Below are 115343 nucleotides of genomic sequence, written 5' to 3' on the forward strand. Positions count from 1 at the left end.
CTTTCAGAAGTTTGTGATTCTCGTTCCAGTTCACCTGTGTTTGGAAGTCAATTCGCCGTGAGTCATGATAAAAGACGATATCTTGTGTGATTAACGATTGATGTAGCTTCCAGCGGAAACGCAAGACATCTTTCGTTGTACCCGCCAGCACCAGCTTTTTCTCCAACAGTTCCACTTCGCCAGCAATCTGTTCCTCATAACGACTATCGATATCCCATGCATCCCAGAGCGTTGGACGATCGTGGAAGAAGTGAAGTTGATTGCCACGTTCACCCAGCTTCAGCATCTCACGCTCCGCGGTTTTATCCCACAGACGGGTGATCTCCCCACGTTCATTGAACTGCACATGATAAAAGGCGGTATCCCATGTATCATTAAAGGTTGGTTGTGCGGCAAGGGTGGTCATTTCCCGTACATTTGTTTCCCTTGTATTTTCCGGTACCAGCCAAATCGTCTTATAACCAAACGCCGGAATGTCTGTCACGAGAATAGACATGCTGCCATCCTCCCGATCCATCCGCAAGCGCTGGCCTTTTTCATCGATGCCGTAGCGATCCAAGCCATCCTGCACAGGAAGTTGAACGACTGCACTCCGTTTCCAGCCCAGGCTGTTGAATACAACATAGGCTACTGAACCTTCCGGTCCCTCTGTGTTGATACCCGTTGTCAATGCAGCAATGCCTTGATCCAGTCCGGTTCTGCCTAATTCAAATACCTGTACATATTCCTCATTCGAAGTGACGTAGGACTCCGTAATCGCCGATCCCGGTATAATATCGTGGAATTGATTCAGCAAAATTAATTTCCAGCCTTCATGCAGATTCGAACGCACTTCAGCTTCTGCATCTGCCTCCATATCTGGCAGAGCGAGTGTATTCCACAGCTCAGCTTCTCGATACAGAACCTCCGCTTTCCGGTTGTTGCGCTTATTGCGCGCATGGGTCGTGTAGGTTCCCCGATGTAACTCCAGATACAGATCGCCATGCCACTTCGGAAGTACAGGTTGCTCCTTTTCAATTCCGGCAAAGAAAGCTCCAGCTGTGCTATATCGGCTCGCAGGCTGTCCAACCATCAGATCTGCGCGATCCACATACTCCAGCATCTCGCGTGTTACACCACCGCCGCCATCACCGTGTCCGTATAGAAGCATATGCTCCGGATGCGCTGCTTTCTCACGGTAGGACTGCCAGTGATCATGAATGTCCTTCGGCAGGGTGTGTTCGTTAACCCCATGATTGAGGTAAGAAAGAATTGGTGTTCCGTCAATGCCCACCCAGTGGAAGAGATCGTATGGAAACACATTTGTGTCGTTCCATCCGAGCTTTGTTGTCATGAAATATTCCACATTGCCATGCTTCAAAATCTGTGGCAGGGAGGCACAATACCCAAACGTATCCGGCAACCATTCAATCTGTGATGTTTTGCCAAACTCCTCCATATAGAAACGCTGACCATATAACATCTGGCGAATCAGGGACTCCCCGCTTGGGATGTTCAGATCCGGCTCAACCCACATGCCGCCAACCAGTTCCCAGCGGCCTTCTACAATCCGATGCTTCACCCGCGCGTACAGCTCGGGATCATGCTCCTTCAGAAACGCATATAGTAAGGGTTGGCTCTGGGAATAAACATAGTCCGGATATTCATTCATGAGTGCATCCACGGTGGAGAAGGTACGGCTCGTTTTGCGTACCGTCTCACGTACAGGCCACAGCCAGGCAATATCAATATGGGACTGTCCCACCATATGCTCCAGACCTTCTGCGTTTCCGCCAATCTCACGCACATGGTGCTTCAGATTATTCTCAATCTGCCGAATACCCTCTCCCTGCTCAATCTCTTCTGCTGACATGCCTACAAATTGATCCATCGCACGGTACACCAGTTCTAACAGGCGAACCCGCCGAAAGTCACTTTCCGGTAGCAACACAGCCGAATCACGTACAATGATGACCGTATACATGAGACTGCGAACCGCTTCATTTGGCCTTACCAGCAGGCTCGTAATTGATGTGATTGGCGGCTGAATAACCGCCTGTTGATTCAACGGGTCTACAGGTTCAGGTACCGGGTCAAACATCTCAATCTCAAGTTCCGGAGCGTTTCCGACTTTGGATGGATCAAGCGTGACGTAGGTATGATTGCGGTCAAGGCCCTGATAAGAGTGCCCATTTACCCGAAGCAAACCTTCTCCGCCTGTCTCAAATACAAGCCCATAAGGTGTTTGCTGCCATGTAGCAGGAATCTCCAAACGTGTTCTGAAAAAATAAGTCGTTCCCTGTTTGCTCGGAAAACGCTCAAAATCTTGCCCTTCGGGGTACTCACCCTGATCCTCATACTGTCCTGGCACATTATAATAAGCGCGGGTAATGTCCCAGCTACGCAGCTGTAATTGCTCCAGCCACTGATGTTCGGACAACTCGCGAATAAATCGTCTGATACGTTCCAACGTCTTACGCCTCCCTTACGGTCAGTTCGGCTATTTGCGTATCGTTTACGCTGCTGCCGATATGAATATGGAATTGTCCCGGTTCAACGACAGGCTTCAAATCACGACCAATATACTGCAGCTGCTCGGCCCCGATGTGGAATTCCACGGTCTGTGTCTCTCCCGGCTCCAGGTTCACTTTTGCAAACCCCTTCAGTTCCTTGGCCGGACGAGTTAGTGAGCTGACCACGTCAGAGATGTACATCTGTACAACTTCTGCACCTGCATAACGGCCGGTGTTGGTCACGTTCACCGATACCGTAACTGAATCATCAGTTGTCATAGATGCAGCACTCAGCTGCGGTTCACTGTACTCATATGTGGTATAGCTAAGTCCGTATCCAAATGCATAACGTGGCTCCAGATCCTCTTCGAGGTAACGTTTGCCTCGGGAACGTTTGCCGTTATAATAGATCGGTAATTGGCCGACATGTTTCGGAATGGAAATCGTCAATTTGCCTGACGGATTCACATCACCGAATAAAATATCTGCAATGGCACGACCGCCCTCTTGACCCGGATACCACGCCTCCAGAATTGCATCGGCATGTTCATCCACCCAAGGTTCAGTGATGGGACGACCATTAATGTAAACAACCACAAGTTTCTTGCCGAGCTTGTGAATCTCCTGAATGAGTTCCAATTGTACTCCGGCAAGACCCAACGTCATCCGGTCGATCCCTTCGCCACACTCCATATCATTCCAAGAGTTATCGGACACATTGGAAGCACCCGTTTTCAGATCGATCGTTCCTTCTCCAAAGTCACGCGCACTGGAGCCACCAACCACCATAATGACCGTATCCGCTTGACTGGTAACTTCAAGGGCACGCTCGAATCCTTCTTTCGAATCACCCTTGATCCGGCAGCCTGGTGCATAAAGAACCTGATCTGTACTGCTGTCACCAGTCAAAGGACCAACAGAACTCTTCTCCGTTTGCCCATCCACATGATTAGCCAGCTTACTGCGAATCCCATCCAGTACCGTCGCCACTTTCGACTTCGGTTGCGGAGATGTGTAATCGCCCAGTTGATTGTAGGCCTGATCCGCATTTGGGCCGATCACGGCAATCCGGCCCACATTTGCTAACGAGAGAGGTAGAGTTTCAGCCTCATTTTTGAGAAGTACAACACCTTCCGCAGCCAACTGGCGTGCCAGCTGAACATGCGCTTCACTGCCAATCACTTCTGCTGCCCGATCGGCATCCACATAAGGCTGTTCGAATAAGCCCAGTCTGAACTTCAATGCCAACACGCGAGAAGCAGCCTGATCCAGAACCTGCATATCAAGCTTACCTTCTGCCACCGCCTGCACCAGATATTGCCCAAACATCTCACCGGACATTTCCATATCGATGCCTGCCTCAATCGCCTGTACGGAAGCTTCCATTCCATCCGCTGCGACATCATGCCCACTTGCCAGCATGTTAATCGCACCACAATCCGTAATGACCAGACCGTCAAAGCCCCAATCCTTACGCAAAACATCTTCCAGCAATTCCGTATTCACGGTGCAAGGCGTGCCATCAATTTCGTTATATGCTGGCATGATCGACGCAGCGCCCGCTTCCACCGCTTTGCGGAATGGATAGAGATCCACTTCCAGCAGTTCGCGCCAGCCCATATGTACAGGCCCTGCATTACGTCCACCTTCCGAACTGCCGTAACCAACAAAATGTTTCAGCGTTGCCGCTACTGTATCCCTATGGTCAAGACCTTCACCCTGCAGTCCTTCCACGGAGGCAACTGCCAGTTCCCCAATGAGATATGGATCTTCCCCGAAACATTCCTCGGTACGACCCCAGCGCGGATCACGCACAACATCCAGTACCGGAGAATAGGTGACCGCACCACCTTGGGCACGTGTCTCCCGTGCTACCGCCTGGCACATCTCCCGATACAGATCCACATTCCAGGTGCTCCCCAGTAAAAGGGGAACTGGATAGACCGTTCCGTCAATGGCCATATGACCATGCGAGCACTCTTCCCCGATTAAGATGGGAATCCCAAGTCTGGAATGTTCCACCGCATAACGTTGAATCAGATTGACCACCTCAGCGCCTTCTCTGGCGGATAGTCCATTTTCCAGCGTAACGCCAGTCCACGGATCTGCCCGAAGCGCACCGTAAAGGGAGCCGATGCCCCCATTTTCTACTTGCTTCTTAAAGGATTCATTTAACGTAATGTTCCCTTGATCATTCGTATAGGTCTGCCAGCCAAAGGGCTGCGTAAGTTGGCCTACCTTTTCTTCCGTAGTCATCAGACTCAGCAGGTGTTGTACCCGTTCCTCTACGGATTTGCTTTGGTCCTTGTATGTCATCAATCTGCATCTCTCCAATCCTATAGCAAGATCCGGTTATTCTTTGACCGCGCCCACCGTCAGACCCTGTACGAAATAACGCTGGAAGAACGGATAAGCGAATATAATTGGCAACGTAGCAAGCACAACCATCGCCATTCGGGACGTATCCTGCGGAATGGACTGCATGGCTGCCAGACTCATCGAACTGTTAGCAGAGTTCTGCTGGATAAACTGGATACTCGACTCAATCCGCATCAGCATGGATTGCAGCGGTACCAGATTAGGATTATCGATATATAATAACGCATTGAACCAATCATTCCAGTAACCGAGTGTACTGAACAACCCGATGGTTGCCAGTCCCGGCAAGGAAAGTGGAACCACGATTTTCATAAAGGTATAGAACTCACCGGCACCATCAATCTTCGCCGATTCAATGACTGCATCCGGTACACTGGTGGAGTAGAATGTACGCAGAATCATAATATAGAAGGCATTCATCGCCAACGGCAGAATCAGTGCCCATAACGTATCTTTCAATCCAAGCAGCTGGGAAACGACCATATAGGTTGGAATCATCCCACCGTTGAACAACATGGTCAGAATGGCAAAGATGGAGAAAAATCTCCGATACCTGAAGCTCTTGCGGGAGATCGCATACGCATACAGTGACATGAGAATCAGACTGATGATGGTACCAAGTACCGTCACCAGAATGGTAACTCCATACGCCCGCAGCAGCGTGTCCCCACTCTGCCAGACAAACTGATATGCCGCGAGACTCCATTCTGCCGGAATCAGACGATACCCATCACGGGCCAGTGCTTTCTCGTCCGTAAACGAGATGATAACTACAAATATAAAGGGAAATACACAGATCAGAGCAAATAGACCGGCGATGATGTTCATGATCACGTTCCATCCGTTGGATACGTGGTGGAAGTCGCGTTTTTTAACGAGCCTTGCTTGAGCCATAGTGGTTCACTCCTTTCCCTGTCCTAGAATAGGCTGCTGTCTTTATCTACTTTGCGAACAACATAGTTGGAGATAATAACAAGCACAAAGCCCACCACGGATTGATACAATCCCGCTGCTGTACTCATGCCGATCTCACCACTAGTTTTCAATCCTCGATATACATACGTATCAATAACATTGGTCACGGAGTATAACGTTCCCGAATCCCTTGGGACCTGATAGAACAGTCCAAAGTCTGCATAGAAAATGCGGCCTACGGCCAGCAAGGTCATAATCGTGATGATGGGTGACAGCAACGGAATCGTAATATTACGAATCTGCTGCCATTTGCTTGCTCCATCAATCATGGCTGCTTCATACAGCGATTTATCAATCCCCAGTATGGAAGCCAGATAAACAACGCTGCTATACCCGATGGTTTTCCATAACGCTACGAATACCAGAATATACGGCCAATATTTTGCCTCAGAGTACCACTGAATCGGTTCCATCCCGAACCAGCCAATAATCTGATTCAACATCCCGCGGTCCATGCTCAAGAAGCTGAAAGCGAAGTAACCAACGATAACCCAGGATAGAAAATACGGCAGAAACATGCCGGTTTGATACAGTTTGGCGAGTCGTTTATTCACTAGTTCCGAGAGCAGGATTGCCAATGCCACAGCAAATACCAGTCCCAGGAAGATAATGGCGATGTTATAAAAGAGGGTGTTGCGTGTAATGAGCCATGCGTCACTTGTGCTGAACAGGAATTTGAAATTATCCCAGCCAACCCATTCACTCTTCATCAGACTTGCCCAGAATCCTTCACGGCTGAATCGGTATTCTTTGAAAGCAGCCACTGTGCCCACAAGTGGCAAGTAGGAGAAGAAGAAGAACCAGATGGCGCCTGGCAGCACCATGAGCAGCATGACTCGGTTTCTAATCAGGTTTTTCAAAAATGTAGTCATTGTGGATATCCTCCTTCAGGCTTGAATGAAAAAGGACCGGACGCGATAAGCAGCCGCCCGGTCCTTACGATGTACTGTTACTTGTTTTCCGCTCTCCAGGCATCCAGCTGGCTTTGGGCTTCAGCCATTACTTTCTCCAGTCCGGCTTGATTGAACTTTTCAATCACTTGATCCAGATTGGCTGCCGGGTCCAGTGTACCTGTCATCAGTGCTGCCCAATATTGCTCTTTCACGTTCTGTACCGCCGTCAGTTCGGATGATACATTGCTTGCATCAAAGTTAAAGCTGAGGATCGGGGAATTGACACCTTCAGCGTTAAACTTCTTGAACTCATCCCATTTATTATCCGGGTCATTGCTGTTCAGATAGAGCAGCATGTTGTTCCCAAGGGAGTATGAAGGCATATCGTAGTTTTTCGATTCAGGCAGATTTTCCATATGTGTGTCATCCACTTTTTTGTAGTGTGTGCCCTCAATACCGGAGTCCACCATATTACGCAGCACAGGATCTGTATTCAGCAGGTTCAGGAATTCCATCGCTTTCTCCGGATATTCCGAGTTGGCCGAGATGGCCATAATGGAACCTTGTACAGATGTATTCGTTATAATTGCTTCACTTGCAGGTGTTGAAACGACTTTATAACCGTAACTTGCAGACCATTGATTATCCGCGAGCGGCTGAGTCTGTGCACGATCCAGGAACCAGTTGCCCGATGTTGTCAGGTCGTTCGTGGAACCTGTTGTTGCCGCTTCTGCCGATACATAACCAGCCTTATAGTATTTGTGCATCGTAGTAAGTGCTTCTTTCATTTCAGGTGTTTCCAGTATGTTTACAAGCTTATAGTCTGTTGTATCCAGTTTGATTGCCATTGGCAGATTCTGAATGACATAGTCATAAGGCACGTAAGGAACATAGTTTTTATCCATGGCAAATGGTGTTACACTCGCCTCGTTTTCCTTAATTGTTTTGAGCAGAGGCTCCAGACTGTCTAACGTACGAACGCCAGAGATGTCCAGTTTGTATTTATCAACCAGCATTTGGTTAAAGCGCCATACCTCTTGTTGAGGCAGCTCTTTGTTGGCTGGAATTCCGTAATTGTGTCCATCTACCTTGGAACCGCTTAGGAATGCAGGATCAATGGTCTTGGTAATATCCTGGCCGTATTCAGCAAGCAGGTCATCCAGTTCAAGGAATGCACCTTTTCTGGCATTTTGTACATAATCGAATCCACCAGAAGAAGTGAACAGAATGTCCATTGGCTCACCGGATGCTACGTTAACCTGCATCTTTTGCGGGTAGTCACCCCAGTCAACCATCTTCATCGTTACCGTGGCATTAATTTTCTCTTTGGTATACTTGCTGACTTCTTCCATCACTTTATTGACATCTTTCTGAGGGGTACCGATGGTATACCAGATCAACTCTACCGCGTCATCTCCAGCTCCCCCGGATTCTGAAGCATCTTTGCTTCCTCCACAGGCACTAAGAACAAGTGTAACGGCCATTAACAATGCAAGAACGAGTGAGAAGCGTTTTCTTTGTTTACTCATTTCTTTGATCCTCCCTTTTCGTGTTCCCTTAGGCTCTACTTACTAACTGCTTTAACCTTATCGAATGAAAGCATTTACAAAAAGAAGATAAACTTAAGTTTTCGAGGTACAAATTAAAGAGAAATCGTCCTTGGGCAACTATTTTGTACCTGTTTAATTAAATCGCTTACATGATAGAGACATGCCGGGTAACGTATGCCATGATTTTCATCCATGCCATTCCTGTTCCCGATATGTCTCTTGGCTCTCTGTCCGCATAGCTGGATCTACCCGTCACCGAATTAACCAAACACCTTAAAATCAGTTGGTGAAATCCCCACATATTTGCGGAACTGCTTATAGAAATACCCCGTCTCCCAATACCCCACATTTCGGGCGATCTCATGTACCTTCAGATTGGAATTACGCAATTGCTCCTTCGCACGTTCAATCCGGTATTTATTGATGTATTCGGCAAATGTCTCCCCGGTCTCCTTATGGAACAATTGTCCCAAATACACCGGATGCAGATGATAATGGGCACCCAGCAGTTTCAGAGAAAGCTCTTCTGCGTAGTGTTTGTCGATATGCTGAAGGACTTGGTTTACGATTGGATTTTTCAGATCCTGCAATAGGGATTGGATCGTCTGAGACCCAACCTGCTGAAGCGCCCGCACGAGTTCATCAAAAGTACCACTGTCCAATACAAGTTGAAGCCCTTGTTGGTATATGGCAGACTCATCCGAGTGTTTGATGCTCTCCAGTTCCATTTTGAAGCGAATCACAACTTCCAGTGCGGTATTTTGTAACTCCCCAGGTGTAAGCCCATCGCGATGCTGTTCAAAATCCATGCGAATCCGGTCGGCAAGTTGTTCTGTATTGCGGGACAGAATCAGTTTCGCGTAATCCCTCCAGTCAATGAAGAAGGACGCTGCCGAGTTGCCGCAACGATCCAGAATGGCATGGTCGATGACTTTCAGATCGGGATAGATCATCACGTATTGGAGCGCCTTCTTTGCCTCTTCATAACTGGCCGGCGCATGGTATATCCCCTTCATCAACCTGCCCGCACCAATACGTACCGCAGGATGTGTAACTGAGATGGCATCGGATAAAGCCTGAAGACCATCCATTAACTTCTGTTCCTCATCCTCGTTACCCTCGACATTGGCAACAATGACGAGATCACCATCGATGTCATGAAAGACATTCAGATGGGACTTGTCCTTCAGCATCTCCTCCACACGTTCAAACATGCCGAATGTTTGCCCTTTGTCTTTGTCACGCAATATAGCGACAGCCACATCCGAGGCTTCCAGAGAAAGGTTCATAAACCGTGCACGTTCCTCAAATTCGGTAGCTGCAATCTGTCCCGTAAGCCATCGATGAAGAATGTTATCTTTTAGAATCTGAATGCCATACGCATCATCGGCTTGAGGTGTCACTGTATGATCCAGCTTGGACGCTGTATTGCTCAGCGTGGATTCCAATTCCTCCACATTAATCGGTTTGAGCAAATAGTTTTCGATCCCCAGCTGCATGCCTTCCTTCAGATATTCGAACTCATTAAAACCACTCAGGATAATGACTTTCATCTCAGGTTGCACTCGCCTTGCTTCCCGAATCAGGTCAAGACCATTCATGAGTGGCATGGATATATCCGTGATCAGGATGTCCACAGGCTGAGAGGAGAGCGCTTGTAACGCTGCCTGCCCATTACCTGCATGGCTCACAATTTCCATACCAAATGAAGACCAATCCACAATATCGTATAACCCTTCAATGATGAACGGCTCATCGTCCACAATAAACACCTTGTACATGTTAAACTCCCGTCCCTTCTGTATGTGGATAACGCACCCTGATCCGTGTTCCCTCACCGAGGGTGCTCTCTATGGTGATACCGAACTCTGGCCCATACAGGAAGCGCAATCGACTATGAACACTGCGCAGTCCGAACATCTGACCAGACTCTTCTGGACGTTCCAGTTCTTCAAGGATTTCCGTCAGGCGTGCCGGATCAATGCCTTTACCATTATCTTTGATCTCCACCTGCATCACATTATCCGTCTCTTCCACAACAATCGATAATCGGTTATCCGAACGTTCCGTCTGAATGCCGTGCACGACATAATTCTCAATGATGGGTTGCAGCGAAAGTTTGACCACAGGATGTTGATAATATGCAGCATCGATCTGGATCGTATATATGAAAATATCCTTGTAGCGGATTCGGAATAACTCCAGATACAAGCGGCAAGCTTCCATCTCATCCTTCAGCGTGTAATTCTTCTTCTGCTGTACCAGGCTCTTGAACAATACGGATAGGCTATAGATCATCTCGCCAACATCTCTCGCCCCCTGGGATATCGCCCTCATCCGAATCACTTCAAGCGTATTGTAGAGAAAATGAGGGTTGATGCGCGCCTGTAATGCGACCAGCTCGGTCTCCTTCTGTTTGATCTCGGCTTTGTAGACCCGTTCAATATACAGATTCAGCTCATCCAGCATGTCGTTGAAGCTATGTGAGATCTGCCCCAGTTCATCATCTCGCGGATCGTCGATGCGAGCCGTCAAGTTGCCATATTTCACTTTTTGGGTGAAGCGGATAATTCGACGGGTTCGTTTGGCAAAGTTAATAATGAAAAATGCCGGAACCAGCACGGCAAACAAAATACATACGATACTGATCGAGATAATGGTATTGCGAATGCCCGCATAGGTTTCAGCCATCTCTTCTACCGGAACGGTGCCAATGACTACATAACCCTGATCCGCGGAGACAAACTTGTTCACGTACATGTTCTGCTCCTTTTTCATTGAATCCATATCCGTCTGATCAAACAGGGAATCGGCCACATTCACGTAGGGGTACTTCTTCCCGTAATACTGATTGTTGGAGTCAAATAACACTGTCCCTTTCGCCGATAACACCACGATGTCTCCCTTGAGATTACTCTCGTAGTTATCCAGCGCGTTACCGATTCCCTCCGAGTCAAAGAAAACAAGAAATTGGCCCAGATTCCGAAGAGTCTGTGTATTGTTAATTGGTACGCGGATGGAGTAGAGCGCAGGGTCCCATTGATTGATCTCTTTGCGAATCCAGTAATTGGGTGCACTGATATTGGGCGTTTCCATCGCCATCACGTCCGGTATATAGGAATGAGCTACATTGGCGTCCAGCTTGCGGAACTGCTTGTGTTGATTAAAGGCAGACAGATCCTGCTGCTCAGCGCTATACAACATGAGTTGGTTAATCTGCGAATTACGATCCATAATATTTTGAAAATGTTTCAACACATCGGCCGAATAGTCGTCCTGATTGGCGTAATATCCATTCGTCATGTGCTGAACATATTCAGCGTAGGAGTGATTCATCAGATACGTAATGTTGGCGGAGAGTGCCTCATTCTGATGCATGTCCCTCACCATGTTTTGTACTGATTCATACTGCTGATGAATATAACGATCCACATGTTCCATCGCTGCTTTCTGGATCGCCAGTTCCCGGCGAATCGTGGAGTCGGACACCGTTAGAAAGATGATATAAGACAATGTAATGATCGTGACAATCGATATCATCGAGAAGGTCAGGAGCATTTTCATAAACATATTATTTTTGAAGAAATTATTGTAAACGCTAACAATTTTCAAGTCGCATGTTCCCTCCGATGCTGTTTTCCTGACTTGAATTATATCACCAGGCTTCTGACATTAACTTGTCACCCGGAACTTTTCTTTAGTTTATATCTGTGTTTCTTTAATTTCACCCTATTTAAAAACGCTTTCATCCACTATCGTTAACCATAAGTTTAGCTTTGTGTAAAAGAATACCTTACATTCATTCCACTTGAAGGAGGAACAGCATGACACGCAAACTCAAACCAAAAGCCCTCATTCCCAAGGTAACGGCCATGATCCTGACTACGGCTCTGCTTGGACAAGTTGTTGCATCATCCGTTTATGCCGGAGACACGCTCCCTTACACCGGTGAAAGTGCCAAAGGGGTGAATCAGCCCTATCAACACGGGTACACCTCGGCCCAGATTCTGAACTGGACACCCGAAAGTGATATCCATGGCGATTTACTTCGTGCCCATGTTCCCTTGCAGCCCCGTAATGAATCATTCGCTGCCACACAGGCTTATCCTGAGCTTAGCCCGGACACCCAACTGTTCACAATGAGTGGGGATTACGGCAATGCATTCTTCGATAGCACACCTTATACCAATGAATTCAGCCAGTACCTCTTTAATTATTGGCAATATACAGACTACTATAGCTATTGGCACGGCATGGCCTCTGCGGGAGTACCTGAGGAGCTGTATGACCCGAGTAAAGAATGGACGGAGAAATACTTCGAGTTTGGTATTTTGAACATTCCGAATCCGGCCTACACCAATGCAGCCCACAAAAATGGCGTCAAATCCATTGCCAACATCTTTTTCTCGGACAATGACCGTGGGCCACAAACCTATAAACAAATGCTGATCCAGGATGAAAACGGTAATTTCCCTGTGGCCGAGAAACTGGCCGAGATGGCGAAGTACTACAACTTCGATGGATATTTCTTCAATCAGGAAGAGGTTGCCCGGGGTGTAGCCCCTGAGGATATCGCTTCCTACAAGAAATTCATGAAATATCTAAGAGATAAAGGCCTGTACGTTCAGTGGTATGATTCCACCATCAATACAACAGGTAAGATTCAATACCAGAACCAATTCAATGGGCTCAACAGTCCCTTTGTGCAGGATTCCGTTCTCGGCAGAGTCTCGGATTCCATCTTCCTGAATTATGTGTGGAACCACAAGATGCTCCGCGATTCCCGTGATCATGCCCTTAGTCTGGGACTGGATCCACTGGAAACCGTATTTGCTGGTGTCGAAGGTGGACATGACAAATTCGGCCGCTGGAAGCAATCCTATGACCTGCGCCATAACCTGGATGAGAACGGTCAGCCTATGAACAGCATCGCGACATTGGGTGCTGACTTCACCCACAACGCTCTGGATGAAGAGATGGGCGATGGCAGCACCAATCACCGAGCTGAGGATGAGTACCAGTGGATGACCTTTGTACGCGATCGTGCCTGGTGGTCTGGTCCAAATCAAGACCCAACGGATGCACGTCGTAATGCATCTGCTGATCTGTCGGATGTGTATGCTTCCGGTTCAAATTGGGATGGAATCGCTGCGTATCTGACCGAACGCTCCGTTATCAACGGCTCCAATTTTGCGACCAGCTTCAATACAGGTCACGGCCTGAAATATTATGAAGACGGTGCTGTCTCGAACGATAAAGAATGGTCGAATATCAACATTCAGGATATCCCTGTCACTTGGCAATGGTGGATGGATAGTGAAGGCGACAAGCTCAGTGTTGATTTTGACTATGGTCCCTCTTATGAGAAAGGCGCAAGGTACAACTATGACTCCATTGGCGCGTTTAATGGCGGCAGCTCTCTCGTGGTGAACGGCACACTGAACGCGGAGAACTTCCTGCGCCTGTACAAGACCGACCTGTCCGTCAACGGACAATCGAAACTGGAACTGACGTATAACAAATCGTCGACTAGTGACACTTCTTCCCTGCATGTTGGGTTGATCTTCGAAGATGATCCATCCAACGTGGTCAACGTAAATGTTCCTAATTCAGGCCAGCATACGGAAGGCTGGAAGACAGCTTCGCTTGATTTGAGCGCCTATCAAGGCAAAACCATTGCCGCTATGGGACTATCCTTTGACCCGAATGGCGAGTCTATCGAGAATTATCAGATGAATATTGGTGAGATCCGTATGTTCGACGGTTCAGCGGCTGTACCGGATGCACCGACCGGATTCCATATTGCCAAAGCACTGACCAACACCGATGAACTCGTTGTCGCATGGGACATGAAGGACTATTCAGAGGTCAAACAATACAATTTATATGAAAATGGCGCCTATGTAGGCGGCGTGTATGATTCCACTTTTTATATCAAATCGCTAAAACAGCCTTCTGGTGAACTGTCCATTCGTGCTGTTGGTGCAGATGGTACCGAAAGTGAAGCAACCGTCTTGCCTTATGATCTGAATGCAGCCGTTCAGAATATGGATGTGAAATTCAAAAAGAATGGCGATGCTATTGTAAGCTGGAAAAACCCAAAAAAAGCAAAAGATTCGGGCAAAGATAAAGATAAAGATAAGAATACCGGTAAAGACAAGGATAAAAATAAAGACAAAGGTAAAGGCAATGAGTCTATTCAACTCACACTACAAACCGAATACACAAAAGAACCTTTCACCAAGTCACTTCAGGTCAAAAAAGGAAAACAGTCTGCCGTCCTGACCGGACTTCCGACCAATGGTGAACATTACGTGCTGAACATTGCCATTGGCGACCAAAATCCGGTGACCCACACCGGACAGCTCGCAGATCTTCAGATTACACCATACGCCAAGGAAAAGGTGACGGTAAAATATGGAAAGTACACATTAGCCCTCCCGGATCTGGAGGACTGGTACAAGATCTATGTATATGAAAATGGGGTGGCAAGCGAGTTCGGAGTCACTTATGTTTCGCAGAAATTCCCGTATATCATTCGGGGAAGAACGAAGCTGAGTGAACTGACCTTCACGCCATCGTCCAGCAACAGCTCATTGAAGCTGGTCATTGAAGATTATGCGGGTAACCAGGCTACTACGATTTTGAGGTAACACTGCAAGGTATTTTCGTGCCCGCCTGCATAACAGAAAAGAAACGTACAGCCCTTCACTTCCCAAAGGAAGTTGAAGGGCTGTATTTGTTGATCTCAACTGCCTTTTGAACACCATTTTCCGTTAGCGTAGTCTTTCGGATAATATTGAGGATAGATGCTTGCGCAACCGCTTTTTGTCTATTTTATCCACAGCTGTTCTGGGCAAAGTATCCACAATGAACAGTTGAGTCGGCCATTTGTACCGAGCAATGTGTGGCTCACAAAACGCCCGCACTTGTGTCAGATCCAAACTGTCACCGTCCCGTAACACGACGAAGGCGACGAGTTCCTCGCCTTCGTCGGGAAGAGGATTTCCAATTACGGCCGCGTCGATTACCGCCTCATGGGTCACAATAACATGCTCCACTTCGGCACAGAACACATTGGAACCGCCGACAATAACCATATCCTTCAAGCGATCAAACACATAAAGGTAGCCTTCGACATCCAGGCAACCGACATCCCCAGTTCGAATCCAGCCATCGGACATGGTCTCGGCAGTAGCCTCCAACTGGCGCCAATACCCCAGCATGGTCTGTGCACCTCGAACAACGATTTCTCCAGCCTCGCCCGTAACTGTCTCACTTCCGTCCGTATCTAATATCCGAACTTCAAAGGCCTGCTCACCTTGGGCAGCCAAGTCAGCAGGACGACCTACGGATCGAAGGCGATGAGGATCGCCAATATGCTGAGCAGGAAAAAGGCGGCTTATAGACATTCCACATTCCGCTTGTGAGTAGTTGTTCACAATGATAACTTCAGGAAATTGCGATACGACCTCCTGTAGTGTATCCGGGGAAATAATGGACCCTCCGCAGCCAATAAGCGATAGACTCTTCAAGTTTCTACCTCCTACGGATGCCTCGCGGGTAAAATCACGAAGCAGTTGGCCTACTGTGCTGAGTTGTGTAATCTGATCACGTTCAACAGCTTCCATAATGAGGTGTACATCCGCTGGGTATTCGTCTAGGAATACAAGACAGCCCCCAGCAGCCATGGTCGCCCACAGCTGGAACTGACCTACCAGATGGGATAAGTTGAGCACTAACACACGACGCTTGAGATCGTGACCGAAGCCTGCAGAAGGCGTAAGTTGATTCCAAGCAGCCATACCACGATGCGAATGCATGACCCCTTTTGGCCGACCAGTTGTCCCACCCGTATAAATAAGGACTGCCGTATCGTCTACACTTCGTTTGAAATGGTCTTTTGGAGAGAACGCATGTACCTGTTGTAAAAGAGCAGCGAGCGAACTGCTCTTCGTCCCTTCTTCGTCTGTCGTGAACAGTTTTGGACAATACCCAAGAAGCTTTACCGTGGCCATAGCGGCTTCGGCATGTTGGTCATCATGAATAATCATATGTGGTTCTGCATCCTTAAATATCGCAGCGAGTTCAGGCACTGTTAGCAAAGGAGACGGCACGAGCGGTATAGCGCCGATCCCAACTGCTGCATAAAACGCAACAACGAGCTGGGGATCTGGATCACCTAAAAGGACAAAGCGATCACCGGCCCGGAGTCCTTCAACATACAGAGCATGACGAAGTCTTTCAACTAGACTGTAAAGCTCCCCATAACTCATCGTTTGCCCATGTCTCATTAACGCAGGTTCCTCAGGGTACAGACTTGCTGCAATTGGCAATCGTTCGGATAGAAGCAAGCAATTACCCCCAACATTTAAATTTCCATTTCTCCGTTAAGAAAACTATGGAATAAAAAGAGAGTAGCATATATCTGGAATAATAAGTAATCATTATCCCCTATTAAACTCATAAATTCTCCTGATATTACAGTTCTGCCCACCACTTCTGGTTAACTACGGAACGAAAGAGTACCCAAGTACCCGAAGAAGAACTTCGACTCGTGCTCCTAGTTTGTATCCTCCCATAGTTGAACGAAAAAAAGTATCTTATATACTAAAAGTGAGACCTTTACATCTAAAGTAATCTTCAACTTGTTCAATTCTTTTCCAATATACTTAACAAAAAGTTCATAACGTCTCTTTAACTATTCAAACGATCTACTCTTGATGTTTGTAATTATACGTGTATGAGTGATCCGGTAGGACGTCCAAATTTTTTTAAAAATAATCCCAACCTTTATTTCGCCTGGCACACTATATAATTGTCAGGAATTACAGATGCAACTATGGAGGCAAAAGATGGATTCAATTGGTAAAAACGGAAAAGAAGCCGCGGAAGCGATTCGGAGCTATGTCAAACCGATTTTCGGTTTTGCGTTAAACCGGGTCAAGCACCGGGCCGAGGCGGAGGATCTGGCTCAGGAGATTATGCTGCAGTTGTTGAAATCCTTCTCTGGGGTGCGGGACATTAGAAGCCTTGACGCTTACGTCTGGACGGTTGCTCGATACACTTGGGTGAATTGGTTGAAAAAGCGTGCACACGCTCCCCAAGCGATCGAAATCAACGGTATGTCCGAACTGTCTGCCGCCCCTTCCCGGGAGCCGCTTGACCGGCTGCTGGTAACCGAAGCTTACCGCGAGCTCCGCCGAGAAGTCGCGTTTCTGTCCGACATCCATCGCCGGATCGTGGTCATGCATTACTACGACGAGCTTAAAATCGGCGATATCGCGATTGCTCTGAACATTCCTGTCAACACGGTGAAGTGGCATTTGAGCGAGGCCAAAAAGAAGTTACGGAAAGGGATGAAACGTATGCGTGCAACAAGAACTTTAAGTGTCAATCCGGTCAGTATGAGGGAAATGGGCCATTCCGGTTCGGCCGGCAGCCTTGGCGAAACCAACGATTTTCTTGGACGCGCCTTGGCGCAAAATATCGTTTACGCGGCTTATCATAAGGCGCGTACCGTACATCAAATCGCGGAGGAGCTCGGAATGCCGCCGTCTTTGCTGGAAGGCGAAGTCCGGCACCTGGCCGATTACAATTTTCTCATCCAAACCTCTCCCGGCAAATATCAAAGCAATACCATCGTCTGGGACCTCTTCGAGTTAGCCGTAGCTGGTCATCAATTCTGGCAAGATTGCGCCGCCGAAGTGGCCGATGTTCATTTCGATGCGTTAATGGAAGTTCGCCGACAAGTCGAGGATAGCGGAGTGTACGTTCCGGACGACGACTATAACTTCCTGCTCTGGACCTTGTTGCCCAAGAACGTCGAGGAGCAATCTTGGCGGAGCATGCCGGCGGGCGACAACTTCGATGCGGTCGCACCAATGCGAAAGGACGGAGGTCAGTATATTGCCTATGCGGCGTTGAACACGAGCAGCAATGCCGATCCGGGTTTTGATATGAGTAGTTACGTCACCTTCGGTCCGTCGCTCCGCTACGTCGAAGACTCTCCTTTATACTTGTGGCAATTCAATACGTACTGGAGCGACCGCCAGGTGGATTGGCGTTCCCTGGAATACCGGAATGTCGAGATTTGTCATGCGTTCCAACAAGGAGAACTGCCCGACAACGAAGAGAACAGCGAGCAATATTCGTTCCTGCTGGAGAAGGAGTACATCCGCAAGACGGAGGAGGGGTACAAGTTCAATGCGCTCTGGATTGACTCTCCGCAAACGTTGGATCGGTTGAACAAGGCAATGCCGGATTTGTCCGCTCTGTATGCGCCTGCTGTCGGCAAGCTCTACGATAAAATGCTCAAGCTGTTCCTGCAAAATCAGCCGAAGCATTTGGAGCCGCAGCTTGCTTACATGGTGAGAGGCAACACCGGCGGAGGCCGGCTTGTCGCTTATATTTTGAAGCATTTGATCGATAACGGGAAGTTGAAACCGCCGTTGCCGCACCAGCAGAAGACGATTTCGACCTGGATGGGGCCGGTCAAATAAGTGGGTTCGGAAATGTATACGAAGATTAGTCGTTCCCGGGCGGTGGCCATTTTTACACAAACTCTGTCTGTCCAACGAAGTGATTAGGACATCGCTATTTCACACGGCCCCCTCCTGAACGTATGGAAATGATTAAAAACTACCCATGACGCATATGCGCCATGGGTAGTTTTTAATCGCAATCATATAACTTTTCCCGCTAGCTGAATGCTCAAACTTTATGGTTCTGTATTTTCAGTACCTTTAGAAAAACGAAAGGTTACCTCTAAATCACTATCCCCTCTAATTTCATCTATAGTTTTTGAAATCATTTGGGAGTACCTCTGATATAACCAGTCTGTGGCAAACTGATCTTGACCTGAAATAATGAGGGTGTTGTCAATTTGAATTGCTGTAGCACTTGTAAACCACCTATCAAAGCTTGGCTGAGAGATTTGGTCTTTTATTTTTTTTAGAACTGACTTCCAAATGTCATTCTTGTTATTAAGTATATTCGTTCTAGTTGCATGAGCATCATTCTCTTCTTGAGTTAGGATATAATCTACGGTATTATTAAAAATCTTGGATAATTGAACTAATATATCAATATCAGGTAAACAATCACCTCTCTCCCACTTTGAAACAGCCTGATGACTAACTTTTAAAACCTCACCAAGTTGTGTTTGCGTCATGGATAACTCTTTACGGTTTCTTGCTATGATCTCCCCGACCCTCTTAATATTTATCATTGTTTCACCTCCTACAATGAATATTAGTTCAGGAACTTATTTATGTACATCTAATTGTGGTTGAAACCCTCTTCAAATTGCAACTCATAGTTTCATTAAACTATCCTGCCCGTTAGCTTAATAAGGAGCTCATCATCCTAATATAATTTTTCGAGTTCTCCACTTTCTGTAAAGGTATACCAATAAGGATCGTTAGCATTTGTGCAACGATCCCTATTGTCCGTCCGCTAGTTGAAAACAGCAGATGATCACTTTGAAACCCTGCCGACTATAGGCCCTAGGAATATTAAGATTGCATCTGTTTACAAACAGTATTCCAATTATAAAAAGGAGATCTGAGATGATCACCTGTTAGCCATGATTTTATACATTAAAAGGAATTACTTATGTAAGGTCACAGCCACTCACCCTAATTAGAGCGTCTCAACCAACTTCTGAATCTTGGAGTGGGAAATTAAATATACAGGTCCCATTATTTCTATTTTGCCGTCCTTTACACGTATAGCGCTCTCCTGTTCTGCCGCATAAACATCAATCGCTTCAGACAAGGGGGACAGGTAGCCTTGAACAAACGTGGCGTAGTCGCGTTGAGAATGAGATTCGTAGGCAAAATGATCAAAACCAATACCATTATAAATAGTACTTGTTTCAACTTCATCAGTGTTATTCAAGCTTAACCATTTTGCAGCCATGTTTAACGCACCGGCGCTGGCACCCATGATAATGGCATTGCTATTCTTAATAACATCCGATAATTCATAATCCAACAAAAAATCGTTCTGTAAAACAGGATATCCACCACATAAAAAAATGACAGAAGCGTTCCGAATGAATCGCTGAGCATCTTCTTTCTGCATACGGTAATCGATGAAATGATATTCATCAAAAATAATGTTAGCCTGATTCAACCATGTCCATTCAGAAACATCATCAAAGTTAACTTGCTCATCTTTATAACCAGACGGATTAGCACTAATCATAACAAGCGATTTTCTGTCTTGTATATCCTCCTGTAAACAATGGACCAGCTTCTCAGGAAAAAAATGATTAAACCAACTGAAATAGTAGTGAGTTTTCAAACTTAATTACCTCCATATGTATTATTTACATTCATCCATTCTTAACGAAAACATATTATACATGCTAGAAAGATGAACGGTTCTTCAGCCGCGTTAACCTGCTCGTTGGCTTAAACAATCGCATCACTAAACGATTCTTACTTTACTAATGCATATATGTTCGTGTCTCTTAATTCACTTCCATCAACAGACAGGTCTTCATTCCTAATAACACCTTCCATGTCAAACTTCAATCTTTCGGGGATCATCTTGCTTTTAGTGTTTTTAGTATCACAGCGTATTTCTATTCGATTTGCATTCAAATGATTAAAAGCAAAATCAGTGATACCTTGTACAGCTTCAGTCATATAACCTTTCCCACTATACCTAGTATCAATCCAATACCCAATTTCAAACTTTCGAACTTCCCAATCATGGTGTACTTTATTGGGCTGATTGTTCAATCCCTCGTTTTCACCCTTATTAACAATTGAAATCAGATCTTGAATAGACATGATCGTAACGCCTCCCCATTCTTTCAGTTCCTTTTTAAGTTTTTCCAAAGCTCTGTAGAGTCTGTTCTTTACTGCACTTTCACGCATCCCTACGATCTTAGAAATTTCAAGCAGTGTGCAGTCCACAAAAAAGCGTAATGCAATGATTTCCTGGTCGGTTTCATTTAACTTTTTCAGCGCAACTCCGATATCAATTCGAAAATCAACATACTTCGTAAATTCAAGGGAGATCGACTGTGATTCATATCCCGCAAAATCAAACGGAGTTTCTTTTTTTCGCGATAACCTTCGATATTCGTTTTTCATTGTATTCTGAGCAATCTTGAATATCCACGTAAATAAATTTGATTTCCCTTGGAATCGGTGAAGATTCTCGACTGCTTTTAAAAACACCTGTTGAGTCAAATCATCTGCAACCATCGGATTCAATTTCAGGGAAAAGTACTTGCAAATCCTTTGACGATACAGCTCATAAGTGTTTTCAAAGTTAGTGATGCTTTCCTGTTTATCCGGATAAACAGGTTTTGTGTCATGAGCTCCTGACATGGTAAGAACCTCCTCTTGATTTACAATGAATTAGACACCAGAGAGAGTCAGAAGGCCACATAAATATAAAATAAATATGTATTCAACCTTTCAGGTTTGTTACTTACAGGACTAATCACCCTTTTTGAAATCTCATTTCATATCATCTCTATGATTTCATATCTTTACAAATTTATAACGATAAGCAAAGATTGGAATAGTTCTGGAGGGAATCACATCATGTAAATCGACTTTCCAAAATGAAGGAGAGATAATAATGAAATACACCAATGTTTTATTATCAAGCGTAATTGTCTTAGGAAGCATGGGCACGTTATCAACTGCATCATCTTCGTTTCATACTTCTAATAAAGTAGCACACATTGCTGCTGACTCAACATCTGTGAACTCTTCGACATATCAGAGTATATCTAAGTTTGAAAAAACAATAAGCTCAAACAAAATTGTCTGGAGAGGTGACAACATCACGATAACCGCGAACACCTTAAAGCTAGATGCTGCTGCCGATTTTGAACAAAACATCATTGACACCATTGTAGTTACTCATGGTAAAGAAAAGCACACCCTACAAACAGGAGATTTTGAGGTTAAATTATTGGATATAACTAGTGTTGCTGAATCTCCATCGAATGAATGGATTACTATCCAAGTAGAAAAAAGTGCTGGCAGCAACCTCATTCTCATGAACCTTAAAACAGGAAAGTACACAATTTTAAACGAACGTCTTGAAAAAGCAGGTAAAAAAAATGTAGAAACCATTTCATCATATAATTGGTCACCAAAAGAAGATATCATTGCATTTTCTTACGGAAATACGGTGAAAAGCACTTTGGCAATATACGATACTAAGAAAGACCGTTTTATTTATCTCCCTCGGGCAACCAACTATATTAGCACCGGTTTAATTTTATGGCATAAGAACGGAAAAAATATGGATTACATTAGTGAGTATCCTTCAGATCAATGGATTCTTTTCAGATACGATACAGGAAGCAAAAAAGTTAAGCCTGTAAAAAAAATCACAAAAAAGGAATTTCAGCAGTGGTTTAAATTAGATAAATATCCTACGAAATAATAAAAAAATTTGATTGGACGGAAAATACGTTTCTTCAGTTCAACTTATATAGCAAAAAGGCGAGTCTCCATTAATCGGGGGACTCGCCTTTCTGCTATATAGTAAATATTTAAGAAGTACCTTTTTGCTTACTCGCCTGCATCTGCTGGGCAAATCTCATCATCTCTTCGAACTCTTCCTCAGATACGGCATCCCCATCGGTGCTTATGTCTTGTACAATTGGAATTTCGGGTTTGGCTTTGGTTCCTTTGCCGTATGTACGGGTACGGGTTCCAGCTGCACCAGCAGCCTGTTTGCCTTTGACCTTGGCCTGGTCGCGAATATATTGCACAGCTTTCTCATATGAGTTTACCTGCTTAAGTAACATGTTGGAGGCAATGGCCTCAACGAAGTTACGGTTAATCCGCTGCTCTCCGCCGGATACAAGCAATGCCATCAAATAATGAATCAATACATTAATGACTTCACCAGGCAACTTGTAGCTCAGATCAATTTTCTCGAATATATCGATCAGATTGTCCGGAACTGCACCTGGGAAGAACGTCTGCAGCAGACGTGTATATGGCTCATTACGCAGCATCATGTTGTATTGATGAATATCACACTTAGTCATAAATTGCGGAGGTACTTCGACGTAGTACTCCATCTGCACTCCATGCTCAACAGGTGGTTCACCAGAGTCCTCTTTCCGTTCAGGCTCCTCCATATGCTGTCTCAGTGCCACGACCTTGGCTGCCTGTACAGTCTGTTGTTCATGACGCTTCTTCGTCTGTCTGAACTGCATGCTCGCCTTATGCTGAAGATCATCCAGAATCAGCTGGCCCTGTGGACTGAAGATATCATCTTCGTCCAGGAGTCGGCATACATCCTGCACACTGAGATTAAACTTGTTCACTACATAATTTACAATGCCCAATTGTTCATGATCAAATCGCAATTGTTCTACATGACGACGATTGACCGACTCCCGCGGGAAACGCAAAATAATGTCGGCATAGTTCAAACTGTTTTCTTCCGCTGCATCATTCGTGCCTGTCCGCTGAGCCGTAGTGGATACTTCCGACAAAGCCTGCTCCAACTCGTAATCAATCACATGGGTATTCAATTCAAATATATCGTAAAAGGGAACGGAAATATTCTCTTTATTGGCTACCGGATAAGGTGCGTCGCCATTTTCGACTGCCGAGAAACCGGAACGCAGGGAAAGCACTGCGAATTTGCCTATCTTGTCACGAAGCAGCAGTGTCAAATGCTGTGTCCGGAAAAACTCTGCCGGAGAGAGCGGCGGTTGCAGCTCATATTCGTAGATGTAATCATCATTTTCCGGTATATATAGCCGTGAAGTCTGAAGTAACCCTACTGCCTCAAGCTTGGATGTCTGCTCTAACATATATTTGCGCCCTTTCTCACTTGGCTCCAAGCCAAGTGTCATGAACAGCCTCCGTTGCTGTTCAAGCGGCGAATAACCGACCTGTTCACCGGGAAGATGCTGAAACAACAGCCGATACAAGCCAACCGCAAAAGCACCTACCATGGGCTGGTATGCTCCTGTAAGCATACGGTCATCCAGGGCGCTAAGTCCAAACTCCCTGTATACGCAGTAGCGATGATGTTCAGTATAATGGTGCAGATTCTTCATGCGCATAGCCTGATCTCCTTCTCCCCAAAAGTATGTTTATCTATTCTATCATAAATGTCTGATCCTCAAATGCTCAAAAACAGGTAAAAAGGTGGCCTGTTCTCGCTCCGTTTCGTCCTAGGTCGACATCATTCACGTTTTCGCCGAATTTAGCAAATTTCTAAAATAAAAATGTCGAGAGCCGCTAGAATACTATAAAAGCTGTAGCCGCAGAATACAAGGGAATATCTAAAGAGAATGTTCTCCAGATGTATATGAAGTACAAGTGTACAATAATCCTTCTAATAAAAATGAACAGCAAAAAAGCCTTCCCTTTGTACTCGTAAGCGTTTACGACAAAGACAAGACTTTCACGCGATTACAGTGGCATGTGTTGCCTCTTTCCATCAATCTAAAACATTCTGTACCCACCCAAACGTAACTTCTGAATCGTCCAGCCACTGATTACCGCACCAGCCAGTCCAGCGATGCCCGTCATATAGTCTACAAGCTGGAAAGATCCCAGATGTGACATCAGAGATGACGAATGATCCCATAGAGAGTACACGACAACAGGCAATATCACAATGATGAACAGATAGGAAGGAAACCAGGTGGTCTTCATCAGCATGTTCAGAATGAAACCGATACCAAACATCATAACGAAAAATAATACCATCAATACCAACACAGGTATAAATTGCATCGGGAGACATTCACCTCTTCTTTCACACTTTCAGGTTTCACTTCTGGATAGTAGTTAGTGTACCGCAAAAAATGTGGCGAAGCAACGAACTTTCTGGACAAATTTCCCTATATTTATACTCTGTTCATTTGCCCTTCTGGTTCATGTTGGGATACAATGTAAACGATAAAGCACTCACCCGTCCCTTATAGTGCGTGTTCAAAAAGACTGGTTTTCAGTCGAACTTTTTGAACAACCTCTTATAGGGATTTGGAAATATACCTTGCAGGAGGAACAAAACCAATGAACGAAGCCGCATCAACACTGGAGGGCTGGTATGCCCTGCATGATTTTCGCTCGATTAACTGGGCCGCCTGGAAAGCAGCAGATGATGAAGAACGTGCGGTAGCACTGGACGAGCTGGAGGAATTCTGGAAAGAATGGAAAGAAGTCGAGAATTCCTCCCAGGGAAGCACTGTCGTTTATACCGTAGTGGGACAAAAGGCTGACCTTTGCATGATGCACCTGCGTGAAACGCTGGAAGATCTGAAGGCTGTTGAGAACGCGTTTAACAAAACGATGTTTGCCCAATACACAACCAAATCGTATTCCTACGTCAGTGTAGTGGAACTGAGCAACTATCTTGGCAAAGAAGGCGAAGACCCGATGCAGAATCCGGAAATTATCGCCCGTCTGAAACCTGTTCTGCCACAACGACAATACATTTGCTTCTATCCAATGAACAAAAAACGTGAGCTGAACGACAACTGGTACATGCTGTCCATGGACGAGCGTCGCACCATGATGCGCAGTCACGGCATGATTGGTCGTAGCTACGCAGGTAAAGTGAAACAGATCATTACCGGCTCTGTCGGTTTCGACGATTGGGAATGGGGCGTTACGCTATTTGCGGATGATGCACTTCAGTTCAAAAAACTCGTCTATGAGATGCGTTTCGATGAAGTTAGCGCCCGTTATGGCGAATTCGGTTCGTTCTATGTGGGAAGTCTGTTGAACGAAGAAACACTGGAAGACATGCTTAAGCTGTAAAAATAGCACAAAGCACAATAAAGCACCGCGACATCTCCTCTTGAGGATATTGTCAGCGGTGCTTTATTATCTATCAATATTCTACTACCTCAAGCTTGATTTAGATCTATATTGTTTGAACTATTTATTTACACAAAAACGGAAAGGACAGAAAAAACCTGAAAAAGCGAAGCTACAAGCTTTCTGAAAGAAAGCTACTTCGAAAGCATCCACTTCGCCTAAAAGCTTTCTGAAAGAAAGCTGCATCGGAAGCATACGCTATCACCGGATTTTCCCTTTAACAAAGGGGAATCAAAAAAATCTGGGGATAACAGCGATTGGAAGGTTATGTCTCTAATCCTGCTCCTCATCAACCGCTTTTAGCGATTCGAGGAACTCGGCTGTGGCCCGGTCACGGTCACGCCCCTTCTCTTTAAGCCGCTCAATCGCAGGCATAATGAGAATATCTACTTCTTTCTGCACGATGTAGGCCAGATCATACTGATCCTGTTCCTCCAGATAACCCCCGACCTGCATCAGGGCGTTGTATCGATCCAACTCTTCACGTGTTAATAGTCCCCGGACCTGAACACTGCAATGTCTCATCCAAAAAACCGCCCTTTCTTCAGGACTAGTGGAATACCACCAATGATGAACAGATAACGCAAATCAACCAGCTTCTTCAACTGAGCTGCTTTCCAGCCCTTGTATTTCTTGCCGCCTACAACGGCGATGGCTTCACCTTTACCCAATGAGGCAACCGTGCCTTTGCTCGTAAATACAAAAGGTTGTGGCTGTTTCTTGCGAATGGATGCCACGACGTTCTTGGCGCAGTTCACACCCTGCTGCATCGCAATCTGGGCTGTTGGCGGATAAGGCCGTCCTTCGGCATTGAACACAAGCGAATTATCACCAATGACATAAACATGTTCATGTCCAGGGGCACGCAGATAATCATCTACCTTCACACGTCCTCGCATCACTTCAAGACCTGCCTGTTCAAGCAGTGAGTTACCGCGAATACCGCCGGTCCATACGACTGTAGCCGCATCGAGCTTTTCACCCTCACCCACAATAACCCCGTCCGGAAGACATTGCTTGATTGGGACACCAATTTTGAAAGTAACGCCCTTCTTCTTGAGCACATTCATCGCATGTTCTACCAATTCCGGGTCAAATCCAGGCAAGGCCGAAGGCGCTGCCTCTACATTATAGATGTGCACATGTTTTGGATTCACGTCGAACTCCTTGCACAGCTGTGGAATACGATCTGCAAGTTCAGCTACGAATTCAACACCACTGAAACCCGCTCCACCTACGACAAACCGAATACGATTTCGTTTGTTATCGTTTTTGTACATCGCAAATTGATATTCGATGTGTTCACGAATCAGTCTGACCGAGTTAATGCTGCGGATTGTCATGGCGTGATCGAGCATCCCCGGAATACCGAAGGTCTCAGGCTCACCGCCTAGTCCAATAATCAGATAATCATAGGATAACGTGCCGTCCTCCAGAATAATCTTCCGATCCTGCAGACGAATCTCCTTCACGGAAGACTTGACCAGATCAATTTTGAACTCATCAATCAGCTTGGAAATAGGGACTCTTGCATGCTCAATGGTATCCGTGCCGGCTGCCGGCATATGTAGATGTGTAGTAATATAATGATAATCATGCCGGTTCACCAATGTGACATCGGCCTCGTTATAGTTCAATTCCTTCTGCAGCCGCTGGGCTGTCAGAATCCCGCCATAGCCCGCGCCGAGGATGACGATTTTGGGAATACTGCTCATGTCTATACCCCTTCCGGTTTCACTTGCATCAGCCCGATCTTGGGTGAGATGCAAAATGCACATACTTACAAATATTGATGAGGTCTTGCCCATTATGACGACAAATGTTAACTTCGCGAATTTATTTAAACGTTTGCATCAAAATTGATCCGTTTGTATGCAAGTTATCGTTTTAAGTTGTGAAATTAACCACAAGATTCTACAAAACACGGGATCTCTCTTCATATTACATATTGACTCTAAATTAGACAAAAAAACACATAGTACAGGTCAAGGATATCTGTATTTCTGGTAAATATCAAGGTTTTTTTTGTTATTTTTCATAACCTTTCATTTCCAATTTCATCCTATTCTCATCTGATCTTCATCAATTGTTCTCAGTTTAGTGACGCCGCTAACTTTGCAACCCTGAGTACACCGTTTATAATAGGAAGGACAGTTCAGCACCCATGCTGGTTACGATCCGTAGCCTGCACATTCTTTCTGTTAACTACCTATTAAAATATGAAAGGTGTTGTTGATTCTTGACTGCACAAAATTCCAGTCATGATATGACTGATTTACTTATTATCGGTGGAGGCCCTGCGGGTCTGTTCGCTGCGTTTTATGGCGGGATGCGTCAGGCATCCGTTACACTGGTTGAAAGCATGCCACAGCTTGGCGGACAACTTGCCGCTCTTTACCCGGAGAAATACATCTATGATGTAGCCGGATTCCCGAAAGTAACGGCTCAGGAACTGGTGAATAACCTCGTTGAGCAAATGAATCATTTTAACCCGAACATCCGCCTTGAAGAAAAGGTTGTATCGGTGGAGAAAAAGGATGAACAACATTTCATCGTGAAGACGGATGAGAATGAATATCATGCCAAAGCTGTCATTATTACAGCTGGTGTAGGTGCATTCGAACCACGTCGCCTGGAGCTTGAAGGTGCTGCCAAGTTCGAGAAGAGCAACCTGCACTACTTCATCAGTGATCTGAATGCCTTCGCTGGCAAAAAGGTACTGATCAGTGGCGGCGGTGACTCTGCGGTAGACTGGGCACTCATGTTGGAGCCGATCGCTGAGCAAGTGACGCTGATCCATCGCCGGGACAAGTTCCGTGCGCATGAGCACAGTGTCGAAAACCTGATGAATTCCAAGGTTAATGTCGTTACACCGACCGAAATCACGGAACTTCACGGAGATGACACGATTACCAAAGTAACCCTTTCCCATGTGAAAACCAAAGAAACTCAGGAAATTGAAGTAGATGATGTGATCGTTAACTTCGGATTTGTCTCTTCTCTCGGACCAATTGCCGAGTGGGGTATCGAAATTGATAGTAACTCCATCGTTGTTGATTCCCGCATGGAAACATCCATTCCAGGAATCTTCGCTGCCGGTGATATCACAACATACCCGGGTAAACTGAAACTGATCGCTGTCGGATTCGGCGAAGCTCCAACAGCTGTCAACAATGCGAAGGTATACTTCGATCCGGATGCCAAGTTGTCCCCAGGACACAGCAGTAACATGAAACGCTAGTTTTGCTGAAATAACATATATTGATACAAAAAAGGGTATCTTACTCCTGAGTGAATCCATATCAGGAGGGATACCCTTGTCTTATATATGCCCGCTGTGTAACGGTCTGGTTGTACCGGAGCAGGCTTGCCCCCACTGCCTTCAGGGACTGTTAGAATGCGGCAAATTGGATGATTACACCGGACCATACAGCCCCTACGTATTCCAACCTTCCTCTGACACGGCAGACGAAGTCGAAAACGTTTGCAATCATGTGATGTACTGTCACCATTGTCAGACGAGCACGCCATGGCCTGTCTCACTATGGGACTTGTCCGGAAACCTGTAACATTGCCTGCAATGAGGATCTCTAGTGAAGAATGGCAGATACGTCGGTACCCAGTTTGCGCTTATGGATTTCTGCCAACAGCAGTGCGATGAAATCTCGTTCGAGATTCAACTCAATCGCTTTATGGTAGGAATCCAACAACATCTCATCGGATAACATAGCCATTTCCCGCCACAACCTTTCCTTTTTTTTCCTCAAAACTATCATATCAGAGATTCATATAGAGAACAAGCGTTCTTGTTATCCACAACGATATGTGGAAATCCTGTGCATAGTTTGTTGATAAATGGAAAATATATAGAGTAATCAACGTGTATAGTGTGGACAATATTTATGCACAGGAAGTTTGTACTACTGTCAGAACGTTTATCAGCGTATTTTTTTTGGAATAAATTCATAGTTTCAAGACTTGTTGCGAGTAAATTACCCGGTAATGTAAAATTTCAAACGGTTTTCATAACGTTTTCTTCTATATATTATCGGTTTTTCTTGGATTTTCTTGAGCTTTCCCATTCATTTTCTATTGGGGTCTGGTATTTACTTCCAAAATCCAGATCTTGCCTGAATAATCCAGTCCATAATCAAATCCAAGCTGACCTACACCAGGGAACTGACTCTCCATAATGTACGTACATGTCAGTGTAAGTGAACGCATCTCCCGGCGTTTGTGCCGACCGGATATATGTGGCAGGGATAAACCAAGAGCTCGCCTTCCTGATAACATGGTGCCACCCTTGCTCAGATTCGTCACACAGAGCCCGGGACGAGCGAGTCGTCCTACTAAAGAACGGAATACCCAGCCTCGTTGGGTTTTAACAACTTTGACTCTGTAATCAACAGGTCTCCCTTGAATTGTTGCCAGATGAATGCCTTGCTGGATCAAGTACTTTCGTCTAGCCTTTACACGCACCAGAGAGCGATACATCTGGCTGAAACTGGTGAAAGAACGGGTCGTTTTCATATGGGTGTATCGATAAGCCCCACCGCTCGCCGATACCCGGATGACACCGTAACCTCCACCACCGACAATAGGTTTGACATACACCATTCCATAACGACTGAGCATTTGCTGCAGATTACCCGGGTTGAATGCCTTGGTCTGTGGGATATGGACAGCAGCTACCGGGTATTTCATCAGAGCCGCTGTCTTCCGCCATTTGCTTGCAAGTTGTCTCGACATGGGTTGATCTCCTTCCTTGAAACAATAGTCCTTCCTTATACATACTCAACAGAAGCCTTGCTTTCTTGGATGTCTGTCCACGGCAATGGCCCCTTTTCCATGTAACCTGTCCCAGGGTGATGGCGGAAACGGGAACAAGCGCCCGGTTTGCTTTTCAAACAAGTCAATCTGTCGTATGCTACTAAGGAATGGCTTGGAAGGGCTTAAATATGAGGATCTAAGGAGCGTTCAGAACAAATGGAAGCATTTTTCAAATCACTTTATGGCGTAGCCTATTTTGCAATGTCGATCGTTCTGGTAGCTGTTACGGTACTTCTCTTTGTCACAGGTATTCGACTGTTTATGCAAAAGCGTAATCGCGGCTTTGCCGTGAGTTGTCTTATATTTGCCTGTTTCATCGTCTTTATCATTGTTGTTATGTTAACTACGCCCTTCTCTGCCACACCGCCGGGTTCACCGGAAGCCATGGCTGCCCTTCTTCACTTTGGGTAGTTGAACTCTGTAGAAGGAGATGCTTATGACACGTACTAATGAAACCTTAGGAATTATTGATATCGGCTCGAACTCCATTCGTCTAGTTATATATGAACTGGATCAGGACGCAGCCTATCGCATCATTCATGAAGACAAATATGCCGCTCGTCTGAGCAGCGTTGTTGAGTCCGATGGAACCATTCTGCGCCATTCACTGGATAAAGCCATCACCATCTTGCGTCAGTTCAAAGCGACCTGTGAAGCGTATCAGACCAAACTGATTCGTGCAGCAGCTACCGCAGCCATTCGTAATGCAAGCAATGTCCTGGAGATTATTGAATGGCTGGAGACAGAGACCGGGCTTACCATTGAATGTGTATCGGGAGATCGGGAGGCCTATTATGGGTTCCTTGGTGTCACTCAATCCATTGATCTGGCAGACGGTTACGTCGTGGATATTGGAGGTGGCAGCACAGAGATTACGGTCTTTCGGGATCGGAAAAGGTTACATAGCATCTCCCTCCCCATTGGTGCAGTGAATTCACATGCCCGATACGGGGGTGAAGATCAGTGGACCGAGGCTAATGCAAATGCATTGTGCAACGAAGTCACTGAAGCTCTTCGTGGACAGGATTGGATTCGTGAGCATCCTGGTCTGCCACTCATCGGACTTGGCGGCACAATGCGTACACTCGCCAAAGTGGAACAGAAGCGTACCCAGTATTCTTTGCCTGTCAGCCATCATTATGAGATTAGTGAGGAAGCGATGGAGAACATCGCTCGCTCCTTGCCACATCTCACCTCAGCACAGCGCAAAAAGGTACCTGGGCTCGCCAAAGATCGCGCTGACATCATTGTGCCCGGCGTACTGATCCTGCGAACAATCTTCCAGTTAATACAGGGAGATCGTTATGTGGTTAGTGGCGCGGGTCTACGAGACGGGTTATTGCGAGATTACATGGCTGGAGGTCAGCCGGTCGTTCCAGACGCGCTGAAGGACAGTATCCGCAACTTTATCCATTTTGGTCCGCCTATTCCAGAGAAACGTCTGCAACGGATTCATCAGGATATGGTTACCCTGTACACTGCATTACAAGGTACCCCTCCTGATCAAGCAGATGCCCGAATCCTGTATGCATCCTCCATGCTGCACATGGCAGGTAAGCAGATTAACTATTTCCGTTATACACAGCATTCGGCCTATTGGATCATGAATGCAAGCATCTATGGACTTTCTCATCGGGAGACCATTCTAAGTGCCAGTGCAGCTGATTATCATCCCAAAAAAAGAACGCCCCAGTTGCTGAATAAGCACCGGGACATTCTGAAAAACTCGGATGAGCGGCATGCTCATCGAATTGGCTCTCTGCTGCGCGTAGTCGAAGCCATTAATCGATCTGAGAGCATCGCTGCGATCAAAGCAACAAAAGAAAACGACTCACTGCAGGTGCAATTCACCTGTACAGCTGAGCCGTTACTGGAACTTGATGGCCTGGAAGAGGCCGTCAAGGATCTGAAGGAAGCCTGGGGAGTTACGTTAACGCACTCCATTCAGCAGGCTTCCAAGGGATAATACCCATGGCCTCCGTCTGACTTCTCAGCGGGGGCTTTTCATTTTCTACAAATACATAATTGCCACCAGGCATAAGTTCTCTGGCTTTGACATTATCCATAAGCGACAGATTAAGAATATCGACCAGCATCTTCTTCAGCTCTGGATCGAATACGGGACACATCAGTTCAATTCTTCGATTCAGGTTACGTGTCATCCAGTCTGCACTGGAGATGAATACATCGGGATTGCCGCTGTTTTCAAAATAAAACAACCGGGAATGCTCCAGGAAGCGATCCACAATGCTAATGACCCGAATGTTCTCACTGAGTCCCTCCACCCCTGGACGCAGACAACATACACCACGCACAATCAGATCAATCTGAACGCCGGCTTGAGAAGCCTCGTACAATTCATCAATCATTTCCTGATGGGATAAGGAGTTGATCTTGGCAATGATTCTGGAAGGTTTGCCTTTCAGCGCATGCTCTGTTTCTCTTCGAATCAGTGCAAACAGCTCATCCTTCATCCCATCTGGAGCTACGCGGAACGCCTGCAATGCCTTCGGACCGGAGTATCCGGTAATCTCATTGAACAATTCGGATGCATCTTCTCCAATAATTGGATTAGAGGTGAATAGTCCCACGTCCGTATACACTTTGGCTGTACTCTCATTATAGTTACCGGTTCCTACATGAACATAACGTCTTAAACCCTGCTGTTCCCTGCGTACGACAAGAATGATTTTGGCATGGGTCTTCAGTCCAACCAGTCCATAAACCACGTGACAACCGGCCTTCTCCAGCTTACGGGCCCAAGCAATGTTGCGCTCTTCATCAAATCGGGCTTTCAGTTCCACCACCACCGTGACCTGCTTACCACTCTCAGCGGCAAGTGCAAGTGCCGGAATAAGGCGTGAATCGCCATTGACCCGATATAAGGTCATCTTGATGGCCAGAACTCTTGGATCTTCCGAAGCCTCCAATATAAAATCAGTGACTGGTTCAAACGATTCGTACGGATGATGCACCAGTACATCGCGTTTGCGCAGCAGCTCAAAATGACTTTCTCTTGGCAGAAACTCAAGGGGGTAGACTGGCTTCACCGGACTGTATTTCAGATGTGAGAAACTTTCCAGACTGTCCACGAATCCCGCCAGAAAACTCAGATCAAGTGGTCCATCAATTTCATATACCGGGTCGTGAATATCAAATTCATCCTGCAATTCCAATAAGGCATCCGGACGAAAATCCTTACACACTTCCAGTCGTACAGGAGCCCCGCGGCGTCTGCGCCGCAATTCTTTTTCAATAGCCTCAAGCAGATCTCCCGCTTCTTCTTCATTAATAAACAGATCCGCATTACGGGTCACCCTGAATTCCTGTGCAGCAAGCGAGATATATCCGCTGAAGAGCGTATGGATATGATGTTTGATAAGGTCTTCAATCAGGATGAATGTTTTCTTTTTGCTATTCGCCCGAATGGGAGCCTGAACTACCCGCGGCAGATTGGAAGGTACCTGAACAATAGCCATAAACGGCTCGCCCTTTTGCTCCCCTTCCTTCTGTAACATCACGGACAGATAGACAGACTTGTTGTGTACCAGCGGGAACGGACGACTCTGGTCAATCGCCATCGGTGTGAGTACCGGAAAAATAATTTCATGAAAGTACTGGTCCATTGCGCGCTGCTGTGTCACATTAAGATCTGTATATTCCTGAATGTTCACGCCTTTCTTGGCGAGTATACGAATGAGTTCACGATACGTTTTATACTGTTCGGCGACCATGGTCCCGGTTCGTTTGATCAATCTGCGGTACAATCCCGAAGGCGTGTATCCTGTAAAATCTTTTTGCGTGAATCCGGCCTTGATCTTCTCTTTTGTCTCCGCCACCCTTACACTGACGAACTCGTCCAGATTACTAGCGACAATGCCGAGAAATCTCATGCGTTCCAGCAGAGGCGTTGTTGGATCCTGGGCCTCCTGAAGTACGCGCCGATTAAATTCAACCCAACTCAAATCACGATTAACGTAGTTACCTGTTTTGACGTCTCTATGCATGTATGGCCTCCGAATGTGTTGCATATCTATTCTTGGTTAGAAGTTCTCATATAATTGTACTATTCGTAATCAACATCAAGCGTCAGCGCAGTGTAAACGCTACGTAAAATTTATGTAAATGATACCTCATGGCCGCAACTTTTTCCATCCCTTTACAAAGGTCAATAGACAGAGTAAAGTGAAGTACAGTGTGATTTGGTCCGGTTGCTTGTTCTCATTCCAAATATAGTTGATTAAAGGAGTATATAATGAAATCCAACAAACCTAGAACGTTACAAAAAAATATAGAATTTTTCACGGCTGCACTATCTCAATGTATGGTAAGCGCGTGGCAGGAAGACCCGGCTGGTGTCTATTGCGAGGTCGGTTGTGGCATTGTGGAGCGGATCAGTGAAGACAGTGTGCGCATCCGAAACAATGACGGAACAAAGAGCCATTATGCACGAGATATCACGATGTTCCAGACTGAAAAATAATTTTGCTTAAATACGTAAAAAAGACTAGCTTTCCGAAACAAGGTGTTGTATACTCTTGCCACAAGGAAAGGAGGTGCGTCAACATTTCTAATGTCATGTTGAACGTGTCCCTTACCCGATCCACTAGCTCAAATTAAAAGAGTCTGGTGGAGGCGCGGGATACGGATCAATGTTTCAAAAAGCGCCACGGGTAGAAAAGCCGTCTTCGGACGGCTTTTTGTTTTCTCTTTTTCTGTAGAGAGGTTGAGAAAACACCCAAAATATTGGAAATGGACCCTTTAGTAGAGTAAACCAGGATGGCTATAATTAGGATGCAACTCAACCTAAATCCGAGGAGGCATCTTGTAATGTTCAAAAATGTAAGGGGTTTCAAGACATCCATCATGTTGGCTTTTGTTTTGTTATTCACCTCCATCATGTTGCCCGCAGGTCAGCATGCCAGCGCAGCACCAAGTTTCGCCAAAGGAGCCGACATCAGTTGGGTTCCCGGAATGGAAGCCCAAGGTTACAAATGGAAAGATAAAAACGGCGTACAACGCGACATCATTGATATTTTGAAAAAAGACTATCAAATCAACTCGGTTCGCATTCGGGTATTCGTTAATCCTTCGAATGATTATGGGAACGGTTACATAAATAAGGATCGTGCGGCTGCACTCGCACAACGTGCCAAAAATGCTGGCATGAGTGTAATGCTTACCCTGCACTACAGCGATTCCTGGGCAGACCCTGGTCAGCAAACCAAACCTGCTGCCTGGAAAAATTATACGTTCCAACAGCTCATGGATGCGGTATGGAACCACACTCGTGAAGTTATGACGGCAATGCAAAGCAAAGGCGTTACCCCGGACTGGGTACAGATCGGGAATGAAACAAGTAACGGTATGTTATGGGAAGATGGCAAAGCATCCACCAACATGAAAAACTATGCGTGGTTGGTGAACACAGGCCATAACGCAGTGAAATCCCTGAGCAGCGGCACCAAAACCATTGTGCATCTGGCAGGTGGGGATGATAACGCCCTCTATGTATGGAATATTGGAGGCCTGATCAATAACGGAGCCAACTTTGACATGATTGCCATGTCCCTCTATCCTTCAGCTTCCGGCTGGAACACCGCTGTGACAAATACGGTAAACAACGCCAAGGATATGATCAACCGTTATGGCAAAGAGATCATCATCTCCGAAATTGGCATGGACAATAACCAGGCTGCAGCTGGTAAAAGTTTTGTTGCTGCGATGAAAAACCAAATCCGTAATCTGCCCAATGGCAAAGGTAAAGGTGTATTCTACTGGGAGCCTCAGGCTACACCAGGATACAACGGCGGCTACGGCAAAGGCGCATGGCAGTCCAATATGATGCCAACTGTTGTCATGGAAGGATTTATTGACTAGAACACGGAGAGGTTAGATGTTTGGATGAGAGCAGTGGTGGCGTTCCGGTGGCAGATCGTTCTTATGATCGCTGTTGTATCCTAATTTCTCGAACAACTTTTCATAAGTTGAAATTAGGATACAAAGGCGACCGCTCCGCTTCTTCAGAATCGATTCCGCCCCCTCCACTACGTTGCTGCTCTATGAGGCACTTCTAAAACCGTGGGTAGTCAAATGGATTAGGTAGTATGGTAAAACAAGAGCTTGAGGCGCTGTTCCCGGTGGGAGTAGCGCCTTTTGGCGATGAAGTGCGTTGAGGGGGCAGCCTGGTGGGCGTTCCGGTGGCAGATCGTTCTTATGATCGCTGTTGTATCCTAATTTCTCGAACAACTTTTCATAAGTTGAAATTAGGATACAAAGGCGAACGCTCTGCTTCTTCAGAATCGATTCCGGCCCCTCCACTACGGTGCTGCTCAATGAGGCACTTCTAAAAACGTGTGTAGTCAAATGGATCAGGTAGTAAGGTAAAACAAGGGCAGAAGGCGCTGTTCCCGGTGGGAGTAGCGCCTTTTTGTGATGAAGTGCGTTAAGGGCGTAGCATAGTGGGCGTTCCGGGGGCGGATCGTTCTTATGAGCTAGGCTGAATCCAGAATGGTTTTTTCGCTTAGATATGAATATAATAAAATAAATCATGCAGAACATCGGTTAGCTTATTTTAAGAGCGGGGGAAAATGGATGAGTTTTTTAAAAGGATTCGGTCAGTTAGCTGGGGAAGTTACCGGGAAAGTGTTGGGCGGCAGCGTGAGGGTTGTTGGTGAAATCGCGGGAAGCCCCTTTATCAAAGAAATCGGGAACGGCGTAGAGAAAGCTACGATTAATACAGGCAAAACCGTGGGACAACTGGCTAGCGGAACTTATGATCTTGCCAGTGGTGCAATTCGAAAAGATGATACCGCCATAGACGCGGGGCTTGCCGATATTGGAGGTGCTGTAACCAATACTGCAAAAGGTGTAGCGATATCAGCCAAGTATGTATATAACAGCGGTAAAGATGTTGTTGTGGGCATGAAAGAGGAAGATAAGGACCGAGTGAAGCTTGGTGCCAAGAATCTTTTAGCTGCTGCTGCGGTAACAACACTCGCTGTCGGTGTCATTGATGCAGTTGATGGGGCTGAAGGTGTGGATACGTAGGATTTGGATTAGATCACCAATAACACAACAACTGAAGAAATACAGCCTAGCAGGGCAACCAAAATATGGAGAAAACTAAATGAGATTTTTTCAAGTAAAATCCGCTGTTTCTTCTGAATTAAACACGAGTAGATGAACACCGTAACCACAATGGGCAGATATAAATGAAGATCCGGACCATCCGTGCTCGGTAATAGTTTATTAATATATCCACCTATCGTCTCGTTGACCATCATGAACCCATATATACTACCGATTATTGCTGAAACTGCAAACTGAAATAGTATCTGAACTACAGCATTCTTTACAAAGAATGGATCACGTTTGCGGTAACGGTTATTAACCATCATATATCTGTCGCCTCCTCGTTTTTCGATTACTCTGTTTGGTTACTATTTTTGATTACTACTCCTGTATTTTACCATAACGTTGATCAGCCTTCCTTTTTAGTTTTTATCGATCTATCGCTCCCCCACAAACAAAAAATTGCCCTCTCCACCTCATTGGCAGAAAGGGCATTATAACAATTAAGATACCTCTGTTCAGCTTACCTTAGCGAGTCTCGTAGCACGTATCGATGCGGCAGCGTATACGATAAGCGCTGTCCAGATGAGTGCGAAACCAACAAGCAGAACTGGCGAGACCGTTTCCTTGAACACAAACACACTCAGGATCAGCATGATTGTCGGCCCAATATACTGTACGAAGCCTAGTGTGGACAACGACATTCGGGCAGCCGCCCGTGCAAAGAACAGCAGCGGCAGCGCCGTCACTACACCGGAAAGCAGCAGTTCGAAGAACATTGGTGCAGGTAACGTCCATGCCGTTGCTTTTCCTACTATGGCTAAGTAGATCCAGTAGCCCAGTGCGACGGGTAGAACTACAGCTGTCTCCGAAAATAAACCCACAGAAGCGTCTTGCTTAATCTTTTTCTTCGCCAGACCGTACAAGCCAAATGACACGGCCAGTGAGATCGCAACCCATGGGAAACGTCCGTAGTCGATAGCGATGATAAGCACCGCGACACCAGCGATGGCAATCGCGAGCCATTGTCCACGGTTTGGCTTTTCATGAAGGAAGACAACCGCCAGCAACACATTCAGTAACGGGTTCAAATAATAGCCCAGACTTGTCTCAACGACATGACCGTTGTTAACCGCCCAGATGAAGATAAGCCAATTAATAGCGATTAGCAGCCCACTCGCGGTAAGGGACAGCAGGGTCGAACGACTGGTCAGAATGCGCTTCATGTCACTCCAACGACGTTGGACGGCAACGAAAATCCCCATAAAGACAAATGACCAGACAACCCGATGCGATAAAATCTCGCCTGCCGGTACATTTTCAAACAACTTCCAATACAGCGGGAGAACCCCCCACATGATATAAGCAATGATCGCGTTGATTAATCCATTATTCATAACTAGTTCCCCTCTTATTACTCTGATATCTCAACGGATTATACGCCTCGATCCTCGTTTAAGTAAAGGGGGTAATAGGTCATACAGGAATCCATGCCTATTTCAAATGACTTTTTCTTTGAGCAAAAGCTTCACGTTTAGAGCAACCAAATTATACTTTGCGCTTTTTCTTTCTTAATCTCATAAAGAAGATAAAGATCACCGCAAATACGATTACACCTACGATATACATATCAATATCTTGCTCAAACATAAACCACATCTTGTGTTCTACGTTTACTTGTTGTTTTGGTGGAAATCCTTGCCCGAATAGCTCAGTTGCTTGATTAACATTATTCATTTCGATGGTCACACTACACGGACTACTTCCTAATTCGCCATCCACTTCGCTAAAGTATATTAAGTATTTGTTACCTTCCTTGAAATCAAATCCCCATGTGTAGTCAGTTCAATAATTAGTTGGGAGTCAACTTCAGTATTCCAACTTCTCTCAGCTTCCACTAAAATATATCTAATTTTCTCTTTGGTCCCCGTAAACCCCTCTTGCTTTAAGTCGACCTTTACTTGCTTTACTTCACCATATACAGCTCCATCATATATTTCTAACTGTTCTTGGGGACCTCCCGATTCGGCACATGACAAAGCGTTAACATCTTGTGCATTTGAGATAAAGAACATGGTGGATATAAAAAATATGAACGTAAATATACGAAGCTTCATTTTTTCCACCTTCTTCTCATCATGTTAATTCGTACATCTTTATTGACCTGTTTAACAGGAAAAATGTTGCATTTTCCCTGGCCGTTAGGTGAATGAAAAAATGGAGCAACCAATTGGACACAGTTGGTTGCTCCATTTTTTTTATTAAGTTTATTATTCAAGACTAGTCTAAAAGAAATAAAACTAAGATATTTTTCTTACAGCAAACCATAACTCAACAAAATTCAGTTCATCTTTAACTCCAGTAATTTCAAATTCCATTCCGTCGACCTGTTCATATCCTGTAGTAGGAAGCCATTCAGAAAAGAATCGTCTATATAAGGTTTCAATGGTTTCATCGAATTTATCCCATGTAAAGGGATCAGAGGAAAAGATCGCCCACGTGTGTGCTGGTATCGTTATACTTGTGTAACCATCGGGTTTACTTGTTTCACCTTTAAATGCACACAACATGTATGCGAAAGTATCCTCCCCAGTTTTTTTGTAGCTACACACAGCATGCACTTTATGATAATTCGAATTCAAAGAGTTTGGTAGATCACCAGCATTTGTAGCAAGTCTTTCAACCTCGCCATTTTCATGGCTTTGCTTCCATAATTGTGCCGGTGTCTCTACTCCGTTTAATTGAAACACTTTCTCGATTCCAAATATTTCGAAGCTTTCTTTTGTTTCGATACGATAGTTCATAGGCTCTTCCCCTTTAATCGAAATAAGGAAGGAAAGCCGAGGATAGGCTTTGAGGGCAGTCCCTTCTTCTCGAGCCATTGCAGGGTTAACACCATGCAACGATTGAAATGCTCTTGCGAATGATACCGGTGATTCATACCCATACTTTATGGCAATATCAACAACTCTCCTATCACTATTCTGCAATTCAATTGCAGCGAGAGTCAGCCGTCTTCTTCGTATATATTCCGCAAGTGAAACATTGGTAATGAACGAGAACATTCTCTGAAACTGATGTGAAGAACAATAAGCACATTGAGCAATTTCCTTCAACTCGATCTCGCCGACCAAGTTCATTTCAATATAATCCAATGCCCGATTCATCCTCATAAGCCAATCCATCTGATCCCTCCTCTTAACAGAAGTATAATTCTGCTACGTTTTCATATCGCAACTATTTGTGCACAATTAAGTTTCCTTGGAGAATTGGTGTCGTTCTATATAAGTTTTGGAGCGTTGAGATATTCTTTTATACGAACCTGGCCTTTAGTTGAACGAAATGGGCAGTTAGCCTCCGCCGAGCATAGAAAGACCGCCATTGAAGGCGGTCTAAAAAAATTACCATTTTTGCCCGACAATAAGTCCTGGAGATATTAAGATTGCATCTGTTTACAAACAGTCTTCCAATCAGGAGAGGAGCCCCGAGATGATTCGCTGTAAGCCTGGATTTTATACATCAAAAGGAATTACTTATGTAAGGTCACAGCCACTCACCCTAATTAGAGCGTCTCAACCAACTTCTGAATCTTTGAGTGGGAAATTAAATATAAAGGTCCCATTATTTCTATTTTGCCATCCTTTACACGTATAGCGCTCTCCTGTTCTGCCGCATAAACATCAATCTCTTCAGACAAGGGGAACAGGTAGCCTTGAACAAACGTGGCGTAGTTCCGCTTAGAATGAGATTCATAGGCAAAATGATCAAAGCCAATACCATTATAAATAGTACTTGTTTCAACTTCATCAGTGTTATTCAAGCTTAACCATTTTGCAGCCATGTTTAATGCACCGGCGCTGGCACCCATTATAACGGCATTGCTATTCTTAATAACATCGGATAATTCATAATCCGCCAAAAAATCGTTCTGCAGAACAGGATCTCCACCGCATAAAAAAATGACAGAAGCGTTCTGAATGGATCGCTGGGCATCTTCCTTCTGCATGCGGTAATCAATGAAATGATATTCATCAAAAATAATATTAGCCTGATTCAACCATGTCCATTCAGAAACATCATCAAAGTTAACTTGCTCATCTGTATAACCAGACGGGTCGGCGCTAATCATAACAAGCGATTTTCTGTCTTGTATATCCTCCTGCAAACAATGGACCAGCTTCTCTGGAAAAAAATCATTAAACCAACTGAGATAGTAGTGAGTTTTCAAACTTAATTACCTCCATATGTACTATTTATATTCATCCATTCTTAACGATAATACATAGTATGCACGCTAGAAAGCGGAAGAGTTCTTTATTAGCAATGAACTGTTTTCTACTCAGATCCAACTTGTAGATTACGTCTTTCATATCTTCCTCTGGGTACCTGCACCAACAGGTGGATGAACAACTAAACCATCATCTACAATACTTAGTGTTAGTTCAGTTTATATATTTGAAAATTACATAGTATTTGACTCATACTTTCTTCTCTTTATCTCCAGTTCATTTCCAATTAAAGGTGTTATCCTCAAAACAAATGCTACAACAAGAGGAAAGGCTCAAAATGAGCTTCCTTCTTTTGAAATCTCTAATTGAGATGGTTCTAACTTTCCATTAACCAATGCGTATCTAACGATCGCATCTCCTAAATAGTTTCCTGCAGAAATCTGAATAGGCAGCTCTGAAATAAGCTCATTATCCTTAATTCCGTATCGTAGTATATTTTGAACCGTTGGTTGTTCAAACCATTCGCTGGAGTCGCTTTCACTAAATTCAAATGAATACTTGTGTCCATCAACCGAAACAGTGTACTGCCAAATATCTTTATCAGTTTTTTGGTCAACTTTAATATTGTTTTGAACGAAATCTTTCGGATCCGTAACAGGGATTTCTGTGAAGTCTGTTCTAAGGACATGCACTTCTGAATTATGTATTCCAGTCCCTGTACCTTTAGTCAGAATAATAACAATCTCATCTTCTCCATCTTTATTTAAATCAATGACAAAAATTTGAGGATAAAATGAGGGATTTGTTACATTACTCCAATCAAATGTTTTCGGTTCTCCGTTTATGGCTACATCAAGCGACGAGAACAAATCCCCTTTCTCCTGAACACCATAAACAGCGATTTTCTTATCAGAAGTCTCGGATAATAGTGTATTGGGAGTAGATTCAACTGATGTTGATACACTCTCTTTGGATCTCTTCTCATCAACCATTGCTGGACTTGTAGACTGATTATTAACCCCACATCCAGACAACAACATGGTTCCTACTATTGTAACTATGAATTTCTTTTTCAAAAGATATCCTCCACATACAGTATTATAATGTTAAAAAATAGAAAACAATTCATTTCAGGATATATCATTATCTCATGTCACTTCTGTGTGTTCCAATCGTAGGTTATAATTTAAATAAATTCCATTCACTATTATAACAGCAATATATTCAAACAAGGAGACGCTGAAAATTATGAGCAGATCATCCACATTTCCAATCGTTTTCGAAAAACGAATCTTTGTAAGGTGAAGACGGATGCTGCTGACGCTTTTCTTGTCTGATCAAGGATTTCAAACACACCTCTAAGCCATTTAAACGTAAGCTGAAGCATCTCGGCATGCTAGGAAGTCAATTTAGAGAGTAGAAATAACCAGGACCATTTCCAGAAGAAACTAAACAACCGTTCCCTGCAGAAGACCCGGAAACGGTTGTAGCTCAAATCTATTTAATTTCATTTGAAATTGCTATGTCTATCTTGGGTGTTTTAACTAATGTCTATAAAGCTCTCTTTCCCTTACAGCTCCAGGTCTGCTGCCCGGGCATTCGCTTCAACCTGCTCCGGGCTTTTGCATCCCGGAATGACGCAGCTGACGGCTGGATGCCTCAGACACCAGGCTAGGGCCCACGATGCCATGTCGACACCTTCCGGTACCTCGTTTTTCTGAATTTCACTCACGAGCTTCAGCTTCTCATCTATCTCTTCACGCTCGTGTCCCTTTCTGACATTATCACTGAACACCATGCCTGGTTTGTATTTGCCGCTCAGGTAGCCGCTGGCCAGCGGGACTCTCGCCAACACACCAAGATCCTGCTCCAGGCAAGAAGGGAATACCCTCTCTTCCGGTTTCTGGTCCAGACGGTTATACACAACCTGAATAGCCTTCGCGTTCAACTCGGTAGCCTTGCTCGTCTGATGCAGATTATCGTTGCTTCCAATTGATATACCGAGATTGCGGATTTTACCGGCCTGCACCTGCTTGTCCAGCATGGTCCACAGTTTGTCGTTATCGAACGCCTCATCCGATCCGGAGTGGAACTGATACAAATCGACATAATCCGTTCTGAGAGCTTTCAGGGATTCTTCCAGCTGAACGCGAATCTGATCCACGCTCCAGGCATTTGTCCAGTTCTCATGCCACTGGTGACCGAACTTGGTTGCAATAACCCAATCCTCACGTCGGTCCCGGGACATAAAATCGCCGATAAAGCCCTCCGACATATGATGAGGTCCGTAGCATTCGGCCGTATCAATCAAATTAATGCCCAGTTCTTTGGCCCGGTAGAGAATGTCATCGACTTCTTTCTGGGTATAATCCTTCCCCCAGTCACCGCCAAACTGCCACGTGCCCACGCCTACGACGGATACATCCAGTTCGGTCTTGCCCAATCTTCTGTACTTCATTCTTCTCACCTCGAGATTTAATATGTTGGTCTAGTGACGGATTGTACGATCGATCAATACATAATAGTAGCGCTTTCATAATAAAGGGTATAGGAGAATTTATCAATCCATTATTTTTTATAGATTGGTAGTTTTCTCTCTATTATTCTTCCATTCTTTCTTTTTCTTACCGATCCAACTAAATAATTTGAATAGATAAACTACAACAAGTACGATCATGAAAATAATAGTTGAGTACACTCCTACAACTGATTGAAAGTCAGGATGAGTTGCAGGTGAGATCATGGTACCTATCCAGATTCCTATTCCGAGAATTAACATATCTCTGATTGGATCGTACCACCTAACTTGGCGCTTATAAATGTAGATAGCGAACATAGCCATAACAGTGAACAGTATTGCAAAGATCTCATCCGAATCTTCACTAAATAAACCTTCTTCAATCTCCCATGAAGGAAAATAGAAGTAAATCATGATCACTTGCAGCAAAGTTAAGGTTAAAGTCAAATAGAAGCCCTTTTTTCGTCTTGCTTCTGATTTTTTTGCCAAAATCTTTTTCTGATCATCGGTATAAAAGATATTGTCGAGATCCTCGGCCTCAGATCCTGGTTTGAATAAAAGTGAACCCTTATACGAACTTTTGGGCACTGCTTTTATTCCTTCAGGAGTGTTAGGTGTTGCTCTTAAAGCCATGTCGGTATGGAATATCGTCACATTATTAGCCTGAAGCACGTCAATCCAAGCATCAATTATCGCAAGGTCAGCGTGGGTAAAAGAAAGGACTTCGGACTGTTCGTTCGCATCCTTACCATAGAACATAAATTTTGCAGCCCTATAAGGAACGAGTTTAGCAGTTATCGTGCCTGCTCGAACCTTTTGTTTAGGGATGAGTTGATAATCCATCCCAATTAATACATACTCCATTCGTTCATAAGTTAAAAAAATTTCTTTTTCTTCATTTTTCTTTTTATCTTTAGAATACGTATAATATCCAGTCTGTCTTAATTCTATTTCAAAAACATAATCAAGGTATTTTTGAAGGTTTTTAAAACAAAACCAGCCTAGCCAACTAAACAAAATGCCTATCCCAAAAGTCGTTATCGCAACACCAATTTCATTATTCATCATCCATAACACCGCTATGACAATTAATCCAAGTCCAATGATAGAAAAAACTGAGATCAGACCTGTATGAAAACCAATTGCCCATTTTGGGAGTTGATTTGTAAACTTTCGGTTATCCTTTGTTTGCATTTCTAGCATATTAGTACCTCTTTTCTATCGTAAGTCAGGGCTCATGTAACTTAGCTTCATCTCCTAAAGGTTTCCATTCGCACCTCCTAGACCTCAAATGTTTTCTTTTATCCAAGCACGTAACTTATCAGCATAGAAAGAGCGTTCATCTGGATCGGACTGGGAACCCTGTGAAAAATAAAGTTGATCATTCACATATCTAGGGTAAACATGGAGATGATAATGCCACACATCCTGATTGCCAGCAGGCTCATTATGTTGCCTCGTCGAAATCCCATCACATTCATATGTACTTTTCATTGCAAATGCTGTAAGCTGCGCTGCCCGGTGAATCTCCGCAGCGTAATCCGCAGGGAGTTCAAAGATGTTCTCGAAATGCTGGTTAGGAACAACAAGAACATGTCCTTTATTGTTAGGCCACCATTTTCTCGCTATAAATGCCGTCACCTTTTCATTCTGATAAATGATATCCCTTTGTTTTGTTCCCTGATCAGGTCGCTCGATACCCCAAATACAACAAAATGGACATTCGTATTCTTCGGGCTTATGTGAAAATGATGCTGTCATCTTTATCATTCAACCCCTCTCATATTTCCCCAACAAGCTATTAGACGCAGGTAACTTATGTTCGTTGTGTTATCCTAACACAAAAAGGACGGACGCTGATCTGTCGTGATCAACGTCCGTTTTATAAGGTTCTTTATACGTTATACGAGATGAATTACTTCACTTCACCAACAACGGTAAATCGCTCGTTTTTGTGTTGTGGATTCTCGATCTCATCAACCAAAGCAATCGCATAGTCTGCATAACTGATGTAGCTGTTGCCTTCGCTATTCACGAGAATAACGTCGTTGCCTGCTTGATATTTGCCGGTGCGTACACCTTCTGGATTAAAGAATCCAGCCGGGCTCAAGAATGTCCATTGAATACCCGAAGATGCTTGCAGATCCTGCAAGTTTTGGCCTTGGTTCGTTGCAGTTGCTTTGTAAGCATCCGGGAATCCTGGGGATTCAAAGACACGCAACGTTTTGGACTCATCTGTGAAAAGGCTTCCTGCTCCACCCACAACGATCAGACGAGTGTTTGGTGCATCTTTCAGGATGTTGATCAACGCTTGTCCTACTTCCACATGCAGGTTTTCTTTACCCGCTGGAGCACCAAATGCATTTACAACCACATCAAACGCTTTAAGATCTTCAGCTGTAAGATCGAATACATCTTTCTCCAATGTATTCAGACTTTTATCTTCCAATTTGGATGCATTACGAACGATTGCCGTTACTTTATGCCCTCTGTCTGCTGCTTCTTTCAAAATTACACTTCCTGCTTTGCCTGTTGCACCAATGATTGCAATGTTCATCATGATCTCTCCTTTAAATTATCGATATTGTTTGTGTTTGAACTTTATATTGTAACTATAGTTGTTACAACTAAGTTTGTCAACCATGCACAATCAGTACACGCAAAAAAGCCCCTGATATCATGTCCGTACAAAACGGATACAATTCAGAGGCTATTTATTAAAGGGAATGCAAACTGCTTATTTCAAAACAAGATTGGGAAACCGCTGTACAACTCCGTTTCTTAACAATCCTTATCAGGCACACCCGCATCTTCCTTAGTACGGAAAGAAGATCCACAGCCACAAGTGGCTACCGCATTCGGATTATGGATGGTGAACCCACCCGTCATACCGGACTCTTCAAAATCAATTTCGAGACCATCCAGGTATTTCAGGTTTTCCTTCTCGACTACAACCTTCATACTCTGAATATCCATATACAGGTCCTCATCGGACTCTTTATCGTCAAAGCCCATGGCGTACGAAAATCCGGTGCAACCGCCCGGTGCTACGCCAAGACGCAGGAACATACCAGGTGTCTCTTGCTGTGCAAGCATCTCTTTCAATCTGTCAGCAGCCGTTTCGCTGATGTTAATCATGCCAGGTCACTCTCCTTTTTCATATAAAATCATGTTCAAAAAGGGCGCTTTTCAGTACCAAGAAGATGGGATGAAGATAGAAATGGAGTAGCGGAGCGTAGGCAAAACTACGTGAGCAACGGACATTTCGGCTGAATCCCATATTCGACGCTGAGATGCCGCTAGGCATCCTTCGTAATCAAAAGCGTACTTTTTGAACAACCTTTCATTAACTCTTCTTTAAATTATACTCCACCCCGTCAAGGGTCTCAAGTCATGTTTGCCTCTTTCCGCGTTCCCCCTCTACTCCTTTTTCTTCCCAGTGTATTGAACCCCCGCGACACGAGGTTTATAATGAATAGGTGGTCGCACTGAAATGTCGATATTTTGTCATGACTTATTCAGGTGACGATCATATATAGAGTTGTAATTTTTTTCACATTTCGAGACTGTCCGCAGTCCCCAATGCATATAGAGTCACAGGACTCACTTTAATGAAAAAATTAGCTTTACGTACGCAGCACACGCTGCACCGGGTAAATAAGAGTTAGTCCATATAAGAAGGCGGCAGTTGACCGCATCTTTGCTATGTAGTTCTGTATACAGATCCTACACACAACTCAAATCCGGTTAAGAACAGGAGGAAACAGTATGTCTACATTGGTAACACCGTTCACAGACAAAAGAATGGCTGAAATCGTTGAGAAAGTGCAGAACGGCGTAAGGCTGAACGTAGAAGACGGCGTATATCTGTATGAAACAGATGATCTGCTGACTTTGGGCCAGCTGGCCAATGAGGCCAACTTGCGGAAAAATGGTAAGAAAGTATATTTCATCGAAAACATGAGTCTTTATTTTACGAACGTATGTGAAGCCCACTGCGCTTTTTGTAATTTCCGCAAAGACCAGGGTGAAGAAGGCTCCTATACATTATCCGGTCAGGAAATGATCGATTATGTAGAACAGCATATTCATCCGGGCGTGCGTGAGTTCCATATTGTAGGCGGACATAATAACCATGTTCCTTTTCAGTATTATGTCGATTCCCTGCGTGCTTTAAACGAGAAATATCCGGATGTTACGCTGAAAGCCTACACGGCAGCCGAGATCGATTTCTTCACTCGCATCAGCGGACTCAGTATTAAGGAAGTTCTGCAGGAGCTGCAAAAAGCAGGTCTGAAAACATTGACTGGTGGCGGCGCTGAGATTCTGTCGGATGAATATCGCAAAAAAATGCGTGTAGACAAAGCGAACGTCGATCGTTATCTTGAGGTGCACCGTACTGCTCATAACCTGGGCATGCGTACACATACTACGATGTTGTATGGATCGATTGAATCCTATGAGGACCGGGTCAACCATATGGTGCAGATCCGTGAATTGCAAGACGAGACCAACGGATTCATGGTCTTTATCCCGCTTTCCATGCAGCCAAAAAGTAAAAACGCGAGCATTATGCGTCGTAACTCGGCTTATGAGGATCTTAAAACGATTGCGATCAGCCGCCTGATGCTGGATAACATCGATCATATCAAAGCATACTTCATTAATATCGGTCCACAGCTAGCTCAAGTTGCCCTTGGATTCGGTGCTTCGGATGCACACGGGACGATCGTTCGCGAACGGATTAGTCATGCGGCAGGTGCACTCACTCCTGAAGGCCTTACACGTAAAGAGCTCATATGGCTTATTAAGGGTGCAGGACGTATTCCGGTAGAACGTGATACGTTCTACAATGAAATTCAAGTGTACGAATAGGATATAACTCCATCACAACCAATATTGCACCAGCACCACTCCAGAACGCAGCCTTCATTATAGGGAGACGTTTGAATTCAAGTGGTGCAAACTGCTGAATAATATCTTCAATTTTCAACGTCTACTTTTTAATTATTTAAAACCAAACAAAAGGAGCAGCTATGTTATTGCATAGCTGCTCCACAGTTTACAGCCCCATTTCAGTGGGACTGATGCAGAAAGGAAGCCGAGTCATGAAAAATTTCGTCATTCTTGGAGGCGGCTATGGCGGCCTCACCATCATCAAGGAACTTCTGGAGGGTAAAATTCCATCCGATACACAAATTATTTTGGTGGACCGCAGCCCCTTTCAGGGATTAAAGACAGAATATTACGCACTCGCAGCAGGAACCGTATCTGATTATGACCTGCGTATCCAATTTCCAGTGAGCGATAAAGTCACTTACCGTTATGGAGAAGTTACTTCGATTGACCTGGAACAGCGTCAGATTGAATTTGAAGGCCAAGACCCGCTCGTGTACGACAAACTTGTCATTGGACTTGGTTGTACGGACCGTTTCCACAATACACCAGGTGCCGAAGATTATAGCTGTACCATTCAGAGCTTTAGCAAAACACGCGAGACCTACCTTCGCCTTAATGAAGTCAAAGCCTATGGCAATGTGCATATCGTAGGCGGTGGATTAAGTGGTGTCGAGATGGCAGCCGAACTTCGTGAAAGCAGACCGGATCTAAACATCAGCATTTTGGATCGTGGTGAACGTGTATTATCCGCTTTCCCGCAACGTCTATCCGTGTATGTGCATGAATGGTTCAACGAACATCAGGTAGAGACACGCGGGCATATCGCCATTTCACGTGTTGAACCTAATGCTATCTATAACCGGGATGAACAGATTCTAACGGATGCTGTCGTGTGGACTGCAGGAATTCAGCCCGTAAAAGTGGTACAGGATCTGGACGTGACCAAAGACCCTCAAGGGCGTGTCGTCCTGAATGAATACTACCAAATCCCGGAATATACCGATGTGTATGTCGTTGGTGACTGTGCCAGTGTACCTTATGCACCTAGCGGTCAAGCTGCGGAAGTACAGGGTGAGCAGATCGCCCATATTCAGCATGCCCTCTGGAAAGGCGAAAAGCCCAATCCACATCCACTCAAGCTTCGTGGCACACTGGGTGCACTCGGCAAGAAGTCTGGGTTTGGGCTGATGGGCAAAACGTCCATGATGGGACGTGTACCTCGTATTTTGAAAAGTGGTGTGCTCTGGATGTCCAAGCGCCATCTCGGTTAGTCGAGATCGAGCTCGTCCCAGACATCGGCTTCGGCAATTTTGGCCAGAATGGCGTTATATAGATCTTCCACTTTGTCCGTGATGACAACTTCACCATTCACCAGTGCAAAAGGAGTCATGGAACATTGGCCGCAATTGGTGAGGCAGCCGTATTCAATCACATCATAGTCTGGATTTTCTTCCAGTTGATCCATGACTTCATCTGTGCCAAAATGCATATTATTGGCACAAAATTCAATAATCGGTCTCATTTAGGTTCACCTGCTTTGTTTGACCATTTTAATTTGTGGCCATTTGTAATATAATATAGGAAGGAAAGGAGTTGAACAATATGAGCGAAAACGCACAAAGCACCATGTATGATGAGGTATCTGATGTGCTTGATAAACTTCGTCCGTTCCTGCAGCGCGATGGCGGTGACGTGGAACTGGTCGACGTGGAGGACGGCATCATTAAGCTGAAACTGGTCGGTGCCTGCGGCAGTTGCCCAAGCTCCACCATTACCTTAAAGGCCGGGATTGAACGTGCCCTTCTCGAAGAAGTAGAGGGTGTACAAGAAGTCGTACAAGTATTCTAATCAATCCTTCACGAAATAAACCTCAAGAGCCTTTCGCTTCGCATGGAGCGAAGGGCTCTTTTTTTGTGTGCATATGCAGAGAGTCCATTTCATCTGTCCCTTTGACGGGTTTCCACGTACAATCCTTCAATTCACCTTTTAAGTATCCTCGCGCTGTATGGTTGGACGAATCGGATCAAGTCCTCCAGATACATCCATAATGTTGCCTGTTATAAAATCGGAATGATCAAGGCACAGATACGTAATCACTCGTGCAATATCTTCACCGCTGCCTGGACGCCCTCTTGGCGTTTCCTCGTCGGTGATGCCTGCCATTTCATCAATCGTTTTCTCTTTGTTCGCACCACGAATGTCACCTGGACATACCATGTTAACTGTAATTCCATACGGGGCTTCTTCAACCGCGAGTGTCTTTGTAAAAGATACCAGACCCACCTTGGCAGCCGCATATACGGCGCGATGAGGCCAGGATCTCGCTTCTCCAGCATGACTGAAGCCAAAATGGATAATGCGTCCCCATTGCTTGCGTCTCATCTCTGGCAATACACGCTGATCCAGTAACATCGGTCCCAACAGATTTCCCTGCACAAGCATCTGGACCTCAGCTTCAGAATAATCCGCAAATAATCGTCGTTCACGGACAAATGGACCCGCGTTATTCACCAAAATATCAATGCTGCCCAGGTTGCCTTCCACCTGCTCAACCAATGAAGAGATATCTTCCACCTTGGATATATCAGCCTGGATGGCAATGCACCGCACACCCTTGGCTATAATCTGAGCCTTTAAAGCCTCAGCTTCTGTTCTGCTGTGTACATAGTTAAGGGCAATATGACACCCTTGATCTGCCAGACTGAGGGCCGTCATTTTACCAAGACCTTTGGCACTTCCCGTTATGAGGGCAATCTTTCCCTTCACGTTCATCCCCCTCTTCAAAGAGCAGTCACTATCCAGTATAAAAGATTTATCGTCCTCCTACAACTCACTTATCCACAAGGGATTATCCACCTTTAATTCCAAATATATCTTGATCGAAATCAAACACCTATGGTACTGTCGAGGATATAACCCGAAAGGACCTCTACATGAATGAATAACAAAAGATGGATATCATTTCTTACACTTTTAATGTTGAGTTTGTTCACAGTCTCTAGTGCCTTACAGGTATCAGCCGCAAATGAGACTGAACAAACACCTGATGAGTATGATTGGATTACTGGACCAGCATCTGTCTCTCTGGACGGTAAGGCCACCCTGGAAGTCCCTGAGAGCCATTCCTATCTGGATAAGGCCAATACCCAACGCTCGATACTTAACAGTGATGGGAAGCCTAACGGGAATGAAATCGGAAGCCTAACCAGCAATAGTGAATTCGGCTCGTGGTATGTTGTGTTTGAGTACGTGAAAACAGGTCATATCCATGATGACGATCAAAATTTGAGTGCCGAAGAACTGTTAAGCAGTTATATCCGAGGCACAGAAGAAGATAACAGAGAACTTGATCCTGAATATAGAACGTACATAACGGGGTGGGAAATCGAACCGGCATATGACAGTACCAAACATCAGTTGGTTTACTCCCTTGGTTTTAAGAATGCTGATCAGCAATCCATGGTCAATTACAATGTAAAACTCCTGACACGCGAAGGGTACATCACAGCCATTCTGGTTACAGATACGGCCAACTTTCAACAGAGCCGCCAGGAATTCGAGGAAACTGTCCTTAATCAACTTAGCATCAATGCAGGATATACCTACGAGGAGTACAATGCTTCGACTGACAAAACATCCACCATAGGACTCAACAGTCTTCTGATGGGCGGGATCGGGTACACGGCTTCCCAGAAATTCAGTGCTCTTCTTTTGCTCAAAAAAGGATGGGCTTTGATCCTGGTTGTCCTTCTTGGACTAATCGGTTGGATCAGATACAAGCTCAAAAGCTCACACGCAGAAGAAGAAACACTCTCTCCCTCCGAGAGGACGTACCTGCAAGAAGCAGATGAGCAGCAGTATGCTGATCAGAATGAATTATCCTACTACCGCCAATCTGGGCATCCATCCAACGCGGAGAAACAAGATAAGCCCTAACCCTTCCCTTATTGATCCCCACATCAGCACAGACTTAGGAAACATAAAATAAGCCGTATATCTCTTCTGGAGAGACATACGGCTTATTCTTAATAGCTTCACATCATATCATACATATCGTGAATTATTCAGTTGCAGGTTCAACTGCACCTTTATAACGTTCTTTGATGAATGTTTTTACTTCTTCGGAGTGCAAAGCAGCAGCCAGTTTTTGAATTGCATCTGCATCCTTGTTATCCTCACGGGAAACGAGGATGTTTGCATATGGGTTACCTTGCAGATCTTCGATCAGCAAAGCATCATTCGCCGGATTCAGGTTCGCTTCGAGTGCATAGTTGGCGTTGATGAATACCAGATCCGCTTCATCCAATTGACGAGGCATCATGGCTGCATCCAGCTCAATGATATCCAGGTTCTTCGGATTGGCTGTGATATCTTGAATCGTAGATGCAATATTTGTGTTGTCTTTCAGCGTAATAATGCCTTCCTTCGCGAGCAACAATAGGGCACGTCCACCATTCGATGGGTCATTCGGAATCGCTACTTTTGCGCCGTCTGCCAATTCATCCAAAGACTTAATCTTCTTGGAGTAGCCGCCAAAAGGTTCAACATGAACAGGTGTTACAGCAACGAGGTTGAATCCACGTTCTTTATTTTCTGTATCCAGGTAAGGCTGATGCTGGAAGAAGTTTGCATCCAATTTTTTGTCAGCAAGCTGCTGGTTGGGTTGAACATAGTCATTAAATGTAACGACTTGCAAACGAATACCTTGTGCTTCCAGTTCAGGCTTGATGCTTTCCAGAATCTCTGCATGTGGTGTGGGTGAAGCTCCAACTTTCAATTCAACCGTGCGTGGTGCACCTGCTGAATTGTCTGCGCCGCTATCCGAGTCCTTGTTGTTTCCGCAAGCTGCGAGAACCGCAATCAACATAAGACTAAGTAAAGCAAAAGACCATTTTTTCATGTGTAAAACCCCTTCTCTAATCATTTTTGTCATGTGGCGTCCGCATTATTGCATATCCATCATGTTATCTATGTGTTATTTCCTGGTGAAAAATGTAACCAAGCGATCTCCAGCCATCTGGAGAATTTGCACAAGAATGATCATCGATACTACGGATATAATCATGATTTCATTTTGATAACGATAATACCCATAGTTGATTGCCAGCGTTCCCAGTCCTCCACCACCAACCATGCCCGCCATCGCTGTGTAAGAGACAAGCGTAACAATGGTAATGGTAATCCCAGCAACCAAACCAGGTAATGCTTCAGGCAGTAATACCCGTCTTACAATCTGTCCGGTCGATGCACCCATCGACTGTGCCGCTTCAATGACACCCCGATCAACTTCTCGTAACGTCGTCTCCACCAATCGAGCAAAGTAAGGAGCTGCTGAAATAACTAATGGCGGTATAACCCCTAACACACCTGTAGCAGTACCGACGAGTGAACGAGTGAATGGAATAAGAGCAACAATTAATATGATAAATGGGACTGAGCGCAAAATATTCACAATCAAGGACAATATAATGTACACCGTCCGTGACTTGATCGAAGCAGATCGGGCTGTCATGAACAGCAGTACTCCGAGCGGTAAACCAAAGATAACAGTAAACAAGCCTGATACACCCAAAATTTGCAGTGTCTCTATGGAAGCTTTACCAACCTCTTCCCAGCGAACGGTTGAAAAATCCATCTAACGAAGCACCTCCACATCAAGTCCCTCAGCGGTTAGTTCTGATATCGTCCGATCAATCGCATTTGAATCACCCTCGAACCGAACGGTCAGCTGTCCATAAGGTACCTGTTTAATCGTAGAGATTGTTCCTTGCAGGATGGCAAAATCCACGCCTGTCTTACGTACCGTTCTGGACAAAATCGCTTCATATGTTTTGTTACCCAGAAAAGATATCTTCACAAGTTTGGAAGCAGCACCTGCCTGCAATTCAACGCCTGCATTCGCCAGAGCGGTCTCTTCCAGAGCAAGTCCAGCTTCATGGTCACGCATCATGAAGTCCCGCGTAATCGCATGTTTCGGCTTCAGGAACACTTCTGTTACAGGTCCCTGTTCCACAATGCCACCTTGATGAATAACAGCCACCTTGTCACAGATGTTCTGAATGACATGCATCTCATGTGTAATCAGTACAATCGTGAGGTTATACTTTTCATTAATGTCGAGTAATAACTTCAGGATTGAATTTGTCGTCTGCGGATCAAGTGCCGAAGTAGCCTCATCACAGAGAAGTACATTCGGATCACTTGCAAGTGCTCTCGCAATCCCTACACGTTGTTTCTGGCCACCCGATAATTGAGCCGGATATTTGCTGCTATGGTGCTCCAGACCAACCAGTGCCAGCATTTCCTTCACTTTGCGATCAATGGCTTCCTTGGGTGTATTCACAAGCTTTAGTGGAAAAGCTACATTGTCATATACCGTTGCCGAGGATAACAGATTAAAGTGTTGAAAAATCATCCCGATTTTGCGTCTCTGTTGCTGCAATTCGGTTTTGCTCAGTTCAGTCAGGTTGATTCCGTCAACCCATACTTCACCCTCCGTAGGCCGTTCCAGCAAATTAATACAGCGAATCAATGTGCTTTTGCCCGCTCCGGAATGGCCAATCACTCCGTAGATTTCACCCTTTTGGATGCTCAAATTCAGCTCGGACAACGCTGTTGTAGATTTTGCCCCTTTGCCGTACGTTTTCGTTAAACCTTTTAATTCAATCAATCGCACTTGCCCCTTTCCAACCACCTACATGTATCTTTACCCGATCTAAAGGAAAACTCCCCTTAAAGTACAAAAAAAAGAGCCCTTTGCAGATACAAAGAGGGCTCTTTACGTGAAAGAATATACCTTCTCATCTGCCAAAATCGTGTCTCGCACCATTTTGTAGGAATTAGCACCTAACATCTATAACGAATGATACATGTATCATGTCGTTACAAATCGGTTGCCGGGCTTCATCGGGCCTGTCCCTCCGCCGCTCTCGATAAGAAATATGTTGTTGTAGGATTTTATAAGTTCATGTAGTTTATGCTTTATAATGTGAACGTAACTTTTGAAATATCAGTTCAATCTTTGTCACTGTAACATACTAATTGAAACTCAGTATATTCCAAGTATTCCGATTTGTCAAAGGGAATTATTTCTTTTCCATATTTTGTTGATATAACTATAAGAGGCTGTTAACGTTTCACAGACCATATCCACGCCCTGACGCATTTCCTGCACATGCTGATTCAGATCCTCCAATTTCACTTTACCTTGCAGGGTCTGATGTAACTGCCACAGGTCATCATGCATTTCAGAGTTCATGTAGTGAATTTCCATATTACGTCGTTTGCGCAGCTTGCTCATCGGTTCACGATAAGAGTCCTTGATCTGTATTAATTGCAACGCAAGATCATGATGCTCCCTCGCATAATCGAACTGCCTTAACACCGTAAAATAAGAAAAATGCGCTTTGGTATTGGAAGTATTCAGCTGGAATATTTCATTTAATACCGTGCCCACTTTATCCAGAATGGCAAAGCAGCGGATAAAGCCATCTTTGTAGAAATACACATACCGGGCATACTCGGCTTTTTCTGCCGGGGTCATATCGTCTGTTGAGCCTGCAACGACCTTTTTGCGAAAATGTGCAGCAGCGAAACAGCTTTGCTCCAGTTCATCCAATGAGGAGATGAGTCCCTGGGTCCACACATACAGTTTCCGATAGTCATGCGTGGGATCATGGTCCACATGCATTTGTCGCTGAAATAGCTCAAGCGTATGCGCCATTGCGTCCATCGCTGCCTTCAATTTACCTTCGTTTATACGTGGCTTTTCCCCCAACAACGTTCGCAGCATATCTAACCTCCTCTTTTCCAAATCAACAAGAATTCATCACCGTAAACGTAACACATCATCCATTCCGTGTAATTGCTGCTTGCCATAGGTTGCCCTGATCCCCCTGACATCAAACAAAGTCCACCTGTCCAATGATGTACATCACTGGATGGTGAACTTTCATGTTTAGCCCACAAGAATGGAGCTATGTCTTAGAATCGATTAACCGGGCGATGCAGCTTGTACACCAGGAAACTCATATACGTTAAGACTCCGAACAATAGGGCGATATCCAGCATATGAGCAAGAGCTACGAACATGTATACTTCAGGACGGTTCATTGTCACCATCATGAAAATACCAATGACTACTTGCATCAGAATAAGAACAACGGATACCACACCAAGAGTACGCATTTCCTTGTTGTCCGGATGATTACGGTAAGCGAAGTGACCCAGGATTGCGATAACAATCACGAGCGACGCAGCTGCTGCACGGTGAGCAAAAGCAACCGCTACCCCACCTGAAAGCTCAGGAATAATCTGCCCGTTACAGAGCGGAAATCCGGAACATCCGCCGGCAGAATCCGTGTGGCTCACAAATGCACCCGTGTATACCACGAGATATGTGTAAATGGTGGAGAACCAGACCAGATTCCTGAATTTTTTAGTGACCCGAGGGTATTTATTCAGGCGCTCCAATCCACCATCTTTGGCCTCCTGCCTTATGCCCAGCGCCATCATTAGGGAACTGGCAAAAGCAATCAGTGCAAAGCCGAAATGCAGTGCCATGACTGCTGAAGATTGGGAGAAGACAACGGCAAAAGCCCCCATGATTCCCTGGACGATAACAAATACCAGAGTTAAGAAAGAAAACAATTGCAGGTCACGGCGTGACTTGCCGAATCGCAGAAAAGCCACAAACGAGGCAATGGACAACAGTCCAGCCAGTGCACTCACAGCGCGATGGGAATATTCAATGAGTGAAGCCACAGTATGTGCGGGAACGAGTTTTCCGTTACATAAAGGCCATTCCGTTCCGCAGCCAAGGCCCGATTCCGTTTTGGTTACAATGCCTCCACCAAAAGTGGCCAGAAACATGACAAGACAGGTTAATACGGTTAACCATTTAAACAAAGTTAAGTGTTTCAATTTTTTCTCACCCGCTGTTGGTTTAAGATGGCGAAGAATATTCTCCGCTTGTTTCGGTACTTTGACACTTATTTCACAACTAAATTCATTATACCGGATAAAATGTTCATTGACGTCGCGCTTTGTGACAAAATGTTAACGTCTGGTGAAATAATGACCCACAGGTCATTGAGGATATGTAGAGAAAGGTTTCTTACATAGAACATGTCGAACACACAAACGCCATTTCCCTATTTCAAGAGAAATGGCGTTCTTTTTATTATACCCTTTTACGACATGAACCTGTCATACTTTTATATAAGTTCAATGAAACATTTACACAATAACGGAGAAGACAGAAATAACCAGAAGAAGCGAAGCTAAAAGCTTTCTGAAAGAAAGCTGCATCGGAAGCATATGCTTCGCCTTTATCCCCAGATTTCCCCCTTTATAAAAGGGATCAAAAGGTTATTCTGTCATCGGAGTGTCTGTGTGAATATTCATTAGTTGAACTTGTATAACTTCATTTATGGATCGTGTTGTACACCTCAACTGCGCGATCCAGGAACTGCTCAATCTCTTCTCTCGACTTGCGCAGCTTGTTCACATACCGTACCAGTTCGCGGCCATCTGTATACGCCACAAAGCTTGGGATGCCAAGAATATTCTGTTCTTCACTAACAGTTCCAACCTGATCCACATCGACCTCAATCAAAGTCAGTTCACGTGCATATTTCTCTTCAACCTCAGGCATAAACGGATCAATGTATTTGCAGTCACCACACCAGTCTGCCTTGAATACGGCAATCGTCAAACGTGGGGATTGGATGGCTACATCAAAAGCCGGTTTGGAAGTAATCTGTTCCATTCAGTTCATCTCCCTTTCTGTACCTTGTCTTACCCTAAGTGAAGCAAATTGGCGAGTGGAAGTCAAATAATCAGCGCATACTTAGAATAAACCACATGCTCTGTGAATTTAAACCCAGAACATCATGAAAGGATGTCACATCATGACTTCCACCAGAACCGATTCTTCCAGCGAACAGCATCACGGTTCCCTCCTGCAGATGGTCCGTTCCATTCCGGGTGCTGCCCGGGAAATCTGGCGTGGCAAACAGGCTGCATGGCAAGCTTCAGCACAGCTTCGTCACCCCTTGCGTGACATCGATTGGGATACCGATACGGCAGCTGCCTTGCAGTCTGAGGTGGAGCGTTTGTTACCTGCGGGCAGCAAATCTTTTGCACGCACGGACCAGGTTCAAAGCGCACTCGTCTGCGAAGAAGATTGCATCATTCTGGAAGAGATTAAGACACTGACCCAGGAGCATAATCGGAGTAATATCACCCGCACGGCAGCCTATCTGGAATGTTATGAGCAATATCCCGAACTGCATTGGGCACTGCTGGCCCATATGGTCTCTCGCAACGGCGGATATCACATGACAGATCTTCAGAGTGACTTGATGCATAATCTGCAGAATCAAAGCGATCGCGAGCGTATGTATCGGCTGCTGGAGCGATGCAATGCACTCATTTTCCAGGATGCATATCCCCAGCTTCTGCTGTATATGAACAGTCGTCGGATCGGACGAAGCTGTTTCCATCTCTTGTCGCACTTTCACGTATCGGCGTTTATGACGCCGTTTTGGGAACGCTTTTGGCTGGAACGATGCAGTTCACTGCTAAGTGTGGCATTAATTATTAATGAGCAGAACTATATCGAGAGCCGAGTCGTGCAGCATCCTTATTTTCAAAAAGAAGTACTCTCCAAACCCGCATTCCATCTGCATAATCTGGCGGGTCTGAATCATATCGTTTTCCCTCTTGGACGAGGAGCAGGACTCGCAGGACGCGTCATTGAACATTTTGGCAAGTTGGATGAGCGAATCATGTTTGGCAAAGGCCTATATGCTTTGTTGTTTGGTATGGAGCAAGTACACACACAAGTGTTGGAGTTCGCACGTTTGGTTCCCCATCGTGGCTCGCGCGCTGAATATTGGCCTGGGCTGTTTACCATTCGTGAAGACGAGGCGGGTGAACATACATTATACGCTCAGGCGTTACTGGATGAGGAATGGCTTCCAGAAGGGCAACGATTATATAGTCCGGAACTGCTCTCCGTATGGGGAGACACGCCTTATGAACCGATCACCAGACAGGACTGGCTTCAGACTCGGGATTGTCTCGGTTATCTGACGGCACCGCGGCGTCCATGGCTATTCGAGATGAGTCACGAACACCGGTATGGCATGCTGAAAACAGCACTGGCTCATGATGCTAAAGCCATCACACACTAATCTAAAGATCATATAGAGCAGGCAAAGACGGATGATGTGAACACCGATGTACCGCTAATCCTCGCTTGCTGGACTAATGTAAAGTTCAGTCGCTCAGCTCTCCTTATCTATACAAAAAGCCCTGTCCGCTTAACAGCAGACAGAGCTTGTATCCAATTTCCACAAAATAGTAATGCTTGAATGGTACTCCTTGCATTTTAAGCTCTTTGCCCAGCTCCACGTTGAAGACGCATAAGTGGACGAAGAATTTTTTGCAGGATACGTGGGTAACTGCCCAGCTCGTCCTTGCGCAGTACACGCAGCACAACCATGAGAACCAGATACACCACCACAACAAGCACACCAACCACAAGGCAGGTAAGCAAGAAGGATACACGCGCTGGAAGGAAGAGTCCAAAGATCATATTGCCAATCCAGTTCGCTGCAAATCCTACACCTGCTGCAAGCAACACTGTAATGATAAACCCTTTCCAACGCTCTCCCATGATGGAGAAATCAACGATTTTGCGAAGGACCCGCAGATTCAGGTACGTGATGACCAGGAAACAAAGCGCCGTTGCTATAATGATGCCGTAAATGCCAAAGATCGGCGCCAGAATAAGACTTGCGATCAATTTGATCACAACACCTGCTGCGACACTGATCATCGTAATCCGCGGTTTCCCTACCCCTAGTAAAATGGAGTTGGTGGTCATCATCGTAATCTGGAAAATGGTACCGAATGTCAGCAAGGCAATGATCGGTGTTCCATCCAGATTGCTAAACAGCAATCCGTTGACCGAATATGCTGCCGCACAAAGTGCAATGACAATCGGCATACCTGTCAGAATCGAAATACGCAACGCAAGTGTAACCTGACTCTTCAGATGCGCTTCATCCTTGCGGGCAAATGCTGCCGATATGACAGGCACCAACGATTGACTCAAAGCGATCGCCAGAATCGGAGGAATACCCGCAATACTTTGGGCTTTCGCACCCAGGATCGCAAGTACACCAGTCGCTTCTTCGAGTCCGATCTGGCCACTAAGCAGTGGTACCACAAGGGATGAATCGATGAAGTTAATGGCTGGAACCGCAAGTGAAGATAGCACAATTGGAATAGACAGCTTGAAGATATCACTGTAGATACCTCGCATCGGTAACTGCTCTGCACGCTCGTAATTCAATTGGGCCGCACGGTCGCTACGACGCAGCTTCAAGGTGAAGTACAGCATGACACCGAAGGCACCCACACTTCCTAATACCCCACCAAATGAGGCTCCCGCAGCAATCGTCTGGTCATCATAATTCCATTGCAGCATGACATAAGCCACGATAATGGCTGTACCTACACGGGCGAACTGTTCAACAATCTGTGAAATACCACCTGCTGTCATGTTGCCGCGTCCCTGGAAATATCCACGCATCATCGCAATGGCCGGGAACAGCAGCAAGGCTGGAGCCAAGGCACGAATGGCGCTGACCGACTCCGGTACTTTGGAGACATACGTAGCATAATAAGGTGCCGCGAACCACAATAATGCAGACATGACTACCCCGGCAACAGCCGCAAAGATCAGGGCTGCACGGTAGATCTGTTGAGCTTCACCCGCGCGTCCGAGCGCATAGCGTTCCGATACCATTTTACTAAGTGTACTCGGTATGCCCGCCGTTGCTACAGTTAACAGCATTAAATATACCGTATTGGAGATCGTAAACGATGCGTTACCGACATCTCCAAGGATATGCTCAAGCGGCACCCGTTGAACCAATCCGAGTACTCTTGCGATCAGTGCAGCGGCCGCCAGAATGAGCGTACCCCTAATGAATGTTTCTTTCTTAGACAAACGAATTCCCCTTCTTTCCTCCACACCGGACGTGCATCCCGTTGAAGCTAATCCTGAACGTTTAGGCGAATCTTACCACCCAGATAATAAAGAGAACAATCATGACGATTTGCAAAATAATTTTCATCACAGTACTCGTAAATAGCCCCACGACGGAACCAAATCCAACTTTCGACGCTTTGGAAGGTGAGGACCCTCCGATCAGTTCCCCGATAAAAGCACCGATAAATGGTCCCAGCACCAGTCCGAATGCTGGAATGACAAATGGCCCAATGATAACACCAATGGTACTCAGCGTGGTTGATAACTTGGAGCCACCGAACTTCTTCACACCCCATGCGCTGACAACATAATCAGCCACAAACAACACAACAACAATCAGAATCTGAATGATCCAGAACCACACACCAAACGGATCAAAGCTGAATAACCATCCGTAGACCAGAAACGCGAAGAAAATCGCTACAGCACCAGGCAGTATGGGATATACCGTTCCAGCCATCCCCACTGCAAACAGCAGCACAATTAAAATCCAGGCAATGGTTGCGAGCAAAGGTTACTCCCCCTTCAAAATATGTTCACGGATCACTTCAACAATACCGTCTTCATTGTTACTCGCTACGATCAGATCAGCCGCTTCCTTGACCTGCTCCTGCGCATTGCCCATTGCTACACCCAGACCCACCGCCTCAATGACAGCCAGATCATTCAGACTGTCTCCGACAGCAACAACTTCGGACATCTCGATACCCAGCAGTTTGCAGACTTCGGCTACACCACTGGCTTTGGATATTCCAGCAGGGTTGATCTCGATATTAACAGGTGAAGAATTCGTCATCTGCAGACCACCCATTTGTTGCAGTTCCATCATAATCTGGTGACGAGCTTCATCCACTTCGGTATTAAAGCCGAATTTCAGCCATTCCAGACCTTCAATATTGTCCGTCCAACGGTCACGGTTGAACAGCTCTTCCACGGAGTATGCCCAGTACCAGCTATTATATTTCTCACCAATTTCCTGCATTTGGCGAATTAATGCCGGGTCCATCAGATGACGCATATGCAGATCATGCGGAGCTTTCCAGACCTCACTACCGTTAACGGTAACCATCGGTGTCTCCAGTCCAAGTTGAACCGCATAAGGCATCGCGTGGAATACGGCTCTTCCCGTAGAAAGGCACACATGTACACCCCGACGAATGGCAATCTGAATCCACTTGGCGGTCTCCTGTGTAATTTCATGATTATCGTTAAGCAATGTTCCATCCATATCCAATGCAAGCAATTTGTATTTCAGTTCACTCATACAGTAGTTCCTCCTAGGTTATCTCTCTATTTCTCCCTAATTTCAAACTCACAACAAGATCGCCCGACATCCGCAAAAACGGATGCTCCGGACGTCACAGCTAACGACATTTTACCACAGATCATCTGTATGCAACAAAATAACCCGTAATCGGCAGGATGACGCTACATTATCATTTTATATTGCATATCTATAATTAGACTTCCCTGCAAAAAGTAATACGACCAGACACGCAAAAAACCGTCTGCAATGCAGACGGCTTCTTATAATCTTGTTTATTCACCTGTTATCTACTTAAACTTCCATTACCTTGCCGCGAATTTGCGACGAGCGTAACGGAATACAATGCCATGTTTCGGTGACAGCAACAGTGCGAGAACAAACAAAATTCCCGCAACAGCTACCATGCAGCCCGCAATGGAAGCATCCAGGGCATATGCCATGATATAACCTCCAACCGAGGATGCTGCTCCGATCAGGACGGCATACAGAATCATTTTGCCCAGACGATCTGTGAGCAGATAAGCCGCCGCCGCAGGTACAATCAGCATGCCCACAACGAGAATCGAACCAACACTTTCAAATGAAGCTACGGACGTCATCGAAACGAGTCCCATGAGCAGGTAATGGAACAGCACTACTGGAATGCCGCAGGCCGCAGCCAGCGCCGGATCAAAGGCACACAGCTTGAACTGTTTGTAGAACAGCCCAATAACGACGAGGATGACTAGCAAAGTGATACCCAGCATCCAGACTGCCCTCGGACCGACATCCGTACCTCCAAGGGTTAGCGTATCCCACTGTACATAAGCGATCTCTCCGAACAAGACACAGTCCAGATCCAGATCAATATGCTGGGCGTTCAGACTAATCAGAATGACCCCTACTGCGAAGAGTGCTGTGAACACAATTCCGATCGAGGCATCAGATGACAGTCCACCTGCCTGCAAACTCTGTATGAAGAACACCGTCAGTAATCCAAACACCGTTGCGCCGAGCAGCATCCATAATGAATCTCTGGAACCGCTCCACAGGAAAGCAATCGCAATACCGGGCAGAACCGCATGGCTGATGGCATCACCGACCAGAGCCATTCGCCTCAGAATCAGAAAACAACCGAGGATGGCGCAGGCAGAAGAAACCAGTACGGCCGTCAAGATAATCCAAAACGTTGCCATTACATCTCCCCCCGTTCCTGCTGATTTCGCTGTGCGGCGAGAGTCTGGAGTGTAGCCCGCTCTTCACGCATATATGCCGACTTTGCCTGAATGCTACGCAACCGTCGAGCTAATAATCCGCGACGTGGAGCCAGCAAGGCTGACCCGGCAAACAACACCGTAGCCGCAAGAACGGTTACAGGTCCTGTCGGCAGATTAGGTACAAGCGTACTGAAGATGGTGCCTGTTGCACCACTCAATGCACCAAATATGCCAGCGAGCAACACCATGAGTGCGAGTGAGTCAGTCCAGCAACGTGCAGCTGCTGCCGGAGTTACCAGCAAGGCCGCAACAAGCACGACACCAACGGCTTGTATTCCGGCCACCACCGCGATTACAGTCAAGAGCAGGATGAGCTGCTCCAACATAGCAACTGGCAGACCCATACCACGTGCAAATCCCGGGTCAAAACTCACCAGTTTGAATTCCTTGAACCAGGCCAGACAGGCAATCAGTAATACGAGACATACGCCACCCATGACATACACATCCGTCATGACCATGGATGCCGCCTGCCCAAACAAATATTTATCGAGTCCGCTTTGACTTCCGCTCGCCCCATGCTGGATGCGCGTCAGCATCACTACACCAACCCCGAAAAATACGGTCAGCACAATTCCCATCGCCGCATCCTGCTTGATTCGGGAGTAGCGCGTAATCCACGAGATTCCGAAGGTAGCGACAATGCCAGCCACCAGAGCACCGAACAGGAATAATCCGACCGACTTCGTTTCCGTCAACATAAATGCAATACAGATCCCGGGCAGAGCAGCATGAGCGAGGGTATCCCCCATCAGGCTCTGCTTGCGAAGAAAGGTGAAGGAGCCAATAATTCCGCTACTGAATCCCAGCAACAGACAGCCAAGTAATATCCAACGTGTATTGGGGTCAGATAAGATAGCAACGATCCAGTTCCACATGCACTACACCTGGCCTTTCTCCGTCCGGCTTCCGATCATCGCAATCCGGCCTCCGTACGTCTCTTGCAATGTATCCGGTACAAATACTTCACTTGTCGGCCCACCTGCCACCAGTCGTCCATTGAGCAGCAGCACATGGTCGAAGTATTCCTCGACTGTCGCCAGATCATGGTGAACAACCAGTACGGTCTTGCCTTGTTTCTTCAATTGTTCCAAAAGCGAAATGATCGCTTTCTCTGTGGTGGCATCCACACCTGCAAATGGCTCATCCATGAAATACAGATCTGCGTCTTGCACGAGTGCCCGCGCCAGAAAGACACGTTGCTGCTGTCCACCGGACAACTGACTGATCTGGCGGTACATGTAATCACCCATGCCGACTTGCTCCAGGCAGTGTGCCGCCAGGTCTCGCTCCTTTTTCCCCGGACGACGGAACCAGCCTAGATGACCATACCGTCCCATCATCACCACATCGAGTGCATGCGTTGGAAAATCCCAGTCCACCGATTCCCGTTGGGGCACATAACCGATGCGGCGACGTTGTTCCCTGTACGATTGACCGAAGATCCGTACCTCTCCATGCATCTTCGGTACCAGTCCCAGAACAGCTTTGATCAGGGTCGATTTCCCCGCACCATTCGGTCCGAGGATTCCGATGAGTTGTCCTTCTGGGATATCGAAGGATACACTGCTAAGCACCGGCTTTTTGTGATACGCAACGGCCAGATCCCTCACACTGAGAGGAGCCGATGTTGGCTGCGTTCCCTGCAAGTGACTATTGTTCAGTTTCGTAGGAGTTTGTTTCAATAAAGTTGTATCTTCCATAATCCTGTAACTCCTCTCTTCATGTGATTCATTATTTAAGGGCTTCTACAATCGTCTCAACATTATGGCGAATCATACCGATGTATGTGCCTTCTTCCGTTCCCTCAGCCCCCATGGCATCCGAGAACAGTTCTCCACCAATGCTGACGGTATGTCCTTTTTGAGCTGCTCCGGCAATGATGGCTTCCATCGCTTTTGCAGGTACACTCGATTCAACAAATACTGCTTTGATATGGTTATCTACGAGATAATCCCGCAGTTCGCTAACATCTTTTGCACCGTATTCGGCTGCTGTACTGATGCCCTGAAGCCCCATCACTTTCATGCCATAAGCCTGACCGAAATATCCAAATGCATCATGCGCCGTAACCAATACCCGGCTTGCTTCCGGAATCTCCAGAATCTTCTCACGCACCTCGGCATCCAGTACTTCGAGCTTCGCCAGATACGCCTCTGCCTGAGCCTTGTACTCTTCAGCATGGTCCGGGTCCGCCTCCACGAGCGTATCGCGTACGGCTTCTGCCGCATGCATCCAGTGGCTGACGTTAAACCAGACGTGTGGATCATATTCGGTGCCGCCTGTATCTTTGCCTGAGTGTAACTCCTCGACTGGAATAGTCTCTGTAACAGCAGTAACCAGCTTGCTTGAGGACATTTTCTCCAAAATGTCTGTCATTTTGCCTTCAAGATGCAGTCCATTATAGAAAATGACTTTTGCTTGTTCCAGCTTGCGAACATCACCTTGGGATGCCTTGTACAAGTGGGGGTCAACTCCCGGGCCCATTAGCCCGGTAACGTCAACATATGCCCCGCCTACCTCACGTGCTACGTCAGCAATCATTCCCGTTGTAGCGGTTACTTGTAACTTGCCACCACTGCTCGTCTCTGCACCACTGGAACATGCCGTAAGTACAATAACCAGAACCAGAGCCGCTAGCGTAATGAATCCCCTCTGAATACTCCTCATTTTCACCATTAACAATTCAATCGTCCCCTTTCCCTCTCCTAAAATACTTGTCTACATCTAATTTTGTTGTACAAGGTATTAATTTTTAATCAAGACTAATAATGTTTCCCTTGTGCAAATTTTATCCGAAGCCAAAAAAAAAGGCAAGGGATTATTTCCCCTGCCTGTCCAAATATATTTAATTCACTTCATAAACCTTTCGGTCACGATGTTAAAAGAGCAAACTTCCGAGACGTTCTTTTGTATTACTCGTTGTCTTTCCCTTCGTCTTTCTTACCTTTCGGCGTTCCATCGAGACCATACACTTCATCATATGCATCGAAAATTTTTCGTGCTATTGGTGAAGCACTGACTGACCCGAATCCACCTTCTGGTACAACAACAGCTACAGCAAGCTTCGGATTATCTCGTGGTGCAAAGGCAATAAACACACCATTCTCTTTTTTGTTCGGTCCGGTCCCCTGCTCTGATGTTCCTGTTTTCCGTGCATAATCGTATGGGAAACCGTCAAATGCACTTACTTTGGTAACCATTCCTTTGTGCACTTCATTCCAGTGCGCATCGGCAAAATCAACTTCATTAAGCACCTTAGGTTTGATCTCTTTCACCACATTGCCGTCCGCGTCACGGATTTCCTTCACCAGATGTGGTTCCATCCGCTTGCCCTTATTGGCAAGCATGGTGGTATATTGTGCGAGTTGCATCGTGGTGTACTTGGCTTGCTGTCCAAACGAGGCAAATGCCAAACGTGTTAGAGCTGATTCGTCTTCATTAGTATATTCTAGCCTACCCAGAAATTCATTAGGCAGATCTACACCAGTGGACACACCCAAGCCAAATTCCTGCATGTGTTTATGCCAGACATCGATACCTTTCTCTGAGCCATATTTACTTAACAAACGTTTCCCCACCATATCAATCATGAAGGCATTGGAGGATTTCTCAATCGCTTTTCTCGCCGTAATAGAACCATTATAAGCAGAATGCGAGTTCTTCACTTGTCGGCCATCTTTCCCCAAAACCGCATATCCCTGATCATGATAGGTCTGTCCTGCTGTAAATAATCCCTCTTTCAATCCAATCAGGACACTTAACGGCTTGATTACTGATCCAAGAAGTATAACGGATTCCGCCCGACTAGGCTTGGCATCATTCGGTGGGAACGACTCGGTGGTTCCGTTCCGGAATACAAACTTGATTTTGTCATAATCCCAATCGTTTGGATCATAATCTGGCATACTTGCCATAGCCACCACATTCCCCGTATCCACTTCCATGGCTACTGCGTATCCGGTAATTGCCTTCGGAAGTCTGCGCAATTCGTCCGTTATCGCCTCTTGTGCAGCCATCTGAATCTCCTTGTTAATGGTGGAAACCAGACTGTAGCCTTTCTCCGGTGGTGTTTGTAACATCGTCCCATCTGGCAGATTACGTGCGTCAATATCAATGGACTGATATCCGCTTCGTCCACGGAGTTCTTCCTGGTATTGAAGCTCCAGCCCATCGAAGCCAACCTTTTCTTCTTCATGGTACACAAGACCAGGATCACGCTGGGTACTTGCCCCCTCACGGATGGCCTTATATTTGGCAATGGAATCTGGTGCTCGCTTGAACTCTCTTGTGTAACCCACAACCTGAACCGCTACGCCATCCGGGTCATATTTTCTTATGTTTTCTTCCAGCACCATAACGCCCGGATATTCCGCTTTCTTCTCCATGAAAAAGGCAATTTCTTTGGTCGATAGATCCGACTTCACAAGCCTCGGCACATACCCAAACGTTTTCTGGTAATCCAGATCCAATCGTTTGATGATCTCTTCCGCATCCGGCTGCTCTTTATCCCCTGGATTAAACTGCTTAAACACAGCCGCCAGATCATGAGCCAGTTCCTCTGCTTCCTGTCTACGTTCATCATTCCGATAATCCTCATACAACAACACATACAGGGACTGTACAGGTTCGGAATAAGCCAGCGCGACTTCCCCTGTCGCATCATAGATGGGACCACGAACAGGTGCGAGTGGAATGTCTTTGGTATTACGACTCGTTTCCATATACGTCAGTTCAGGACCCTCCACAAACTGCACAAAGGCTAATCTGAAAATGAGAATACTGAATATGACAAATGCCGCGAAAAAAAACAGATTCAGCCTTGCGGTGGAAGGCTTGTTAACAGGTGTATCTTCCTCAGTCATGGGTTTCTTCCTCAATCGGTTAAACATGTTATAAGCCTCTCCCGTTCCTTTATAAAAATAAAATATTTAATCCGTCTTGTGAACGTGTTCAATCCTATATTTAATCCTTTCTCAACCAAGTCTACCAAAGGTTAGCTGTCACGTCTTTCAATATTTGGTTACATTTTCGTAAACAGAACCGCTACACTACCCAATCTCCGATTCCAATGTAAACACTGACATATCAACGTTGTCCCGCTCTCCAGATCGCGTTTACCCTTCCCTTATATAAACGTGGTACAGCTCATATGGTTACATATTAATGCAACTAATTAGTTCACTCTTACGATCCATGCTCCACGTAAAACAAAAAAGAGGACCCACGAAGGGTCCCCTCTGTAACCAATGCCTCACATCACTGTGTGCCTGATTCCGAATCTGATTCTTTATTTTTGTCCTTTTTCGGTACACCGTCGAGACCGAATTCCTCGTCATAGGCATCAAAGATCGCACGTGCAACCGGAGCCGCACTACTCGATCCAAAGCCCCCTTCGGGGATAACCACAGCGACAGCAAGCTTCGGATTATTACGTGGGGCATAGGCGATAAACACCCCGTTATCCACCAGTTTGCCACCTACTACCTGTGTCGATGTCCCTGTTTTTCTGGCAAAGTCATAAGGGAATCCGCTAAAAGCAGATACCTCGGTTGCCATGCCTCGTTGTACTTCATTCCAGTAGGCATCGTTAAACTCTACCGTGCTGAGTACTTTCGGTTTTACTTTCTCGACTACGTTGCCTTCCGAATCCCGGAACTCTCTAACCAGTTGTGGCTCCATCCGCTTTCCTTTGTTCGCCAGCATTGTCGTGTACTGTGCTAACTGCATGGTTGTGTATTTTCCCTGTTGACCAAAGGAGGCATACACCAGCTTGGTCAAAGAACTCTCGATGCTGTCCTTACCATATTCTTTGCGCCCAAGATATTCATTAGGCAGGTCAACACCTGTGGAGATACCTAACCCAAATTTCTCCATGTATTCGTCCCACACGTCGACACCCTTTGCACCATAATTGGAGTAAAGCTTTTTACCAATTTCATCAATCATGAACACGTTCGAGGAATGACGAATCGCATCACGAGGATACAATGCACCATACACATGCCCTGATGAGTTCTGCACTCTGCGATTGTCCCCACCAAAGGTCGTTGAACCTCTATCTGAATATACGGTATTTGTAGTGAAGAAACCTTCTTTCAAACCGATCAATACACTGAGCGGTTTAATTGTAGAACCAAGCAATACAACAGATTCCGCCCGTTTACCTGAATCGTCTGGCGGGAATCCACGAATGGTACCATTTTGATAAATATATTTTATTTTGTCGTAATCTTCAGAACTTATACCGCCAGTTCTCCATACGTTGGTATCATAATCCGGCATACTGGCAGCAGATACGATTTTCCCGGTATCCACTTCCATCGCAACTGCAAATCCGGTCTTGGCATTTGGATGTAATCGACCGGAAACCGGATTCCGATGAAGCCAACTCAACTGATCCAGAATGGCCTGTTCTGTTTTTACCTGAACGTTCTTGTTAATGCTGGAAATCAGGTCGTAACCTTTCTGCGGCGGGGTAGAACCAGCAACACCTTCAGGCAAATTACGCAAATCAACATCAACGGATGTATATCCACTTTTGCCGCGGAGAGCATCCTGATATTGCAGTTCCAGTCCATCAAAGCCTACAAATTCATTCTCCGTATACACCAGGCCAGGATCCGTTTGCGTTTTATTGGCCTCATCCACCTCTTTGTATTTGTTCAAGGACTTCGAACTTCTGAACTTCTTCAAGTAACCGATTGTCTGAACCGCTACCGTATCCGGATCGTAGAAACGTACACTCTCCTCGACGATCTGAATACCTTTGAACTCGTCCTTGTGCTGCAGGAAATAAGCAACTTCTTCCTCGGACAGATCACTCTTGATCAGACGCGGCATAAAACCGTTCGCTTTGCGGGAGTTCAAGTCCATCTCTTCAATAATTTTCTCCACCGTAAGTGACTCTGAATCCTTCAGCTTGTACTGTTCAAACACATCATGCAACCGGGTTGCAATATCCTGTACTTCCCCTATGTTAGGACTCGGTTTCCCATCAACATCCCCATAGTTTTTATAAAGTGTCAGGTAGAGAGACTGAATGGGCTTGGAGTAAGCCAACTTCACCTCACCTGTAGAATCATAGATCGTGCCTCTCACAGGAGGAAGTGGTACATCTTTGGTAATGTTACTTGCTTCTTCCTGACTGAGTTCAGGCCCTTCCACGAATTGCAAAAAGGCCAAGCGTACAATAATAACGCTAAAAATAACAAAGGAAGCGAAGAAAAATACGTTCATTCGGTAACTAAAGCGCCGTTTGTCTGTAAGTTCATCCTTCTCATTGGAATGCTTTTTCATCCATCCTACCTCTTTCATGACTTGATGCATACCGCTCAAACTGGTTCTTCGCGGCATGATAACCTGGCAACGTCGTCATATTCCGGACCCATGTCCGTTGTAATGTTAAGCTGACTGATCCTTTAGATGGGTGTCGGCAAAATTCGGAGGATTAAACCAGTCTCCACTGATTGCCCATGTCGGGTCAAGCGGAACCCAGCTCTCGGAATCACTCAAATACACCTCATTCCACGCATGCGGACCGTACCCTCCCTGGCCGTTATAACCAAGTCCTGTAACCACTTTGACTTCAAGTCCTTGTGAACGGGCCATTACCGCATAGAGACGGGCATAATCAATACATACGCCTTTACGTGTATCAAATGTATTCTGTGGATTCTGTTCATGCCATATGCCCTTTTGCTCATAGTCATCCACTTTACCATAGTCATACTGAATACGTGAACCTACCCAGTCGTATAGCGCTCTTGCTTTGGCTTCATCTGTCGATTGGCCTTTGACAATCTCACTCGCTGCTGATTCAATGTCCGTCGGAATATTGTGGTCGATGACTTCATATTTACGTTGCAGGATGCCGCCCAGTTCCTTTTGCACAGCCTGCGTAAAGACGGGTAGCTTGTCCTTGATGAACGTGCCCGACAACGGTTCGATAACCGATTTGGCCCCTTGCATATAGATCGGGGATGCTTCCACATATCGGCTGAACATGCTTCCAGGGTAAAGACTGACAATCATGAACAAAACCGCAATGACAATCATTCCGCGGACGGAGCCTATGATCGTGCCAATGACTGCACCCGTCAACCGACTAAACATACCTTTAGGCGCACTTTCCTCAGCTGACCCCTGCCTGCTGCTAAAAATAAATGATGAGAGAAACCCGAGAATCAGTCGGATGAGTCCATAGCTAAGTACAAATAATACAGCGAACCGCATTAGCGGAAAATCTGCAATCGCCGTAACCAACGTATAATACATCTGTTCCCACCGGTTCAACTCACGGTTAGGCATGGCTGAAGCATACTCAGACAGCCACTGCTGTACATATGGCGCAAGCCACAACGTTAAACCGATCGACAACAGAATACCAATGACCGCCATAATGCCATCCATCAGGAACCCAAAGAGTCTGCCTGCTGAACGCGAAGCCCCTCTGGACCAACCCTGCAATAATGAAGCAGCCACAATCAGCAACAGCATAATCGTGATGCCATTCAATTCCTTCAGGCTGTCCAGCCAATTCTGCAGCACGTACCGATTCCCCCTTTACTACGATGCTGGTGCTGTTTTGTTCTCCTGTGCCTGTTCGACAAACGTACGTATCGTTTCATTGTCGAGTTTCCATTCGCCAAGTGAAATTCCACGGAAGGTCACATCGACTTTATCCGATTGAGTTCTGCCTTTAATCTCCACATTGGGACTTGTGATGGTGAACGCTCCATCCTGTCCTTTGACGTATTTCGCTTTGGAAGCCTCCTTCAGCATCATGCTGGTTGCTTCCTTCTTCAATGTATCCATCGTGCTGGATTGTACGTCTGTTACTGTCTGTTTGATCTGATCAATGGAGATGCCGCTGTATATCAGTAGAGCCGCAATAATGATGATGGCAATCGCCCATTTCAATACGGTTTTGACCACATTCAGAACAAAGAACAATATGATCAATGCAACCACGATCACCAGCCAGTTCTGCATCACAAACTCTTTGATTACTTCTATGTTCATGACTACACCTTCCGTATTAGAATTCATTCGTAACACTCCCGAATATTATACATGATTTCCGAAGCTGCTGTCAGCTAAGCCCTCTCCCTTAAAAATAAACGGTCTAAGTTCGTCCCGCCGGGCGTACAAGTAGTACCATGAGGTTCTTCCTGGAGAACGGGGAACACGTTCAAGACCTGTAATTTGAACATGCATCGCTTAACAAGGAGGGGCTTATGTGAAAACGGCCATCTGGCTATACCTGTTTTTGTTCCTTGCCGTATTTGATTTGCACGCCCAGTATCCGATTCTGACTCCTTTTGCCATCTCGCTGGGAGCTGCCCCTACCTTCATTGGCTGGATGATGGGCATCTATTCCTTAACACATCTTCCTGGCAATCTGATTGCCGGAACACAAATCGATAAACATGGTAGTCGCCGCTACATTGTATTCAGTCTGCTCGGTGCAGGATTCATCCTGCTCCTGCAAGCCTATGTCCAGACACCATGGCAACTGCTGGCGCTGCGTTCCATCAGCGGGTTTGTGCTGGCCTTTCTGTCTCCTGCATGTCTTGCCCTGCTTGCACAGTTATCCAGCGATCCGGTTAAACAAGGGAAGTATATGTCGGGTCACGGGGTAGTACATACCCTCGCATCTGTGGTATCACCAGCAGCCGGTGCGATCATTGTAGGTTCCATGGGATTCTCGGCTACATTTTCAGGCTTGGGCTATCTGCTTATTCTCACTGGTGTTATTGCTTTCATGACGATGCCTCGTGGCATCATCAAGCAGCAGGAGAGAGTAACGGAACCTGCCAAACCTGACGTTTCACCAGCAGATGCCACAAGTGCATTCCTGCCAGTGTCCTGGCGATACTTTGCCTTGCCTCTGGTGATTGCCTGTGCCCAAGGAATTCTCTTCTTCGAATTACCCCTTCGGGGCGGAGGACAATCGTCCATCATGTCTACCGGACTGCTGTTCTCTATTATCAGTATTGGGGCACTCTTCACCCTCAGCATGTTATTTCTCAACCGGTATTCCCCCAAACTGCGTCTGGTTGCGGGCGTGCTGTTAATGTCCTTGTCTTTTTTTGTGATGGCAGCCATTCCACAAGTTCCGTTGTCCACCGTATTGTTTGTACTCGGGATGTCCAAAGGCATTATCTTTCCAGCTATGGCTACCCTATTTATCCGGCTGAGCGGAGGAAGCAAGTTGGGCCGCATTTTCTCGCTGCAATCCATTGCCACCTCCATCGGCTCTTTCATCGGTCCCATCACAGCTGGACAACTTCGTATCGGGTTATCACCCTATTTCATCGCCTTTGTTTTATTAATGATTGGTATGCTGCTGCTTCCATACTATACATCCAGACGCGAAGCTTCCCTGTCCGATCCGAAAAGCATATTAAATTAGGCCAGTATTTTCATTAGCTTTGCATCATTCCCCCATTTACAGCTAAACTATATAAAATGGACTAACGTTTTACACGTTGATAAAAGCTAACTGGGAAATCTATCTTTTACAATCACCGAAGGTTTTATCTTATTGAAGATCATTAAGGTTGAACAATTAGCCCAAAGGTAGTGAAGGGGACGGAATCGATTTTGAAGAAGCGGTAGCGTTCGCCTAAAAGCTTTCTGTAAGAAAGCTGCTTCGAAAGATTAAGCTGTCTCCATATTTCAACCTATAAAAAATTAATCAGAAAATTTGGAGACAACAGCGATCGGAAGAACGATCCGTAACCGGAACGGCCACTGCCAGCTATTACTTCCCTAATGATACATTTATGAAATAAGACCTCAAACTTGATGGGTTGTTCTATCCAGTTAGCAAACGTGTAAAGAAAGGAGTCCATTTTATATAATCAGTCGATTTCCGCTGCAACATTTCCCGGGGAATGTCGACATAAGCTCTCGAACAAGAGGTGAATATCATGCCTATTCATGTCATTGTGGAAGGTAAGAATGACCGAAGCAAACTGAAACGTTTGGTTGGACCCGAAATCAACATTCTATGTACGTTTGGAACACTTAATTCCCTTAAGTTGGAGACCCTGCGCAAGCAAGTCGGTTATGATGAAGTCTTTTTATTTATGGATAATGACAGTTCCGGCAAAAAAATTAGAGGTGTACTTCGGGATGCTTTCCCGGATGCAGTACAGATGTATACTAGACGAGGATATGCGGGTGTGGAAGGAACACCTGATGAGTATATCATTGCCCAGCTGGAAAAGGCCGGGTTAGAGACATACATCCAATACCCTGAACATCCTTCCTTTTAAAATGAAATACCAAAAGGCTGCCTTTGGGTTGATATCCAACCTGAAGGCAGCCTTTACAATATGAGTATCAGATGATTATTCCTTAATCAGATTGCGAATATCCTCGGCAATGACAGCTGGCACAACGTCCTCTGTATTAAATGCGTTATATACCTTGCGCAGCTGGTTGTTCTCATCCACCAACCCGATCATGTTCATATGGGCAAAATCGTCCTTATTCTCCCCTTCGATCAGGATCTGGAATGAATCCCTGGCCAACTGTTTGGTTTTGTCCATATCCCCTCGCAAGAAGTACCATCCGGAATAATCCGCGTGGAAGCGGTCCGCAAACGTCTTAATCTTCTCTCTTGTATCGACTTTCGGGTCGAATGAAATAGATACAAATGAGACATCTTTACCGAAGCTGTCGTCCTCTTTCAACAGATCCTGCACCTGGGATAACGTAAAGGTCGTAATCGGGCAGACATCCGGACAACTGGTGAAATAAAAGTAGAACAATCGGACTTTCCCTTGCGTATCCTCCAGTGATACCGTACTGCCATCTACATTTTCCATAGAAAAGGATTGGATTTCACGAATCTCGGGTAATTTTTCCTTACTCGCAAATACGGTGCCCCACATCAGATACACAGCCATTATCAGTGCGAGCCCGAGCAGCATCCATGTCCATTTGTACTTTTTCAGCATCTTCCTCGTCCCTTCTGTATCTTCTCTTATGAATACGCATACATATGTGAACCCAAAATCACGTTTGTTTCGCTTCATCCATCTACTGTGACATATGTATTCAAAGAAACCTACTTTTTATGAGATTCTATATTATTGTAACGGTTAAAAGGGACAATGCCCATAAATATTTATGTAACATATCCGACAGCATATTCTCTGATGCAACTTCTCTCAGTATCCGATATAAAGTTTATCATAGGAAACACCAAAATAGTTTGACAAACTGCGTACATTTATTGGGTATAATACAGTTTATTGTTATAAATTTGAAATTAGGGATGTTTTGCATCCTGATAGACGGATATTATACACTATATATGGGTATCACCTAGATAGAGAAGTAATATGCCTTAGAACGATACACCACACAAAGGAGACGTTTATGGATACCTCTACACATTTTGTCATGGGGATTGGTCTAGCCGGTCTGGCTTATGTCGATCCTGTCGTCGCAGCGAGTCCCATGCTTGCAGCTGCGGTAATGATTGGCACGATCGCCGGTTCCCAGGCCCCTGACATTGATACTGCTTTACGTCTCAAAAGCAATTCGCTTTACATCCGGAATCATCGGGGCTTGTCACACTCTCTGCCATTTCTCCTGTTATGGGTTTTGCTCATCACCGGCGTCATTGCACTGATATTCCCTGGTGTCCCTATTGGACACGTTGCCACCTGGACCGCTGTGGCCGTAGGCTTTCACGTATTCACCGATCTGTTCAACACCTATGGAACCCAAGCTGCCCGGCCTTTTACGGAACGCTGGATCGCCTGGAATATCATTCATATTTTTGATCCGTTTCTATTCACTACCCATGTCATAGCTATTCTGTTATGGGCCTTTGATCTGATCGCCCCTGCACCACTCTTCGTTACGTTGTATAGTTTGACCGGTTTATATTATATATGGCGAACGATTGCTCGTGCACAAGCAGTCAGAAAAGTTAGACGTCTCGACAACAGCCCAGAGCAGGCAAGATACATCATCATTCCAACGATATCCTGGAACCGCTGGCATGTGGTTAAACGAGTTGAGGACGGCAGTTATGTGATCGGGAAAATGGATGGTTCTAATCTGGTATGGAGTCTGCACGCCTCGTCTTCTACTCATGCGGCCGTTGCTGCTTCACGCAAATCACCGGAAGTTAGTGCCTTCCTCTATTTCACCTCCTATGCGGTGGCAGAGGTTGAAGAACTGCCTGCTGGGTACAAGGTCCGCTGGGCAGATGTACGTTATCGACACCGGAAACAATATCCATTTGTCGCTGTGATTGTGATGGATCGGAATTTTGAAACGATTGATACGTATGTAGGCTGGTTAAGCGATGAGAAGATGGATAAAAAACTTTTATCTGCACGCCCTTGACGAAGTGAGCATGGCAAGGCACAATCAAACTTAGGAACTGATACGCGAGAAAGCCCGGTGCGTTTCCGCCCCGGGCTTTCTGTTTATCCTGTTTTGTTGCTGTTGGTTAAAATAAATTATTTGCCAGACCCAGCCAGAGACTGCTCAGCGATTTGTACCAGACGTTTGGTGATATATCCACCCAAAGATCCTGTTTCACGGGAAGTGTAGTTACCATAGTAACCGTCTTGTGGGATAGTTACACCCAGTTCCTGTGCAGCCTCCATTTTCAATTGTTGCAGTGCTGCAGTCGCTTGAGGTACCACCAAGTTGTTTGAAGAACGAGATCCTTGAGCCATAATTTATAATCTCCTTTCAATCTGTGTCTGTAATGTATTGCAAGCTTGCAAGATTATTATGGCTCGTAGGCTTCAGGTTATACGGAATTTCACTAAATTTGTAGATGGAGGTTTTTCCCAATGAGTAAAGGCTTATCCTTATGGTTCGCATTCTCTTCCATTCTCTTGTTAACGGTTTCAGCAATTATGATCTCCTACTCCGGTTGGTTTGCTGCACTACTGTTTGTCCTGTCCATTGCCAACATTGGCTGGGGATTTGTGATTCGTGCCAAAAAAGAACGTCAGGAAGTTCAATCGGCTGTTTCAGAGCCCACTTCTTAAGCGGGTCAGTTTATAGTTCAATAAAGTTCAATAAGAACGCACAAATAAAGAGGAGTCCTTCATTAGGGCTCCTCTTTATTTGTGTTAACTATTTATTGCATGAAATATGAAGATCTTGTTCAGGACTACTGTTTACGTCTTGGAACAAATCCCATACGTTCTTTCACTGCATCCAACGTTTGAGCAGCAACTTCTTCTGCACGACGGGCTGACGTATCCAGAACATCCGCCAATTCGCCAGATTCACGAATCTCATTATATCGTTGTTGTAGCGGTTCAATCACAGATACAACCACTTCAGCCAGTTCCTTTTTGAACGGACCGTACATCTTGCCTTCATAACGCTCAGCCACTTCTTTAAGCGTCATACCTGCACATTCAGCGTAGATGCTCATCAGATTGCTGACTTCCGGTTTGTTTGCCGGATCATATACGACTTCACGTCCCGAATCTGTAGTGGCACGACTGATTTTTTTGCGAATCACATCCGGCGGATCCAGCAGGGCAATATAGCTGCCAGCATTAGGGTTACTTTTGCTCATCTTTGAAGAGGCATCATCAAGTGACATGACCCGAGCACCCACCTGCGGAATATACGGATCTGGAATGGTGAAGTACTCTCCATAACGGTGATTAAAACGTCCTGCCAGATCACGTGTCAGTTCCAGATGCTGCTTCTGGTCCTCACCTACTGGCACAAGGTCAGCATTGTATAACAAAATATCAGCCGCCATTAATGATGGATACACGAACAGTCCCGCACCAACGGAATCTTTACCGGATGATTTATCCTTAAACTGAGTCATCCGTTCAAGCTCACCCATGGAGGTCAGCGTTGTCATCAACCAGCCCAATTCCGCGTGTTGCGGTACATGGGATTGCAGAAATACGTTAGATTTCGAAGGATCAATACCTGCTGCAATAAACAGTGCAGCTACTGCTTCCGACTGTTCACGCAATGCTGCTGGCTCCTGGGCCACGGTGATGGCATGAAGATCAACTACCATGAAATGACATTGATAGTCATGCTGGAGTTTTACAAAATTTTTGATTGCACCAATGTAGTTGCCCAATGTGAGCTTACCGCTTGGCTGAATACCTGAAAGTACTGTTTTCATTACCCATAACGCCTCCCTGATTATATATATACTCCTGCCATTCTCTGCGAACGCAAAAAGGCCCCACATCCGCAAGGGACGTGAGACCGTGGTGCCACCCTTATTCGCTTTTCTTCGATTGCTGCTGACTCTGAATCAAGTCAAGCCGAAGAAATGCCTTCATTGTTCCGTAACGTGGATTATACGGCAGACTCTAGTGGGGCAAGCCCATCTCTGGCTTAACCTGTTCAAACCTACACTCAAGGGTCCATTCGGTAAAGAGCTCACACCGGTTCACATCAACCACCGGCTTTCTGAAGAGGATTCTCTTGCCCTACTTATCCCTGTCATCGATTTCAAGTCATTCAATTCTAATAAATGCTTTCAGAGTTCCATCTTAATGCGCACAGGCGCGAATGTCAAAATGAGTTGAACTTTTTTACCCGAGACATCAAAATCTGTTATGATGGAATTGCTTATCCTGTTGCCTGCTTCACACGAAATAGCGCAGGAAATAGCTGGCATGTACACAACGACACGCCTGCAGCAGTAGCTTCATCACGACTGCTTGCAGACAGATTTCAAGTGGGAAAAGGAGCATCGATATGAAACAAGTGACCAAAGGCCAATGGAATGGTTACGACACGTATATCCTACATAGCCGTGAATTGGAAATCACCCTGCTGCCGCGTCTTGGAAATAATATTATTTCTATTCGCGATTTAGTGCAGGACAGAGATGTCGTCCGCCGTCCGGATGAAGACGATCTTGCCTTTTATCTGCAGAAGCCGTACCATTTTGGCGTTCCTCTCCTGATTCCACCAGGGCGCATTCATCGTGGACAATTCGAATATGAAGGCGTTCGTTACCAATTTGATCAGAACACGGCGAATGACAACCATATTCACGGTCTCCACCGTACCCAATCCTGGTGTGTCAGTGACATTGAGGAAGATGAAGACGGCTGTGCAATTACGACTGAATTACTGACCGAAAATGAAGAGCATTGGATGGCCCAATTCCCGATTCCCCTGAAACTTGAGATGACGTTCAGTCTGCAAAACGCTGTATTTAGCCAGCGTCTGCGAGTCACCAATCTGAGCTCAACACCTGCTCCTTTTGGGATGGGATATCATACATGGTTTTTGTTAGACGGCAAACCTGCCGACTGGACACTGCAACTGCCTGTTTCCGGAATATACGGACAGAATGAAGAACAACTACCGACAGGTGAACTGGAACCCCTGGGTGAATGGTCTGCTCTGAACGAAGGCATCAATTTGCAGGGACGTAACTGGGATACCCTGTTGAAAGCTACCGAAGGTGAACCGGCTACGGCTTACTTACGCAGGCAAGATGGATATACATTGAAATATTCAGCAGATGAAGCATTTTTCAAACATTGGGTTCTCTTTACCAAAGGTGAATCCGATCAGTTCCTGTGCATTGAACCGTACACTTGGCTCCCGGATGCACCTAATTTGGCTTTATCGGATGAACAAACCGGGTTGATTCGCTTGGAACCGGAACAGCCTGTTGAGTTATTTACACGTATTGAGGTTATACCTCCGACAGACTAAGCGAGCTGATCATCCTCTACTTTGCTTTTACGCATATCACCCTATATTTTGATATCCAAATACAACTTGTCGACCCGCATTGGGTCGGCTTTTTTATGTGTCCTGTGCACTGATATTTATCCATATTTTCCCTTACACCATATCATGTATATTTCCTTATTCTCTAACCATACTAACATCACCAACCCATAAGGAGGTGACACATATGTACGGAAATCAAAACCAAGGTAGCGGTAGCCGCTCCAACAACCTGGTCGTTCCCCAAGCAACAGCAGCATTGCAACAATTGAAAATTGAAGCTGCTCAAGAGCTGGGTGTAACGATTCCACAAGATGGTTACTACGGTAACTATACTTCCCGTGAGACAGGTTCTCTGGGTGGATACATCACTAAACGTCTGGTACAAATCGCTGAGCAGCAATTATCGGGTCGTTCGTAAGCTCGTAATTAATGCTTAAGTAGCGTTAAAAAACAAAAGCGGCCTTCTTCGGAAGTGCCGCTTTCTCTTGTGTAACTAATTATGAGGTCGACTCCACATCTGAATCCTTGTATGTATTGGTTCTAGGGTAACGAATCATCAAGCTTGCCATATTGTAATTAGACTCCATCGTTGCATCTACCAAAATCATACCTTGTCTTACTGTGAAATCGTACGATATTTCGCCATGTGTCCAATTGCGTTTGAATTTCAACGTCTCCAATGCCATTGCCCGGAAAGAAGTTCTCTGGGTTTCGTTTAGCCCCCCTTCCTCCACATCCATCTGCCCATCTCGTCCAGCTATCGGATTATGTCGAATACCGAATTTCCCAATTACGTTGTTTCGTATTTGCACAAAAACTACCCCTGAATCTAACCCTGATAACTCATGATCAAGTTCTTTGAATACCAGATCCAACTGTCTCGCTAATGAAAGCTCATCAATTTTCATATTAACACTCTCCTTATATGCTTATAGTCCTATATATCAAGGACTTACGACTCATTATATGACATCATATGTGCTCATTCAACAAAGAACGGCAAAGTTGGGTATTTCTAACTATGATTTGCACAATTAATTGCCATTCCACTTCCTTAAACTGAGCTTTTTCACTTAATTACGACAAAATCTTCAAGAATCGAAAATGAGGATTCTGTACAAAAAAGGCTGGAATCCAGTGTCTGTTAACACGGGATTCCAGCCTTTTCATATCTGTTCAACCTATTTTTCGGTTGCTGTCATCTGTAGAAACTGCTCAATATCGGCAATAACCAAGTCCGCAGCATTTTGCCAGAATTCCGGTTGTGTCAGGTCGGTACCCAGATGTTTCTGAGCAAGTTCTTCGACCGTCATACGCCCTGTATCCCGCAACAAATCATCATATTTATCTGCAAATGCCGTACCTTCCTGCTGCGCTCTTGCATAGATTCCCGCACTGAACATATAACCAAACGTGTATGGAAAATTATAGAACGGTACACCAGTTAGATAGAAGTGCAGTTTGGATGCCCAGAAATGAGGGTGATCTGATGCAAGTGCACCGCAGAACGCTTCCTGCTGCGCCTCCACCATTAATTTGGATAATTCATCCGCGTTGACCAAGCCTTTTTTGCGTTGTTCATAGAAACGATTCTCAAACAGGAACCGGGCATGGATGTTCATAAAGAAAGCCACACTTCGCTGTATCTTGTCTTCCACCAAAGCCAGCTTCTCTTGCTCATCTGTTGCCGCCTGCACCAGGGCATCTGCAACAATCAGTTCAGCAAACGTGGAAGCTGTCTCAGCCACATTCATCGCATAACGTTGATTCAATGCAGGCAACTCTTCCATAATGTGTTGATGATATCCATGACCAAGTTCATGCGCAAGGGTCGACACATTAGACGGTGTCCCGGAGAAGGTCATGAAAATTCGAGTTGCTTTGCTAAGTGGCAAAGACGTACAGAATCCACCTGGACGTTTGCCAGGACGGTCTTCTGCTTCGATCCAGCGTTTCTCAAAAGCCATCTCTGCAAACGAGGAAAGTTTAGGACTGAACTTGGCAAACTGCTCAACAATATTGATGGCTGCCTCATCGTAAGTGATTTTGCCACTTGATTTACCTACAGGTGCATCTACGTCGCTCCAGCTGAGCTTGTCTACCCCCAGCAGTTCTGCCTTCCGCTCCAGATATTGAACAAGTGCAGGTTTGGCACCGTTAATCACATCCCACATCGTATCCAGTGTCTGACGTGACATCCGGTTGATGGCCAGAGGTTCTTTGAGGATATCATCCCAGCCACGTTTCTCATATAACTTCAGACGGAATCCCGCGAGGTGATTCAGCGTGTCAGCGCAGAAATCTTCGACATCGGTCCAAGCCTGCTCCCAGTTTGCGAATACCGTCTCCCGTACATTCCGATCACTATCGCTCAGCTTGTTGGCAGCCTGTCCTGCGGAGAGCATCACCGTTTCCCCATCTTGCTCAAATGGAATGTTCACCTTGCTGACAATCGTGTTGTAGAATTTGCCCCAACCATGGTAACCATCTACACCCAGATCCAGAGCAAGACCTTCCAGTTCAGGCGACAGCTTCTCACGAGCCAGCGTGCGACTCTCGTTTAATACAAATGCCAGCGGCTGAATATCTTCCCGAGCAATCCAAGCGTCCCACACCGAATCCGATGTCTGACTGAGTGTATTATCGAACTTTGATTTGCTGCCGTTCAGCATTGCTGCAATAGAACTGATGGCGCCCTGAAGCTGCTTTGCCTTTTTGTCCTTTTGGTTTTGCGATGAGAGACAACCTACAAACGCAGAACCTTCCGATATGCGGATATAACAGCTTTGCAGCAGTTCCAAAATCGGATCAAATGCAGCCGTCTCTTCTAATGAAGTCGGTGCAGGTGTTTCGTTCAACAGATGTTGCAGTTTACGTACATCCTCTTCCAGTGCAATCAGATACGCAGCGAATGTCTCGGAGGAAGAACCTCCACTAAAAATGGACTCCAGATCCCATACGGGGTGTAATGGCGTTTTCATTTAATAAGGCACCTCTCTCTATAAATTGGATGGTTAGGATTGAATTAAAAACTGGTTTTATGCGTGTCATATCTCTATACTAGAGAAATAGCTACAGAGGTTGTTCAAAAAGTCCACTTTTGATTACGAATCATGCCTAACGGCATTATCAGCATCGAATATGAAATTCAGCCGAAATGTCCGTTGCTCACGTAGTTTGCCTACGCTCCGCTACTCCATTTCTAGCTTCATTCCATCTTCTCGGTACTGAAAACCAGTCTTTTTGAACATGTATTTATAGCAACCTTCAGGAGGTAAACGTATGAAACCTTTACAAGTATCGGCTGATACAGCCGTCAAATTAGCAGAATCCCTGGGCGTACCTTTGGAGCACCTGATGCACATGCCCCAACATATCCTGATGCAGAAGATTGCGGAACTCGCCAAACAAGAAGCCTCCAAACCTTCCGCACCAGAAGGCGAACAAGAATGATTCCGTTTGAGAACAGCTGGCCTTACGATATTGTGATGGGAGACATCTATGTACAGCAATGTCCCTATTGTCATGCAAGCAATGTGCTGCTCCCCCTCAAACCAAAAGAGCTTGTGCTCATTCGCGAAGGCAAAAAGAAATTACTGGTCTTTCCCTGCTGTAATACAAGCATGACCGTGATCGACAACGACAGTGACTACTTGTTATCCAGCCGTCCTGTCCGTAACTAATGCTAGATCAACCTAGAGGGGGCTGCGCTTTGCAGCCTCTTTGTCTGTTTCAAGCATCTCTTCAGGGAGTTCCAACTTACTTGAAATCATCTGCTCACGCAGAACAGCCCACTGTTCCCTTGATGCACGAATCATGGCCGCATCTGTGATCCGCTTGTCATGAATGACCTTGCTGAACCATTGCACTGCTTCATTAAACCGCCCTACCCTGCGGTTCAATTCCCCGAGCAAATACAACAGTTTGGCTTCATTGCCACCCGTTCCTTCACGTTCGAACACCTTCACATAGGCTTCAAGGCTAAATTCAAGAAAACGATGTTCCTGTGCATGGTCCTCCATATAACGATACAACCAAGCGATATGATGCAACAGACCAGCGACGACACGATCTTTCTCCTGGATAACCTGTGCACACAGCAAGGCAAGCTTGTACGTAGCCAGCGCCTGTTCCAGTGTTCGTGCTCCACTATAATCACGTTTAACCCAGCGGTTACCGATCTGTTCCTTAAAAGCCTTGCGCTGAGCATCATTTAAATGCTCCGTTGCGTTCTCCGTCGTGGCAAACCCGCACTGCGGACAGATGCGAACCACATAAAAATCTGGATTCTCCAGCTTGTAGTACGCACAAAAATCTGAATCCGTCCGGTATGGCCTTTTTAAACTCGGTCTTACCCGTGAGGTCTCATACTCGGTTTCGCAATAATGGCAGGTCACTTTCACCTTATACAGCGGCTCTAATTCCAATCTTTTCCATCCCTCTCCCGTACGCTTGTAATCATATTCTGAACTACGGTGTATTTACAAAATGATGTGCAGGCCCGGATAAACGCTGCAGGATAAACGAATGCAAGGGCTCCTCCACACCAATCTGTGTTAAGGCTTGATCCATACATGCAAGCCAAGCCTCAGCCCGTTCAACCGTCACTTCAAAATGCATATGACGAGCACGCATCATCGGATGTCCAAACGCCTCGGAAAACAGCCCTGGGCCTCCAAAAAACTGAGACAAAAACATATACTGCTTGTCGATGACCGGCTGAATATCTTCCGGGAAAAGCGGAGCCAGCTGCTCATTCTGCTGAACGATTGGGTAAAAGGCCTCGACCAGTGCGCGAACACCTTTCTCACCGCCAAGATTGTCATAAATACTCAAACTGGGATTCATTCGTCTGATTCCCCTTTCTGATGTCGAATTTTGCCATATATTACACGTTCCATGAACATTGTGAAAACAGTAACAATAACCAGGCTCCAAAAGCCTTTATCTCCATTCTATCAAAAAAAACCAAAAAGTCCTATATAACATGAATTCATCAGGACATGTAACCTGCCATCTGTATATAGGACCTTATTCAAAACATAACACAAAAAAAGCGCCAACCGCTTGGGTTGGCGCACTAGATATTTCATTAATAACTCCGCCAGTCCTCTTCCTCAGAGCGTACCAGCGAGGCACGTATCACATATACAAAAGCACAGACCAGGATTCCGGTGACAAGACTCATGATCATCACTCCATCCGAATTGAATTCCACCTTGGAGACAATTAGGTGACGTTCAGGCGTTTTTCTCATTTTAGCACACATCACTCAAAAACACAGCCACTTTTGCAAGCGCTTTCTACGTATAATTTTGTACTGTTTGTCCACTTTTTCTCATATATTGATGGCAATAACATCACAGACTTCCGCACACCGACCATTCCAAAAATAAAGGAGAAGAATTCATGGCTGCTTCACAACGACTCACCCATGTCCTGGTCACACTCGCTCTCCTGATCCTTTGCGTGTTAATGGTCTTGTATCCAGCGGAAACCTGGCATGCAGGTGTACGCGGACTGTCCATCTGGTGGGACGTATTGTTTCCCTCCCTTTTTCCTTTTTTGGTGCTGTCCGAGCTGCTGCTCGGCTTTGGCATTGTTCATTTTCTAGGTACCTTGCTGAATCCACTGATGCGTCCATTGTTTCGTGTTCCCGGAAGCGGTGGTTTTGTATTTGCCGTGAGCTGTGCATCCGGTTATCCTACAGGGGCGAAACTGACCGCTCAGTTATGGGAACAAAAGCTGGTTACCCGGGAAGAAGGAGAACGGCTCGTTGCCTTCACTACATCATCCGATCCGATCTTCATGATTGGAGCGGTATCGGTTGGGTTCTTCCATAATGTCGCCATTGCTCCAGTATTGGTTGCGAGCCATTACGCTGCAGCTATTCTGGTGGGTATGCTCATGCGTTTTCACGGGGGTACAGCAAAAGGCTCACAGCCAAACATCTCTTCTGCATCTCCATCGGAGGAGATACCTAGAAACAGACTGGTCCGGGCCATCTATGCAATGCATGAAGCAAGAAAGGCTGACGGACGGGCATTCGGTGAACTGCTGCGCCAGGCAGTCTCCTCATCCCTTCGCCTTATTATTATCGTAGGAGGGCTGGTTGTATTCTTCTCGGTCATGATGGAGCTACTTGTCCAGACCGGTTGGCTTGGCGGATTATACGGGATAACCGAGCAGTTGTTACGACATAGCGGACTGCCTCCATCCTTATCTCCTAGCTTGGTCGGTGGGCTGTTTGAAGTAACGCTGGGGAACAAAGAGGCCGGGAGTGCCGGGGCATCCATCCCACTCGTCTATAAAGTGGCAGCAGCAGCCTTTGTTCTCTCCTGGGGCGGATTATCTGTCCATGCACAGATTATGAGTGTTCTTAGCAACACACCCATGAGATACGGTCCTTTCCTATTTGCCAGAGCAATTCATGCGCTAATCGCACCTGTGCTGGTCCTGCTATTGTGGACACCCATGATGGGGCGTTCCTCTTCACCCGTTCTCATGGAGCCCGGTTTCATCCCATCGTTATCAACGTATACACCCGATTGGGGACTGATTTTCTTGTCCGGAATGATTGTTTTTGTAAGCCTCATCGTATTGTTGTTATTCCTTGCGATATTAAGTTCCATTCTCAAGCCTAGACGACATGCCAAAAAATAAGTGAACGATTCATCTATATTTAACTGAATATGCGCCCAAACGTTGTGTTCTTCCGCGGAATTGATTATCATCGGTAGTATAATGACCACAAAGGAGCTTTCATCTTGAGATACTATGTTCAAGACCGCGGAGACCAGTTATCGATTGATCTCAGTCAGCAGTTTCACGCGCTGGCGAAGGAAGAAGGGTTCAAGCTGGATGCAGAATCGCCGGAGATTGTGATCTCCATCGGGGGCGATGGTACGATGCTACAGGCATTTCACAATTTCATCGACCGTATTCCGGATATTGCTTTTGTTGGGGTTCATACAGGCCATCTCGGCTTTTACGCCGATTGGAAGAAGGAAGAATTACGGGAGTTAGTCAGGCTGATGAGTGGCAAAGGAGATCCGGAGCGTCTCAAACCACGCATTGTGCAATACCCGCTATTGGAGCTTGAGATTCGGAAAAAGTCGGGGAATACCTCATACATCGCCCTTAATGAATTTACGTTAAAAGGTGTAGACGGTACCGTCGTGGCCCAGGTCGATATTAACGATGTGACATTCGAGATGTTCCGTGGGGATGGCATCTGTGTATCCACGCCTTCAGGCAGCACGGCATACAACAAGGCCCTTGGTGGTGCCATGGTTCATCCGACCATCGAGGCGATTCAGATTGCGGAGATTGCATCGATTAATAACCGGGTCTATCGGACACTTGGTTCACCGGTTATTTTGCCCAAGCATCATCATTGTGATATTTTCTCCCGCAAGGATCAGCGGTTACTGATGACCATTGATCATGTGAATGTGATGGTGGAGGATCTAATCTCCGTCCGTTGTCAGGTATCCAGTCACAAGGTCAGTTTCGCACGTTTCCGCCCTTATCCATTCTGGAACCGGGTTCGCACGGCATTTCTTGACTAAAATAAACACAGCAAAAAAGCGGTCCTTCTCAGGAACCGCTTTTTGCTTTGGCTTGAGGCTGATCCTTGCTCTTCTGAAGTACAAAGTACGCGCAGCCAAAGTTACAATATTCATTGATATAATCCACCATACTGGCGATCGTGGAATCCTTTGTCGCTTTCGGATGGTTATCACGGTAAAAACCTTTTAACCTCAACTGGCTATAACCCCAGTCCCCGATAATATAATCATAACGCTCCAGCACTTCACTGTAACGATCACGGAAGACCTCTGGATTCCAGCCTTCTTTGTGGTTCTGGACGATTTCATAATTTTTGCCGCCGATCTGTACAATGACCGGTTCTTTGGGTTTTTCTTCAACTGATTCAACAGCCGATTCCTGAACCGGCTCCTGAATCTGTTCTGTGATTTTTTCTTCTTCCAATCCGGTATCCTCCATCACGCGTGTGTTGCCGCCTGTTCAGCATGTTTGGTAGCCGATTTCACCTGTTCATGCGCATGGTAGGAGCTGCGTACCATCGGGCCGGACTCGACGTGGCTGAATCCACGTTTTAATCCTTCCTGTTTCAATGCAGCGAACTCCTCTGGCGGATAATACTTTTCAACATACAGATGTTTCTCCGATGGCTGCAAATATTGACCAATCGTCATAATATCACAGTTCACCGCACGAAGATCATCCATTGTTGATAAAATTTCATTATATTCCTCACCTACACCAAGCATGATGCTTGATTTCGTTGGGATGTTAGGTTGCATTTCTTTGGCACGAGCAAGCAATTCCAGTGAACGTTTATATTTCGCCTTGGCACGCACTTTGTCCGATAACCGCTCAACCGTCTCAATATTGTGATTCAGGATGTCCGGTTTGGCATCCATTACAATCTGCAAAGATTCCCGATCGCCCAGAAAGTCTGGAATGAGTACTTCAACGCTGCACAATGGCAACCGCCGCCGTACGGCCTTTACCGTCTCTGCAAAGATCGTAGCTCCCCCATCCTTCAGGTCATCACGGGCTACACTTGTAATTACGCAGTGTTGCAGATTCATCTGCTCTGCTGCTTCCGCCACACGTTCTGGTTCCTGCAAATCAAGCTCCGTTGGCAAGCCTGTATTCACCGCGCAAAAACGGCATGCCCTTGTGCAAATATCGCCCAAAATCATAAAAGTGGCCGTTCGATTGGCCCAGCATTCATAAATATTCGGACACCGCGCTTCCTCACATACCGTATGCAGCGTTTTGGAACGCATCATCGTTTTCATTTCCTGATAGTTATCGCCGGTTGTCAATTTGATCCGAATCCAATCCGGCTTCGGTTCTTTAACACGTTTTGCCAATGCATAAACCTTCTTTCTAACTGAAGTTAGGCTGTTGCTCGGAACATATTATACCATGAAAGCGCTGGAAAAACCCCCATTTGTCACATCTTGTGCATTCATGCCCGATATGGACAATTTGTATCATTCGATTCCCCCCAAGAGCTTACATGGATAAAATGAGAACTTTTGAAGAACGCTAACCTTTAGCTTGGTTCATCGGGTACCTTGTATCATTCTAATGGAAAGGGGCTGCTTCCCAGTGCAACAACGCTTGACCTTCAGGCACACATACCGCTTTTGGATCAAAACATTACTTGCAGGTACTCTGCTTCTCCCATTCTTGCCTGTTGAAGTTTACAGTGAACCCGCCGAGGCCGCTCCCAAACCACAGGCTGCCGAGTTAAAACCCGCAGAAATTTTCGCTGCACGTCGCCATTTATATGAAACCATTGGTCAGATGACCCAGATTCCCTGGTACAGGCTTGCCGCAATTGATCAGTATGAACGAACGATTACTCGTGCACACCCAAAGGATCGCAAGCATCCAGAACGGCTTACGGGTATCTTCATGACCCCTCCGGCCTGGAGAGGATGGCTAAATCCCGATGAGACGGATCAACATCCGGAATCCATTCTTTTTTTCAAAGGATATGGACGTGATGGTTCAGGAGACGGTAAAGCAGATGCCAACAATGATCAGGATGTGCTGTACAGCATGGCTTCTGTTATTCAAGGTTACGGGAACAAGCAAGAAGACTTCAACATTGCCTTGTGGGAATATTATCACAACTCCCGTGCTGTGCAACGGATACAGCAATTCGCGAAGTTATATGAGCATTTTGACAATCTGGATCTATTTGGACATGCCTTTCCGGTCCCGCTCGGAACCAACTACTCCTATCGCAGTACCTGGGGGACAAAAAGAAGCTGGGGCGGTTATCGCATTCATGAGGGAACAGATATTTTCGCTCCGCATGGCCTGCCTGTGCGCAGTACCTGTTACGGGGTCGTGGAAATCAAAGGCTGGAACCCGTTTGGCGGCTGGCGCATCGGTATCCGGGATTTGAACAACCATTATCATTACTACGCCCACCTCTCGGGTTTTGACAAGAGCGCACGCATTGGTGAAGTGGTTATCCCCGGTCAGGTTGTAGGTTGGGTGGGCAGTTCGGGTTACGGGAAACCTGGGACACAGGGCAAATTCCCTCCACATCTGCACTATGGGATCTACCGGGACAGCGGACTGCACGAATGGTCGTTTGATCCTTATCCACAGCTGAAACATTGGGAACAGGATGAACGCAAACAAAAGAACAAGAAAAGCAAATGAGACGAGTATATGCATGATCAGCAAAGCGAAAAAGGGACCTCTTTAATAGAGGCCCCTTTCTTTGCTTTACAATTCTAATTTGTGTGTATCATGGGTGCGCGTCCTTATTGAGCTGCAATCCCCCATTCACATCAGGCAGATCATCCGGCTCAATTTCTTCAAGTTCATTCCCTTGCAAATGGTCTGACGGCGTCTGTTGCTGGTTCTGGCTAGGGGGATTCGTAGTTACTCCATTACCGCTTGATACACCTGTATGACCTGATGGCAGCGCAATCGCTGGGGCATTACTGCCGTTACTGCCCACTGGCTTGCCCTGATTATCGTAATAATACATTGGCACATCCCCGACAACCAAAAGGTAGGAAATCGGGATCTCCGTATCGACCGTTTCCGGCTCCATGTCGAATGGCACCACGACCGCGACCTCAGCAATGATGTGAATGTACACTTCCACCAAAATCATGTTAATACCCGCATTCTGTTGACGGGTGTTCAGATCCACTTTGACAGCGCCTTGGGGCTCAATACGAACCGGTATACTCGGGCCAAATGAAGCCAACACCGGACTGCCGAGCGCCTGCCCCAGCGGGATTTTTTCTTTTAACATGTGTACATTCTGCAGCGTGGATTGCACAATATTCATCGTACTTGCGGTGATTCGCATATGCTCATTGTAGTTCAGCATGAAACCGGACACTTTCCCGGCGGTATCCGTCTTCCAGTCAATCAATCCTTCGTTGGTTTTGCCATCGGCAACCTGTGCTGTAATCGCCTTGTTGATCGCTTCAGTCGCAATCTGCTTCACTCTGATCTTGGCTAAGTGCATGATGGGGGGCTTCATCTTTTTATCCACATAAGCAAAGCCCTGCATCAAACAAAACGCGGTAACCAATAGAATGATCAACCACATTTTGCGTTTGTAGCTTGGCGGCTTACGGCGTCTCCGGCTTCGCCATTTTCTTCTCATCATCGAAGTGTCCCTCCCCTACGGGATGAGCTATAGGCTATATGTTAACCTTATGCACCGTTGTCCTGAAAAAGAAGGACAGTACGTGGACACTGGATAGAAAGTAAAAACAACATTAAAGGGACAAGTACTCCTTATTGATTAAACTAACCGCAAATCGAAAATTACATAAACAGAGATAAAAAAACCTTTCACCCGCAGATTGCTCTGCAAGGCAAAAGGCTTTATGTTTAGACCACCCAAAGATTCAGGCCATGTCTATCCTTTTATTTTGGAACAGTTTCCCAGTCTTTCAGGAAACGTTCAATCCCGCTGTCCGTCAGTGGGTGTTTCCAAAGTGTCGGCAGAAGCGAACCCGGAATGGTGGCAATATGCGCACCGGAAAGGGCTGCATCCTCTACATGTTTGATATTGCGAATGCTTGCTGCGATAATCTCGGAAGGCAGATCATACATGTCCAGAATAAGACGCAGATCACGAATCAATTTCATACCATCCACCGCAATATCATCCAGACGCCCAACGAATGGACTGATGTAGGTTGCACCAGCTTTCGCTGCCATCAGACCCTGTGCTGCGGAGAAGATCAGCGTTACATTGGTTTTAATCCCTTTTTGCGTTAACTCATGACAAGCATATAGCCCATCTTCGGTCATCGGCAGTTTAATAACTACATTTGGTGCCCATTCTGCAATTTCATAAGCTTCCTTCAACATATCCTCGGCTTTGAGACCGATAACTTCAGCACTGACCGGGCCTTTAACAACGCCACAGATCTCCTGAATGACTTCTTTAAATACGCGACCTTCTTTGGCAATCAAAGACGGGTTAGTCGTGACTCCATCCACCAGACCCAGACGTTCGATCCGTTTGATTTCTTCCACATTCCCAGTATCCAAGAAAAATTTCATGATATGTTCCCTCCACTTGATGAATTCGTAAACACGATATAAGTTATTACCCGATGTTCATCATATGTTAACAGTTATATATAAAATTATTTTTTCTCTACAGCGTGACCGCCAAATTCATTACGCAATGCCGCTACCACTTTACCTGTAAACGTGTCTGTCTCCAGGGAACGATAACGCATCAGCAAGGACAATGCGATAACCGGCGTAGCGGTTTGAAGGTCAAATGCCGTTTCTACCGTCCAACGTCCTTCACCGGAAGAGTGCATTACGCCTTTAATTTCATCGAGGTTTGCATCTTTGGAGAAGGCACGTTCTGTCAGCTCCATCAACCAAGAGCGGATAACAGAACCGTTGTTCCATACGCGTGCTACTTGTTCGAAGTCGAAATCAAATCCACTTTTCTCCAATACGTCAAAACCTTCACCGATGGATGCCATCATACCGTACTCGATACCATTGTGGACCATTTTCAGGAAGTGACCGCTGCCCGCTTTACCAGCATACAGGTAGCCATTCTCCACGGAAGTATCTTTGAATGCCGGTTCAACGATTGCCCAAGCTTCCGGGTCTCCACCGATCATATAACATGCTCCATTACGAGCGCCTTCCATACCGCCAGATGTACCTGCATCCATGTAGTGAATGCCTTTAGTTTTCATCTCTTCGTAGCGACGGATGGATTCTTTGTAGTGGGAGTTACCCGCTTCAATAATGATGTCGCCTTTGGACAACAATGGGCTAACTTCAGCCAATACAGCGTCTACTACGTTGTGGGGAACCATGATCCACAATACACGTGGGGATTCGAGCGAAGCCACCATCTCTGCGTAAGAAGACACGCCTTCAGCGCCGTATTCTTTCATTTCATTTACTGCTTCAGCGTTCAGGTCAAAAGCAACCACTTCGTGTTTGTGATCAATCAGGTTTCTACCCAGGTTCAATCCCATTTTTCCTAATCCGACAAGTCCAAGTTTCATTTCAAAATCCTCCTGTTATGAACAATGTTTAAATTTCATCTTTGTTGCAGAGCGCCAGACTACATTCCCGTTACGCAGCAACCGTTCCGGTTACGGCTCGTTCTTTCGATCGCTGTTGTATCCAAATTTCTTTTCATCAATCTTCAAATTGATGAAATTTGGATACAAAGGCGAACGCTTTGCTTCTACAGAATCGATTCCGTCCCCTACACTACATCGCTACTTAGGCAAAAAATTCAGTGCGTCCGCTAATCTATATTGAAAATTTTCACGGCCTTCCGGCCACCTAACCGGAAGGACTTATGCAAAATTGGAACGGTATGATTCGTAATAGTTACTGTATATATCAGTATGTTGCATCATTCGATCCAACTCGCTCACGAGTACAAGCTCTAGGGAAATAAAACATTCCGTTTTATATCCTGCTGACTTGGAAGACGCATTTGGATTGTGCAAAATGTTCATTGGTGAGCAGAACGATTGTCCAGTTGTTTTTACTATTGTGTTCTCTTATGCTCACTCTCTCGTTTTACTTACCACCAACGGTAACCGTCTGCTGCGGTCAGGCGATCTGCTGACTCTGGTCCATGCGAACCTGCACTGTACATATCCAGTGGCACGCTGCCTGCTTCGAATGCTTCCTGAATCGGTTGCACCCATTGCCATGCCAGCTCCACTTCATTCCAATGTGCAAAGAAGGTGGAATCTCCACGCATCGCATCAAAGATCAGATTCTCGTAAGCTTCAGGTATGTTGCGTTTACCTGAGTTGAAGGTCATATGCATTGGTTCCACTTCACCATGGTTCAATGGATTCTTCGCATTTAATTGAAGCGAGATGCTTTCTCCCGGACCAATTTCAATCGTCAGCAGGTTCGGTTCCGTTGTATTTTCGGATTCATGACCTGTCTTCAGTGGTGCCTTGAACTCAACAACGATTCGGGTGGATTTCTCAGCCAGGCGTTTACCTGTACGGATATAAAATGGAACCTCGCTCCAGAATGGATCATCGATCCAAAGTCTTGCGGCAACATAGGTCTCGTTCTGAGATCCGGCTGGAATACCAGGCTCGTCCAAATATCCAACAACCGAGGAACCTTGCAGCTCACCTGCTGCATATTGCGCACGAACAACTTCAGAAGCGATATTTTCTTTCGTCAACGGACGAAGTGCCTCAGCAATTTTTTGCTTTTTGAATTGAATTTCTTCCGGTGTGCAACGTTTTGGCAAATGTAAACCAATCATCATCAGCAACTGAAGCATATGGTTTTGGAACATGTCACGAAGGGCACCGCTTTGGTCGTAATACGCGGCACGTTCTTCAACACCCACCGTCTCACTTGCCGTAATCTGTACATTGGCAATATAACGGTTAGACCACAACGCCTGAATCACCGGATTTGCATAGGTGAGCGTCTCAATATTTTGAACCATCGGTTTGCCAAGGAAATGGTCAATGCGATAGATCTCTTCTTCGGCGAAGGTATTGCTCAGTTTTTCGTTCAGATCACGAGCCGATTGCAGATCGTGTCCGAATGGTTTTTCGATAATCAGTTTCTTCCAGCCTTTGGTGTTACCCAGGCCACTTTCTTGAATGTTTAATGCGATTGGCTCAAAGAATTCTGGTGCCACCGACATGTAGAACATGCGGTTTTCGGGAATGTTAAGCTCTTGTTCACGCTGTTGAACCAGTTCCAACAGTTTGGTGTAATCCTCAAGCTTCGTATTATTTAAAGAACAATAACGGAAAGCTCCAATGAAATCACGAACCTGAGATGCTTCTTCTGGCGTTTGACGTGAGAATTCATGCAGTGACTTTTCAACATTCGCCTGGAAGTCCGTATCCGACAATTCACGTCGTCCCAATCCAATAACGGAGAAGGATTTCGGCATTTTCTGATCCATGTACAAGTTATATAATGCAGGGTAAATCTTGCGTTTGGCTAAATCGCCTGTTGCCCCGAACAGGACAAATGTCATTGCATCCATTGGAGTGCCTCCTGTGATCTGTGCAGTATAGTATATGATGTTGCAAAATGTTCAAATCCAAGCATGACAAAAGACGGAATAAGTGGGTGTGTTCCCCGCCTTGCCTCCGTTTTATATAACGTGCCTGAATTCAACCATGGAACATTCCTTCTCTCCACAACCTGTGTTTAGGTTATAAATTGTAACCATTTGAATTAACGTTACCCATATTACACCTGTCGTCACAATTCGTCAATAATCGTGTCGAACCTGTGAACTCCAGTGTTTATAGGGTTTTTATTTGATGATAACGCTTTATGTGGTAACATTAAGAACAATTGGTATGTGACACTTTACACATATGGCCTGTGGACAAGTAGGTTACAATAAGTATACTAATGATATTACAAGCAATACTAAACCAAAGGAGTACAATCATGAGCGATGATGAGAATGCCAAGCAAATATGCACAAAAGTGGAACAATCTTATCAGATCATTGGCCGAAAATGGGTAGCCCTCATTATCCATGCGTTGATGGAGGAACCCAAACGCTTCAGTGAGATTCACGCTTATATCCCTGACTTGAGCAAACGTGTGTTAAATGAGCGAATGAAGGAACTGGAGGAAGAAGGACTTGTGGTTCGCCATGTGGTCACGGAACGTCCAGTTCGGACTGAATATATGTTGTCACGAAAAGGCACGGAACTGGGGAGAGCGCTAAGCGCCGTGGAACGTTGGGCTGATAAGTGGTTGTAACAGCTTGAGGAATCCTTAATATTTATTTAGCTTAAAGGTTACCGATGTGCATCCCGGAGGTGGAGTATCCCATTTAGCAACTGGCTAGTGCAATCCGCATCCGGGATTTATTTACTTCAAACGGTAAATACTAATTGTATATAGAGACGTAATAACGCTCTTTTTTTTGAGAACCAATTTATATTAACTGCTCCGTTCAAATTGTTTCCTATACTGTAGTTAGGTCGTCTAACGATTTGCGAAATAACTAGAAATACGATCTACTTGGAAAAATACGATCCACTCGAAAATCCGGCACATTTGCCAATCTCCTCCTCCGAAATTGTTGTTGTCTTAAGGAGCAAGAGGGCTTGCTTCATCCTTCCAGCTCTAACATAATCCATAAAGTCTATTTATGAAAAATGCGGGAAGCATACAACAATTTGGAGAGGTAAACATCTGCCACCATCTGATCCAATCACATCTCATATTCGCAATACTCTTCAATTCAAAACATCTCTTCTTCGATTTTAAATCAGATGACGTAAAACCGTTACCAGTGAAAGCATTAACTACTCCATCTTTCTGTTGATCATCGCCAAAAGGATAGTTATTATCTAGAAGTGATCTCGAAGTTAATTGGGTGGATGCAACGGGTCTATTGTTTACTGGGAGTTGTAGACGCAACAAACGTACCACAAAAAGATGCCACTTCACTATTACATAAGGTGGCATCTTTAGATATTCATAATTATTACATATCTTTGGAGCGAATCTTCATTTCAAATTTAAACAAACTTTTATGTAAAATCAAAAATAAAATCTCAATATACAATCAATAACTTCCATCCGCATCCTTTATCCTCTTGATGGCATCTAACATTTCCTGTTTTTGTTTGAGTAGTAACTGTGTCCGAGTATCCAACTGATAGAAGAACACTTCCACCTTGATTCGAAGTTTATCTGCTGATTGTCCCTTCCAGGTGTTTAGCTTCTCATACAATCCTCTTGCTTCTCTCTCGTTTTCTCTCAATTCGCTAAGAATAAGATCCAACTCTTGTTCTGCCTGTAGTAACTGATCCAAATCCATGGCTATACTGCTTCCACTCATTTACATCTTCCTGCCTTTCTATACACGTTCGTTAAGCTACTGTTCCACTATCGGCCTGGATAAATAGATCCGCCTTGTTCTGAATATAATCTACAAGATCAGTGGTATGTTCCAGATGCCATTCATCTAACTGCTTAATACTCATCTGAAGATCCCATACAATGGGCACAAGCCGCTGACTATGACTGCTCTCGGTGTACTCAAAAAAGTTCCGTTGGATTCGCTCAAAGGTACGGCTCATATCCTGCGCTTGGCGACTCCATTTCCCTGCAATCTCCTTCAGTTCTTCTGGCGTTAACTCGATGGTTCCTGCCGAGTACCCACCTACAACGTTAACCACAGACTTGAAACCTTTGGATAGGGTATCCCATGCTTCACGTGCATGATCCAGGATGTTATGATCCGAAGGTTTCCGGGGAGAGTAACTCACTCGTTCTCCCGTAATTTCATCATACAAGGTGTTATCGATATATCCATCGTCATCGAAGCTGTAATGCTTCATATCGTGATATGAAGGCCCTCCCAGTGTATCCTTTATTTTGTCCACAGCACCGTAACTAGCATTAAAGTCGTCATAATTTTTATCCAATCACGAGAGTTGAACCCACGTGCCTCTCATATCCTCCCAGCATACCACTTGCAATGAAATCCCCAGGATGAATGAAGTTGGTTACCTGACGATCGAAAGCACCTTCTTCTGCTTTCCTACGCATTTCTGGTGTTAACGATGCCACGACAGTAGGTGCACTAAACGTGACAGCATCTAATCCCGTATACACTGCTGCATATTGTGCATTTGCCCCGCCTAATGAATGCCCGGTAAGTGTAAAGTCTGCATCGGGATACTTACTTTGCATCTCTTTCACATAATCTTCTGCTTCGTACAACTGATTATCAGGTCCGAACTCTTTATCTATACTTTTGCCCGTATCCCCAAACAAGTCATTGAGCCAGGTGATCCCTAAGGCATCTTCGGTAGCTTGAACACCCCCTCTCCAAGATTCAGGCCACGGATAGTATTCTCTAGTAACCGTAGCTCCCACTTCAGGAAGACCTATATTTAGAACATCCGCTTTTAAATCAGGAACTTTTCTATCCCAAGTACTGGATCCTTCCGTTCCTCGGAAAGCAACGACGGCTTGTTTCGTATCAGGATTATAAAAGGTCACTGCATCCATACCGGATGAATTATGTTTCTGGTCTAGTACTTCCCAGCCCGTTAAACCTTCAATTTCAATTCCTTTCTCAAAATCGTTATAAGCTGCATCGGACATTCGTTGATAAACCTGATCGATTATATTTCTATTGTTTAGATCATCCTTACTCATTTAATCTCCCTACCTCACATTTAACTGTAATATCAAAGATTATATCCTTTTACTAATAATGCCTTCTTGAATTCAGGACTATACGCAAACATCTCTTGTAAACCAGTCTCATAATTAATCGATATTATGAACGTTTGATCTTCGTTTCCCGTTATATAACCATATATTGATACACGTGACATTGCCATCTTAGGCTGCATTTGCCTCCTTGTGATGGTCACGTCTAAATCATAAGTTTCTTTTAGATAATCAATGGCAATGGTCTCCGAACGCTCTATAATTTCCTGATCCTTTTTGTCCACTCCAGAACATCCTCCTATTACTCCAACGATCATTATGGTAAATGTAATTATCCTTATTATCCGGGACACAACCATCCCTCACTTTATCGATGTAGTGTAAAACAGAAGAAATCCTCTAGTACAAGGATTTCTTCTATCCAATAATTGATGCAATACTTACATTCATTTCTTAATGCGGTACCTGCGCACTGAAATCATCGCGACTGGAGCGATCGGCATGGTAAAAGACCACGTCTCCGTCCCGCAAGGTGAAACTGTTCCCATAGCTATCCTCTACCTGACTCTGGAATCCTTCCAGCAACCATTGATTCATTAGCGGGGCATGGATATATTGCAGATGCGGTGCCGCGAGATTTCCCTCCCGAATGGACTCAAAGTTGAAGTTCACCACGATATACCCATCTTTCAGGAAGATCGGCGATTTAGCATCCAATCCGCCATGCGTACGTCCATACTCCGCCAAGTTCGTTCCCGCTTGTACCACATAGGGCTCGGCGGGCAGACTGTATTCCCCGTACCATTGTTGAATGGCTGCATTCGCACGCAGTACATCGGCACTGGCGGTCGTTGGAATATTCGTTTTCGGACCAATAAACGTCCGAAGTTGTTCTGGCATCAAGAGTAGACTATACCCGCCTACGGGTGTTTTCATTTTCGTGAATTTATCTCGATAATACTCCTGATACGCTCGTTCACTCATCATCCCCGGATGGATTTCACCATATCGGTTGTATTTGTACGTCGCTGTATCTCGTAGTTGCTCGGACGGAACTTGACGTAACCGATCGTTTAAAATCACGAATCGCTTCACTTGATCTTCTGTCGAACCGATGCGAATAAAGTTCCGTTGGTTGGTGGAGTAGTACAGATCCACTGGCACACGTGTACTGCCATTCTTACTCACAAAATCAAAGGTTGGCGTAAGACGTATGCCGTCCCGTGGGCCAAACATGTTTCCTTTCGTTTTAAAATCAAACTTGAAGTGATAACCCGTTTTCACCGCCACATTCTGATACCCTTGCAGGGGGTGACTGCCCGGGCGAATCGGGACGGTAAACTGGGGTTTGTTGCCCCGCTTATCCCCGTCGATATCCTGCGTACCCGTCCAGTAACTGATCCAGGTCGGCGCAAGACTATTTTTGAAACGGCGGAAGACCAGTTCCCAGTTATAGTCGGCGATATCGGTAATCTCAAAGTCGTATAGCCGCCCAATGACCTCCACGGAGACTTCGTCCGAAGCGGCGTGGTAAGACAGGTCTGTGTTGGCATCGGACTGTGCTTCAATCTCCGGCTCGGTACTAAAATTCGACGGAGCATTTTCAGCGATATTCCGGAATTGCACCTGGTAGTCTCCTTCATCCACCCACACGGGCAGATAGAAGGTCGTATCCAGTACAGGTACCTGGATATCAATCCATGTATCTCGTGGATAAAATTGCGTTCGGCCAGAACTGTACACGTCAAATGGAAACCGGACTTGTTTGATCCGATAATATTTAGCATAATCCCGATCGCCATAACCCGGGTAGGACCCCGCATCCAGATGTTGTCCGCTGGTCGGGATGCGAACCGTGAATGGTCGCTCCAAAATAATCGCTGACCGGTTCATGTTCGGCACCGTTTTCTGGTTATGCGGCTGATCATCCGATACGAGCGAGTAGTTCACGACTGGGGTATGGACGGTGACGGTGTTGATGGAATTGATCAGAAAAGTCCTTCCTTCGCTACCTCCCAAGGTTGTAGGATGAAGCGCATACTCAATCTCCCCCATCGACTCTGTATTCGCCCTGTTCAAGCGGTCCTGGGGGATTAACAGCTGATCTGCGTAGAGCACCTGCTCTCCGGTGTTTTTATACGAACCGATCTTGGTCGGTGCTGGGATTTGCGTCGGATCCGGTCCATTTTCAACGACAGTGCTGCCATCCATTACCTTCGTGGTTAAACCTTCCCACGTAAAGTCAAGTGCATCATTCTTCACATCAGGCGGGCCCGTTTGACCCTCAGCTATGCCTTTAAGCAGTTCTGTGTCATCCGGTACTTCAGGCGGATCATATCCATCGCCTGCCACCACATCGGGAATGAAGCTAATTTCCCCCGTTTCCTGCGGTATCACATGAATCTCCACCTCCTCATCATGCTCCATCTCCAGGTCGGGCGCTGTATACCCCTGAGGCCAGAGCGTGATCCGACCACCATCAGGGAGAGCATAATTCTCCATTTCGGCTTGCTCAATGGAATACAGTTCAACGTTATTGATCTTCCAGTAGCTGTAATTCCTCTCAAAGCTGAACTTGTACTGGTGTGGATATTCATCGGAACCTTGAGTATCTGGTTGCGGAATCGTTGTGCCATTAGGTCCCGGTAGGGCTGGTTGTTTAACCTTCCAAGTGCGGGCATAGGTAATATCGGCGGTACAATTATAGGTAATCGTCCCTTTCTGTTTGCCAAAGGTATGCTGGAACAAATAGTTCATTGCCCACGTATTGGCATACAGGTGCTCTGAAGTCGGAATCCCCCGCGTGGCATCAAAATGAATGCCATTGGTTGGGTCATCCTCCAAAATATGCCCCTGAGCACCCGGATCCATATATTCTACTTGCGGTGAAGCTATCTCGTTCGGTGGATTAATGTTAGGTTTGCAGGCTGCCTTCCCGTCCGGGATAGGATCATCAGGAATAACTGTCGTTACTTTACGATATACACCTACTACATTCGTACCTCCAAGATAATTTGTAAAATTTCTTTCTGATAACTTTGCATTTCTCTCTGGATCACCCGTTTGTACAAAATTCTGTTCATTTAATTTCCGTTTAGACTGAACATACGACTTCACTAGCTTATAGGTATCACCTTGAAACGGATAGGTCTTATCTAACATTACTTTACCTACTGGCTTACCTACCGGCCAATTTTTATCTACATCGTCAATGTCGCTCTCTACTTTTGCAGAATACATCTCTGTACCTTCACTAGTTCGATATATCTTGGTAACTGGATAGAATCCATTCACTTTTACAGGAATATCATAGTACTGTCTGAACTTACTTGGGTCAGCCCAACTTTCAGCATTCTTTATACTCTGAAGAGTCACGAAATCCGTATTAGGTCTGGATCCGTTAATAACATGAAATATAGAGCTTAACCAAATCTGTCCACCATTGGTTATCTTCTCGAGTCCAGCAGCTTCTAAAGCATCATTCACTTGATTAACAGGAATATTGAAATATGTAGTAACCGTTCCATTGGTATTATGTACTTCTCCTACCTGAGTAATTCTGACTACACCATGCAGCCCCCCTTGTTGAGGGGCACAATTGGTTGAGGTGCATCTTGCATTACGAGCTATTGTGAATCCGACAGTTTTATACCGAATGGACGTGGTTGCTCCTGTTGAGGTTGTACTAAATTTAATTGAACCCGACGGCTCAAATTGAATATCATCTGCAGCATATGCTACAGGTTTGATACTGAACACAACCAGTAATTCTATTATTAATGAAACCATCAAAAAACATAAGACGAATCTCTTGAGAAGCTTCTTCATTTCACTTCACGTACTATAGAGTTGTCACTAAATAATGTAGCCATGCCACTGACCTTCAAATCATACGTATTTGAATTCGTAGATAACGGAATATCTGCATATCCTGCATATTTTTTTCCTTTTTTAAAGGTATCCGCATCTATGAAACGTTCATCAAATATGATGTTTTCGTATTTAATGTAAGATTTGATCTCAAAACTAAACTTAGTTCGAATAAAATAACCAGCTAACTTATCCGCATCAGTCACCATAGAAGGTTCTGCTACCAAAGACCCTGTCATGATGATTTTGTTTTCCTTAACCCACTTCACATATCGTCTCATATCCGCAAGTACCACCCTGAAAGCCTGATTGTGATATGTAAATAATGTATTGGCCCATTCTTCATCAATTGTTCTGTAGTCTACGTTAAGCAATAAGTTATAGTAATTCTCCGTTGTTTGTTTCCATTGATCCATTAGAGCCTTGTTGTTAAAGTTTCTATCCATCTTGGCTAGTTGAGCAGAAGTTGTATCCACAATAATATTGGGCTTCATCTCATACATCTCGTTCGGATAGTCCTCCAAAATATACGGGAAGTCTTTTGCATTTTTAGGCAAATTGGTGGTTCGAATGACACGTCCCCACGGATCGCGCTCCGCATTCTTCGCTTTTTCTGCATTCTTTAAAGCCAGTGTATCTACCTTCAGTGTCTGTCCACTTCGCACTTTACCAATTCGGTCTACAACAGTTAACGCTTGAGCACGAGTGGTTGTACCCTCGGGATCAAGCTTTCCGTTTCCCGTACCCGAAAGTAATCCATTTTTTACAGCAAGATATAGAAAATCATAATCATCAGTACCAATCTTCCCGATGGCTCGTGCCGCCACGTGTACCATTTCCATGCGCGTCATGGGTTTAGACCAATCTGTGGATGGAAAATCGGATTCAACATACAAGTTATTGACTTTAGCAGATCTGACGTATGCATCATACCACTGCATACTGGACTTTGTAGGCTCTGCCTCATGGCCGAGTGAACTAACTATGAGCTTTAGAAACTCTGCACGCGTTACTTTATTTTCCGGATAAAACATGCCATTGGGATAACCACTAACTATTCCTTTATCTAGCGCCGCCTGAATACTGGATACCGCCCAATGGCCTTGAATATCCTTAAATGAATTTTTTTGTCCCGCATCACGATCAGTATTTGAATTCATTGGTTTGCTATCTAAACTACCATCCATGGAAATTGATGTTTCCGCATGAACCTGAACTGTCGCTGCTAAAAGGGCTATTATCGTACTCATGACGACTACTTTCTTTTTCATCTGTGTTGTCCTCATTTCTATAAGAATAGTTAATTTCTTCAATATGTAAATTCTTGCTGTCACATGTGTTATAAACATTAGAACTACTAAATTCCTACACCACTATCAGCCTGGATAAATAGATCCGCCTTGTTCTGAATATAATCTACAAGATCCGATGTATGTTCCAGATGCCATTCATCTAACTGCTTTATACTCATCTGAAGATCCCATACAATCGGCACAAGCCGTTGACTGTGACTGCTCTCGGTGTACTCAAAAAAGTTCCGTTGGATTCGCTCGAAGGTACGGCTCATATCCTGCGCTTGGCGACTCCATTTCCCTGCGATCTCCTTCAGTTCCTCTGGCGTTAACTCGATGGTTCCTGCCGAGTACCCACCTACAACGTTAACCACAGACTTGTAACCTTTGGATAGGGTATCCCATGCTTCACGTGCATGATCCAGGATGTTATGATCCGAAGGTTTCCGGGGAGAGTAACTCACTCGTTCACCCGTAATTTCATCATACAATATATTATCGATATACCCTTCGTCATCGAAACTGTAATGCTTCATATCGTGATATCCAGGACCACCCAGTGTATCCTTTATTTTATCCACAGCACCGTAACTAGCATTAAAATCGTCATAATTTTTATCAATCACGAGGGTTGAGCCCACATGCCTCTCATATCCTCCAAGCATACCACTTGCAATGAAATCCCCAGGATGAATGAAGTTGGTCACCTGACCATCGAAAGCCCCTTCTTCTGCTTTCCTACGCATTTCTGGTGTTAATGATGCCACGACGGTTGGTGCACTAAACGTGACAGCATCTAATCCCGTATATACGGCTGCATATTGTGCATTAGCCCCACCTAGTGAATGCCCGGTAAGAGTAAAGTCTGCATCGGGGTACCTACCTTGCATCTCTTTCACGTAATCTTCTGCTTCGTATAACTGATTATCAGGTCCAAACTCTTTACCTATACTTTTGCCCGTATCCCCAAACAAGTTATTGAGCCATGTAATCCCTAAGGTATCTTCAATACCCTGCACATTTTCTTTCCCGGCTTCAGACAAAGGATCAATTATTCTAGCAATCGTAGCCCCTGCTTCAGGAAGACCAATATTGAGAACATCTGCTTTTAAATCAGGTGCTTTTCTATCCCAAGTGCTGGATCCTTCCGTTCCTCGGAAAGCAACGACGGCTTGTTTCGTATCAGGATTATAAAAGGTCACTGCATCCATACCGGATGAATTATGTTTCTGGTCTATTATTTCCCAACCTGGAAGACTATCTATTTTATTCGTCTTAAAATCATTGTATGCTTCGCTCGACATTTTTTTATAGGTTAGATCACTAATATCCCTATTTCCCACTATCTCCACCTCTATCTCTAATATATGGATCATAACCCTTATTAATTAAAAACTCTTCTAATTCTGTATTAAAACTGAAAGATTCCTTTTCATTCGAATCGTAATCAACTGACACACTGAAGATAAGATTCTCATTATCTGTTACATGTCCAGATACAGTAACCCAACTCATCGCCATTTTAGGCAAAATTTTCTTTTCTGTAATTGTCACATCCAAGCCATATGTTTCTTTCAAATACTGAATGGCAATGGACTCCGAACGATCTATAATTTCTTGATCTTTATCTTTTGTATCCACTCTTGAACACCCTCCTAAAATGAAAACTATCATTATGGTAAACGTAATTATTTTTGTCATCCGGGACACAACCATCCCTCACTTTATGGATCTATTTGTAAATAGATAGAAGAAATCCTCTGGTAAAAGGATTTCTTCTATCAGGATCTAATCAATAAAACTACCTTGCGTGTTCTTTAATGCGGTACCTGCGCACTGAAATCATCGCGACTGGAGCGATCGGCATGGTAAAAGACCACGTCTCCGTCCCGCAACGTAAAGCTGTTTCCGTAGCTATCCTCTACCTCACGCTGGAACCCTTCCAGCAACCATTGATTCATCAGCGGGGCATGGATATATTGCAGATGCGGTGCCGCGAGATTCCCCTCCCGAATGGACTCGAAGTTGAAGTTCACCACGATATACCCATCTTTCAGGAAGATCGGCGATTTAGCATCCAATCCGCCATGCGTACGTCCATACTCCGCCAAGTTTGTTCCCGCCTGCACTACATAGGGCTCGGCGGGTAGACTGTATTCCCCGTACCATTGTTGAATGGCTGCATTCGCACGCAGTACATCGGCACTGGCGGTCGTTGGAATATTCGTTTTTGGACCAATAAACGTTCGCAGTTGTTCTGGCATAAGCAGTAGGCTGTATCCGCCTACCGGCGTTTTCATTTTCGTGAATTTGTCTCGATAGTACTCTTGATATGCTCGTTCACTCATCATCCCCGGGTGAATTTCACCATATCGGTTGTATTTGTACGTCGCTGTATCTCGTAGTTGCTCGGACGGAACTTGACGTAGCCGATCGTTTAAAATCACGAATCGCTTCACTTGATCTTCTGTCGAACCGATGCGAATAAAGTTCCGCTGATTGGTCGAGTAATACAGATCAACAGGCACACGCGTATTGCCATCCTTACTCACAAAATCAAAGGTTGGTGTGAGACGAATGCCGTCTCGTGGGCCAAACATGTTGCCTTTCGTTTTAAAATCAAACTTGAAGTGATATCCCGTTTTCACCGCCACATTCTGATACCCTTGTAGGGGATGACTGCCGGGGCGAATCGGGACGGTAAACTGGGGTTTGTTGCCCCGCTTGTCTCCGTCGATATCCTGCGTGCCGCTCCAGTAACTGATCCAGGTCGGCGCAAGACTATTTTTGAAACGGCGGAAGACCAGTTCCCAGTTATAGTCGGCGATATCAGTAATCTCAAAGTCGTATAGTCGCCCAATGACCTCCACAGATACTTCGTCCGAAGCGGCGTGATAGTACAGGTCTGTGTTGGCATCGGGCTGGGCATCGATCTCTGGCTCGGTACTAAAATTCGACGGGGCGTTTTCAGCAATATTCCGGAATTCCACCTGGTAGTCTCCTTCATCTACCCATACCGGCAGATAGAAGGTCGTATCCAGCACCGGCACCTGGATGTCGATCCACGTATTTCGTGGATAAAATTGCGTGCGGTCGGCACTGTACACATCAAAAGGAAACCGAACTTGTTTAATCCGATAATATTTAGCGTAATCCCGATCGCCATATCCCGGGTAGGACCCCGCATCCAGATGTTGTCCGCTGGTCGGGATGCGAACTGTAAACGGTCGCTCCAAAATGAGCGCAGAACGGTTCATGTTCGGCACCGTTTTCTGGTTATGCGGCTGATCATCCGAAACGAGCGAGTAGTTCACCACTGGTGTATGGACGGTGACGGTGTTGATACCATAGATGTCGAATTCTTGGTCATCGCCTCCATTCACACTGTTATCCATTAAGGTATAACGAATGGTACCCTCGCTGATGGTATCTTGTTTGTTCGCCTTACTGATTGGAATATAGTTATAGGGACTATATAATACATTCTCATCAATCTGCACGGGATCTGGAATTTCGCCGGGCTGTGGGCCGGATTCAGGGGACCGCTGCGGATCCATTACCGTCCCTCCATTAAAGTAAAAGGCATCGTTCTCTACCTCTACATCAGGGACTGCCTCCTCAGCCACACTCTGTAGATCTTCATCGGGCGGGGTGGGTCGATCCTTTCCTCCCGTTTTTGTGCCAGGCGGAGCTGTGACTTTGACTGGATTGGGTGGCGGATAATAATACCCCGTCGTTTCCGCCTGAAAATCCGGTGGGACATAACCTTCGGGTTGCAACGTGATTTGTCCAGATCCAAAAGCATAATTGATTAGCGTCGCCTCATCGATGCTGTATACACTTAACGTATCAATCGTCCAATAAGCGTATGGACGTTCAACAGTATATTGCTTGGTAACCGTTTCTTCCGCTTCCTGTGGATCTGGAACTTCCCTCTCATTACCCTCCGCATCTTTCTCAGTCTTCTTCGGATCCCACTTCAGGGTCCATATTTTCTCAACATCAAACTGATATGTACATGTACCCGTCATTTGTACAAAGGTATGCTCATACAGATAATCCCGACTAAATACGTTGCCGTATATACTTTCGGAGGTAGGGATACCCTTAAGAACATCAAAAGGTTCACTTCCCCGTTGATCTGCCCTAATCATAGCTGTAACGACTGGATCCATAATCTGGCCTTCTAATGTCCGTCCGGGTTGGGGCTGTGAGCATGTAGTTACAGGTTCTTCTGGAAGCTCGTTATCTTCCCCTACGGTTATCGTGACGTTTTCCCAAATATAGTACGGACCTTTTTTCCAAAGAGCAGTAATTTTTGCAGTCCCTCTGCCTTCTGCCTTCACTACTCCGTTGGAATTTACTGTTGCAACACCCTCTTTATCTGTCTTCCACTCGGTTTGTTCACGAGTTGAGACATTTACCCAGTCTGTTGTGTTCCCTTGATAGTCAATCTCGCGCACTTCTGCAGCAAGCTGAACCGTTTCTCCCTCCTGCAACGTGTTATCCGAGTTAACCCGAATCTCTTTTGTTTCGTAAACATGAGCTATATAGTCAATATGCAACGGAGTCCAATATGCTACTTGCCATTTTTTTTTATCGTCAGGTCTAGTACCATATTCTTTTTCTTCACTGAGTGGTTTCGGGTAACCTGTGAAGACGTTAATCTCAATGAATTTATCACCTTGTGTAAATCTCGGCTTTTCATTTCCAGGTTCATATGCTGGGCCATCTAAATAGTTAATATCTTTAACTCCAAGATCATCCATAAACCTTCTATCAAACGCATTCCCATTGATATCTTCCAGAGAATCTGGAGCGTAAACAGTAGCATCTATCTTGTCAATAAACCTCTTACTGACTGGATATCCACGAGTTCCACCCTGGTTCCAATGTGTTGTCGTAGTGACCCTACTACTTGGTAACTCTCCAGTTGCGGACCATACTTCCTCATCCCCCTGTGTCCATATCACCTTAGGATTGGGATCTTTCTCCCCAGTAACAAGTACTTTTATTTTTTGTTTTCCTCTTGATCTACCTTGAGCATCAGTAGCAATCAATTTTTCAAGATTACTTGGATAACCTTTGTTGAAATGGTAATCACTAGCTCTCGCTACACCGTGGGGGTAAATTCCCATTAATACAGTCATAATTAAGATAATATGCAGAATTTTATTTTTCATAAATCGCCTTTCACTCATCTCCCATAAATACTTACACCTGAACCATCATCTGTTTTAAACCTTGCCACGAGTCCTTTGTAGTCTTTATCGTACCACTTACCAATCCACAACCGTACTCCGTTGTTCGATGAATAATTCGAAAAAAAGTTCTCGGCGTTTGAAAACGGTAGAGTTTTATATCCGAATTGCCTTGTCATGTCTTGATCTAGCCTTTGACCAAAGAATGAGTTCGCTAAGCCACCTCTATAGTCATCCAGATTAAATCCTTTTTTGCTTGGATAAATTGTTATTTCTTGAAAAACGGCTACAATATTTTTTCTTTTTGCAGTAGACTGATACCAATCTTTTTCCGATTCGGAAATAAAGAACGGGGCATATACTCCTTTCTTATTGTTCCAATCGGAGGCATCAACAGCTATAGTGCGATGGAGAACTAGACTCCCACTTTTATTGCTAAATGTCACTTTCTTCTCACTTGCATCTGAAAAATCACGACCAGTTGTAAATTCAAATGGAGTAATTTCTTTAAAATTAGATTTCGCTACCCCGACAGATCTGATTTCATTTAGTGCTTCGAACGACGATGCCTTCTTACCTTCCATATTTGCTATTCTCAATAAAATCACCGAAGTTTCTGCACGCGTGGTCGTTTTACTTAAACCAAAAGAGTGATCTGGAAATCCTGTCATTATACCGGTACCCATCGCTACTGCTATATAAGGGGCTTTACTTTGAGAGATTCCTGGGGAAAAAGCTTCTTTTACAGGAATTAAAGATGTCTTGGTATCCTCCAAAGCTTGTTCGAAATCTTTGTCAGCAGCTGCTAATCCGGAACTAATCCACTTGGCCATCTCTTCACGAGTAATTATCGTACTCGGCTTAAAGCCGTTTGGATAATCCTTTACGTTAATAAATCCAAGAGATACTGCACGGTTCACTTCTGTTTCACTCCAGTGACCGGTCAAATCCTTAAACACGTTACCTTGCCCCGTCTCTGGAGTCCCTTTCGCGACTCGGGCCAGCAATGCTGCAAATTCTGCCCGCGTCACTGTTGCTCCAGGCTTAAACGTGCCATCACTAAATCCTTTGAAGTAGCCTTTTGCCACGGCTGCATCGATGGATGCTTTCGCCCAATGGCTCGTAGACACATCTTTAAATGAGGCCACGGTTGCTTGACTCGTGTTTCCGGTGAAAGGGAACATTCCAAATACTAATGCACCGCTTAATATGAGTTGTGTTACTTTTTTCAATTCTTTCACACTCCATTTTTATTTTTTTCTGTGGAACCTTTATGCCTATGTACATTTTTCTTGAATCTACATTTTGCTATCATCAAATATATAGGACTTACTTAAATAAAATAGTTCACTAAGCAATATATCCCATTAAAGTTCCATGAATATTTTACCATAACGCGATGCCTATTCATAGGTATTAAGACTTATTCTTCCTTGTATAAATCCCCCTGAATCTAGGGATAATATTTCTTACCTTACTTAATCCACAAAGCTTTACGTATATACTTGCTACTCCCTCCCCTCATCTTTTCCAACATAGGCTCATTATAATAATGAAAAAACCTTTGAATGGCTCTTAAGCACCATTCAAAGGTTTCTTAGTTTTAATTCTATCACTTAATTTCGATATTTTACTATTTATAGAGATTTCCCATTGCGACTAAGACTGCCTCAGACTTTTATTATTGTTGAGAGACAAAGACAAGCTATTATGATTCGTCTCGCCAAAAGGTTTTCATAGGTTCTAAGATAGTAAAAAAACCAAACTAAAGATTTCGTTACTTTTCACTAATAGCTTAAAGTATATTTCGAGGTATTTAGAATATATTGATTTAATGGAACACAACAATTAGGTTCAATTTCTATGGTGGCTCTCCCACCAGCAACAATAGACAAAGAGCTACTACCAAAAGGCCAATCAATAGCCGAAAAAATTTCATAGTTATACCCATCACGGCCACTATTTATATTCCAATTTTTATGAATTTTGCATTTAGATCCATCATTTTGATAAATATGTTCATGGGGCTTAGTCTCTGTAAGAAGCTCTACTTCAATATCAATAGCTTCCACACCTTCGAATCGAATAGTTGAAAAACCAGATATATATATATTGTCATTAAACGAAAACTGGTCCTTACTTAGCCCGTACTGTTCTATACTAAACATTTTTAAAGGTATGATTATGCCCCAGACATCTAAAGACAAATTATCGGATTTTTTTATGGGTCCCATGAATTGAATAACTGACTCCGTAAAATCATAAAGCTCAAATTGATCTTCGGAAATATCCAACTTTATCATTTAATATTTCCTCCTTAATATAACTTCAAATTGTCTTTCTAATGATTTGTCAGAGAAAATTTTACCGTCAGTTGTTTTCTGTACTCCAAACATCAAATCACTAGAAGCTTTTCCTCTGCTAACTAGTTCAAAACCAAATTGCTCAAAATATTTAGCATCTGCACTCACCATATTTTTAAAGAAAGGATTCTTCTCACCTCCTACAACTTTAAGAATATCTCCGTTCTCTAGTATTCTTGGCACATCGCTCTTCAAAATATCATAGCCATGTGGATTTTGAGCAATAACTTCTGAGAAAGAACGTGTGCTGAATGGTAAATGATTTGCACTTGCTACAACATCTACCCCGTTGACTTTTCTTATATCAACATTGAGTGCTCCCTGTAAAGGATTATCACCGGAACCTAAATTCATAGTTTTACTTTCATTACCATATGGTAATGCCAAGTTCGTGTCAGACTTCGCTTCAAACTTGGTCAACCCCAGCGGATCAATGTAACTCACCGGATTCCCGTTTACATAGGCATACCGGTTAAACGTCTGCCCATCCTGAATCTCTCCACGAATCACATCCCGGTTCAGGAACCGTTTCAGCTTCGGATCATAGTACCGTGCTCGCATGTAATATAGGCCGTTGACATCCGTCATGACCCCATCTCGACCATTATACGCAAACGGCTGCTGGGTTAATCCTTCATGTTGCTCCAGTTCGCCATATAATCCATACGTATAACGGTCCGTCACCCGGTTCTGCTCGTCCGTTAGCAACGTCGTACTACCACGCAGATCATAATGGTAACTCAGATACGTTCCGTCGGCATCTTCGCGTCCGATTAACCCCAGACCATAGATGTAACGGGATTTTACATTCCCTTCCCCGTCCATCTCCATCAACACCCGGCTCAATTCATGCGCATCGTCGATGACATAGCGGGTCAATTGCCCTCGCTGCGCGAGTTCAATACGGTCCCCCTGCGGGTTGTACCGATATTTCAGCTTGCCTGCCTTCACCAGACGATTTCGGGCATCGTATTCGTAAGCGGAAGCGGCACTGCCATCCGTTGCATACAGCAGATTACCGTTGGCATCGATCTCCACGGGATAGTCCCCTACCCGCTGAAGCCGGTTATCCCAGGTATAGTGCAGATGCTGCGTTGGTGAAGTACTCGTGAACTCCGTTTCAGATGTCCCTACTTGTTCGGTTGTCAGGTTCCCGGATGGGTCATACGTGTAGTGTACAACACGGCCTGGCTCGGCCCCACTGCGTAGGCGTTTCAAGGTATCATACGTGTACTGTTTGTTTTCTTCCCTCAGCAGCAAGCCGCTTGGGCTGTATGCGTACTTGAATTGCTGTAAACGAATGCCTTGTCCGCTCGTATCCGTCAGGCGAGTCAGTTGGCCTGCGGCATCGTATTCCCGTTGCTCCTGGCTGCCGTTCGGGCGCCGGGTGTCGATGAGCTTCCCACTTGCATCATAGCGGTACCGGGTCAGACGGCCGTTCCAGTCCTTCACTTCAGCCAGTTCACCCGTGGCTTGGTAGCGATACTGCACCACTTTGCCATCCGGATAGGTCAGCGCCGTCATCCGGCCGGCGGCATCATACGCATATTGCAGTAGATGGCCAAATCCATCGGTTCGGGTGAGCAATCGTCCCGCCGCATCGTAGGTTCGTTCCTCATGCTGCTCGGCTTCGAGCACACGGGTCACCTGTCCATCGGGCGTATAGGTCAGCACGATTTCGCCCGCTTCATCGGATGCCCGGGTCAGGCGGCCCGCGGCATCATACGTGTACCGGGTCTCCTGTCCCTTGGCATCCAGCTTGGCACTTAGCCAGCCGCGTTCATCATACGTATACGCCGTTCGTGCGCCTGGCCGCATTTGTTTCCTGCAGCAAGCGACCGCTGCGGTCATACGTTAGACGGGTCTCGTTCCCACTGGCATCGGTGTAGCTCATATGGCGATCTTCCCCATCCCATGTCTGGCGATAGGTCACTTCATCTGCGCCTTCGCCATTGATGACGGAGACCAGACGACCTGCACCATCGGTAACAGAGACACGTTTCGTTCGCATTTCTGGGCGCATATCTTCATAAAGAAAGATAGCCTGTTGAGAACTTATTCTCAACAGGCTATCGTCCATATAATATCAATGCTAGTATGATTCAAGTTGTTCCTTCTGGCTTTCCGCGATTTGTTTGTACGGATCAAATACTATTGCTAGTTTTTGATCGAATAATGGTTCCTTTAGTATACTGTTATCCAAATTAATCTCACCCATTATTGCATAAAAATTCAGAAATTCATTTATCGATGATGAATTTGAAGGGTCATCTTCGTCACTCAATTTGCTAATCAAATCGCGTAGAGTTATTTTATTTTCGAGAAATTGGAGATAATAATACCCTACTATTACGTCACTCTTCGAGAACCTATTTTTT

105 protein-coding genes, 1 riboswitch and 1 other annotated feature (2 of these 107 cut by a window edge) are annotated in these 115343 nt (G+C 45.3%); of the genes, 28 read left to right on the top strand and 77 right to left on the bottom strand.

What is annotated here, in order from left to right:
• The 7 genes from MKY92_RS24360 to MKY92_RS24390 form a co-directional block, all read right to left on the bottom strand.
• Positions 1–2449, bottom strand: the 5' portion of a protein-coding gene (locus MKY92_RS24360; protein ID WP_339297943.1) for an alpha-mannosidase. Its footprint begins 767 nt before the window's first position; 2449 of the gene's 3216 nt are visible here — the first part of the coding sequence; its start codon is at positions 2447–2449; its stop codon lies beyond the left edge, outside the window.
• Between the two features lie 4 nt (positions 2450–2453).
• A complete protein-coding gene (locus tag MKY92_RS24365) occupies positions 2454–4808 on the bottom strand; it encodes a glycoside hydrolase family 3 N-terminal domain-containing protein (protein ID WP_339301902.1) in 2355 nt (784 codons plus the stop codon).
• A gap of 36 nt (positions 4809–4844) precedes the next feature.
• The gene (locus MKY92_RS24370) at positions 4845–5765 is read right to left on the bottom strand and encodes a carbohydrate ABC transporter permease (RefSeq protein WP_221821009.1); all 921 of its coding nucleotides are present in this window, start codon (positions 5763–5765) and stop codon (positions 4845–4847) included.
• A 23-nt stretch (positions 5766–5788) separates the two neighbouring features.
• Entirely contained in the window at positions 5789–6718 is a 930-nt protein-coding gene (locus MKY92_RS24375; protein ID WP_036605780.1) for an ABC transporter permease subunit, read from the bottom strand.
• A 77-nt stretch (positions 6719–6795) separates the two neighbouring features.
• Positions 6796–8268: an ABC transporter substrate-binding protein gene (locus MKY92_RS24380; protein ID WP_339297944.1), complete on the bottom strand. Its 1473-nt coding sequence runs from the start codon at positions 8266–8268 to the stop codon at positions 6796–6798.
• A gap of 281 nt (positions 8269–8549) precedes the next feature.
• Entirely contained in the window at positions 8550–10070 is a 1521-nt protein-coding gene (locus MKY92_RS24385; RefSeq protein WP_339297945.1) for a response regulator transcription factor, read from the bottom strand.
• A gap of 1 nt (position 10071) precedes the next feature.
• Entirely contained in the window at positions 10072–11859 is a 1788-nt protein-coding gene (locus MKY92_RS24390; protein WP_339301903.1) for a sensor histidine kinase, read from the bottom strand.
• A 254-nt stretch (positions 11860–12113) separates the two neighbouring features.
• Between MKY92_RS24390 and MKY92_RS24395 the strand changes: the two genes are divergently transcribed.
• Positions 12114–14942 (top strand): endo-beta-N-acetylglucosaminidase, encoded by a 2829-nt coding sequence (locus tag MKY92_RS24395; RefSeq protein ID WP_339297946.1) that lies wholly within the window; start codon positions 12114–12116, stop codon positions 14940–14942.
• 123 nt (positions 14943–15065) lie between these two features.
• Here the strand turns inward: MKY92_RS24395 and MKY92_RS24400 are convergent, their stop codons facing one another.
• A complete protein-coding gene (locus MKY92_RS24400) occupies positions 15066–16643 on the bottom strand; it encodes a class I adenylate-forming enzyme family protein (RefSeq protein WP_339297947.1) in 1578 nt (525 codons plus the stop codon).
• A 501-nt stretch (positions 16644–17144) separates the two neighbouring features.
• On the opposite strand from MKY92_RS24400, the gene MKY92_RS24405 reads away from it, so the two are divergent.
• Positions 17145–18791, top strand: a complete 1647-nt coding sequence (locus tag MKY92_RS24405) for an RNA polymerase sigma factor (RefSeq protein WP_339297948.1) — start codon at positions 17145–17147, stop codon at positions 18789–18791.
• Between the two features lie 218 nt (positions 18792–19009).
• Here MKY92_RS24405 and MKY92_RS24410 read toward each other — a convergent pair whose 3' ends face one another.
• The 3 genes from MKY92_RS24410 to MKY92_RS24420 all read right to left on the bottom strand — a co-directional run bounded on the left by MKY92_RS24410 (position 19010) and on the right by MKY92_RS24420 (position 21638).
• Positions 19010–19519, bottom strand: coding sequence for a DnaA N-terminal domain-containing protein (locus MKY92_RS24410; protein WP_339297949.1), 510 nt, complete (start codon positions 19517–19519; stop codon positions 19010–19012).
• A gap of 413 nt (positions 19520–19932) precedes the next feature.
• Positions 19933–20598 (bottom strand): cyanophycinase, encoded by a 666-nt coding sequence (locus MKY92_RS24415; protein WP_282320280.1) that lies wholly within the window; start codon positions 20596–20598, stop codon positions 19933–19935.
• A gap of 137 nt (positions 20599–20735) precedes the next feature.
• Entirely contained in the window at positions 20736–21638 is a 903-nt protein-coding gene (locus tag MKY92_RS24420) for a GNAT family N-acetyltransferase (protein WP_339297950.1), read from the bottom strand.
• 256 nt (positions 21639–21894) lie between these two features.
• Here MKY92_RS24420 and MKY92_RS24425 point away from each other — a divergent pair, with 256 nt between their 5' ends.
• Complete coding sequence (locus tag MKY92_RS24425) at positions 21895–22713, top strand: hypothetical protein (RefSeq protein ID WP_339297951.1); 819 nt, start codon at positions 21895–21897, stop codon at positions 22711–22713.
• A 109-nt stretch (positions 22714–22822) separates the two neighbouring features.
• On the opposite strand, the gene MKY92_RS24430 is transcribed toward MKY92_RS24425, so the two are convergent.
• Positions 22823–24358, bottom strand: coding sequence for a helicase DnaB (locus MKY92_RS24430; protein ID WP_339297952.1), 1536 nt, complete (start codon positions 24356–24358; stop codon positions 22823–22825).
• A 385-nt stretch (positions 24359–24743) separates the two neighbouring features.
• Positions 24744–25037: a YuiB family protein gene (locus tag MKY92_RS24435; protein WP_017692435.1), complete on the bottom strand. Its 294-nt coding sequence runs from the start codon at positions 25035–25037 to the stop codon at positions 24744–24746.
• Between the two features lie 282 nt (positions 25038–25319).
• Here MKY92_RS24435 and hemQ point away from each other — a divergent pair, with 282 nt between their 5' ends.
• Positions 25320–26066 carry a hydrogen peroxide-dependent heme synthase gene (hemQ, locus tag MKY92_RS24440; protein ID WP_149846789.1) on the top strand — a complete coding sequence of 249 codons (747 nt, stop codon included), beginning with the start codon at positions 25320–25322 and terminating at the stop codon, positions 26064–26066.
• 333 nt (positions 26067–26399) lie between these two features.
• Here the strand turns inward: hemQ and MKY92_RS24445 are convergent, their stop codons facing one another.
• Both MKY92_RS24445 and MKY92_RS24450 read right to left on the bottom strand, forming a co-directional pair.
• Positions 26400–26651, bottom strand: a complete 252-nt coding sequence (locus MKY92_RS24445; protein ID WP_091037868.1) for a hypothetical protein — start codon at positions 26649–26651, stop codon at positions 26400–26402.
• Positions 26648–27841 carry an NAD(P)/FAD-dependent oxidoreductase gene (locus MKY92_RS24450; RefSeq protein WP_036605766.1) on the bottom strand — a complete coding sequence of 398 codons (1194 nt, stop codon included), beginning with the start codon at positions 27839–27841 and terminating at the stop codon, positions 26648–26650. The genes MKY92_RS24445 and MKY92_RS24450 overlap by 4 nt, the downstream gene beginning before the upstream one ends.
• Positions 27842–28365: 524 nt before the next feature.
• Here MKY92_RS24450 and MKY92_RS24455 point away from each other — a divergent pair.
• Both MKY92_RS24455 and MKY92_RS24460 read left to right on the top strand, forming a co-directional pair.
• Positions 28366–29367, top strand: a complete 1002-nt coding sequence (locus MKY92_RS24455; protein WP_036673343.1) for an NAD(P)/FAD-dependent oxidoreductase — start codon at positions 28366–28368, stop codon at positions 29365–29367.
• 76 nt (positions 29368–29443) lie between these two features.
• On the top strand, positions 29444–29695 hold the full coding sequence (locus MKY92_RS24460) for a hypothetical protein (RefSeq protein WP_074096361.1): 252 nt from the start codon (positions 29444–29446) through the stop codon (positions 29693–29695).
• Positions 29696–29716: 21 nt separating this feature from the next.
• Here the strand turns inward: MKY92_RS24460 and MKY92_RS24465 are convergent, their stop codons facing one another.
• Positions 29717–29860 carry a sporulation histidine kinase inhibitor Sda gene (locus MKY92_RS24465; protein WP_017692430.1) on the bottom strand — a complete coding sequence of 48 codons (144 nt, stop codon included), beginning with the start codon at positions 29858–29860 and terminating at the stop codon, positions 29717–29719.
• Positions 29861–30215: 355 nt separating this feature from the next.
• Positions 30216–30875 carry a YheC/YheD family protein gene (locus MKY92_RS24470; protein WP_339297953.1) on the bottom strand — a complete coding sequence of 220 codons (660 nt, stop codon included), beginning with the start codon at positions 30873–30875 and terminating at the stop codon, positions 30216–30218.
• A gap of 237 nt (positions 30876–31112) precedes the next feature.
• Here MKY92_RS24470 and MKY92_RS24475 point away from each other — a divergent pair, with 237 nt between their 5' ends.
• A complete protein-coding gene (locus MKY92_RS24475; RefSeq protein ID WP_017692428.1) occupies positions 31113–31367 on the top strand; it encodes a hypothetical protein in 255 nt (84 codons plus the stop codon).
• Positions 31368–31392: 25 nt separating this feature from the next.
• Complete coding sequence (locus MKY92_RS24480; protein ID WP_339297954.1) at positions 31393–32922, top strand: Ppx/GppA phosphatase family protein; 1530 nt, start codon at positions 31393–31395, stop codon at positions 32920–32922.
• Here the strand turns inward: MKY92_RS24480 and ppk1 are convergent.
• Positions 32882–34963 (bottom strand): polyphosphate kinase 1, encoded by a 2082-nt coding sequence (ppk1, locus tag MKY92_RS24485; protein WP_339297955.1) that lies wholly within the window; start codon positions 34961–34963, stop codon positions 32882–32884. The genes MKY92_RS24480 and ppk1 overlap by 41 nt on opposite strands.
• A 248-nt stretch (positions 34964–35211) precedes the next feature.
• Here ppk1 and MKY92_RS24490 point away from each other — a divergent pair, with 248 nt between their 5' ends.
• From MKY92_RS24490 to MKY92_RS24500, 3 genes are all read left to right on the top strand, one after another.
• Positions 35212–35439: a hypothetical protein gene (locus tag MKY92_RS24490; protein ID WP_017692425.1), complete on the top strand. Its 228-nt coding sequence runs from the start codon at positions 35212–35214 to the stop codon at positions 35437–35439.
• A 383-nt stretch (positions 35440–35822) separates the two neighbouring features.
• Positions 35823–36836 (top strand): glycosyl hydrolase 53 family protein, encoded by a 1014-nt coding sequence (locus tag MKY92_RS24495; protein WP_339301904.1) that lies wholly within the window; start codon positions 35823–35825, stop codon positions 36834–36836.
• Positions 36837–37550: 714 nt separating this feature from the next.
• Positions 37551–38006 (top strand): hypothetical protein, encoded by a 456-nt coding sequence (locus tag MKY92_RS24500; RefSeq protein WP_221823564.1) that lies wholly within the window; start codon positions 37551–37553, stop codon positions 38004–38006.
• An 8-nt stretch (positions 38007–38014) separates the two neighbouring features.
• Here MKY92_RS24500 and MKY92_RS24505 read toward each other — a convergent pair whose 3' ends face one another.
• From MKY92_RS24505 to MKY92_RS24560, 12 genes are all read right to left on the bottom strand, one after another.
• Positions 38015–38356 carry a hypothetical protein gene (locus MKY92_RS24505; RefSeq protein ID WP_339297956.1) on the bottom strand — a complete coding sequence of 114 codons (342 nt, stop codon included), beginning with the start codon at positions 38354–38356 and terminating at the stop codon, positions 38015–38017.
• Positions 38357–38548: 192 nt separating this feature from the next.
• Positions 38549–39427, bottom strand: a complete 879-nt coding sequence (gene rarD, locus MKY92_RS24510; protein WP_076211057.1) for an EamA family transporter RarD — start codon at positions 39425–39427, stop codon at positions 38549–38551.
• A gap of 151 nt (positions 39428–39578) precedes the next feature.
• On the bottom strand, positions 39579–39767 hold the full coding sequence (locus MKY92_RS24515) for a hypothetical protein (protein WP_339297957.1): 189 nt from the start codon (positions 39765–39767) through the stop codon (positions 39579–39581).
• A gap of 59 nt (positions 39768–39826) precedes the next feature.
• Positions 39827–40147, bottom strand: coding sequence for a hypothetical protein (locus MKY92_RS24520; protein ID WP_339297958.1), 321 nt, complete (start codon positions 40145–40147; stop codon positions 39827–39829).
• A gap of 183 nt (positions 40148–40330) precedes the next feature.
• Positions 40331–41215 carry an AraC family transcriptional regulator gene (locus MKY92_RS24525; RefSeq protein ID WP_339297959.1) on the bottom strand — a complete coding sequence of 295 codons (885 nt, stop codon included), beginning with the start codon at positions 41213–41215 and terminating at the stop codon, positions 40331–40333.
• 377 nt (positions 41216–41592) lie between these two features.
• Complete coding sequence (locus tag MKY92_RS24530; protein ID WP_339297960.1) at positions 41593–42258, bottom strand: Type 1 glutamine amidotransferase-like domain-containing protein; 666 nt, start codon at positions 42256–42258, stop codon at positions 41593–41595.
• Positions 42259–42591: 333 nt separating this feature from the next.
• Positions 42592–43335: a hypothetical protein gene (locus MKY92_RS24535; protein WP_339297961.1), complete on the bottom strand. Its 744-nt coding sequence runs from the start codon at positions 43333–43335 to the stop codon at positions 42592–42594.
• A 494-nt stretch (positions 43336–43829) separates the two neighbouring features.
• Entirely contained in the window at positions 43830–44717 is an 888-nt protein-coding gene (locus MKY92_RS24540; RefSeq protein WP_339297962.1) for an aldo/keto reductase, read from the bottom strand.
• A 117-nt stretch (positions 44718–44834) separates the two neighbouring features.
• Positions 44835–45980: a hypothetical protein gene (locus tag MKY92_RS24545; RefSeq protein WP_339297963.1), complete on the bottom strand. Its 1146-nt coding sequence runs from the start codon at positions 45978–45980 to the stop codon at positions 44835–44837.
• 84 nt (positions 45981–46064) lie between these two features.
• Positions 46065–46538 (bottom strand): HIT family protein, encoded by a 474-nt coding sequence (locus tag MKY92_RS24550; protein ID WP_339297964.1) that lies wholly within the window; start codon positions 46536–46538, stop codon positions 46065–46067.
• 154 nt (positions 46539–46692) lie between these two features.
• Positions 46693–47334 (bottom strand): NAD(P)-dependent oxidoreductase, encoded by a 642-nt coding sequence (locus MKY92_RS24555; RefSeq protein WP_036605754.1) that lies wholly within the window; start codon positions 47332–47334, stop codon positions 46693–46695.
• A gap of 224 nt (positions 47335–47558) precedes the next feature.
• Positions 47559–47915: an iron-sulfur cluster assembly accessory protein gene (locus MKY92_RS24560; protein WP_036605753.1), complete on the bottom strand. Its 357-nt coding sequence runs from the start codon at positions 47913–47915 to the stop codon at positions 47559–47561.
• A 630-nt stretch (positions 47916–48545) separates the two neighbouring features.
• On the opposite strand from MKY92_RS24560, the gene mqnE reads away from it, so the two are divergent.
• Positions 48546–49652 carry an aminofutalosine synthase MqnE gene (mqnE, locus tag MKY92_RS24565; RefSeq protein ID WP_047841294.1) on the top strand — a complete coding sequence of 369 codons (1107 nt, stop codon included), beginning with the start codon at positions 48546–48548 and terminating at the stop codon, positions 49650–49652.
• A gap of 233 nt (positions 49653–49885) precedes the next feature.
• A complete protein-coding gene (locus tag MKY92_RS24570; RefSeq protein ID WP_036673332.1) occupies positions 49886–50947 on the top strand; it encodes an NAD(P)/FAD-dependent oxidoreductase in 1062 nt (353 codons plus the stop codon).
• Here the strand turns inward: MKY92_RS24570 and MKY92_RS24575 are convergent.
• Positions 50944–51198: a YuzB family protein gene (locus MKY92_RS24575; protein ID WP_036605750.1), complete on the bottom strand. Its 255-nt coding sequence runs from the start codon at positions 51196–51198 to the stop codon at positions 50944–50946. The genes MKY92_RS24570 and MKY92_RS24575 overlap by 4 nt on opposite strands.
• Before the next feature lie 80 nt (positions 51199–51278).
• Between MKY92_RS24575 and MKY92_RS24580 the strand changes: the two genes are divergently transcribed.
• Positions 51279–51524 carry a NifU family protein gene (locus MKY92_RS24580; RefSeq protein WP_053783253.1) on the top strand — a complete coding sequence of 82 codons (246 nt, stop codon included), beginning with the start codon at positions 51279–51281 and terminating at the stop codon, positions 51522–51524.
• 138 nt (positions 51525–51662) lie between these two features.
• Here MKY92_RS24580 and MKY92_RS24585 read toward each other — a convergent pair whose 3' ends face one another.
• Entirely contained in the window at positions 51663–52442 is a 780-nt protein-coding gene (locus tag MKY92_RS24585; RefSeq protein WP_017692411.1) for an SDR family oxidoreductase, read from the bottom strand.
• Positions 52443–52613: 171 nt separating this feature from the next.
• On the opposite strand from MKY92_RS24585, the gene MKY92_RS24590 reads away from it, so the two are divergent.
• Complete coding sequence (locus tag MKY92_RS24590; RefSeq protein WP_339297965.1) at positions 52614–53612, top strand: DUF2167 domain-containing protein; 999 nt, start codon at positions 52614–52616, stop codon at positions 53610–53612.
• A gap of 124 nt (positions 53613–53736) precedes the next feature.
• On the opposite strand, the gene MKY92_RS24595 is transcribed toward MKY92_RS24590, so the two are convergent.
• The 6 genes from MKY92_RS24595 to MKY92_RS24620 form a co-directional block, all read right to left on the bottom strand.
• On the bottom strand, positions 53737–54576 hold the full coding sequence (locus tag MKY92_RS24595) for a MetQ/NlpA family ABC transporter substrate-binding protein (protein WP_339297966.1): 840 nt from the start codon (positions 54574–54576) through the stop codon (positions 53737–53739).
• A 75-nt stretch (positions 54577–54651) separates the two neighbouring features.
• Complete coding sequence (locus MKY92_RS24600; protein ID WP_047841298.1) at positions 54652–55311, bottom strand: methionine ABC transporter permease; 660 nt, start codon at positions 55309–55311, stop codon at positions 54652–54654.
• On the bottom strand, positions 55312–56346 hold the full coding sequence (locus tag MKY92_RS24605; RefSeq protein WP_339297967.1) for a methionine ABC transporter ATP-binding protein: 1035 nt from the start codon (positions 56344–56346) through the stop codon (positions 55312–55314).
• A 127-nt stretch (positions 56347–56473) separates the two neighbouring features.
• Positions 56474–56615, bottom strand: a riboswitch (SAM riboswitch).
• A gap of 136 nt (positions 56616–56751) precedes the next feature.
• A complete protein-coding gene (locus tag MKY92_RS24610; protein ID WP_339297968.1) occupies positions 56752–57468 on the bottom strand; it encodes a Cthe_2314 family HEPN domain-containing protein in 717 nt (238 codons plus the stop codon).
• A gap of 191 nt (positions 57469–57659) precedes the next feature.
• Entirely contained in the window at positions 57660–58583 is a 924-nt protein-coding gene (locus tag MKY92_RS24615; RefSeq protein WP_339297969.1) for a heme A synthase, read from the bottom strand.
• A gap of 517 nt (positions 58584–59100) precedes the next feature.
• Positions 59101–59445, bottom strand: coding sequence for a thioredoxin family protein (locus MKY92_RS24620; RefSeq protein WP_017692403.1), 345 nt, complete (start codon positions 59443–59445; stop codon positions 59101–59103).
• Between the two features lie 142 nt (positions 59446–59587).
• On the opposite strand from MKY92_RS24620, the gene MKY92_RS24625 reads away from it, so the two are divergent.
• Positions 59588–60874, top strand: coding sequence for a DUF2515 family protein (locus tag MKY92_RS24625; protein ID WP_339297970.1), 1287 nt, complete (start codon positions 59588–59590; stop codon positions 60872–60874).
• A gap of 197 nt (positions 60875–61071) precedes the next feature.
• Here MKY92_RS24625 and MKY92_RS24630 read toward each other — a convergent pair whose 3' ends face one another.
• The 11 genes from MKY92_RS24630 to MKY92_RS24680 all read right to left on the bottom strand — a co-directional run bounded on the left by MKY92_RS24630 (position 61072) and on the right by MKY92_RS24680 (position 74316).
• Positions 61072–62700 carry a polysaccharide biosynthesis protein gene (locus MKY92_RS24630; RefSeq protein WP_339297971.1) on the bottom strand — a complete coding sequence of 543 codons (1629 nt, stop codon included), beginning with the start codon at positions 62698–62700 and terminating at the stop codon, positions 61072–61074.
• Positions 62701–62761: 61 nt separating this feature from the next.
• Positions 62762–63202, bottom strand: coding sequence for a DUF456 domain-containing protein (locus tag MKY92_RS24635; RefSeq protein ID WP_339301905.1), 441 nt, complete (start codon positions 63200–63202; stop codon positions 62762–62764).
• A gap of 54 nt (positions 63203–63256) precedes the next feature.
• Complete coding sequence (locus MKY92_RS24640) at positions 63257–64006, bottom strand: Cof-type HAD-IIB family hydrolase (RefSeq protein ID WP_237178538.1); 750 nt, start codon at positions 64004–64006, stop codon at positions 63257–63259.
• A gap of 305 nt (positions 64007–64311) precedes the next feature.
• The gene (locus tag MKY92_RS24645) at positions 64312–65184 is read right to left on the bottom strand and encodes a metal ABC transporter permease (protein ID WP_076328977.1); all 873 of its coding nucleotides are present in this window, start codon (positions 65182–65184) and stop codon (positions 64312–64314) included.
• Complete coding sequence (locus MKY92_RS24650; protein WP_339297972.1) at positions 65184–66143, bottom strand: metal ABC transporter permease; 960 nt, start codon at positions 66141–66143, stop codon at positions 65184–65186. The genes MKY92_RS24645 and MKY92_RS24650 overlap by 1 nt, the downstream gene beginning before the upstream one ends.
• 3 nt (positions 66144–66146) lie before the next feature.
• A complete protein-coding gene (locus tag MKY92_RS24655) occupies positions 66147–66968 on the bottom strand; it encodes a metal ABC transporter ATP-binding protein (protein WP_235193917.1) in 822 nt (273 codons plus the stop codon).
• 31 nt (positions 66969–66999) lie between these two features.
• Positions 67000–67944 (bottom strand): zinc ABC transporter substrate-binding protein, encoded by a 945-nt coding sequence (locus tag MKY92_RS24660; protein WP_339297973.1) that lies wholly within the window; start codon positions 67942–67944, stop codon positions 67000–67002.
• Between the two features lie 236 nt (positions 67945–68180).
• On the bottom strand, positions 68181–70130 hold the full coding sequence (locus MKY92_RS24665) for a penicillin-binding protein 2 (protein WP_339297974.1): 1950 nt from the start codon (positions 70128–70130) through the stop codon (positions 68181–68183).
• A 394-nt stretch (positions 70131–70524) separates the two neighbouring features.
• Positions 70525–72564, bottom strand: coding sequence for a penicillin-binding transpeptidase domain-containing protein (locus MKY92_RS24670; protein WP_339297975.1), 2040 nt, complete (start codon positions 72562–72564; stop codon positions 70525–70527).
• 105 nt (positions 72565–72669) lie between these two features.
• A complete protein-coding gene (locus MKY92_RS24675) occupies positions 72670–73815 on the bottom strand; it encodes a transglutaminase domain-containing protein (RefSeq protein ID WP_339297976.1) in 1146 nt (381 codons plus the stop codon).
• 18 nt (positions 73816–73833) lie between these two features.
• A complete protein-coding gene (locus MKY92_RS24680; protein WP_174806458.1) occupies positions 73834–74316 on the bottom strand; it encodes an ATPase in 483 nt (160 codons plus the stop codon).
• Positions 74317–74506: 190 nt separating this feature from the next.
• Between MKY92_RS24680 and MKY92_RS24685 the strand changes: the two genes are divergently transcribed.
• Both MKY92_RS24685 and MKY92_RS24690 read left to right on the top strand, forming a co-directional pair.
• Positions 74507–75682 carry an MFS transporter gene (locus MKY92_RS24685; protein ID WP_339297977.1) on the top strand — a complete coding sequence of 392 codons (1176 nt, stop codon included), beginning with the start codon at positions 74507–74509 and terminating at the stop codon, positions 75680–75682.
• 520 nt (positions 75683–76202) lie between these two features.
• Positions 76203–76550 (top strand): toprim domain-containing protein, encoded by a 348-nt coding sequence (locus tag MKY92_RS24690; protein ID WP_062837991.1) that lies wholly within the window; start codon positions 76203–76205, stop codon positions 76548–76550.
• A 75-nt stretch (positions 76551–76625) separates the two neighbouring features.
• Here MKY92_RS24690 and MKY92_RS24695 read toward each other — a convergent pair whose 3' ends face one another.
• Positions 76626–77237, bottom strand: a complete 612-nt coding sequence (locus MKY92_RS24695) for an SCO family protein (RefSeq protein WP_237178531.1) — start codon at positions 77235–77237, stop codon at positions 76626–76628.
• A gap of 424 nt (positions 77238–77661) precedes the next feature.
• Between MKY92_RS24695 and MKY92_RS24700 the strand changes: the two genes are divergently transcribed.
• The gene (locus tag MKY92_RS24700) at positions 77662–78642 is read left to right on the top strand and encodes a metal-dependent hydrolase (protein WP_339297978.1); all 981 of its coding nucleotides are present in this window, start codon (positions 77662–77664) and stop codon (positions 78640–78642) included.
• A gap of 116 nt (positions 78643–78758) precedes the next feature.
• Here MKY92_RS24700 and MKY92_RS24705 read toward each other — a convergent pair whose 3' ends face one another.
• Positions 78759–78980, bottom strand: coding sequence for an alpha/beta-type small acid-soluble spore protein (locus MKY92_RS24705; RefSeq protein WP_056702318.1), 222 nt, complete (start codon positions 78978–78980; stop codon positions 78759–78761).
• Between the two features lie 120 nt (positions 78981–79100).
• On the opposite strand from MKY92_RS24705, the gene MKY92_RS24710 reads away from it, so the two are divergent.
• The gene (locus tag MKY92_RS24710; protein ID WP_339297979.1) at positions 79101–79301 is read left to right on the top strand and encodes a hypothetical protein; all 201 of its coding nucleotides are present in this window, start codon (positions 79101–79103) and stop codon (positions 79299–79301) included.
• Between the two features lie 125 nt (positions 79302–79426).
• On the opposite strand, the gene trpS is transcribed toward MKY92_RS24710, so the two are convergent.
• Positions 79427–80419 carry a tryptophan--tRNA ligase gene (gene trpS, locus MKY92_RS24715; RefSeq protein ID WP_036605729.1) on the bottom strand — a complete coding sequence of 331 codons (993 nt, stop codon included), beginning with the start codon at positions 80417–80419 and terminating at the stop codon, positions 79427–79429.
• Positions 80420–80490: 71 nt separating this feature from the next.
• Positions 80491–80758 (bottom strand) — a binding site (T-box leader).
• A 245-nt stretch (positions 80759–81003) separates the two neighbouring features.
• On the opposite strand from trpS, the gene MKY92_RS24720 reads away from it, so the two are divergent.
• Together MKY92_RS24720 and MKY92_RS24725 are read left to right on the top strand one after the other, a co-directional pair.
• Entirely contained in the window at positions 81004–81978 is a 975-nt protein-coding gene (locus tag MKY92_RS24720; RefSeq protein ID WP_339297980.1) for an aldose 1-epimerase, read from the top strand.
• Between the two features lie 205 nt (positions 81979–82183).
• Complete coding sequence (locus tag MKY92_RS24725) at positions 82184–82417, top strand: alpha/beta-type small acid-soluble spore protein (protein WP_339297981.1); 234 nt, start codon at positions 82184–82186, stop codon at positions 82415–82417.
• Positions 82418–82496: 79 nt separating this feature from the next.
• Here MKY92_RS24725 and MKY92_RS24730 read toward each other — a convergent pair whose 3' ends face one another.
• Both MKY92_RS24730 and MKY92_RS24735 read right to left on the bottom strand, forming a co-directional pair.
• Positions 82497–82907, bottom strand: a complete 411-nt coding sequence (locus tag MKY92_RS24730; protein ID WP_237178528.1) for an O-methyltransferase — start codon at positions 82905–82907, stop codon at positions 82497–82499.
• A gap of 273 nt (positions 82908–83180) precedes the next feature.
• Positions 83181–84980 carry a M3 family oligoendopeptidase gene (locus MKY92_RS24735; RefSeq protein ID WP_339297982.1) on the bottom strand — a complete coding sequence of 600 codons (1800 nt, stop codon included), beginning with the start codon at positions 84978–84980 and terminating at the stop codon, positions 83181–83183.
• A gap of 301 nt (positions 84981–85281) precedes the next feature.
• On the opposite strand from MKY92_RS24735, the gene MKY92_RS24740 reads away from it, so the two are divergent.
• Entirely contained in the window at positions 85282–85452 is a 171-nt protein-coding gene (locus MKY92_RS24740) for a YycC family protein (RefSeq protein ID WP_017692379.1), read from the top strand.
• A complete protein-coding gene (locus MKY92_RS24745) occupies positions 85449–85682 on the top strand; it encodes a hypothetical protein (protein ID WP_017692378.1) in 234 nt (77 codons plus the stop codon). The genes MKY92_RS24740 and MKY92_RS24745 overlap by 4 nt, the downstream gene beginning before the upstream one ends.
• A gap of 12 nt (positions 85683–85694) precedes the next feature.
• Here the strand turns inward: MKY92_RS24745 and MKY92_RS24750 are convergent, their stop codons facing one another.
• The 3 genes from MKY92_RS24750 to MKY92_RS24760 all read right to left on the bottom strand — a co-directional run bounded on the left by MKY92_RS24750 (position 85695) and on the right by MKY92_RS24760 (position 87256).
• Positions 85695–86426 carry a DUF2225 domain-containing protein gene (locus tag MKY92_RS24750; protein WP_076254604.1) on the bottom strand — a complete coding sequence of 244 codons (732 nt, stop codon included), beginning with the start codon at positions 86424–86426 and terminating at the stop codon, positions 85695–85697.
• Between the two features lie 43 nt (positions 86427–86469).
• Positions 86470–86847: a globin gene (locus tag MKY92_RS24755; RefSeq protein WP_036605723.1), complete on the bottom strand. Its 378-nt coding sequence runs from the start codon at positions 86845–86847 to the stop codon at positions 86470–86472.
• A gap of 244 nt (positions 86848–87091) precedes the next feature.
• Entirely contained in the window at positions 87092–87256 is a 165-nt protein-coding gene (locus MKY92_RS24760) for a hypothetical protein (RefSeq protein WP_155984997.1), read from the bottom strand.
• Between the two features lie 152 nt (positions 87257–87408).
• On the opposite strand from MKY92_RS24760, the gene ylbJ reads away from it, so the two are divergent.
• Positions 87409–88662 (top strand): sporulation integral membrane protein YlbJ, encoded by a 1254-nt coding sequence (ylbJ, locus tag MKY92_RS24765; protein WP_339297983.1) that lies wholly within the window; start codon positions 87409–87411, stop codon positions 88660–88662.
• Positions 88663–88766: 104 nt separating this feature from the next.
• Entirely contained in the window at positions 88767–89570 is an 804-nt protein-coding gene (locus MKY92_RS24770; RefSeq protein WP_221823620.1) for an NAD kinase, read from the top strand.
• Between the two features lie 28 nt (positions 89571–89598).
• Here MKY92_RS24770 and MKY92_RS24775 read toward each other — a convergent pair whose 3' ends face one another.
• Both MKY92_RS24775 and lipA read right to left on the bottom strand, forming a co-directional pair.
• On the bottom strand, positions 89599–89994 hold the full coding sequence (locus tag MKY92_RS24775) for a YutD family protein (RefSeq protein WP_339297984.1): 396 nt from the start codon (positions 89992–89994) through the stop codon (positions 89599–89601).
• A 14-nt stretch (positions 89995–90008) separates the two neighbouring features.
• Positions 90009–90908: a lipoyl synthase gene (lipA, locus tag MKY92_RS24780; RefSeq protein WP_017692371.1), complete on the bottom strand. Its 900-nt coding sequence runs from the start codon at positions 90906–90908 to the stop codon at positions 90009–90011.
• A gap of 241 nt (positions 90909–91149) precedes the next feature.
• Between lipA and MKY92_RS24785 the strand changes: the two genes are divergently transcribed.
• Positions 91150–92220, top strand: a complete 1071-nt coding sequence (locus tag MKY92_RS24785; protein WP_339297985.1) for a M23 family metallopeptidase — start codon at positions 91150–91152, stop codon at positions 92218–92220.
• An 88-nt stretch (positions 92221–92308) separates the two neighbouring features.
• On the opposite strand, the gene yunB is transcribed toward MKY92_RS24785, so the two are convergent.
• The 4 genes from yunB to zwf all read right to left on the bottom strand — a co-directional run bounded on the left by yunB (position 92309) and on the right by zwf (position 97066).
• Positions 92309–93190, bottom strand: a complete 882-nt coding sequence (gene yunB, locus MKY92_RS24790) for a sporulation protein YunB (protein WP_339297986.1) — start codon at positions 93188–93190, stop codon at positions 92309–92311.
• 263 nt (positions 93191–93453) lie between these two features.
• On the bottom strand, positions 93454–94098 hold the full coding sequence (gene fsa, locus MKY92_RS24795; RefSeq protein ID WP_237178521.1) for a fructose-6-phosphate aldolase: 645 nt from the start codon (positions 94096–94098) through the stop codon (positions 93454–93456).
• An 86-nt stretch (positions 94099–94184) separates the two neighbouring features.
• A complete protein-coding gene (gnd, locus tag MKY92_RS24800; RefSeq protein ID WP_339297987.1) occupies positions 94185–95078 on the bottom strand; it encodes a phosphogluconate dehydrogenase (NAD(+)-dependent, decarboxylating) in 894 nt (297 codons plus the stop codon).
• A gap of 533 nt (positions 95079–95611) precedes the next feature.
• Positions 95612–97066 carry a glucose-6-phosphate dehydrogenase gene (zwf, locus tag MKY92_RS24805; protein ID WP_339297988.1) on the bottom strand — a complete coding sequence of 485 codons (1455 nt, stop codon included), beginning with the start codon at positions 97064–97066 and terminating at the stop codon, positions 95612–95614.
• A 416-nt stretch (positions 97067–97482) separates the two neighbouring features.
• Here zwf and MKY92_RS24810 point away from each other — a divergent pair, with 416 nt between their 5' ends.
• The gene (locus MKY92_RS24810; protein WP_036605715.1) at positions 97483–97803 is read left to right on the top strand and encodes a helix-turn-helix domain-containing protein; all 321 of its coding nucleotides are present in this window, start codon (positions 97483–97485) and stop codon (positions 97801–97803) included.
• Between the two features lie 814 nt (positions 97804–98617).
• Here the strand turns inward: MKY92_RS24810 and MKY92_RS24815 are convergent.
• The 14 genes from MKY92_RS24815 to MKY92_RS24880 all read right to left on the bottom strand — a co-directional run.
• Positions 98618–98893 carry a hypothetical protein gene (locus MKY92_RS24815; RefSeq protein ID WP_339297989.1) on the bottom strand — a complete coding sequence of 92 codons (276 nt, stop codon included), beginning with the start codon at positions 98891–98893 and terminating at the stop codon, positions 98618–98620.
• Positions 98894–98924: 31 nt separating this feature from the next.
• Positions 98925–99482 (bottom strand): hypothetical protein, encoded by a 558-nt coding sequence (locus MKY92_RS24820; protein ID WP_339297990.1) that lies wholly within the window; start codon positions 99480–99482, stop codon positions 98925–98927.
• On the bottom strand, positions 99475–100221 hold the full coding sequence (locus MKY92_RS24825; RefSeq protein ID WP_339297991.1) for a hypothetical protein: 747 nt from the start codon (positions 100219–100221) through the stop codon (positions 99475–99477). Before MKY92_RS24825 ends, MKY92_RS24820 begins: the two co-directional genes overlap by 8 nt.
• 32 nt (positions 100222–100253) lie before the next feature.
• A complete protein-coding gene (locus tag MKY92_RS24830) occupies positions 100254–100523 on the bottom strand; it encodes a hypothetical protein (protein ID WP_150366037.1) in 270 nt (89 codons plus the stop codon).
• 169 nt (positions 100524–100692) lie between these two features.
• The gene (locus MKY92_RS24835; protein WP_339301906.1) at positions 100693–104028 is read right to left on the bottom strand and encodes a DUF5704 domain-containing protein; all 3336 of its coding nucleotides are present in this window, start codon (positions 104026–104028) and stop codon (positions 100693–100695) included.
• A 35-nt stretch (positions 104029–104063) separates the two neighbouring features.
• Positions 104064–105380 (bottom strand): S-layer homology domain-containing protein, encoded by a 1317-nt coding sequence (locus MKY92_RS24840; RefSeq protein WP_339297992.1) that lies wholly within the window; start codon positions 105378–105380, stop codon positions 104064–104066.
• 86 nt (positions 105381–105466) lie between these two features.
• Complete coding sequence (locus MKY92_RS24845; RefSeq protein WP_339297993.1) at positions 105467–106705, bottom strand: hypothetical protein; 1239 nt, start codon at positions 106703–106705, stop codon at positions 105467–105469.
• Positions 106706–106733: 28 nt separating this feature from the next.
• Positions 106734–107042, bottom strand: a complete 309-nt coding sequence (locus MKY92_RS24850) for a hypothetical protein (protein ID WP_339297994.1) — start codon at positions 107040–107042, stop codon at positions 106734–106736.
• 176 nt (positions 107043–107218) lie between these two features.
• A complete protein-coding gene (locus MKY92_RS24855) occupies positions 107219–110584 on the bottom strand; it encodes a DUF5704 domain-containing protein (RefSeq protein WP_339297995.1) in 3366 nt (1121 codons plus the stop codon).
• Between the two features lie 14 nt (positions 110585–110598).
• The gene (locus MKY92_RS24860; protein WP_339297996.1) at positions 110599–111843 is read right to left on the bottom strand and encodes an S-layer homology domain-containing protein; all 1245 of its coding nucleotides are present in this window, start codon (positions 111841–111843) and stop codon (positions 110599–110601) included.
• 546 nt (positions 111844–112389) lie between these two features.
• Positions 112390–112905, bottom strand: coding sequence for a hypothetical protein (locus tag MKY92_RS24865; RefSeq protein WP_339297997.1), 516 nt, complete (start codon positions 112903–112905; stop codon positions 112390–112392).
• Positions 112906–114783, bottom strand: a complete 1878-nt coding sequence (locus MKY92_RS24870; protein WP_339297998.1) for an RHS repeat-associated core domain-containing protein — start codon at positions 114781–114783, stop codon at positions 112906–112908. It lies immediately after the preceding gene.
• Positions 114749–114988, bottom strand: coding sequence for an RHS repeat domain-containing protein (locus MKY92_RS24875; RefSeq protein ID WP_339297999.1), 240 nt, complete (start codon positions 114986–114988; stop codon positions 114749–114751). The genes MKY92_RS24870 and MKY92_RS24875 overlap by 35 nt, the downstream gene beginning before the upstream one ends.
• Before the next feature lie 69 nt (positions 114989–115057).
• Positions 115058–115343, bottom strand: the 3' portion of a protein-coding gene (locus tag MKY92_RS24880) for a hypothetical protein (RefSeq protein WP_339298000.1). Its footprint extends 197 nt past the window's final position; 286 of the gene's 483 nt are visible here — the last part of the coding sequence; its start codon lies off the right edge, out of view; its stop codon occupies positions 115058–115060.

It is taken from the genome of Paenibacillus sp. FSL R5-0623 (assembly GCF_037974265.1).
In the GTDB taxonomy this organism is placed as follows: domain Bacteria; phylum Bacillota; class Bacilli; order Paenibacillales; family Paenibacillaceae; genus Paenibacillus.

What these genes read in the sequence shown, in the direction of transcription:
- MKY92_RS24480 (WP_339297954.1), top strand. Translation starts at nt 31,393, where the DNA reads ATGACACGTACTAATGAAACCTTAGGAATTATTGATATCGGCTCGAAC.
- MKY92_RS24365 (WP_339301902.1), bottom strand. Translation starts at nt 4,808, where the DNA reads ATGACATACAAGGACCAAAGCAAATCCGTAGAGGAACGGGTACAACAC.
- MKY92_RS24570 (WP_036673332.1), top strand. Translation starts at nt 49,886, where the DNA reads ATGAAAAATTTCGTCATTCTTGGAGGCGGCTATGGCGGCCTCACCATC.
- MKY92_RS24435 (WP_017692435.1), bottom strand. Translation starts at nt 25,037, where the DNA reads ATGCAATTTATACCTGTGTTGGTATTGATGGTATTATTTTTCGTTATG.
- MKY92_RS24420 (WP_339297950.1), bottom strand. Translation starts at nt 21,638, where the DNA reads ATGTCAGGAGCTCATGACACAAAACCTGTTTATCCGGATAAACAGGAA.
- MKY92_RS24635 (WP_339301905.1), bottom strand. Translation starts at nt 63,202, where the DNA reads ATGGCTGGAACGGTATATCCCATACTGCCTGGTGCTGTAGCGATTTTC.
- MKY92_RS24505 (WP_339297956.1), bottom strand. Translation starts at nt 38,356, where the DNA reads ATGATGGTTAATAACCGTTACCGCAAACGTGATCCATTCTTTGTAAAG.
- MKY92_RS24475 (WP_017692428.1), top strand. Translation starts at nt 31,113, where the DNA reads ATGGAAGCATTTTTCAAATCACTTTATGGCGTAGCCTATTTTGCAATG.
- MKY92_RS24430 (WP_339297952.1), bottom strand. Translation starts at nt 24,358, where the DNA reads ATGCGCATGAAGAATCTGCACCATTATACTGAACATCATCGCTACTGC.
- ppk1 (WP_339297955.1), bottom strand. Translation starts at nt 34,963, where the DNA reads ATGCATAGAGACGTCAAAACAGGTAACTACGTTAATCGTGATTTGAGT.
- MKY92_RS24465 (WP_017692430.1), bottom strand. Translation starts at nt 29,860, where the DNA reads ATGGCTATGTTATCCGATGAGATGTTGTTGGATTCCTACCATAAAGCG.
- MKY92_RS24445 (WP_091037868.1), bottom strand. Translation starts at nt 26,651, where the DNA reads ATGAGACATTGCAGTGTTCAGGTCCGGGGACTATTAACACGTGAAGAG.
- MKY92_RS24520 (WP_339297958.1), bottom strand. Translation starts at nt 40,147, where the DNA reads ATGAAGCTTCGTATATTTACGTTCATATTTTTTATATCCACCATGTTC.
- MKY92_RS24600 (WP_047841298.1), bottom strand. Translation starts at nt 55,311, where the DNA reads ATGGATTTTTCAACCGTTCGCTGGGAAGAGGTTGGTAAAGCTTCCATA.
- rarD (WP_076211057.1), bottom strand. Translation starts at nt 39,427, where the DNA reads ATGAATAATGGATTAATCAACGCGATCATTGCTTATATCATGTGGGGG.
- MKY92_RS24410 (WP_339297949.1), bottom strand. Translation starts at nt 19,519, where the DNA reads ATGATAAATATTAAGAGGGTCGGGGAGATCATAGCAAGAAACCGTAAA.
- MKY92_RS24710 (WP_339297979.1), top strand. Translation starts at nt 79,101, where the DNA reads ATGAGTAAAGGCTTATCCTTATGGTTCGCATTCTCTTCCATTCTCTTG.
- MKY92_RS24690 (WP_062837991.1), top strand. Translation starts at nt 76,203, where the DNA reads ATGCCTATTCATGTCATTGTGGAAGGTAAGAATGACCGAAGCAAACTG.
- MKY92_RS24705 (WP_056702318.1), bottom strand. Translation starts at nt 78,980, where the DNA reads ATGGCTCAAGGATCTCGTTCTTCAAACAACTTGGTGGTACCTCAAGCG.
- MKY92_RS24680 (WP_174806458.1), bottom strand. Translation starts at nt 74,316, where the DNA reads ATGAATTCTAATACGGAAGGTGTAGTCATGAACATAGAAGTAATCAAA.
- MKY92_RS24500 (WP_221823564.1), top strand. Translation starts at nt 37,551, where the DNA reads ATGAGTTTTTTAAAAGGATTCGGTCAGTTAGCTGGGGAAGTTACCGGG.
- MKY92_RS24670 (WP_339297975.1), bottom strand. Translation starts at nt 72,564, where the DNA reads ATGAAAAAGCATTCCAATGAGAAGGATGAACTTACAGACAAACGGCGC.
- MKY92_RS24695 (WP_237178531.1), bottom strand. Translation starts at nt 77,237, where the DNA reads ATGCTGAAAAAGTACAAATGGACATGGATGCTGCTCGGGCTCGCACTG.
- MKY92_RS24760 (WP_155984997.1), bottom strand. Translation starts at nt 87,256, where the DNA reads ATGAGAAAAACGCCTGAACGTCACCTAATTGTCTCCAAGGTGGAATTC.
- MKY92_RS24740 (WP_017692379.1), top strand. Translation starts at nt 85,282, where the DNA reads ATGAAACCTTTACAAGTATCGGCTGATACAGCCGTCAAATTAGCAGAA.
- MKY92_RS24595 (WP_339297966.1), bottom strand. Translation starts at nt 54,576, where the DNA reads ATGAAAAAATGGTCTTTTGCTTTACTTAGTCTTATGTTGATTGCGGTT.
- MKY92_RS24645 (WP_076328977.1), bottom strand. Translation starts at nt 65,184, where the DNA reads ATGGCAACGTTTTGGATTATCTTGACGGCCGTACTGGTTTCTTCTGCC.
- MKY92_RS24555 (WP_036605754.1), bottom strand. Translation starts at nt 47,334, where the DNA reads ATGAACATTGCAATCATTGGTGCAACAGGCAAAGCAGGAAGTGTAATT.
- MKY92_RS24745 (WP_017692378.1), top strand. Translation starts at nt 85,449, where the DNA reads ATGATTCCGTTTGAGAACAGCTGGCCTTACGATATTGTGATGGGAGAC.
- MKY92_RS24550 (WP_339297964.1), bottom strand. Translation starts at nt 46,538, where the DNA reads ATGACAGCATCATTTTCACATAAGCCCGAAGAATACGAATGTCCATTT.
- MKY92_RS24755 (WP_036605723.1), bottom strand. Translation starts at nt 86,847, where the DNA reads ATGAATCCCAGTTTGAGTATTTATGACAATCTTGGCGGTGAGAAAGGT.
- MKY92_RS24650 (WP_339297972.1), bottom strand. Translation starts at nt 66,143, where the DNA reads ATGTGGAACTGGATCGTTGCTATCTTATCTGACCCCAATACACGTTGG.
- MKY92_RS24620 (WP_017692403.1), bottom strand. Translation starts at nt 59,445, where the DNA reads ATGGAACAGATTACTTCCAAACCGGCTTTTGATGTAGCCATCCAATCC.
- MKY92_RS24425 (WP_339297951.1), top strand. Translation starts at nt 21,895, where the DNA reads ATGAAATACACCAATGTTTTATTATCAAGCGTAATTGTCTTAGGAAGC.
- MKY92_RS24655 (WP_235193917.1), bottom strand. Translation starts at nt 66,968, where the DNA reads ATGGAAGATACAACTTTATTGAAACAAACTCCTACGAAACTGAACAAT.
- MKY92_RS24450 (WP_036605766.1), bottom strand. Translation starts at nt 27,841, where the DNA reads ATGAGCAGTATTCCCAAAATCGTCATCCTCGGCGCGGGCTATGGCGGG.
- ylbJ (WP_339297983.1), top strand. Translation starts at nt 87,409, where the DNA reads ATGGCTGCTTCACAACGACTCACCCATGTCCTGGTCACACTCGCTCTC.
- MKY92_RS24735 (WP_339297982.1), bottom strand. Translation starts at nt 84,980, where the DNA reads ATGAAAACGCCATTACACCCCGTATGGGATCTGGAGTCCATTTTTAGT.
- MKY92_RS24720 (WP_339297980.1), top strand. Translation starts at nt 81,004, where the DNA reads ATGAAACAAGTGACCAAAGGCCAATGGAATGGTTACGACACGTATATC.
- MKY92_RS24700 (WP_339297978.1), top strand. Translation starts at nt 77,662, where the DNA reads ATGGATACCTCTACACATTTTGTCATGGGGATTGGTCTAGCCGGTCTG.
- MKY92_RS24380 (WP_339297944.1), bottom strand. Translation starts at nt 8,268, where the DNA reads ATGAGTAAACAAAGAAAACGCTTCTCACTCGTTCTTGCATTGTTAATG.
- MKY92_RS24835 (WP_339301906.1), bottom strand. Translation starts at nt 104,028, where the DNA reads ATGGTTTCATTAATAATAGAATTACTGGTTGTGTTCAGTATCAAACCT.
- zwf (WP_339297988.1), bottom strand. Translation starts at nt 97,066, where the DNA reads ATGGATGCAATGACATTTGTCCTGTTCGGGGCAACAGGCGATTTAGCC.
- hemQ (WP_149846789.1), top strand. Translation starts at nt 25,320, where the DNA reads ATGAACGAAGCCGCATCAACACTGGAGGGCTGGTATGCCCTGCATGAT.
- MKY92_RS24560 (WP_036605753.1), bottom strand. Translation starts at nt 47,915, where the DNA reads ATGATTAACATCAGCGAAACGGCTGCTGACAGATTGAAAGAGATGCTT.
- MKY92_RS24470 (WP_339297953.1), bottom strand. Translation starts at nt 30,875, where the DNA reads ATGTCGAGACAACTTGCAAGCAAATGGCGGAAGACAGCGGCTCTGATG.
- MKY92_RS24370 (WP_221821009.1), bottom strand. Translation starts at nt 5,765, where the DNA reads ATGGCTCAAGCAAGGCTCGTTAAAAAACGCGACTTCCACCACGTATCC.
- MKY92_RS24870 (WP_339297998.1), bottom strand. Translation starts at nt 114,783, where the DNA reads ATGCGGCCAGGCGCACGAACGGCGTATACGTATGATGAACGCGGCTGG.
- MKY92_RS24610 (WP_339297968.1), bottom strand. Translation starts at nt 57,468, where the DNA reads ATGCTGCGAACGTTGTTGGGGGAAAAGCCACGTATAAACGAAGGTAAA.
- gnd (WP_339297987.1), bottom strand. Translation starts at nt 95,078, where the DNA reads ATGAAACTTGGACTTGTCGGATTAGGAAAAATGGGATTGAACCTGGGT.
- MKY92_RS24640 (WP_237178538.1), bottom strand. Translation starts at nt 64,006, where the DNA reads ATGAGTGAACTGAAATACAAATTGCTTGCATTGGATATGGATGGAACA.
- MKY92_RS24580 (WP_053783253.1), top strand. Translation starts at nt 51,279, where the DNA reads ATGAGCGAAAACGCACAAAGCACCATGTATGATGAGGTATCTGATGTG.
- MKY92_RS24390 (WP_339301903.1), bottom strand. Translation starts at nt 11,859, where the DNA reads ATGTTTATGAAAATGCTCCTGACCTTCTCGATGATATCGATTGTCACG.
- MKY92_RS24540 (WP_339297962.1), bottom strand. Translation starts at nt 44,717, where the DNA reads ATGAAGTACAGAAGATTGGGCAAGACCGAACTGGATGTATCCGTCGTA.
- trpS (WP_036605729.1), bottom strand. Translation starts at nt 80,419, where the DNA reads ATGAAAACAGTACTTTCAGGTATTCAGCCAAGCGGTAAGCTCACATTG.
- MKY92_RS24525 (WP_339297959.1), bottom strand. Translation starts at nt 41,215, where the DNA reads ATGGATTGGCTTATGAGGATGAATCGGGCATTGGATTATATTGAAATG.
- yunB (WP_339297986.1), bottom strand. Translation starts at nt 93,190, where the DNA reads ATGATGAGAAGAAAATGGCGAAGCCGGAGACGCCGTAAGCCGCCAAGC.
- MKY92_RS24545 (WP_339297963.1), bottom strand. Translation starts at nt 45,980, where the DNA reads ATGCTAGAAATGCAAACAAAGGATAACCGAAAGTTTACAAATCAACTC.
- MKY92_RS24405 (WP_339297948.1), top strand. Translation starts at nt 17,145, where the DNA reads ATGGATTCAATTGGTAAAAACGGAAAAGAAGCCGCGGAAGCGATTCGG.
- MKY92_RS24385 (WP_339297945.1), bottom strand. Translation starts at nt 10,070, where the DNA reads ATGTACAAGGTGTTTATTGTGGACGATGAGCCGTTCATCATTGAAGGG.
- MKY92_RS24375 (WP_036605780.1), bottom strand. Translation starts at nt 6,718, where the DNA reads ATGACTACATTTTTGAAAAACCTGATTAGAAACCGAGTCATGCTGCTC.
- MKY92_RS24660 (WP_339297973.1), bottom strand. Translation starts at nt 67,944, where the DNA reads ATGGTGAAAATGAGGAGTATTCAGAGGGGATTCATTACGCTAGCGGCT.
- MKY92_RS24815 (WP_339297989.1), bottom strand. Translation starts at nt 98,893, where the DNA reads ATGAGTGGAAGCAGTATAGCCATGGATTTGGATCAGTTACTACAGGCA.
- MKY92_RS24725 (WP_339297981.1), top strand. Translation starts at nt 82,184, where the DNA reads ATGTACGGAAATCAAAACCAAGGTAGCGGTAGCCGCTCCAACAACCTG.
- MKY92_RS24590 (WP_339297965.1), top strand. Translation starts at nt 52,614, where the DNA reads ATGAATAACAAAAGATGGATATCATTTCTTACACTTTTAATGTTGAGT.
- MKY92_RS24865 (WP_339297997.1), bottom strand. Translation starts at nt 112,905, where the DNA reads ATGATAAAGTTGGATATTTCCGAAGATCAATTTGAGCTTTATGATTTT.
- mqnE (WP_047841294.1), top strand. Translation starts at nt 48,546, where the DNA reads ATGTCTACATTGGTAACACCGTTCACAGACAAAAGAATGGCTGAAATC.
- MKY92_RS24730 (WP_237178528.1), bottom strand. Translation starts at nt 82,907, where the DNA reads ATGAAAATTGATGAGCTTTCATTAGCGAGACAGTTGGATCTGGTATTC.
- fsa (WP_237178521.1), bottom strand. Translation starts at nt 94,098, where the DNA reads ATGAAATTTTTCTTGGATACTGGGAATGTGGAAGAAATCAAACGGATC.
- MKY92_RS24825 (WP_339297991.1), bottom strand. Translation starts at nt 100,221, where the DNA reads ATGAGTAAGGATGATCTAAACAATAGAAATATAATCGATCAGGTTTAT.
- MKY92_RS24840 (WP_339297992.1), bottom strand. Translation starts at nt 105,380, where the DNA reads ATGAAAAAGAAAGTAGTCGTCATGAGTACGATAATAGCCCTTTTAGCA.
- MKY92_RS24575 (WP_036605750.1), bottom strand. Translation starts at nt 51,198, where the DNA reads ATGAGACCGATTATTGAATTTTGTGCCAATAATATGCATTTTGGCACA.
- MKY92_RS24515 (WP_339297957.1), bottom strand. Translation starts at nt 39,767, where the DNA reads ATGAATAATGTTAATCAAGCAACTGAGCTATTCGGGCAAGGATTTCCA.
- MKY92_RS24810 (WP_036605715.1), top strand. Translation starts at nt 97,483, where the DNA reads ATGAGCGATGATGAGAATGCCAAGCAAATATGCACAAAAGTGGAACAA.
- MKY92_RS24395 (WP_339297946.1), top strand. Translation starts at nt 12,114, where the DNA reads ATGACACGCAAACTCAAACCAAAAGCCCTCATTCCCAAGGTAACGGCC.
- MKY92_RS24875 (WP_339297999.1), bottom strand. Translation starts at nt 114,988, where the DNA reads ATGCGCCCAGAAATGCGAACGAAACGTGTCTCTGTTACCGATGGTGCA.
- MKY92_RS24495 (WP_339301904.1), top strand. Translation starts at nt 35,823, where the DNA reads ATGTTGGCTTTTGTTTTGTTATTCACCTCCATCATGTTGCCCGCAGGT.
- MKY92_RS24855 (WP_339297995.1), bottom strand. Translation starts at nt 110,584, where the DNA reads ATGAAAAATAAAATTCTGCATATTATCTTAATTATGACTGTATTAATG.
- MKY92_RS24845 (WP_339297993.1), bottom strand. Translation starts at nt 106,705, where the DNA reads ATGTCGAGCGAAGCATACAATGATTTTAAGACGAATAAAATAGATAGT.
- MKY92_RS24625 (WP_339297970.1), top strand. Translation starts at nt 59,588, where the DNA reads ATGACTTCCACCAGAACCGATTCTTCCAGCGAACAGCATCACGGTTCC.
- MKY92_RS24490 (WP_017692425.1), top strand. Translation starts at nt 35,212, where the DNA reads ATGAAATCCAACAAACCTAGAACGTTACAAAAAAATATAGAATTTTTC.
- MKY92_RS24665 (WP_339297974.1), bottom strand. Translation starts at nt 70,130, where the DNA reads ATGACTGAGGAAGATACACCTGTTAACAAGCCTTCCACCGCAAGGCTG.